The sequence below is a fragment of the Cedecea sp. Ae19-4 genome, assembly GCF_059801165.1.
The window spans coordinates 227,929-341,978 of record NZ_JBCHWG010000003.1 but is presented as its reverse complement, the minus strand read 5'-3'; the positions used below and the strand labels follow the sequence as shown (position 1 = coordinate 341,978).

The window sequence follows — 114,050 nt, the reverse complement described above, 5'->3', positions numbered from 1 at the left end:
CAGAGATGGGATGGATCCAGACCGGGCTTGAGTATCAGGCGTTTCACACGCTCGCGATTTTTGGCCTTGCGGTGGCAATGCAGCGTCGCATCAGCATCTGGTTCTACTGGAGCAGCGTCTTTATGGCGTTAGGCACCGTATTGTTTAGCGGCAGTTTGTACTGCCTGGCCCTGTCGCACCTGCGGCTGTGGGCGTTTGTTACCCCGGTGGGCGGCGTCAGCTTCCTGGCCGGTTGGATATTGATGTTAATTGGTGCTGTGCGCCTGAAACGTAAGGGCGTAAGCCATGAATAAAGTGATTTTGTACTGCCGCCAGGGATTCGAGAAAGAGTGTGCGGCAGAGATAACCGACAAAGCGGCTCAGCGCGGTGTCTACGGCTTTGCCCGCGTTAAAGAGCACAGCGGTTATGTCATATTTGAATGCTATCAGCCGGAAGAGGCGGAAAAGCTGGCGCGCGAGCTGCCGTTCAGCGACCTGATTTTTGCCCGCCAGATGTTTGTTGCCGGCGAGCTGCTAAAGGATTTGCCGCCGGAAGACCGCATCACGCCTATTGTCGGCATGCTGCAGGGCGTGGTGGAAAAGGGCGGCGACCTGCGGGTTGAAGTGGCCGACACCAACGAAAGCAAAGAGCTGATGAAGTTCTGTCGTAAGTTTACCGTGCCGCTGCGTGCCAGCCTGCGCGAAGCCGGAGTGCTGACCAACTACGAAACGCCGAAGCGTCCGGTTGTGCATGTGTTCTTTATCGCCCCCGGCTGCTGTTACACAGGTTACTCCTACACCACCAACAATTCGCCGTTCTATATGGGCATCCCGCGCCTCAAGTTCCCGGCGGATGCTCCAAGCCGCTCCACGCTGAAGCTGGAAGAGGCGTTTCACGTCTTTATTCCCGCCGATGAATGGGACGAGCGTCTGGCCAACGGCATGTACGCCGTGGATTTGGGTGCCTGCCCGGGCGGCTGGACCTATCAGTTGGTAAAGCGCAATATGTGGGTTTCGTCCGTCGATAACGGCCCGATGGCGCAGAGCCTGATGGACACCGGACAGGTCACCTGGCTGCGCGAAGATGGCTTCAAATACCGCCCGACCCGCACCAACATCTCCTGGATGGTCTGCGACATGGTGGAAAAACCGGCAAAAGTAGCCCATTTAATGGCAACCTGGCTGGTAAACGGCTGGTGCCGTGAGACTATCTTTAACCTCAAGTTGCCGATGAAAAAGCGCTACGAAGAGGTGTCGCAAAACCTGGCGCAGATCCGCGAAATCCTCGAGAGCAACGGCATTAACGCGGAAATCAAAGCCCGCCAGCTTTACCACGATCGTGAAGAAGTGACCGTTCACATCCGCCGTTGGTGGGCGGCCGTGGGTGGCCGTCGCGACGAGCGTTAATGACCAACCCCTTGCTCATCCGGGCAAGGGGAGTTCTTTTGCGTTATGCAGAAGGTAATGCACCAGGCAACCTTAGCTGCTGTAAGTTCCCGTCGAGCTGTAAATCCGTCTCAAGCCTTGCCACCTGGCGGCTGATAAACGCACTTTCTCTGTGCAGCTCCAGCTTCTTACGCCATTTTTCCGGGACTTCATCGAGCCGCTGATAGAGCGTTTCCAGGTCAGAAAACTGGTTAATGAGCTGTGTGGCGCTTTTCGGGCCAATACCGGGCACGCCGGGAATTTTGCTGCTGCTGATGCCCGCCAGCCCCCAGAAGTCCCCCAGTTGTTCCGGCTGAACGCCATATTCCTGAGCAATAAAGGGCGCATCCAGCCAGCGTTTTTGGAAGTAATCGCGAATTTGCAGCGTTGGGGCCAGCAGCTGGCAATAGCCTTTGTCGGTGGACACAATGGTTGCCCGATGGCCGCCGGAGGCGACTTTCACCGCCAGCGTAGCCGCAAGATCGTCCGCCTCGTTGCCTTTTGAATGCCAGCACTGAACGCCACGACGGGTAAAAGCATCCCGCAGAGCCGGCATTTCGGCATGCAGGTCGTCTGGCATTGGCGAACGGCCCGCTTTGTAGTCGGGCAGAACCTGATGCCGCCAGCCTTCGCGACGTTCTTCGTCATCAAACACTGCCACCGCATGAGTAGGCTGACTGTGGCCAATAAGCTGGTCCAGCGCATGCAGACATGTATCGACACAGGGCGAACCCTGCACCGCATGTATGCGGCGAATCAGGTTCAGGGCATCGACGATAAGTAAATGAATAGCCATAAGAAATTAACTCGTCACTCTGATGGGCCTACCCTAACACTTCCCGCCATGATGAGCTATTCTCATCGCAGCATTCAGGAATGCCTCTCGCAAAACCTTATCGGGGCCGGGTGGAAAGCCATTGCGTAGTTGTTAGCGGGCTATGTATATTTCTAACGCATAAAAAAATAGAGAACATCAATATGAGTAATACTAAACACCTCGCGCAACGCATTCAAAACCTGCAACCCTCGGCCATCCGCGAACTTCTTAAGCACAGCAAAATGCCCGGCGTGATTTCACTGGCTGGCGGCATTCCTTCCAGTGAGCTGTTTGACAGACAAGGGCTGGAGTTGGCGACCCGTAAAGTGCTGGAAGAGAACTTTAACGACGCTTTTCAGTATGGCCTGACCGAAGGCAATTCCGAGCTGCGTGACCAGCTAGTTGAGCTGTGCAAGGCTCGCGGGATTACTACGCGCAGCGACCAGTTGCTCATCACCTCTGGTTCCCAGCAGGCGTTGGATTTGCTGATTCGTGCGCTGGCAGACGAAGGTGACGTTTTCGTCGTTGAGCGCCCGACCTACCTGGCCACGCTGCAAATCCTCAGTTTGACCGCCGCGAAGGTTGAATCCGTAGGTGGGGACGAGCACGGCATGATTGTCGATGAGCTGGAAGCTTTGCTGAAAACCACGCGAGTGAAAGGCGTTTATCTGGTGCCAACCTTTGGTAACCCAAGCGGCACAACGCTGAGCGCTGAGCGTCGTGAAAAGCTGGTGAAACTGGCTGCCGAACATGATTTTGTGATTATTGAAGACGATCCGTACGGGGCGATTAGCTTTACCGATCGCCGCGAGAAGACTCTGATTCAGGTCGCCACAGAGTTAGGGCATGAAGATCACGTGGTCTATACCTCAACGTTCTCGAAAATTCTGGCTCCGGGGCTGCGTGTCGGCTGGATTATTCTCCCGGAGTGGATGAAGCAAAAGGTCGCCATCATTAAGCAGGCGACTGATTTACACGCTAACTCGTTTACGCAGGTGCTGGCGGCGGCTTACCTGAAACTGGGGCGTCTTGAGTCGCAGATTGAGCTGATTCGTGAGGCTTATAAGCAGAAGTGCCTGACGCTGTCGCGTCTGCTGGAAGAAGAGCTTGGCGAGCACATTACCTTTAACCAGCCGCAGGGTGGGATGTTCCTTTGGGCCGCTTTCCGCTACGACTTTGATACCACGGCCTGGCTACAAAAAACGCTGGAGAAAGGCGTGGTGTACGTGCCGGGAGAGTTCTTCTTTAGCGATCATGCGGATAAACGCACGCTGCGTTTCTCCTACGCGACGGCAACGGATGAGCAACTGGTGGAAGCCGTGAAGCGTTTGAAAGCGGCGCTCTAAGAAAAAGGCTCCCAAGCGGGAGCCTTAAAGGTTGCTGACAAAGAGGAAAAAGCGTGGTTTTTCCCTCTTTGTGGTTATCAGCCGAAAATCAATGAAGTGATTTTCCTATTCTTTAACCAGTCGGCGGATCTTTCTTTTTCACCGGAAGTTGGTCAGTCGTCTGAAAGGCTCCCAGCCGGGAGCCTTAATTTTTAGTCACAGGCGACAATTTTCAGCGCCAGGCCACCGCGAGAGGTTTCGCGATACTTGGCGTTCATGTCCTTGCCCGTTTCATACATTGTCTCGATAACCTTATCCAGACAGACGCGAGGCTCGCTGGTGCGGCGCATAGCCATACGTGCAGCATTCACGGCTTTAACTGCCGCAATGGCGTTACGCTCGATGCACGGAACCTGAACCTGGCCTGCAACCGGGTCACACGTCAGCCCCAGATTATGCTCCATGCCGATTTCCGCAGCGATACACACCTGAGTAGGGCTACCGCCCAGCAGCTCAGTAAGGCCTGCCGCAGCCATTGAACAGGCTACGCCGACTTCTCCCTGACAACCTACTTCCGCGCCGGAGATAGATGCGTTCATTTTATACAGAGAACCGATAGCACCGGCGGCCAGGAAATAGCGGGCGCAGGAGTTAGCGTTCACCTGACGAATGAACTTGTCGTAATACGCCAACACAGCCGGAACAATACCGCAGGCCCCGTTTGTTGGCGCGGTGACCACACGGCCACCGGCTGCGTTTTCTTCGTTCACCGCCAGCGCGAACACATTGATCCAGTCCACAACTGCCATCGGGTCAGAGTTGTTTTTATCGGTGGTCACCAGCATACGACGCAGGGCTGCAGCACGGCGCGGAACGCGCATTTTACCCGGCAGCACGCCTTCTGTAGTGATACCGCGTTCAATTCCGCTGCTCATGACTTCCCAGACCGCCGCAAAGTGGGCGTCGATCTCTTCCTGGCTGTGCAGAGCCCGTTCGTTCTGCATCATCAGGCCGGAAAGCGATAAACCCGTTTCACGGCAGTGTTTTTGCAGGTCTGCAGCATTCTGATACGGATACGGCACGCTGACCGGGTTTTCACTCTGCGCACCAAAATGGGCTTCATCAACGATGAAGCCACCGCCGATAGAGTAATAGGTCTGAGAATACAGCACGTTGTCGCCAGCCAGAGCGGTGATGCGCATGCCATTCTCGTGGAGCGCCAGGTTGTCGGCATGGAAGTTCATGCAGCAGTCCACCGGGAATTCAACTTCATGCTGACCGTTGGCCAGCATCAGGCGCCCGTGGGTGTTTACATCCTGAATGAAGTGCGGAATAGCGTCGATATCGACGGTATCCGGCAGGTTACCCGCCAGGCCCATAATAATGGCTATATCGGTATGGTGGCCTTTACCTGTCAGGGACAGAGAGCCATAGACATCCACAACTACACGAGTGACATCGCGCAGGATCCCTTGCTCAATCAGGTCATCGGAAAATTGTTTACCGGCCTTCATCGGGCCGACGGTATGTGAGCTGGAGGGGCCAATACCGATTTTGAAAATGTCGAATACGCTAATCATAAGATTTCCCTGCGTAAGTGACTTGGGGGAGGAGAGTCGCCCTGGCGGGCGACTCTTTAGCTTGCTTAGCTGAACAGCGAGTAGAAGATAGCGGAGATAGCGATCAGGCCCATAATCACAACAAAGACGTTGCTGATATGGCCGCTGTACTTACGCATCGCCGGTACTTTCTGAATAGCATACATCGGCATCAGGAACAGAATCATCGCGATAACCGGGCCGCCCAGGGTTTCAATCATCCCGAGGATGCTTGGGTTCAGCGTCGCCACTGCCCAGGTCGTCACCAGCATAAACAGCGCGGTAATTTTGTTCAGTTTACCGATTTCAATACTCTTACCTTTGCCGCGCAGAGACTTAATGACCATGCCGTTAAAGCCTTCGCGTGCACCCAGGTAGTGGCCGAGGAAGGATTTGGTGATGGCAATCATCGCAATGATTGGCGCCATCCAGGCGATAACCGGTGCATTAAAGTGGTTAGCCAGGTAAGACAGGATAGAGATGTTCTGCGCTTTTGCCGCGGCCAGGTCAGCAGGGCTCAGGCTCAGCACGCAGCTGAACACGAAGAACATGACGGTCAGCACCATCATGATGTGTGCACGAGCCAGGATGCTGGAGCATTTTTTCTCAGCGCCATCGCCGTACTCTTCGCGTTTAGCCACGGCGAAGGAGGAGATGATAGGGGAGTGGTTGAAGGAGAACACCATGACCGGAATTGCCAGCCACAGGGTCATCCACAGGCCGCTGCCGGTTGCCGGGGTTGCGCTGAAGGACAGGGTTTCAAACGCCGCACCGCTCCAGTTTGGAATCAGGTACAGCGCCAGAATCATCAGAGCCGCAACAAATGGGAATACCAGGATGCTCATCGCTTTGACGATCATCTGCTCGCCGAAGCGCACGATAGTCATCATGCCGACAATCAGAATCAAAGAAAGGATAGCGCGCGGCGGTGCAGTCATGCCCAACTGGTGGGTGATGAAGCTGTCCACGGTGTTGGTGATAGCCACGCTGTAAACCAGCAGGATCGGGTAGATAGCAAAGAAGTACAGCAGGGTGATGAGCTTACCTGCGCCAACACCAAAGTGCTCTTCTACAACTTCGGTGATATCTTCGCCCGGGTTTTTACCGGACAGCACGAAGCGGGTCATACCGCGGTGTGCGAAGAACGTCATTGGGAAAGCCAGAATCGCCATGATGAACAGCGGGATCAGGCCACCAACGCCGGCGTTGATTGGCAGGAACAGGACGCCTGCACCGATAGCTGTACCGTACAGGCCCAGCATCCACATGGTGTCGGTCTTGCGCCATGCGCCTTTTTTCTCAGCAGAGACAATACTGCCGGTTTGAGTGGTTTCCATCTACATCTCCAAAGGAAAGTTTCGTGCAATGTTTAAAAATTCGCAGTTAACGCGATGTGTGTGGCTTAACTGCTGAAACTAAATTCTGGCCGGGCGCGTTTTTAAAGTAGTTGTGGCCCGTAACTATCGGCGGGCGGAAAGATACATTTATGTCATCACTGTATCAGTGATCGCGATCCCAAATGCGATAATCTACGTTTGTTAAGCAACAAATCCGCATAACAGTCTGTTCATAGACATCAACATGACATTTATGGTCGCGAAGCCTAGCACTTGTGGATGATGCAATAAATTAAACCTGACCAAATAACTCGGTTTTTGCCAAAGAAAGTGCCTAAAACAGCATTTTTCAACGAGTATTTGCTTCAGGTCGCAATGTTTGTGCTTTTAAGTGTGAGCGCAATCGATTAAATGGCAGCTTAGTATCGGTACCGAGGGATGGCTTCAAACGCTGGTGGTTGGCAGAGAAGATCTGTTTATCAAGTTTGTGGGGGTGAAAAGGAAGACGGATCCTTCAGCAGCGCTATCGCGCAATACGCCGAATAACCCATCTTCGACAGAACGTTCGGTTCTCCGTTCCCTAGTCCGCATGAGCATCAAACAATAGCGTCACGACTCCCTTCCAGGTTGAACCTGGGGATTTCACCATCGTTTCAACGCCGGGTTTCCGGACTTTAAAATCAACCTGTGAGCGACGATGAACAACAAACTCGCCGGGAGGTAAAATAACATGGCCAGCCGGTAACGAATTCAACAGCAGATTTCTGGCTTCTCTTCCGTTTTCCGTTTTATAACCCGGTAAGGTGAGAGAAACCTCCAGCGGTATTTTTTCTCCGGTGGGGGATGTTGTTTCGCGTAACGCACAGGCCCCATCCAAATCATACTCACAGCGCATATTGACAGTGAAGCCGGACGTGGACGACAGGGTGAAGGGGACCTCCTGACTCAGGGAATCAGGGACACGCCCACCGTTTGTCCACTGGCTCCAGCCGCCTTTCGGGGCCAGGCTGACCTTGATCAATTCCGCCTCGGTGGGAAACTTCACCTGGAAGGCATGACGTACGTTCGCCTTTATTTTTATTCTAATTTCAGTGTCAGAGGTCGTTTCGGCATGAAAGTCAATATCTTCGCCTTCACCAACGGTATAAACCACTTCACCTTCGTACTCACCGCTATAAACACCTAATGGATCGGGTGTTTCTAACGTATAGCCAAAGCTAAAATCGGCAATACTAACATCACCTTGAAAAGAGCCACCAAGCTCCTTGTAGCAGGTCAGCTTTTTTTCTGGCACTCCCCATCCATATCTGTACCAATGTATATAACCAACGCCAACCCGCCCTGAGCACCCGCCCTGAGGAGAACGGCCCGCGCCGTTCATTACACTAGCTATGTTAGATCCATCTATCGACGTGTGTTGCACACCAAAAAAAGCCAGACGAAATATCCCTGCAATTTGATTCCCTGTTTTATCATCTCTTAAAACAATATTCCTTGTCGTGCCATCAAGGGATATTGATGTATAATTGCGTACGTTATTGCTCGTAGAGTCAAAATATTTTTCCGCCGATAACCCAGGAACCAAAATACTGAACTCCCCCACATTACAAAGCGTAGAGTGCTGAGAACAAAACCCAGAGACCGGGGTAGTATTCACAAACGCATTCTTCTGCGGCTGCTGCAGGTCGGCGATAAACTCCGTAGTGACGTTCACCGTTGCAGCGTTGACTGTGGATATCATCGCCAATAAAAGCAGCGCGGACAGTGCGGCCGTATTTCTTCTGCGAAACAGGGCGTTATTAATGAAGTCGATAATATACATCTGTCGGGTAAACATTATATGTCCTTATTCCTGGCTGCTTTGCTGGCCGCATAGCCTGCGTTCCCCGCCAGCGGTAATTCGTCACAGGTCAGATTGCCGAGGAAAATAATCTCATCGGCCGTTTTCTGCGTGGTGGGATTCAGGCGTATTTCACACTGGTTCATTGCGCGGTATTCCACCGCCAGCACCGGGTTGTTTTCATGCACTTCGAGGGTGAACAGCCCGTCGGATTCGGTGACCGTCCTGCCGGCATGATTCACCACCTGAGCACCGCCCAGGGCGTGGCCATTGCCGTCCACCAGGCGACCCATCACCGTCACCGTTTTCATCACTTTCACGGAATACGCACTGACGCCCCCGCGAATATGCTGGTAGCTCAGGTACTCAGGCTCGACTTTCAGCGCCGGGGCTTCCGTGCCGGGGAAGTCAATCTGCACCGTGCCAGGTTGCCAGGCATCGACCGGAATGAAGTTCCTGCCCGGTTTGAGCGGCACGGCACCGCCCGGATAAAGCGCCACCAGTTCGGCATTTTTATCGTCGGAGGAGACATCCACTATCATGCCGCCGCCCTGATAATGTGCCGCCTGTTTCGACATTGTGACCCGCCCGCCACCCAACGCCAGCAGGCTGCCGGTATTGAGGCCGCCGGACAGCCTGCCGTCCAGCGTTGAACTCTGCCCCCAGAAAGTGCCCGCCATCATCGGCGTATCAAACTGGTTGTAAGTGCTGAACCCTGCGCCGTGGCGGTCCGCCGTCAGCGTCGCCGTCGTCATCTTCACGGGGCCTTTGTCCCAGGTCTGATTGACCGAGGCGGAGGTATAGAGATCCCGGCTGCCGCTGGTGTCCGTGCGGCTGCCGACGCTGATATTGCCGCTGCGTTTCTGCCCGCCGAGCGCGAAGCTGGCGGAGAGACTCACGCCGCGGTTGCGTAACGTGCTGCCATTGCCGTAGGGGCGATCAAACGCGGCCAGCCGCCAGTTAATGGCGTTCCCGGCAAGTACGGTACGGGTATTAAAGCCCACGTCGGCACCGATACCGCTGTGACGGCTTCTGTGCGTCAGACGGGCGGTGAGGCTGTTCTCGCTGTTCAGGCGCCAGGTGGTGGACAGCACGCTGCTGTGTTCCAGCGAAGGGCGAGCCGTATACCGGTAGGGTTCATCTTCCTGGCGATACCAGCTCCGGCTGTGGCTGAGGGCGACATTACCCTTTGCGTGCGACCATATTCCCTGGGTATCAAACCCGTGACCGGTGAGATTGCTCCGCCAGATATTACCGTACAGCTGCACCGGCTTTGCCGCCTGCCAGTCGAGTGAAACCCCGGCCTGACGCTCTTCCCCCGTCTTCTGCACGGCCACGCCGACCGTCGCCAGCGGATGCAACAGGTAATTGACGCTGGCCCCGGCCGCAAATTCACCGTTATCTTCATTTTTGTCACTGTTCCACAGCGTCTGCTGCTGCCCGGCGAACACGTTATAGCGCAGGCGCTGGCCCGGCGTTCGCCAGCGGGTGGGTTTATTAATCGTTTCAGTGACCCTGCTGCTCTCACGGCCGTCTTCAATGAGGCGAATTTCAACTTCATAGATACCGGCCGGCAGCGGCACGGTGTCTAACATTTGCAGGCCGGGTTCAACAGGCTGAGAATTTATCAGGGTACCGTCGCGGTAAATTTCAGCCACACCTTCACGGTTGGCGGAGACGTAGACGGGATAAAGCGCCGGAATGTCCCCGCCCTTCAGTAGTGCATCGCCGCTGCCCGCCATCATGCCCGCCAGCGTGCTGATACCGCCTCCCGGCGTATAAAGCTGGCGTATCAGGCCCTGACTGTCCGGCGTAAATAGCCCGGTACGGAGAAAGTGTTGCTGAAATTCACGCTGAACGTAGAGAGAGGTTATGGCATGGCGGGAAGTGCTGCCGAGGCTGTTGCTGCGGGTCTGGTCATGCTGAAACTGGCTCATTAATGTCCAGCTCCCCAGCGCGGCCTCCAGGCCCCCGTTCCAGCTCATGCTTGACTGCTGCTCGCTGCCGCTGAGGTTAAGCTGGTTATTCAGCAGCAGGCCTGAATCCCCATCTTCGGGTAAGGTATACCAGTATTTATTCGCGTCGTTTCCCGGTTGCTGCGTGAGTAAAACGAGGCGGGCATCGCTCAGGCTGTAATCCGCCGCCAGCAGCCCCGGCGGGCAGGCATGGTCACTGCACTTCCCAAGCGGAACAAAGTCAGTGAACGCCTTTAACCAGCGCTGGCGTTCGGCCTCGCTAAACTCACTGTCGCCGTTATCGGTAAAATGGATAATCCTGGCCCGGTTATCCTCCGTCACGATGATCATGGCATCGCCCAGGACCCGGTTATCTACCATGATGCGGGCTGAAAGCGGGGCATTGAAGAAATACGCCTGAAAATCATCCGGCATAGCCGCTGCCTGGCTGGCAAGCGTCGCAGGCTGAGCCAAAACATTTACACTGCTGAAAAGCAGACATAACGACCCTGTTAATGGACGCAAGAATCCCATAATATCAAACGCCTGAAATTTTCTTTCCGAAGAAAGAAAAGAGAAATCCCTCTCTCTTTTCTCCTCAATGCTCGATTGTTCGGTAACCGAACACACCATGAATACTGCTGCCGCTAAAATTAAGGCGTAACGGTATCAAACATCATGGTCACGGCCCCGATGTAGGTCCCGGCCGTTGGTTTAGAGCCAGCCGCTTTCTGGCTTACCGTCAGGGTGGCCGTTTTCTCTGCTGCGGCTTCGGTCGTGTTGTACAGCGTGACCGCTGACACGGCGTCAACCGGCAACGTCTGGCCGGCAATATTCACCTGGAGATCGATAGTATCCGTACCGCTGGCCGAACTGAGCACAGGCTGCCCGGACAGATAGGCTTTGATGCCCCCGCCGGAATTTTTCATTTGCAGCTGCTGAGAAAACCCATCCAGAGAGCCCGTCGCCGCGTTCCATGCCATTTTTTGCGTCTGGGCATTCCAGCCGTTAACTGGCGTGACAAAGAACTCAGTATCAGGGATCGCCGCCTCTACGTTGAAATCAACCTGCAGAGGAGCAGCGTGAACCGCCGATGCCGTCGCCAGAAGGGCACCGAGTAAAGTGATTTTTTTTGCGTACATATATCATTCCTTTTGATAACAGAGAGAACAGGGTTACTTCAAATTACAAACCTGATTTCAGCGCCTTTTTTTGACCACCTTCATTCAGCGTGTAGTGCCAGATTTTTTGCGGCACAATGTCCCGCTCCAGGCTCCGGCCGGGCCTTAATTGAATATTGACGGGTGGACTACAGTCTTTAAGTGTTGCATCGCAGGATTTCAGGTCGCTGATAACCACGGAGGCATTCCCCCTGTTGCTGATACGCAGTTTTTTACCTTTATCCGTAATTTGCGTATCGAAGCGAACATTATCGGGATGAACGGTCACAATGGTGCCAAACCCGGTGAGTACGCTGACGCTGGCGTTGATGGCATCCTGATACTTTTCAACTTCATCCTTGCTGAGCGTAAATTCATCCCTGTTTTTCGGCACGACGGGAATATAACGCACGCGATAATAAGACTCTTTATTGCGGGCGCCGGTATAGACCAGTCTGTTGGTTTGCATTCCGCCCGCAGGGATAATTAGCCGCGGCGGGGACGAAATAACCCCGGCGCCCTGCCCGTTAACAATGGCCGCATTATCAAGCGGAATTTCCTTTGCCGGGCTGTGCTCGTTATAAACTATTTCACTAACCTCAACGCGTACAAATGCCGTGGCATCCCCGGAGTTATAAATGCGTTTGGCGAGGGTGTTTTTACCGGAATAGATATACTCATTTAACGGCCCCACATTGATCACCGGGCCAGCAAAAGCGTGCATGGGCAGAGCGATGAAAACAGCTAAGAGCAAGTTATGAGTTAGGCCACGAGCAGGCATAAAAGCCACCACTGCAAAGTTTTGATTGGGAGCGTATTTAAGCATGGCTTACAGGCTGCTCAGTGTTTTTTTCTCTTAATTAATGTTTTTTCTCTCTTAATTAAACTGCGCATGCTGCAATGATGTTTTAAATATAGTGCGATCGTTTGTTTTAATGCTTCTGAATAAAGAGATGTGCGGCGAGGTGCTGCGAGCTTGTTTTCATCATGATAATGCATGTTTGATAAATAGTTGTAAGCATTGTAAATGATCGGTTTGGTACGAAAGACAACAACTCTATGAGACTTGATATTTCTTGGGGGCGGCAGATGATGATTTTATATTATTGAAATGGGGGATCTATTAGGTCGTTGCCATTAATGTGAATGAGATTATATAGAGTAATATGTAAAACCAGAGCGTTATTTATTTAAAAGCACGATATAAATCAGGGGGGAGAGCTTAACAAATATATTGCAGAAGCATTTTAGACGCGGTTTTAAATGGTTATCTTCATTGTAAATAATGAACGTGGAAGAGGAAAAAGAAGGGCGACCGCTGGCCGCCCTGGAAGGTTAACGCACTATTTCGTAGCAGGGAATGTAGGCGCTGCCGGGCAGCTTCATGCGGTGCTGGGCGACAAAGCCCTGCAGCAGAACATCCATGCGTTTCATCATGTCCGGGTCCCCGTGCAGTTTGTACGGGCCGTATTTTTCGATGGCATGAATACCTGGCTCCTTCACGTTGCCGGCAACGATGCCTGAGAAGGCGCGCCGCAGCGAGGCGGCCAGCTTTTCCGCAGGCTGATCAGGGTAGAGCTGCAGGTTAGCCATGTTTTCGTGGGTCGGTTCAAACGGCATCTGCAGATCCGGCGAGATGCGAATGGACCAGTTGAAGCCGTAGGCATCACCGGTTTCACGGCGGTTCTCTTTCACCTGTGGCATCGCTTTTTTCATCAGGCGGGCGACTTCAGTTGCGTCGTCGATGATGATTTTATAATGCTGTCGTGCTTTCTCGCCCAGGGTGCTAACGATGAATTCATCCAGCACACGGAAGTAATCCGCGCTCTCTTTCGGCCCGGTGAGGATCAGCGGCAGTACCTGATCGTGGTTGTGCGGATTCATCAGAATGCCAAGCAGGTAGAGCAGCTCTTCTGCGGTACCGACCCCGCCAGGGAAGATAATAATGCCGTGGGCAATACGCACGAACGCCTCAAGGCGTTTTTCAATATCCGGCATGATGATCAGTTCATTGACCAGCGGGTTAGGCGGCTCGGCGGCGATAATCGAAGGTTCCGTCAGGCCGATAAAACGCCCTTCTTTATAGCGCTGCTGGGCGTGGCCGACGGCAGCACCTTTCATCGGTGCTTCCATCGCCCCCGGCCCGCAGCCGGTGCAGATATTCAGCTCGCGTAGGCCAAGCTGAGTGCCCACACGGCGGGCATACAGGTATTCGTTTTCGTTAATGGAGTGCCCGCCCCAGCAAACCACCAGGTTCGGGGCTTCACCCACGTGCAGCGCGCGGGCATTTCGTAAAATAGAAAACACCACGTTGGTGATATGAATAGAGTTTTCTTTGTTCAAATGCTGAAAACGGCCTGCGTTGGTAATCTGGCCGTTAACAAACAGAATATCGCGCAGGACGGCAAACAGGTTAGCCTGCAGCGCGCGGATGATTCGGCCGTCAACAAAGGCGTCTTCCGGGGGGTTAATCAGTTCGAGTTTTACGCCACGTTCACGGCGTAACACATTGATGTCAAAGTTCTGGTAGCGAGAAAGCAGCTCTTTGCTGCTGTCGGTTTGACTGCCGGAATTAAGGACCGCCAGTGAGCAGTTACGAAACAGTTGATAAAGGTCGCTGCTGGCGGTGCGTTTAAGCATATCGACTTCCAGCTGCGACAACATATCCATTGAGCCAAGCGGGCTAATATGTGTAATCAAGTGAACTCCTTACGGAACGAAAAGTGCCGTTCTCACAGATTACAATAGCCCTGGCTTGTTCACTTTAACAACCCGTAAACCACATTCACTTTTGGCGCTGGGAGCTATTTCGCACTTATTGGCGGGTCAGGCGGCCAAAAGCAGGATGGAAATCGGTATTCGTCCGCCACGGGTTAATGTCCAACCCGCCCCGACGCGTGTAGCGTGCGTAAACGCTGAGCGAGTGCGGCTGGCAGAAGCGCTGCAGGTCATTAAAGATGCGCTCTACGCACTGCTCATGAAACTCGTTGTGATGGCGGAAGGAGACCAGATAGCGCAGCAGCTTTTCGCGATCGATTTTTGGACCACGATAGCGAATCTGTACGGAGCCCCAGTCTGGCTGGTGGGTGATCAGGCAGTTGGACTTCAGCAGGTGGCTAACCAGTGTCTCTTCCACGATCTCATCCCCCGCGGCCTGTTGCAGATAATCTGCATTGAAGTCGTAGCTGTCGATGGTGATGTCCTGCTCATCGATGCATTCTCCGCTGAACGCTGCGATTTCCTGGCCTTCCAGCTCATGCAGGCGGAACAGCACCACGCTGACGTCGCCTTCGGCGCAGGCGCTTAAATCACGCTTCAGCGTTGCCTGGACGGTTTCCCAGTCGGCGAAGCGGGTCTGGTTAAAGCTGTTCAGGTAGAGCTTAAAGCTTTTGGACTCCACAAGGTTGACGCTATTGGCGTCTAACTGCACATGGCCCACGGCGACCTGAGGCAGGCCATTACTGTTCAGCCATGAGAGTTCGTAGAGCGTCCAGATGTCGCCGCCGCTGAATGGCAGGCTGTCGGCGTGGAGGCCAAGCGGGTCGCGATTCAGGCTGCGCGGTACGGCCTGCAGTAGCGAAGGCTGGTATTGATCCTGATAAGCCGTGGGCTTACCCAGCGTCAGGCCACTTAGAGCCTGGTGATTTTCGTAGGACATGTTTCACCGAGATAAAGGTACAATTGGCTTTTATTGTACCCCAGCCTACGCGAGTGAGAAATTAATGAACGAAGTCGCCTTTGCCCTTAAAGAGTTTACCCGCCGTTTTTGCGACCAGTGGCAGGAGGAAACGGGAGGCTGGCCTGCCAGTGAAGCACTGTACGGCATTCCTTCGCCGTGCATTGTAACGACCACCGGGGGAGACGTGCGCTGGCAGCCCCAGCCGTTTATACCCGAAGCGGATTTAAGCGCCGTAGAGCGAGCATTGGATATTTCCCTCCAACCTGCCGTTGAAGCGTTTTACACCACGCAATTTGCCGGCGATATGCCCGCCGTACATGGGAATACTGCGCTGACGCTGCTGCAGGCATGGAGCGAGGACGACTTTGTTCGCGTGCAGGAAAATTTGATTGGCCATCTGGTGACGCAGAAGCGTTTGAAGTTATCTCCGACGCTATTTTTAGCGACGACTGACGATGAAATGGAAGTTGTCTCACTCTGCAACTTGACAGGTGCAGTGGTGCTTGAAAGAATCGGCACCCCGCAGCGGACCGTGCTTTCCGCCTCTCTTCCTGACTTTCTGAATGCCTTAACGCCACAGGTGATCTAGCTTTTTTGCCCAAGGCCTTGTGAGAGATCTCTTACAAGCCATGTGAGAGATCGCTACATTTGACGGCAGATGAAAGCGACTCTCATTTGTCGATACCTTTATAAAACAATGAGTTATTTTTGTTTTAGGAAAGTTCCGAATGAAAGTTTTTGCCCGCAGCACCGCTGCATCCCTTGTCACATGCGGGCAAATAGGGGATTCTATATCCATCGACAGGATGTCGACGTAATGAAGGAGACATTAGGATGATGTCGCTTCTTACAAAAGGAACCCGCCGGGATGGCGAACAAGGAAGGCTTCACAGATGAAGCATGGATAACTCAGGCAGAGTTAAAGGACACCTCCAGGACGGAGAATGAGAGCCGTAACAGGAGTGCGGTGGGTCAGGAAGACTTAAGGATTTCGCGTCAGGATGATGTTGGACACCCATCAGGATGATGGCAGCAGGAAGCCCTGGCGATGGATTGCTGGTCAGGAGACCAGAGGACAAAGTTGTCATGGATGAGCAGGGAGCATAAAAAGTAGCTGGATTAGCTGCGAAACGAACCGGGAGCACTGTGTAAACAGTGCTCCCTTTTTTTATGCCTTTTTCACGGGCAGCGAAGAAGTGTTATTCTGTACCGCTCTTTTCCACTGACGAATGAGGTTTTCATGGAGCGCCAGACGCTGGTTCGCCATCATTTACTCACCATTGAGCAGATCCTGCGCGATCATTCCCTCTGGCAGGGCCTGCCTCCCGATCCCACAGCATTCGAGAGCACGCAGCCTTTCTGCATGGATACGCTGCAGCCCCACGAATGGTTACAATGGGTCCTGATCCCTCGTATGCGCGCGCTGCTGGACAGCCAGCATCCTCTGCCTGACGCCTTTGCTATCGCCCCTTATTATGAGATGGCGCTGGATGCGACGCATGCCGTGCGTGAACCTCTCCTTGCCGTGCTGCTTGAGCTGGATGCACTGTTTGACGCGGAACAGGGTTGATGCTGGAGATTATTTACCAGGATGAATGGCTGGTTGCCGTGAACAAACCGTCCGGCTGGCTGGTTCACCGCAGCTGGCTGGACAGGCACGAAAAAGTCGTGGTGATGCAAACCGTCCGCGACCAGATTGGCCAGCACGTTTTTACCGTTCATCGCCTCGACAGACCAACCTCTGGCGTGCTGCTGATGGGGCTGTCCAGCGAAGTAGGTCGTCTGCTGTCACAGCAATTTGAGCAGCATCAAATGCAGAAACGCTACCATGCCGTGGTGCGCGGCTGGCTGCAGGACGAAGCCGTGCTGGATTATCCGCTGGTTGAAGAGCTGGATAAAATCGCCGATAAATTTAGCGACCAGGACAAAGGGCCACAGCCCGCAATGACGCATTATCGCGGGCTGGCAACGGTCGAAATGCCGGTGGCGGTGGGGCGCTATCCAAGCGTGCGCTACAGCCTGGTGGAGCTTGAGCCAAAGACTGGCCGTAAACACCAGCTTCGGCGGCATCTGGCGCATCTTCGGCATCCTATTATTGGCGATTCCAAACACGGCGATTTGCGTCAGAATCGTGGGGCGGCGGAGCATTTCGGTTGCCAGCGCCTGATGCTGCATGCCAGCCAGCTCTCTTTAAAGCATCCTGTTACCGGGGAACCGCTGACGCTAAAAGCGGGGCTGGATGAGACCTGGATGCAAATGCTGACACAATTTGGCTGGCGTGGTCAGCTACCGGATGTTGAAAATAGTGAGTATGATCCGGCGAGCTGCCAGGATAAGCCTTGTCCCTAATTCTTAAGGAGTTACCGATGGCCGAAGTGGGTATTTTTGTAGGCACGATGTACGGCAATGCGCTGTTAGTGGCGGAAGAAGCCGAAACTATTCTGAAAAAACACGGCCATCAGGCAAAGGTGTTTGAAGATCCCGACCTGACCGAGTGGCAATATTACCGCAACCATTATGCGCTGGTGGTCACGTCCACGACAGGGCAGGGCGATCTGCCGGACAGCATTGTTCCGCTTTTTCAGGCCATCAAAGATCAGCTGGGTTACCAGCCTGAACTGCATTACGGCTTGATTGCGCTGGGTGACAGTAACTACGACCACTTCTGCGGCGGCGGCAAGCAGTTTGACGCTTTATTGCAGGAGCAGGGCGCAACCCGCATTGCTGAGGTTTTAACGATTGACGCCAACGACCATCCGGAGCCTGAAGTGGTTTCCGGCCCGTGGGTTGAGCAGTGGGCGACTTTACTGAAGTAAGTGAAAACAGGGTGGGTAAGCGGCGCATACCCACCCAGAAAAGGTCTTAATTAAGCGGGGGTTCGTGCTCGCGACGGTAGGCGCCGGGAGAGGTATTGAACCGTTTCCCGAACGTGCGGGTAAAAGATTGCTGCGAATCAAAACCGTAGCGCACTGAGATATCGAGGATTTTGTCCTCGGTATTTTTCAGATCTTCTGCCGCTAACTGCAATTTACGTTCACGAATGTAGGCGCCGAGGCTTTTCCCCGCCCAGTCTGAGAACATCCGCTGCAGGTACCACTTCGAGTAGCCGGACTGCCTGGCGACTTCTTCAATACGCAGCGGGCGCTGCATGTTGCCATCGACCCACTCAAGCAGAGATTCCATAAAATCTTTAGGCATGGACATATCACCTCCTTCTACATCTTGCTCGTTCGATAATTGATAACGCTATTCCCACCAGGCATCGAAGGCCTGGCGCGGTTGACTGACTTCCAGTATTTGTCCCATTTCCGGCGTGAGCAGCTGATAGCTGCGGCCTTTGCTGGCGGTGGCTATGCGGCGGAAAGGCTCGTCCCAGCTGTGGTTCGCCAATGCAAACCGGCCTGCGTGCCCTGGCACCATGGTTTTCGCCCCCAGGTCTTCCGTCGCCTGAGCGGCTTCTTCCGGCATCATGTGGATGTATTTCCAGCCTTCGTCATACTGGCCGTTTTCCATGATCGCGAGATCGATATCGCTAAATTGCTCACCGATCTGTTTGAAATGCGGGCCGTAGCCGGAATCGCCGCTGTAATAAACTTTTCGCTGCGGCGTGACGAACATAAAGCTTGCCCACAGCGTTTTGTTGCCGGTTAACCCGCGGCCAGAGAAGTGACGTGCCGGCAGGGCGTGAATCGTTAATTCATCGTCAATGGCGACTTTTTCCTGCCAGTCCAGTTCGTGGATAAGCGCGGGATCGAAGCCCCAGGCTTCAAAATGTGCGCCAACGCCAAGCGGGGTGACTACCTGCTTAATCTTTGGCTTAAGCGCCCGCAGCGTGGGGTAGTCCAGGTGATCCCAGTGATCGTGAGAGATGATCAAAGTGTCTATGTCCGGCATATCTTCCGCTCGCCACGGATAATCGCCCGCAAACGCTTTGTTCAGAAAGGCGAACGGGGCGGCATAGTGGCTGAACACCGGATCGATAAGAATGCGTTTGCCGCCGAGCTGAATAAACCAGGAGGAATGGCCCAGCCACACCACCAGATCCTGCTGTTTATCAAGCTTTGCCAGATCGGTTTTGATCAGCGGCAGGGGACGATCGGGTTTTACCGTATCTGGCCGGGCGAAAAAGAAATCCCACAGCGCCGCAATGCGACCGCGTTTGTCGGTCATCATTGGCGTGTCCTGCTGATTGTGGAACTTGCCGTCGCGGTACTGGGGGGATTGCTGGATGCGTTCAAGGCGGCTGCCCTGCGGCAGTTTGCCAAATTCAGTCATCGGGAACAGCGCAGCACTAGTGGCAGTAAGGCCTAATAACATAATCACGACCATGAATTTTAGGGTTAACGAACGCTTGCCAGATTGCGCGGCAGCCATAAAGAATTCTCGTAGAAACTGTACGGGTTATATTGCTATTGAGTGAGTAAACACTCATTATAGGCTGGCAAGGTCAACCGTCAACAAAATTTACGGTATGATAAAGAACATGACATTCAGCGATCGCGGCGATCCCGATGGTTGAAATCCTATCCACTCAGATAACTGGCTTGTGAGGAACCGTGGCTCGTCCAAAAAGTGAAGATAAACGATTAGCATTACTCGATGCGGCAACCGATGCGATAGCGGAACTGGGATTAGGGGCGGCGACCTCTTTAATTGCCAGAAAGGCGGGCGTTGCCGAAGGGACATTGTTCCGTTATTTCCCGACTAAAGACGAGTTGCTGAACGCCGTTTATCTTCATCATAAGCAAGATCTTGGCAACGAGCTGATGAAGACCTACGATCGACATGCCTCAAGCAAAGAGCGCACCAGGACGGTGTGGGGGAATTACATCGACTGGGGGCTGGTAAATATGAATGCGCGTAAAGCGATGCGCCAGCTGGCGGTTTCCGGCAAGATCACGTCCGAAACGTTGGAAATGGTTTACCTTGCTTACCCGGATCTGCGTGACCTGTCGAAGGAATGTATCACCAACGAGGCGCTGACCGGCATTGAGTCGGCATTTGCCGACGCTATTTTCTTTGGCCTGGCCGAAACCACGATGGAATTTGCCGGACGCGATCCTTCACGCAGGGATGAATACAAATCTGCCGGCTTTGACGTGATGTGGCGCGGCATGACTAAAGGCTAACATTTTTGTAAAAGCGAAGAGGGCGTGCGGGATCCCTCTTCGTACCTGGTTTAAACTCAAATCTGATACTTCTTCGCTTCCCGCGCGACATTATCCATTTCGTCCAGTAGCTCCAGAATTTCAGGCTCCATCTCCTCTGGTGCTATGCCGTGACGCAGCTCGTGCTCGAGCGTCTGGCAGAGTTTTTTCATCCGAGGGACACCGCTGTAGCTGCAGCTTCCGTGCAGTTTATGCACGATATCAATTAATCCTTCGGGCTTGTCTCCCACCAGCTGTTCTTCGAGAACATTTCTCACTTCCGGTAAAAACGCCAGCAGCATGTCAAGCATCTCCCGGGCGAGATCGGCTTTGTTGGCGGCCTGCCGCAGCGCCAGGTTCCAGTCCAGCGTCTTATTGATATTAATTGCCGGCGGGACGGGGTCTTCCTGCTGAACGGGAAGCTGGCCGATATTGCCCGGATGGTAGCGCATCAGCAGGCGATGCAGCTTTTCTTCTTCAATCGGCTTGGCGAGATAGTCGTTCATGCCGGCGCTCATGAGTTTCTCTTTTTGCCCCGCCAGCGCGTGGGCAGTAACAGCAATCACCGGGGTTTGCTGGTGATGCGGCAACTGGCGAATCAGCTCGCAGGCGCGGATGCCGTCCATTTCCGGCATCTGAATGTCCATCAGGATAATATCGATGTTCATTTGTCGGGCGCGCTCCAGCGCCTGCGTGCCGCTTTCACACAGCACAACTTGCTGAACTCTGTCTTCGAGTAACGCGCCGATCAGCTTCAGGTTGGCCGGGTTATCGTCCACCGCCATGACGGCCATCGGCAGCTTATCGCTATGTTCAACGAACGGCAGAGCCAGATTAGCTTTCGGGCAGCTTTCAAGCAGCATCGGGAACAGGCGCGTAGAGGTGATCGGTTTTAACAGGCAGCCCGCCACGCCTTGGCGCTTAAGCTCTTCCGCCCCGACCTGGGTATGGCAGGGCAAGGCCAGAATCAGGCAATCTGCCATGGTGACCGCTTTGGCGAGCTTAGGGTTTGCCAGCGTGAGCGTTTCTGTAAAGGTGACGGGAATGCCACACAGCAGAATATCGTAATGCTCATCGGGCAGTCCGGTGAGGGACGGGCTGTGCACGACGTCCAGCGGCGTATTTTGCAGCAAATTCAGGGTGCTCTGCGCGGCGGTCGCGTTTGGCTCGACGTAGCCGAGGCGTTTACCTGCCAGTTTGTCCAGCACTTGCCTGTCGTTTACGGCGTTCGGGTTCAGATCCAGGCTGATGTGGAACCAGAACGTTGAGCCCCGATTCGGTTTACTGTGGAAGGAGATATCACCGCCCATTTCATTCACCAGCTTCTGGGTGATCACCAGCCCCAGCCCGGTGCCACCGTGGCGGCGGGAAATACTGGCATCCGCCTGGCGGAAGGCCTGGAAGAGACGCGATTGTTCCTGTTCAGGAATGCCGATGCCGGTGTCGTGGATCTGCATTTCAATCTGAACTTTGTTGTTACCTTCCGCCCTTTTTTCCACCAGCAGGTCGATGTTGCCGGTTTCGGTGAATTTAATCGCGTTACCCACCAGATTGGTGACCACCTGCTGCAGGCGCAGAGGGTCGCCAATCACATTATCCGGCACGTCATTTTTGATGTTTAGCGTCAGCTCAAGGCCTTTGTCGTGGGCGGAATGTGCCAGCAGAGTTACCACCTCATCCAGCGTGTTGCGCAGCGGGAAGGGAATGGATTCCAGCAGAAGCTTGCCCGCTTCGAGCTTGGAGAAGTCCAGCACGTCATTGATGATGGTGAGCAAGTTATTGGCCGAGCGTTCAATCGTGTAGAGGTGATCGCGCTGGGTCGGGGTCAGGTCGGTTTTTAAGGCCAGACGAGTGAAGCCAATAACGCCGTTGAGCGGCGTTCGCAGCTCGTGAGACATATTTGCCAGAAACTCAGATTTTATACGGGCGGCTTCCTGAGCCCGCTTTTTGGCGAGATCGAGCTCCACGTTCTGAATTTCCATCTGCTCAAGGGTTTCACGCAGATCGGATGTGGCCTGGTCGACGTTGTGCTGCATCTCTTCGTGATACGCCGTCAGCGACATTGCCATCGAGTTAATGCCGTTTTTCAGCATATCCAGCTCGCCCAGCATAAACCCTTCCACGCGGCTGTCGAGCTGCCCGCGGCGAATGCGGTCCACGGTATTTACCATATTGCGGATGGGCCCGGTCACGTCGCGCATCAGGCGATAGGCAAACAGCATCGCAATGCCAATACAGAACAGCATCATCAAAGTGGAGATAAAGATTTCGCGGTATTGCTGCAGGCGAACGGATTTGAGATCCAGCTCCATGGCGACGTAGCCGAGGGTGCTGTTGCTTTGTTTGACGTTGGTTTCAGCGGACTCATCCGGTGAGTATCTTTCGGAAATAATCGGCATTCGCAGGATCATAATGTCGCCCGCGCGGGTGACGGTGAGATCTTTCGGGGGCTTTTCCCCGTCGGGCAGCTTCAGGCGAGCGGCGTTATGCTGAAAATTAGAGGTGACGAACAGCTTGTTACTGTCGTCGTAAATTGAAATGCCCCGCACGATATCCGAATGGCGGCGGTGCAGCACGCTGACTAACTGGCGAATCGACTCCCGGCTGTGGAAGTTCATGCCGTATTCGCTGGAGACCGCCAGGGGCTCAATAATACTGGCGCCGGCATCTTCCAGCTGACGCTGTAAGTCATTGTAACGATGGACAACGAAAAAGATGCTGAGCAGCAAACCGACCAACAGCGTCGGGGCCAGAATCAGGATCATCATACGTGCGCGCAGGCTGTAGTTGGTCATGGGGTTCCGATATGGGACAATAAAAGCAACAGTGACATTTGAGAACACATCTACTTACATCATGGCGCAATTCTACTCTGCAAAGCGACGCGATACGAATCGTGAATTACTTACCGTGACCGTCACCGACCTCGATCCATTTGGTCAGGGCGTCGCGCGCCACAAAGGCAAAGCGCTCTTTATTCGTGGAGCACTGCCCGGCGAACAGGTTGAGGTTCGCATTACCGAAGATAAGCGTAGCTACGCTCAGGCTGAGGTAAAGCGCCGTTTAAACGACAGCCCGGAAAGGGTGAAGCCGCGTTGCCCGCATTTTGGGATTTGCGGCGGCTGCCAGCAGCAGCACGCGAGCGTGGCGCTGCAGCAGGAGGCAAAATCTAAGGCGCTTGGGCGGATGATGGGCGAGCGCGAACAGCCTCGTCAGGTGGATGAAATTATTTCTGCCGGGGCATGGGGATACCGGCGTCGCGCGCGGCTGGGGTTGAATTATCTGCCCCGCACGCAAACCTTACAGATGGGTTTTCGTAAGGCGAGCGATAAAGCGCTGCTGGATATTCATCATTGCCCCGTCCTGGCGCCCCGGCTTGAAGCATTACTGAATCCTTTACGCCAGTGCTTGTCTGAATTAAGTATCGTGAACCGGTTAGGGCACGTGGAACTGGTTCTGGCCGACGGTGGGCCGCTGATGGTGCTGCGCCATTTGGCCCCGCTCAGCAAAGACGATCGGGAAAAACTGGAACAGTTTTCGCATTCCCATGAGGTGGTGTTATTCCTCGCCCCGGACAGCGACAGTCTGGAATCCCTGGCCGAGGAAGAGCCCTGGTATCATTCAGACGGGCTACGCTTAACCTTTAGTCCACGAGATTTCATCCAGGTTAACGACGCGGTGAATCAGCAAATGGTGGCGCGGGCGATCGAGTGGTTGGAGGTGCAGCCTGAGGATCGGGTGCTAGATTTGTTCTGCGGAATGGGGAATTTCACCCTGCCGTTGGCAAAACGAGCCGCCGCGGTCGTGGGGGTCGAGGGCGTTGCTGCGCTGGTGGCGAAAGGTGAATATAATGCTCAGCGTAATGCTCTGAAAAACGTGACATTCTTCCATGAAAACCTGGAAGATGACGTGACGCGTCAGCCCTGGGCGCAACAAGGATTTACTAAAATATTGCTCGACCCGGCGCGTGCCGGTGCGGCGGGTGTTATGCAGCACGTCATCAAACTGGCGCCGAGCCGCGTGGTGTACGTTTCCTGCAACCCCACCACGCTTGCGCGCGACAGCGAAACGTTGCTGGCCGCCGGGTACCACATTAAACGACTGGCCATGCTCGATATGTTCCCCCACACCGGGCATCTGGAGTCTATGGCGCTCTTTGAGCGTAATTGAAAGGGTTAATCAGGTTTATTGGCCTGAGCGTTAGCCCGACAGGAGAGGATAATGGTTGCGGTAAGAAGTGCACATCTCAACAAAGCTGGCGAATTTGCGCCCGAAAAATGGATTGCAAGCCTCGGGATTTCCAACCAGCAATCGTGTGAACGCTTAGCCGAAACCTGGGCGTATTGTGAACGCCAGACCAAAGGTCATCCTGATGCTGAATTATTGCTGTGGCGCGGCGTGGAAATGGTCGAAATCCTCTCGATGCTGAGCATGGACAACGATACGCTGCGTGCCGCGCTGCTGTTCCCGCTGGCGGATGCTGGCGTAGTCAGCGAAGAAGTGATGCTGGAAAGCGTCGGCAAGCAGGTGGTGACGTTGATTCACGGCGTGCGCGACATGGACGCGATCCGCCACCTGAAAGCGACCCATAACGACTCTGTTTCTTCCGACCAGGTGGATAACGTTCGCCGCATGCTGCTGGCGATGGTGGATGATTTCCGCTGCGTGGTCATCAAGCTTGCGGAACGTATCGCCCATCTGCGTGAAGTGAAAGATGCGCCGGAAGATGAGCGCGTACTGGCGGCCAAAGAATGTACCAACATTTACGCCCCGCTGGCGAACCGCCTCGGTATTGGCCAGCTCAAATGGGAGCTGGAAGATTACTGTTTCCGCTACCTGCACCCGGAAGAATATAAGCGTATCGCGAAGCTGCTGCACGAGCGCCGGATCGATCGCGAGCAGTACATCGACGACTTTGTCGGCACATTACGTTCTTCGATGAAAGAAGAGGGCGTAAAGGCTGAAGTTTATGGCCGACCAAAACACATCTACAGCATCTGGCGCAAAATGCAGAAAAAGCACCTCGCGTTTGACGAGCTGTTTGACGTGCGTGCGGTGCGTATCGTCGCCGAGCGCCTGCAGGATTGCTACGCGGCGCTGGGGATAGTGCATACTCACTTCCGCCATTTGCCGGATGAGTTTGACGACTATGTCGCAAACCCTAAACCGAACGGCTACCAGTCTATTCATACCGTGGTGCTTGGTCCGAACGGCAAAACCATAGAGATTCAGATCCGCACCAAGCAGATGCATGAAGAGTCTGAGCTGGGCGTGGCCGCGCACTGGAAGTACAAAGAAGGCAATGCGCGCAGCGGCAGTTCCGGCCATGAAGACCGCATTGCGTGGCTGCGTAAGCTTATCGCCTGGCAGGAAGAGATGTCCGACTCGGGCGAAATGCTTGACGAAGTCCGCAGCCAGGTCTTTGACGACCGCGTGTATGTGTTTACGCCGAAAGGGGACGTGGTTGACCTGCCTGCTGGCTCGACGCCGCTGGACTTTGCCTACCATATTCACAGTGATGTCGGGCACCGCTGCATCGGGGCGAAAATTGGCGGGCGCATCGTGCCGTTTACCTATCAGCTGCAAATGGGTGACCAGATCGAGGTCATCACCCAGAAGCAGCCGAACCCTAGCCGCGACTGGCTGAACCCTAACCTCGGGTACATTACTACCAGCCGCGGGCGCGCGAAGATCCACAACTGGTTCCGCAAGCAGGACCGGGACAAGAACATTCTTGCCGGACGCCAGATTCTGGACGATGAGATTGAGCATCTGGGCATCAGCCTGAAGGAAGCAGAGAAAACGCTGCTGCCGCGCTACAACTTCAACGAAATTGAAGAACTGCTGGCGGCTATCGGCGGGGGCGACATCCGCCTCAACCAGATGAGCAACTACCTGCAGGCGCAGTTTAATAAGCCAAGCGCCGAGGAGCAGGATGCCGCCGCGCTACGTCAGCTGACGCAAAAAAGCTATTCGCCGCCGCAGTCGCGCAGTAAAGACAATGGTCGTGTGGTCGTTGAGGGCGTAGGGAATCTGATGCACCATATCGCCCGCTGCTGCCAGCCGATTCCGGGGGATGAAATCGTCGGCTTTATTACCCAGGGGCGCGGGATCTCGATTCACCGTGCCGACTGTGACCAGTTGGCCGAGCTGCAATCCCACGCGCCGGAACGTATCGTCGATGCCGTTTGGGGGGAAAGCTACTCCAGCGGTTATTCGCTGGTGGTGCGCGTCACGGCGAACGACCGCAGCGGCCTGCTTCGCGACATCACCACGATTCTGGCGAACGAAAAGGTCAACGTGCTTGGCGTGGCCAGCCGCAGTGACACGAAACAGCAGCTTGCCACCATCGATATGACTATCGAGATCTATAACCTGCAGGTGCTTGGCCGCGTGCTGGGCAAACTCAACCAGGTGCCGGACATTATCGATGCCCGCAGGCTGCACGGCTAATTGATTGCCCCTCGCCCCTAAGAACAATTCTACTCGATCCAGCCCCCTTTCCCTTTTAGGGAGAGGAGGCTAGTGAGGGTAAAAAAAACAAGGAATTACAATGACTCAAATCGACCGCCTGCTCGGGATCATGCAGCGTCTGCGTGACCCTGAAAACGGCTGCCCGTGGGATCGCGAGCAAACCTTTGCCACCATCGCCCCTTACACGCTCGAAGAAACCTATGAAGTGCTCGACGCCATTTATCGTGAAGATTTTGACGACCTGCGCGGCGAGCTGGGTGACCTGCTGTTCCAGGTGGTGTTTTACGCCCAGATGGGGCAGGAAGAAGGGCGCTTTAATTTTGAAGATATCTGCCAGGAGATTGGCGACAAGCTTGAACGCCGCCACCCGCATATCTTTGCTGACGGCGACGCCGCGACCAGCGGTGAAGTGCTGGCGAAGTGGGAGCAAATCAAAATTGAAGAGCGCGCGCAGAAGGCACAACACTCGGCGCTGGACGACATCCCAGAGGCGCTGCCCGCGTTGATGCGAGCGCAAAAAATCCAGAAACGCTGCTCAAACGTCGGCTTTGACTGGAAGACGCTTGGCCCGGTGCTGGATAAAGTGCACGAAGAGATCGACGAAGTCATGTTTGAAGCCCAGCAGGCCGTGGTGGACGAGGCAAAGCTGGAAGAAGAAGTGGGTGATTTATTGTTCGCCACCGTCAATCTGGCTCGCCATTTGGGCACCAAGGCTGAGGTGGCGTTACAAAAAGCTAACCGAAAATTCGAGGCCCGTTTCCGAAAAGTGGAGGCGATTGTCGCCGCTCAGGGGTTGACCATGGAGCAGGCCGGGCTGGAAATTATGGAAAAAGCCTGGCAAGAAGTGAAACGCCAGGAAACTGAAATCTAAAGCGTTTTTGCTATCAGCTGCACTTTTTAGCGCTTTTTATTTAACAAGCGATTGATTTGCGTCAAAAACATTTCTCACGGAAGGGCTATTTTCTTAGCCTGACTGTGGGGCCGGATTGATTTCCGGGGAACAGAATGAATGTTTGTGGCGCCCATGCTGTTCGGGTATACTACTTTCCCGTCCTGGTTATTCCATCGTCTTTAAACCTAACTTCTCAGGTTCAGCATGACAACGAACTATATTTTTGTGACCGGCGGGGTCGTTTCCTCTCTGGGTAAAGGCATTGCCGCAGCCTCCCTCGCAGCTATTCTTGAAGCCCGTGGCCTCAACGTATCCATCATGAAACTCGATCCGTACATCAACGTCGATCCGGGTACCATGAGCCCTATTCAACATGGGGAAGTGTTCGTTACCGAAGACGGCGCTGAAACCGATCTGGATCTGGGTCACTACGAGCGTTTCATCCGTAACAAGATGAGCCGCCGCAACAACTTCACCACTGGCCGTATCTACTCTGACGTTCTGCGTAAAGAACGCCGTGGTGACTATCTTGGCGCGACCGTGCAGGTTATCCCGCACATCACCAACGCCATTAAAGAACGTATTCTGGAAGGCGGCGAAGGCCACGACGTGGTGCTGGTTGAAATCGGCGGCACCGTCGGTGACATCGAATCCCTGCCGTTCCTTGAAGCGATTCGCCAGATGGCGGTAGAAGTGGGCCGTGAGCACACGCTCTACATGCATCTGACGCTGGTGCCTTACATGGCCGCAGCCGGTGAAGTGAAAACCAAGCCGACTCAGCACTCCGTAAAAGAACTGCTTTCCATTGGTATCCAGCCAGACGTGCTGATCTGCCGTTCTGACCGCGTTGTACCGGCCAACGAACGTGCGAAGATTGCATTGTTCTGTAACGTTCCAGAGAAAGCGGTAATCTCTCTGAAAGACGTCGATTCTATCTATAAAATTCCAGGCCTGTTGAAATCCCAGGGGCTGGACGATTATATTTGTAAACGATTCAGCTTGAACGCGCCGGAAGCCAATCTGGCAGAATGGGAACAGGTTATCTATGAAGAAGCCAACCCAACGGGCGAAATCACTATCGGTATGGTCGGCAAGTACATTGAACTGCCGGATGCCTATAAGTCGGTGATTGAAGCGCTGAAACACGGCGGGCTGAAAAACCGTCTGACCGTGAACATCAAGCTGATTGATTCACAGGATGTTGAAACCCGCGGCGTTGAGCTGCTGAAAGGTCTGGATGCGATTCTGATCCCTGGCGGCTTCGGCTACCGCGGCGTTGAAGGCAAGATTGCCACCGCGCGCTATGCCCGTGAAAACAACATCCCGTACCTCGGCATTTGCCTGGGTATGCAGGTTGCGCTTATCGAGTTCGCCCGTAACGTGGCGGGCATGGATAACGCCAACTCCACTGAATTTGTGCCAGACTGTAAGTACCCTGTGGTGGCGTTGATCACCGAGTGGCGCGATGAAGAAGGCAATGTTGAAGTGCGCAGCGAGAAGAGCGATCTGGGCGGCACCATGCGCCTCGGCGGCCAGCAGTGCCAGCTGACCGACGGTAGCCTGGTTCGCCAGATGTACGGTGAGCCAACTATTGTTGAACGCCATCGCCATCGCTACGAAGTCAACAACATGCTGCTGAAACCGATTGAAGCAGCTGGTTTACGTGTTGCAGGTCGTTCCGGTGATGACCAACTGGTGGAAATCATCGAGGTGCCAAATCATCCATGGTTTGTTGCCTGCCAGTTCCACCCGGAATTCACTTCGACTCCGCGTGACGGGCACCCACTGTTTGCAGGCTTCGTGAAAGCCGCCGGTGAGTACCAGAAACGCCAGGCGAAGTAAGCAGAGTTAGAACGGCAACGCGCGACATTTTCGCGCGTTGTTTGTCTGGAGTTTTAGTTTAACGTTGTGACTTGAGGAAAACCTACTATGTCCAAAATTGTGAAAGTGATCGGTCGTGAAATCATCGACTCCCGCGGTAACCCGACTGTTGAAGCCGAAGTTCACCTGGAAGGCGGTTTCGTTGGTCTGGCAGCTGCACCATCAGGTGCTTCTACCGGTTCCCGTGAAGCTCTGGAACTGCGCGATGGCGACAAATCTCGTTTCATGGGTAAAGGCGTACTGAAAGCTGTTGCTGCGGTTAACGGCCCGATCGCTGAAGCTGTGCTTGGCAAAGATGCTAAAGACCAGGCTAACATCGATAAGATCATGATCGATCTGGATGGCACCGAGAACAAATCCAAGTTTGGCGCAAACGCCATTCTGGCTGTTTCCCTGGCTGCTGCTAAAGCTGCTGCTGCCTCTAAAGGCCTGCCGCTTTACGCTCACATCGCTGAACTGAACGGCACCCCAGGCAAATTCTCTATGCCTCTGCCAATGATGAACATCATCAACGGCGGCGAGCACGCTGACAACAACGTTGATATCCAGGAATTCATGATTCAGCCTGTTGGCGCGAAAACTCTGAAAGAAGCGGTACGTATCGGTTCTGAAGTGTTCCACAACCTGGCAAAAGTGCTGAAGTCCAAAGGCATGAACACTGCTGTGGGTGACGAAGGTGGCTACGCGCCTAACCTGGGTTCCAACGCAGAAGCGCTGGCTGTTATCGCTGAAGCGGTTAAAGCAGCAGGCTACGAGCTGGGCAAAGATGTTACCCTGGCAATGGACTGTGCAGCGTCTGAGTTCTACAAAGACGGCAAATACGTTCTGGCTGGCGAAGGCAACAAAGCGTTCACCTCTGAAGAGTTCACTCACTTCCTGGAAAACCTGACCAAAGATTACCCAATCGTTTCTATCGAAGACGGTCTGGACGAATCTGACTGGGCTGGTTTCGCATACCAGACCAAAGTGCTGGGCGACAAAATCCAGCTGGTTGGTGACGATCTGTTCGTAACCAACACCAAGATCCTGAAAGAAGGTATCGAAAAAGGCATCGTTAACTCCATCCTGATCAAATTCAACCAGATCGGTTCCCTGACCGAAACTCTGGCTGCGATCAAAATGGCGAAAGACGCTGGCTACACTGCGGTTATCTCTCACCGTTCTGGCGAAACCGAAGATGCGACCATCGCTGACCTGGCTGTGGGCACCGCTGCTGGCCAGATCAAAACCGGTTCTATGAGCCGTTCTGACCGTGTTGCTAAGTACAACCAGCTGATTCGTATCGAAGAAGCACTGGCTGCACAGGGCACCCCAGCACCGTTCAATGGTCTGAAAGAAGTTAAAGGTCAGTAAGTTCTTACTGCTGCTTTAGACTTTGAAAAACCCGCTTCGGCGGGTTTTTTTTCGTCTTGTGAATATTCTGAATGGACCTGGCTAACGCGTTAATCAGCCGGTTCAACCCCAGAGCTGAACCGACTCTGATTGACTATTCCGCGCCTGAAATGGCGTTGACAAAACGACGGGTGATTTGCTGCGGGCGAGTAATTGCGCCCCCCACCACGACCGCATACGCCCCCAGCGTCAGGCAATACGCCGCCATTTCCGGCGTGTCTACATTTCCTTCAGCGATAACTGGCACGTCAACGGCGCTCACGACCTCACGTAAGAAACGGCAGTTATCGGCTGCGAGAATTTGACCTTCGCTTTCCGGCGTATATCCGTGCAGCGTTGTCCCCACGCAGTCAAAACCGAGCTTCGCCGCCTGTCGGGCTTCTTCTACTGTGGCAATGTCCGCCATCAGGAGTAAGTCCGGGTAACGCTGGCGAATTGCTGCCACCAGCGCTGGCAATGTCAACTCGCCCGGCCGCTGATGGGCAGTGGCGTCGAGAGCAATCATCGCCGGCTTCGCGGCCATAAGCTCATCAACTTCTTTCAACGTTGGCGTGATGTAAACATCACTGCCTGGGTAATCTCGTTTGATGATGGCAATTACCGGTAAATCTACGGTTTCCATAATCGTTTGTACGTCGACGAGACTGTTAGCACGAATAGCCGCCGCGCCACCCTGAAGGGCGGCTAGCGCCATACGAGACATAATAAACGGGCTGTGAAGCGGTTCATTTTCCAACGCCTGACAGGAGACGATAAGCTTCCCCTGAATCTGCGACAACATGGAGGGTTTCATAATGCGAGTAGCTCCTCTACTTCATTTTTGATTATGGTGACGTGGGGCCCGTAAATCACCTGGACGCCGTTGCCGCGAACAATAACGGCGCGTGCTCCCGTCTGTTTCAGCAGGGTTTCATCGACCCTATCTCCGTTGTTCAGGGTCACTCGAAGTCGGGTCGCGCAGCAATCCAGTTCGGCAATGTTCTCTTTGCCCCCCAAGGCGGTAATAATCTGCTGTGACCGCTCGCTGGCGTTGATCTCCTGGGTTTCCGTCGAAACATCTTCCCGGCCCGGCGTTTTGAAATTGAAGCGAGTGATAACAAAGCGGAAGGTGAAGTAGTACAGGAAGAACCAGGGAATACCGACCAGGGGCACATACAGCCAGTGCGTTTTCGCCTCGCCCTGAAGCACGCCGAACAGGATGAAATCGATAAAGCCGCCTGAGAACGTTTGGCCGATCGTGATGTGTAGAATATGCGCCATCATGAAGGCCAGGCCGTCAAACACCGCATGGATGACATACAACACAGGCGCAATAAACAGGAATGAAAACTCAATCGGCTCGGTGATGCCGGTGAGGAAGGATGTTAGCGCCGCGGAGAGCAGTAACCCCGCGACCCGCTTGCGGTTTTCTGGTTTAGCGGTGTGATACATCGCCAGGCAGGCGCCCAGCAGGCCAAACATCATGGTAATAAATCGGCCAGACATAAAACGCGCGGTACCGATGTAAAACTGCTGGGTATTCGGGTCGGCCAACTGAGCAAAGAAGATACGCTGCGTGCCTTCCACCAGATGACCATTAATCATTTCACTCCCGCCCAGCGCTGTGGTCCAGAACGGCAGGTAAAAAATATGGTGTAGGCCGAATGGGCCAAGCATCCGCAGCACAAACCCGTAGATGAAAGTACCCAAATAGCCCGTAGCGTCTACCAGGCCACCCATACCAAAGATAAGCTTTTGGAAATGCGGCCAGACAATTGTCATCCCCGCCCCCGCCAGAATTGCCGCCAGCGAACTGATAATGGGGATAAATCGCGAGCCACCGAAGAAGCCGAGGAACTGAGGCAGTGCAATTTTGTTATAGCGATTGTGCAGCCATGAGGTAATTAGCCCGATAACCACGCCACCGAACACGCCGGTCTCAAGCGTCTGAATGCCGAGAGCCATTCCCTGCCCGACAGCGCCAGGATTCGATGAGGCAAGGGCGCCTGTCAGGGTTAGCAGTGCATTAATAGTGGCATTCATCACCAGATAGGCCAGCAGCGCGGCCAGCCCGGCAGTGCCTTTGTCTCCTTTTGCCAGTCCCACGGCTATCCCCACGGCGAAAAGCACCGCAAGGTTAGCAAACACGATCGATCCTGCGCTGGCCATGATGGTAAAAATGCCCTGTAGCCAGGCAACATCAAGAAACGGGTAGGCCTTGACCGTATTAGGGTTAGACAGTGCGCCGCCTATCCCCAATAGCAAACCCGCCGCGGGCAACACCGCAATGGGCAGCATGAACGATTTACCGAACCGCTGCGCTTTTTCAAACCAGCCCCCCGAGGAGGTCCCGCTTAACACTGACATAAATTTTCCTCACGAAAGATTACTGTGATGAAAATTTTTATCATAATGTTTTTTGTGATCTGAAAATTTTTACCATAATACCGATCGTCATCACAATTAATCGAATATGCTGGCGCTGTTAGACCGCTTTCCGCCACACTATGCAGAGTTGATTCAGTAAGGCGGGACGAGTGTTGATGACGGACAATGAGAATATTTTGCTGCACCTGCGACAGGGGCTACCGGGCTATAGCCCGACGCTGCAAAAACTGGGGGATTTCATTCTGACCCAGCCGCAAAAAGTGCTGTACCTGACCATCACGGAGCTGGCAAAAGAGAGCGATACCAGTGAGGCGAGCGTGACGCGCCTTTGCCGTCATCTGGGCTGTAAGGGCTATACCGAATTTAAAATGGCGGTTGCGCTTGATGTCCAGCAGGAGCAACCTCAGGCCGTCTCGCAGGGGGACAGCATTGATGAGCTGGTGCAAGAGTCCGTTCAGGCCCTCATTGATACCGGGAAATTGATAAATCGCGAGGCGCTCAGGCAGGCGGGGTTGGCATTACATGAAGCATCATCCGTACAGATTTACGGCGTTGCCGCCAGCGCTATTATGGGTGATTACCTGCATTACAAGCTTCTACGTTTGGGTAAGTCTGCCCAGCTCTTTAGCGATATGCACCGGGCCGCGATGAACGCGGCAATGTTGGGGGAGCAGGATTTAGCGATTGTTATTTCCAGTTCTGGTTCCACGAAAGACCTGCTTAATGCGGTGAAAATTGCCAAAAAGCGCCACGCCAGGGTCATTCTTCTGAGCAACACGCTGCGTAGCCCGCTGGCAGATTTGGCCGACCTTTTGCTCGTTGCTGCCAAGCCTGAAGGGCCTCTGAGCGCCGGTTCGCTGAACGCAAAAGTGGGGGCGATGCTGCTGGTCGAAGCCCTGGTTAATGAACTGGTCACCCACGGTAGCCATTACGCGTTGGCCAGTCAGCAGACCGCCAGCGCCACCCTGCCGCTGCTGATCTAGGCTCTCACTGCAGAATGCTTTTTTTTGCCGTATGGGCGTCCGGCGACAGAGGGTTACCAATAAGAGAGAAGGCCGGGAATTCCCCGGCCTTTTTTTATAGCGAGCGGATCACTTCGCGCAGCAGTCGAACCCGTGGTTCGATACTGTTGAGCTCCAGATATTCGGAAGGGGAATGGAAACCCGCGCCGACAGGGCCAAACCCGTCCAGGGAAGGTACGCCCAGGGCCGCCGTGTGGTTGGCGTCTGAGCCGCCTCCCACCGCCTGCCAGCGAACTTCCACGTCGACAGCCTGACCGGCTTTTTCCACCAGCTTCATCAGCTTTTCCGTTTCAGCGGAAGGTGACATCGCGGGCGTTTGTGCCTGCTGTTCGACGATGGTTAACACATCAGGCTCGAACTGGTGGTGGCGGAACGACTGAACGGCCTCGTTAACCCGCAGATATTCGTCGTTATCATTGAAGCGGAGATCGACAATCATCTCCGCGCGATCCGCCACGATATTCGCCCCAACGCCGCCGGAAATCACGCCGGTGTTCAACGTGGTACCCTTCGTCGTATCGGCCAGATCGCTGATTGCCAGCACCGCGTGGGCGAGCGCTTTCACCGCAGAACGGCCTTTTTCCGGATCGTTGCCCGCATGGGCGGCTACGCCTTTAAAAGTCAGGCGGTAACGGGCCATGCCTTTTCTGGCTTTCACCAGAGAGCCGTCGGCTCTTGCCGCCTCGCATACCAGCACGCAGCGGCTGCGTTTTGCTATGCCGCCTATCCATTCGTGTGAATGGGCTGAACCCGTTTCTTCGTCCGGGTTCATGGCCACGGCGATAGCTAACCGATCAAGATCGGCTTTGTCCAGGCCACGTAGAGCCCAAAGAATAGATAACAACCCGCTTTTCATGTCTGACACGCCTGGCCCATAGGCGCGGTCGCCTTCAATGCTGAAAGGGCGCTCTGAGACGGTTCCCGGCGGGAAGACGGTATCCATATGCCCCACCAGCAAAACGTCGTACTGTGCGGCGTCAGGCTTATTCGTGGCGAACAAACCCGGCCCTACTTTGTTCCCCAGGTCGACGCTGTCGCAGTGCCAGTTTTCTGACAGATACCATTGCTGAAAGATACGGCTGACTTCTTCCACGCCCGCAACGGTGGCGGTGCCGCAGTCGATATTCACGACGCTTTTTAACTCTTGAAGATACTGTTTCAGATCCATGGGTTACTCCAGAATAAGCACGCGCATGATCAGCATGGCGCAAAATGCGTTGAGTACGGAAAGGGCTATCATCAGAGGAATGCGTTTCGCCGGAATACCGACCACGCCGAGGATACGCCCGGCGTACTGCACCTGAGAGCCCATCAAATAGATGGCCGGTGCGAGAATCGCCAGGTGTTCGCCGCTGAGAATGCCTCTTTCAAACAGGCTGATAGCGACGCCTACGCCGCCGCCCATCGACATCCAGCCGCCGATGAGCACTGCAGCGGCTTCACCGGGCAGTCCAAAGAGTTTCATTACCGGGCCAAACAGCCACGCCATGCCCTGCAGCGCGCCCGTCAGCTCAAGCGCATAGATAATAATGAATGCCATCAACACATTAGGTAGCGTACTGGTTGTGGCGATGGTCCAGCCTTTGCGCGCGCCGGCAACAAAGACATCGGTGATCATCGGTTTTGCTGCATCAGCCATGTTGCGCCTCCGTTTTTGTTTTCCGTTCTGTGACGTTCAGGATCAGGCGCATCATGTTTGCCCCTACGATTTTCATCATGAACATCACGGCGACGCACATGCCGATAGAGCTTGGCACGGCCTGGCTGCCGTCAACGGCGATCAGCGTGAAGAGCACGGCCCCGGAAGAGAAAAAGTTGGTGATCATGGCGCCAGCGGAAAACTGGAACATAGTGAACACGGTTTTTTCTTTTTCGGTAATCTGGCCTTCATCGGCAAGCACGCGGGTGAGTGACGCGCCAACGTCGGTACTCTGCAGGCTGCCGATTAGCGCAAGGCCCGTGGCACCGGGCACGCCCATCAGGGGACGAAGGAGAGGGGTCAGCAGTTTTCTTGCGGCCCGCAGCGCGCCGTAGTGTTCCAGCACGTTAATCATGCCCAGCGCAAACATCACGGCGGGAATCAGGCCAAAAGCGAAGAGAAAACCGTCCATTGCGCCATACCCGCCGTTGCCGCGGAAGGCGCTTTTGGCAACATCCAGCGATTCTCCGGCCGGGTTAACGCCGCTGACCACTTTGCCAAAGGCGCCGTTTAGCGTGGTGAAGTCAAACACCCCGTACCAGTTTTTTCCGCCTAACAGGCCAGAAAAAAAGACCATCGCAAACAGCAGGCTAAACCAGGCGGCGGGCCCAACTCTTTGTTGTCCGGGAACAGAAGAATCATCCATTTATCATTTCCTTATGTAATTTCAGAGGGAAAGCCAGAGGGATGCTAGAAGTTAGCAATACGTGCTGTTATGACGACGATCAACATGAGGAACGAACGTTTAATCACCATAAGAAAGTTGAGAACTGGCACACAGTAACCTTGAGAATAGAGAATGTTTGCGCGACATGGGCATCAGGTATCGCCGTGGTGCAGCCGCTTTCGCATGATCTCCATCGCCAGTTCTGCGATAATTACTTTTTGTGACTATGACTGAGATGATTATGCAGTACCCGATTAACGAGATGTTCCAGACCCTGCAAGGGGAAGGCTATTTTACCGGCGTGCCCGCCATTTTTATTCGCCTGCAGGGTTGCCCGGTAGGTTGCGCCTGGTGCGATACCAAACATACCTGGGATAAGCTCGCGGATCGTGAAGTGTCGCTGTTCAGTATCCTGGCCAAAACTAAAGAAAGCGATAAATGGGGCGCGGCAAGCGCCGAAGATCTACTTACCGTGATTGGCCGCCAGGGCTATACCGCGAGGCATGTGGTGATTACCGGCGGTGAGCCGTGCATTCACGACCTCACGCCGCTGACAGATTTGCTCGAGAAAAACGGGTTTAGCTGCCAGATAGAAACCAGCGGCACGCATGAAGTGCGCTGCACGGCAAATACCTGGGTGACGGTTTCCCCGAAGGTGAACATGCGCGGCGGGTACGACATTCTCTCCCAGGCGCTGGAACGCGCGGATGAAATTAAGCACCCGGTTGGGCGTATGCGTGACGTCGAAGCGCTGGACGAACTGCTGGCTACGTTGACGGATGAGAAAAGCCGCATCATCGCGTTGCAGCCAATCAGCCAAAAAGAGGACGCGACGCGTCTGTGCATCGAAACCTGCATCGCGCGCAACTGGCGCCTGTCGATGCAGACGCACAAGTATTTGAATATTGCCTGATGAGCAAAGCCGGGTGTAGCCATCACACCCGGCGTAAACCGCTAGTTAAGCGTTGGACCAGCTTTGAATCGAGTCCGTGTTATCTAACTCGCCGTGCATCACCTGATACGATTTTTTCAGAATAACGTCAGTGTGCTGCGTTAACTCCCTGAAAATGCCTTTGTTTAGCGCCTCATAGCGTTTAGCGTTGCTTTCAACGGGCATAAACACGTCTTTGACCCGCACCATTTTTTCGACGGCGGTTTCATAGCTGGTATACAGCCCCAGCCCGACGGCGGTGTTGATTGCCGCACCCAGACTTGCGCAGCCGTTGATCGCGTTACGCCTGACCGGCAGGTTAAACACGTCGGCAAAGATCTGCATAAACAGGTCGCTGTTGGAGCCGCCGCCAGTGATAATCACATGTTTGGCAAAGTGGTCCATCTCATGGCACATATTGTCGTAGTTGTTTTTCAGCGTCAGGGCGATGCTTTCGAGGATCGAGCGGTAAATCCACGCGTAGTCCATGCTGGAATCAAAACCTATCATGATCCCACGCTTAAACGGTTCCCAGGGATTGGTCAGCCAGTCCAGCACGGTCATTAAGCCGTTACAGCCCGGCGGCACCAGCGCGGCTTTCTTGTTCAATAACCCTTCCGGGGAAAGATTCTGCGCTTTGGCATCCTGAATCAATGACTCGCCCAGCATGTCGCGCAGCCAGCTTACCGTCCACATTCCTTTGCGGATGCCGTAGCCCTCATACAACAGCGTTTCAGGCACAGACGACATAATGGGCCAGTAGGCCACGGGGGCTTTTGGCAGCGCTTTGCCGTTCATCATCAGCGCGATATAGGTGCCGAGAGAAATCACCGCCGTTTCATCATCCAGCAGCCCGGCCCCAAGCGCTTCAACCGGCTTATCGCTGGTGGTACAAACGACCGGTAATCCGGCCGGGAAGCCCGTAGCCTTCGCTGCGTTTTCTGTGAGATGGCCAATGACCGTGCCCGGCATCTGAACATCAAACAGCATGGTGCGTGGAATATTAAATTTCTTCAGCACTTCGCCGTCGTCGCTCCATGACCACGTTTTGTAGTCCACCGGCCACTGGCCAAAATAGTTGGCGATATTGTCTTTGAACTCGCCGGTTAAGCGATGGGACAGGTAACCCGAGAATGAAGTCACCCAGGCCACATCAGGATTTGTGTGCTCGTAGGGGCGGGTGACGCGGGCATCCTGCCAGCTGATCAGCGGCGCAGCTGGGGTGCCGTCGGCCTTTAATAAGGCGCGACAGCAGCGTATGGAGCCGAGGCCAATCCCAACTATCGCACTTATGTCTCCTGTGAAGTGGCTCATTAAATCCTGCCCGGCGCGGCACAGCGAGTCCCACAGATCGTCGTCAGGGTGTTCGGCGGTATCCGCGTCCGGCGTGTACATCGGCTGCAGCAGCCCCTTGCCTTCGCAGACGATATTACCTGCCAGATCGTACATCACGACTTTTGTACTCTGGCTTCCACCATCAATCCCAATGATGTATTGCTTCGACATTGCCTTTCTCCTTCAATTTTCCCTCATCACTCGCCCGTTGCGGCCAGCGATGCCAATTTTTCCTGTGCGATGTCGGCGGCGCGAATTTTGCGAATCAGCAAAAAGGCAAACACGATGACCATGCACAGTGCGGCTAATCCCATCAGCCACATGTTGCGGTAGGCTTCTTCTGCGGGCAGGGTGTCCTGCCAGTGGCCGACAAGCGGGTATACGAATACGTCCGGCAAGAAGCCGATGACCGAACAGATACCCACGGTGGTTCCCATAATATAGGGCGGCGTTCTCGCTTCGCCGGGGCAGGCCCAGTACAACCCGCGTGAGGCGTAACAGGTGAACCCCAGCAGTAAAATAAGCCCAATGCCCATCGCAACGGACTGAGGATTGGCGTTGGTCGCCAGCAGCGCTACCAGTGCGACTGCGCCAACAATAGAGAGCAACTGCACCACGCGAGTGGGCGATTTAATTCTGCTGTAGGTCGTAATAATGCCGCCCAGCGGGCCGCAAAAGGCGCGGAAGATTTTATTGATCACGATGCCCATGTAGCTGGCGGCCACCAGCGACATGCCGTACATCTCGGTCAGATAGTTGGTGGAATAGCTCAGGATGGCATAAATGGTGTAAACCCCGAAGATCACCATACTGCAGTACCAGGTGGTACTTATCCGTAAAACGGACAGAATATCTTTGAGCTGGAAGGCCGGTTTTTTGGCTGCCTGAGCACCTTCTGTGCGGCCGGTAAAGCCGTCGCTGACAAAGAACCAACACAGCACGCCAAGCGCAATATAAACGCCGCTGTAGATAAGAATAACGGCTTTAAGGCTGTTGGCATCTTCCGGCGCAAAGCGCGAAAACACCCACATGGTGAATACCGCCAGCGCCATCACGCCGACGCCGCGCAGGCCTTCCATCCAGCCCATAATTTTTCCCTGCTCGCTATGATCCCCCAGCAGGGAAGCCGCCTTAATGGAGACCGACCACAGCATCAGGATGGTGGTCACGGCGAAGGCGACCTGAATGACGATCATTACCCACAGCGGCGGATAGAACGCCATCACAATCCCCAACAGGCCGGTGGCAATCATCGCCAGCGTCATCATTACGCGGTGAGAGAATTTATCAGCAATAATTCCACTCGGCGCATAAAGGATAATTGCGGTTATTCCGAAAGTACTCATAATTAAGCCTATTTCGGTATTGCTAAACCCCATGAATTTTGCCATGGGGATTTGGTAAATATACCTTAAATAAGCAAGGTCAAAACTTACACCACCACTGATACTTATTATTGCCAGCGTTAGCCAGCGACGAAAATTTGAATCACGCATGGTGTGCTCTCAGTAATCAGGATTGTTAAAGACAAAAAAAAGAGAAAAGTAACCAATCCCCTTTTAAGGGCTGATTACTTTTCTCATGGGCTCTAGTAATTGCGGAGATTATTAACATGCAGCGTGTTTTTTTAGTGTGAGAAATATCACGATATTGGTTTTCACGGCGAATAATTTAGCGATAGAACCCTCTTGTTAATGAGTTGTGATATTGATCACACAACATGCCCCCACCGCTGTGATACTTATTTTAGTCAGTTACTAGAGACGATGAGAAAAGTAACTTCCCTTTCGGGGGGAGCTTGCTTTTCTCATTTTTTTTGCGTTTAAAAAATTTAAGGAGTTCATCATGTCGCTCAGCGCACTCAACGAATTCTCACTGGACTTCTTCTCGCTCAAGGGGAAGACGGCGATTGTCACCGGCGGTAACAGCGGGCTGGGGCAGGCCTTCGCCATGGCGCTGGCTAAGGCTGGCGCGAATGTGTTTATTCCAACGGTGGTGGAAGAGAAAGGCGAAACGCGTCAACTAATTGAACAACAAGGCGTAAAAGTGGCGTTTATGACCGTGGATATCACGGAGAAAGGTGCCCCGGCTCAGGTCATCGCCCAGTGCCTGGAAACCTTTGGTTCGGTGGATATTCTGGTCAACAACGCCGGGATCTGTAAGCTCAACAAGGTGCTGGATTTCGGCCGCGCCGACTGGGACCCGATGATCAACATCAACCTGACCGCGGCGTTCGAATTAAGTCACGAGGCGGCCAAAGTGATGATTCCGCAAAAGCACGGAAAAATTATTAATATCTGTTCGCTATTTTCTTATCTTGGCGGCCAATGGTCTCCGGCTTATTCCGCCACAAAACACGCGCTGGCCGGTTTAACGAAAGCGTATTGCGATGAATTAGGCCAATATAATATTCAGGTGAACGGTATTGCGCCTGGTTATTATGCCACCGATATTACTACCGAAACGCGTAAAAATCCGGAAACCAACAAGCGCGTACTGGATCATATTCCAGCCAACCGCTGGGGTGAAACGCAGGATCTTATGGGGGCAATGGTTTATTTATCCAGCCGTGCTTCAGATTATGTTAATGGCCATTTGTTAGTCGTTGATGGTGGTTATTTAGTCAGGTAGTTTTCGCAGGGTGGTTCCTGCTTTCTCTTATTTATATCCGTATTCCCTTATTTGTCAGGAAGGAGTTGTCATGTCTTTATCTCGCGAAGCAATTGTGGATCAATTAAAAGAAATCGTTGGTCCGCAGCAGGTTATTACCGATGAAAAAGTATTACAGAAAAACAGTATCGACCGGTTCAGAAAATATGCGGATATTCATGGCGTGTACACTCAGCCGCTGCCGGCCGCGGTAGTGAAACTGCAGAACACTGAGCAAGTCTCCAGCGTACTGGCGTTTCTGAACAGCAACCACATCACCTGTATCCCGCGAACCGGCGCTTCCGCAACGGAAGGCGGCCTGGAAGCGGTGGTGAAAAACTCCGTGGTGCTGGATGGCTCCGGGCTGAACAAGATTGTCGATATCGACATTGAAAACATGCAGGCCACCGCCCAGTGCGGCGTGCCGCTGGAAGTGCTGGAAGATGCCCTGCGTGAAAAAGGCTACACCACCGGCCACTCGCCGCAGTCCAAACCGCTGGCACAAATGGGCGGCCTTGTGGCAACCCGCAGCATCGGCCAGTTCTCAACCCTGTACGGGGCGATTGAGGACATGGTGGTTGGTCTGGAAGCCGTATTCCCGGACGGTAGCATCACTCGCATTAAAAACGTGCCGCGCCGTGCCGCTGGCCCGGACATTCGCCACGTGATCATCGGCAACGAAGGGGCGCTCTGCTACATCACCGAAGTAACGGTAAAAATCTTCAAGTACATGCCGGAAAACAACCTGTTCTACGGCTACATCCTCGACAACATGAAGACCGGGTTCAACATCCTGCGTGAAGTGATGGTGGAAGGCTACCGTCCGTCGATTGCCCGCCTGTATGACGCCGAAGATGGCACCCAGCACTTCACCCATTTTGCCGACGGCAAATGCGTGCTGATCTTTATGGCAGAAGGCTCTAAGCGCCTGGCTGAAGCGACCGGCGCGGGCATCGAAGAAATTGTTGCCCGCCACCCGGAATGCAAGAAAGTGGACAGCAAGCTCATCGAAACCTGGTTCAACAACCTGAACTGGGGGCCAGACAAAGTGGCCGCCGAACGTGTGCAGATCCTGAAAACCGGCAACATGGGCTTTACCACGGAAGTTTCTGGCAGCTGGAGCTGCATTAATGAGATTTACCACAATGTGATCGAGCGCATTCGCAACGAGTTCCCACATGCGGGTGATATCACTATGCTGGGCGGCCACTCTTCCCACAGCTACATCAACGGCACCAACATGTACTTCGTGTACGACTACAACGTGGTGGGTTGCAAGCCGGAAGAGGAGATCGACAAGTACCACAATCCGCTGAACAAAATCATCGTGGAAGAGACGATTCGCCTCGGCGGCTCGATGGTGCACCACCACGGGATCGGCAAGCACCGCGTGCACTGGTCCAGGCTGGAGCACGGTACCGCCTGGCCAATCATGCAGGGCCTGAAAGATCAGTACGATCCGAACGGCATCATGAACACCGGCACGATTTGGCCGATTGAAAAATAATCGCACATAACCGCACGGGTCGGCTCTCAGGAGCCGACCTCTTCATTTACGGATCGACAAAGGAATCAGTATGCACGCCGAACCGGTTCGTATGGATGACCTGCCGCTTAATCGCTTTCATTTACGCATTGCCGGGCTGACCTTCGGCGCTCACTTGACGGACGGCTACGTGCTCGGCGTAATTGGCTTTGCGCTGGTGATGATTGCGCCGCAAATGAGCCTGACGCCGCTTCAGGAAGGATTAGTGGGCGGCTCGGCGCTGTTTGGGCTGTTTCTGGGCAGCCTGGTGCTGGGCTGGATCTCCGATCATATTGGTCGTCAGAAAATCTTTAACTTCAGCTTCGTGCTCATCACACTGGCCTCCTTTTTACAATTTTTCGTTAGTAACGTAGAGCAGTTGATTCTGCTGCGGGTGCTGATTGGCATCGGGCTGGGCGGCGACTACTCCGTGGGCCACACCATGTTGGCCGAATTTGCCCCGCGCAAACATCGTGGTGTGCTGCTCGGCGCTTTTAGCGTGGTCTGGACGCTGGGTTATGTGCTGGCGAGCCTCATTGGGCATCAGCTAGTGGAGAGCGGGCCGGAAGCCTGGCGCTGGCTGCTGGCGTCGGCCGCGTTACCTGCGTTGTTAATCACTGTCTTGCGCTGGGGCACCCCGGAATCTCCTCGTTGGTTGCTTCGCCAGGGGCGGGTGTCCGAAGCGCATCAGATTGTGCGCCGCTGCTTCGGCGAACATGTTGTTATTAGCGATGAGATTGCGGTGCCAACTTCCCGCCATCTCCGCACGTTGTTTTCCGGGCAATACTGGCGGCGTACCGCGTTTAATAGCCTGTTCTTTGTTTGCCTGGTGATCCCGTGGTTTGCGATTTATACCTGGCTGCCGTCCATTACCGGGCTGCTGGGTATGCAGGATGGCCTGACCGCCAGCCTGTTGCTGAATGTGGTGCTGGTGGTGGGCGCGATCGCGGGCCTGGTGCTGACCCACCGCTGCTCAAGACGCGGCTTCCTGATCGGCGGTTTTCTGGTGCTGTTCTTCAGCCTTACCGCACTGGCGCTGGTGCCGGAACAACACGGCACCCTCATCCTGCTGCTGTTCTTTGTTTTTACGCTGACCATTTCGGCGGTCAGCAACCTGGTCGGCGTTCTCCCCGCTGAGAGTTTCCCGACGGATATTCGCTCGCTGGGCGTAGGGTTTGCGACGTCGATGAGCCGCCTGGGTTCGGCAATTAGCACCGGACTGCTGCCGGTGGCGCTGGTCTCCTTCGGGGTGCAAAACACCATGCTGTTGCTGAGCGCGGTTCTGATGCTGGGCCTGCTGGTTTCCGTCTTCTGGGCGCCGGAAACGCGAAACATGAGCCTTGTGGCCGCGTCCGGGAATAAAGAGCAGCCGCCGGGGGTGAATCATGAACATTCTGTTAGCCTTTAAGGCCGAGCCAGACCTCGCCATGCTGGCGGAAAAAGACTGGCTGACCGCCGGACAGGGCAGCCTGGACACCTCGATAACGCGCCCTTGTCTGGGAGAAGATGAGGCTGCTGCCGCGGAGATACTGCTGCGTCAGGCTGAAGGCTTAAACCTTACCGCCTTAAGCATTGGTCACGAGCGTGCGGACAGCTTTCTTCGCCAGTTCAAAGCGCTGGGGTTCCTGCGAGCCGTTCGGCTGCAGCCGGATGACGAGCTGACTTTTTCTCCCGCCTCAGTGGCTGCCTTGCTGGCCGCATGGCAGCAGCAACATTCTCAATCTCTGGTGGTCATGGGCTCACGCAGCGCCGAAGGTAACAGCGGCCAGATGGGGTTTTACCTCGCCGAACAGCTGGGCTGGCCGTGTTTCACTCAGGTCTGTGATTTCACGCTCGATGCTGAACGGCAGCAGCTTTGCCTGAAACAGCGGCACGGCGCAGGAAAACGCAGCCTGACCGTGCGGCTGCCTGCGGTGCTGATGATTGAAAGCCGTGGAGATTACTGCCTTAGAACGCCTGGCCTGCGACAAAAGCTGGCGGTGAAAGCTTCGGACGTTGAGGTCTTGCCTGTGAAAGTCCCTGGTCATGAGGAGGCATTCTCTCCTCTGGTCGGGCTGGATCACCCTCAGCGGCAGCGCGGCGGCTTAATCATTCAGGGCAGCGATGTGCGCGAAAAGGTCCGCAGCCTCTACCGCGACTGGCTACGTAAAAGGATGAAATCATGAAAATTGCCCTGGTTCTGCCTGAAGCGAGGCAAGCGTCGGCGCTCAGTGAGATAGGGCATTTCATTGCGTGCAGTGAAATGGCACCAGAACATGTCGAAGCCTGGCTGCTGCCGGAGAGTGAACTCAGCGAGCCGCTGCTGGAGGGGTTGTATACCCATTTCGTGCCTGCCCCAGTAGACATGCTGTTATTCCCTTCTGGCTGGCAGGGCGCGGAGCTTGCCACCCGGCTGGCTCACCGGCTGCAAGGGGAGGCGTGGAGCGCGATTAACGACGCGGATTTTGCCCGGCAGGTGGTGCGCAAAAACGCCTATGGCGGCGCGCTGGTGGCTGAGCTTCAACTGCACAATAAGCCCTGGTGCCTGAGCGTAGTCGCCGCGCCGGGAGCCAAAACCTGGCAGCCGGAGATCGAGTATGTACCGATTCCCGTGGCAGCACAGAAGCCCGCCTGGCTGCTTGAATCCGGGGCAATTGCCGATGAAGCCGAATCCGGCCTGGCCGATGCCAGGCTTGTGCTGGCGGTGGGGCGGGGAGTTGGCAGCCCTCTAGCCATGGCGCAGGTAGAGAAGATTGCCTGCGGGCTGGGCATGGAAACCGGCGCCAGCCGCGAAGCGGTGATGCACGCCTGGTGCAGCATGGACAAACTGCTGGGGATGTCCGGTACCCAGGTTGCCGCAGACGTTTGTATTGCGGCAGGTGTCTCCGGCGCACCGGCCTTTATCAGCGGTATTGCTCACAGCCGGTTCATTGTTGCCATCAACAACGATCCGCAGGCGGCGATTTTCCGCCACGCCGATGTGGGGATCGTCGATGACCTGCTGCCGGTACTAACCGAGCTGCAAACCTGTGTCAGGGAAGATATTTAGCCAACTGCCAGACGCCGGTATTGGTGGTGGAGATAGCCAACGCCCCGGCGCTGAGTGCGTTGTTGGCGTCCTCCGCGTCGCACACCAGGCCACCGGCAATCACCGGCAGGTCGATTTTTTCTGTGACCCATTTCATCACTTTCGGCATACATCCCGGCAGGATCTCGATGCAGTCCGGGTTCGACTGGGCCACCTGTTTATCGATGTTGTGGTAAGAGATGGAATCGACGATAAACAGCCGGTGAATGGCAAAGAACCCCTGCGCCCTGGCCGCTTTCACCATTGGCGCTTTGGTGCTGATCACGCCGTCGGCCTGGGTCACCAGTTTCAGAAAGTTAATCACAATCTCTTTATTCGATGTCCCTTCCAGTAAATCGACGTGCACCAGCGCGTATTTATTCGCCTTCTTAATTTGCTGCACGATGCCGGTAATGGTGCAGATATTGCCGTACAGTACGGAAATTACCTGGCAGTCGGATTCCAGCGCCAGCTGCAGGCTCTGGTTATCTTTTACCGCTGCAATCAGCGGGTGTTGCTTGAGTAGGGACATCAGGGACACAGCTTGGACTCCATTAACCAAAGCGTAATTGGATGCCGCAGCCTGCGGGCGGGTAGCGCCAGCGGCTGAGGGTTTGTTCGTCGCACAGCAGGCGGCAGGTGCCGCACTCCAGGCAGCCGGTGGTATCAATGTGCAGGCTGCCGTCTTCTTTCTGTCGGTATAGCCCGGCGGGGCAGGCTCGTACCAGCAGAGTAAGCTGTTCGATATCGGGATTATCTGCGGGGACAATGTGTGGTTTCTCCGCAGGTTGCCAGGCGTTCCTGGCCAGTTTCTCATGCAGGTTCACAGGCTGCGCCCTCCGCGAAAAATGTCTTTAACCAGTCTGGAAATACCCGTTTTGCGGGCATGTTTCCACAGCAGGCTGCTGAGTCGTGGCGGCGGTGAATACTGGGGATTAAAGATATCACGCTGCAGCTCAGCCAGCAGGTGCGGATAGTCCTGAAACAGCCCCGGCGTTTGTAAAAAATCAGGCATTTTGCGATAGCGCTCCAGCACCGCCCACAGCGAAGTGCACGCCAACTGGTGGCGGTACGCCTGATGAAGATCGACACTGATATTTTCTTGTAGCGCTTGAATCAGCGTTTGCGCCGCCGCTTTTGCCGAAAGCGCCGCCAAATCCATGCCGCGCACGGTGAAACCGGTATTGATACAGAAACGGGCGCTGTCGCCCACAAGCAAATAGCCGGGGCCGGCCAGGCGCTCGGGAAGCCCGTTCAGGCCACATTCAGGAATCAGATGCGCGCCGTATTCCACCAGCTCGGCACGGCGCAGAAGCGGGCGCAGCGTCGGGTGCTGCTTGAAGTTTTCCAGCAGATCGGGAAGTGAAGTAGAGGCAGCCCGAATTGAAGAGAGCGGGCAGACTATGCCGACAGACAGCGTATCGAGATTGGTATAGAGGAACCCGCCCGCAGGCTGTTCACCGCAGATGCCGCCGGTGAACAGCCAGGCGGCACCGGCGTTACCTTCAAGCGAGAAGCGGTTCTCGAGATCTTCTTTCGGTAGCGCCAGCACTTCTTTCACGCCAACGGCAACGCTGTGCTCGGGTAACTTGTGCAACAGCTTGTGCTGTTCCGCCAGCAGGGTATTGGCCCCTTCGGCGATAACCACGGCTTTGGCGCTCAGCACTTCGCCTTCGATCACCACGCCGCTCACCGCGCCGCTTTCAACATGCAGGCTATCGACCTGAGTCGCCGTCAGGCACTGCGCGCCCGCTTGTTCAGCCTGCTGGAACAGCCACGGATCCAGCCGGGCACGCAGCACGCTGTATGACGCTGCCGAAGGGTGCTGGAAACTCAACGTCGTGGACGTTTCTGCCGTCAGCGCGGAGAGTTTTTCATGGGTGATACAGCGTTCGAGTGGGGCGGCGCGAGAAAAATCAGGAAAGAGGGCATCAAACGCGGCGGTGTAAAGCCTGCCGCCCGACAGGTTTTTGCCTCCCGGCTGAGCTGCCCGCTCAACAAGCAGAACATTTAGCCCGGCGCGCGCGCACTCTACCGCGCAGCAGGAGCCTGCGATCCCCGCGCCAACGACGATAATATCGAAATCTGTAGTGGCCATCCCGTGCACCTTTTAGTTGCGACGTCGCAGCTTACCAAAGTGGGATGAAAATTAGCTTGATGGGGGACGCAGAGAGGAAAAGTCCGGAGTGATTTCCGGACTTTTTTTAGCTTATTCGCCGCGGTAGACGCAGCCTGCGGTGCAGGTTTCTTTGATCATCACCGCGCTTAGCAGTGGCACAACAGGTTTCATCTGATCCCAAATCCATTTCGCCAGCACTTCGCTGGTGGGATTTTCAAGCCCAGGAATATCGTTCAGATAATAGTGATCGAGGCGATCGTAGGTTGGCTTAAACGCGGCTTTCAGCTCGGAGAAGTCCATGATCCAGCCGGTATAAGGATCTACCTCGCCGGTGATTTCCAGGCGCACCATAAAGGAGTGGCCATGCAGGCGACCGCATTTGTGACCTTCCGGGACGTGCGGCAGGCGGTGGGCGGCTTCGAAGGTAAAATCTTTAAACAGGGTGGTGGACATCATTCGACTCTCTGGAATTCAAAAAACCGCCGCATGATAGCGGAATGGACTATTTTTCGCATTAACTAAACGGCGCATTGCCCTGCAGCATGGTGTAAATAGCGGTGAATGCGCTGAAATCTTATATTCATCAGGTAGTTAGGTAATCACTTTTAACACTATGATTTACCTGAAAAAACGATTAGTCGTTTTAGTTATTTATTATTTCCATCCCTTCTTTAATTGTTGATAACCTGCTGGTTAACCTTGACTCATTACAGTCTGTAAGCCCTTTTTTGCCCTTTGCTACTGGAAGCTAAATACGTATGACTTCTCAGGTTCCACCGAGCGCTTTGCTGCCGTTAACGCCGGACCAGCTGGCACGCCTTCAGGCGGCGACCACTGATTTTTCAACCACTCAGCTGGCCTGGTTATCCGGTTATTTCTGGGGAATGATTAACCAGCAGCCTGGTGCTGTCGCGGCGGATCCGGCCCCTGCGGCAGAAGTCCCAGTGATTACGCTAATTTCCGCGTCGCAGACCGGCAACGCACGCCGCGTGAGTGAGCAGCTGCGGGACGACCTGCTGGCGGCGAAGCTGAACGTCAATCTGGTGAACGCGGGCGACTACAAATTCAAACAAATTGCCCAGGAAAAACTGCTGATTGTCGTCAGTTCCACACAAGGGGAAGGCGAGCCGCCTGAAGAGGCCGTGGCCCTGCACAAATTCCTGTTCTCGAAAAAAGCACCGAAGTTGAACGGCACCGCGTTTGCCGTCTTTGGCCTCGGTGACAGCTCGTATGAATTCTTCTGCCAGTCCGGCAAAGACTTCGACAGTAAACTGGCTGAATTAGGCGGCGAGCGCCTGTTGGATCGCGTTGATACCGACGTAGAGTACCAGCCTGCGGCCCAGGCATGGCGCAGCCAAATCGTTGAACTGCTGAAATCCCGCGTCCCGGCCGAAACACCGGCTCAGGCTGCCGCGACGGCCACGGGCGTGAGCAACGAAATCTTCACCAGCCCTTACAGCAAAGAATCACCGTTGACCGCCACGCTTGCGGTGAACCAGAAAATCACCGGCCGTGACTCCGATAAAGACGTGCGCCATATCGAAATCGATCTTGGCGACTCCGGCCTGCGCTATCAGCCGGGCGATGCGCTTGGCGTCTGGTATCAGAACGATCCGGCGCTGGTGAAAGAGCTGACGGATCTGCTATGGCTGAAAGGCGATGAAAGCGTCACCGTCGATGGCAAAACGCTGCCGTTAAGCGAAGCGCTGCAGTGGCACTTCGAGCTGACGGTCAACACCGGCAATATCGTTGAAAACTACGCCCAACTGACCCGCAATACGGCGCTGCTGGAGCTGGTGGGCGATAAAGCCAAATTACAGCATTACGCACAGACCACGCCGATTGTGGACATGGCGCGCTACGCCCCGGCAGAACTGACGGCTGAACAGCTGACTGGCCTGCTGCGTCCGCTCACGCCGCGCCTTTATTCTATTGCCTCTTCGCAGGCGGAAGCTGAAACCGAAGTCCACATTACCGTGGGCGCGGTGCGCTATGACATCGAAGGCCGTGCCCGCAGCGGTGGCGCTTCAGGTTTCCTGGCAGACCGCCTTGAGGAAGATGGCGAAGTGCGCGTGTTCATTGAACATAACGATAACTTCCGCTTACCGGCCAACCCTGAAACCCCGGTCATTATGATTGGCCCCGGCACCGGCATCGCCCCGTTCCGCGCCTTTATTCAGCAGCGCGACAGCGACGGCGCTGGCGGTAAGAACTGGCTGTTCTTTGGCAACCCGCACTTTACCGAAGATTTCCTTTATCAGGTGGAATGGCAGCGCTACGTCAAAGACGGCCTGCTGACGAACATCGATTTAGCCTGGTCCCGTGACCAGCAGCATAAAATATACGTACAAGACAAACTGCGCGAGAAAGGCGCGGAACTGTGGCGCTGGATTCAGGAAGGTGCCCACATTTACGTCTGCGGCGACGCCAACCGTATGGCGAAGGACGTTGAGCAGGCGTTACTGGAAGTGGTTGCCGTCCACGGTGGCATGGACACCGAAGCGGCAGATGAATTTTTAAGTGAGCTGCGCGTTGAGCGCCGTTATCAGCGAGATGTCTACTAATGAGTGAAAAACACCCTGGCCCTCTGGTGGTCGAAGGCAAACTGGTCGACGCCGAACGCCTGAAGCGCGACAGCGATTTTCTGCGCGGCACCATTAAAGAAGATCTGCAGGATGGCCTGACCGGCGGTTTCAACGGCGACAACTTCTTGCTGATCCGCTTCCACGGCATGTATCAGCAGGATGACCGTGATATTCGAGCCGAACGCGCTGAGCAGAAGCTGGAGCCGCGTCACGCGATGATGCTCCGCTGTCGCCTGCCGGGGGGGATTATCACCACCCAGCAGTGGCAGGCTATTGATAAGTTTGCCGAAGATAAGACTATCTACGGCAGCATTCGTCTGACCAACCGCCAGACGTTCCAGTTCCACGGCATTCTGAAGAAGAACGTCAAGCCCGCGCATGAAATGCTGCACGAGGTGGGCCTGGACGCGCTGGCGACGGCCAACGACGTGAACCGTAACGTGCTGTGTACCTCTAACCCGGTGGAGTCTGAGCTGCATCAGGAAGCCTACGAATGGGCGAAAAAGCTCTCTGAGCACCTGCTGCCGCGCACCCGCGCCTACGCCGAAATTTGGTGGGACAAAGAAAAAATCGCCACCACCGACGAAGAGCCGATTCTGGGGCCGACCTATCTGCCGCGTAAGTTTAAAACTACGGTAGTAATCCCGCCGCAGAACGACGTGGATCTGCACGCCAACGACATGAACTTCATCGCGATTGCGGAAAACGGCAAGCTGGTTGGCTTCAACCTGCTGGTCGGCGGTGGCTTGTCCATCGAGCACGGGAATAAAAATACCTATGCCCGCACGGCAAGCGAATTCGGCTACATTCCGCTGGAGCATACTCTGGCGGTAGCGGAAGCGGTGGTGACAACCCAGCGCGACTGGGGAAACCGTACCGACCGTAAAAATGCTAAAACCAAATATACCCTTGAGCGCGTTGGCGTTGATGTGTTTAAGGCGGAGGTTGAGCGCCGCGCTGGCATCAAGTTTGAGCCAACCCGCGCATACGAATTTACCGGCCGCGGCGATCGTATTGGCTGGGTGAAGGGCATTGACGACAAATGGCACCTGACGCTGTTTATCGAAAATGGCCGCATCCTGGATTACCCTGGGCGACCGCTGAAAACCGGTCTGCTGGAGATAGCCAGGATCCACAAAGGTGATTTCCGCCTGACGGCAAACCAGAACCTGATCGTCGCCGGTGTGCCGGAAAGCGAAAAGGCTAAAATTGAGAAGCTGGCAACCGAGTCTGGCTTGATGAATGCGGTTACGCCGCAGCGTGAGAACTCAATGGCCTGCGTGGCGTTCCCGACCTGCCCGCTGGCGATGGCGGAAGCCGAACGCTTCCTGCCGGAGTTTGTCACCAAAGTTGAGCAGGTGATGGATAAACACAAAGTGCCGGATGAGCACATTGTGATGCGTGTTACCGGCTGCCCGAACGGCTGTGGCCGCGCGATGCTGGCCGAAATTGGCCTCGTGGGGAAAGCGCCAGGGCGCTACAACCTGCACATTGGCGGCAACCGTATCGGGACGCGTATTCCGCGCATGTACCGCGAAAACATCACCGAGCCGGAGATCCTCAGCTCGATTGATGAGCTGGTGGGCCGCTGGGCGAAAGAACGTGAGACCGACGAAGGCTTTGGTGATTTTACCGTACGCGCTGGGATTATTCGCCCGGTGCTCGATCCGGCCAGGGATTTGTGGGACTAGTTTTTTCCCCTCACCCTAACCCTCTCCCCAAAGGGGAGAGGGGATTAGCATAACGATTGCCTGGCTTCGCTTCCCCCTCTCCCTTCCAGGGAGAGGGCCGGGGTAAGGGTCATTGATTACTAAGTGAGGCACGTATGTCCGTACTTGATTTAAACGAACTGAACGCCCTTCCTAAAGTCGAACGCGTCATGGCGCTCGCCGAAGTCAACGCTCAGTTGGAAAAACTTAGCGCGCAGCAGCGCGTGACCTGGGCGCTGGAAAATCTGCCAGGGGAATTTGTGCTCTCGTCCAGCTTCGGCATTCAGGCCGCCGTGTGTCTGCATCTGGTCACGCAGCAGCGCCCCGATATCCCGGTGATCCTGACCGATACCGGCTATCTGTTCCCGGAAACCTACCAGTTTATCGACGAGCTTACCGACAAGCTGAAGCTGAATTTGCAGGTGTTCCGCGCGACCGAAAGCCCGGCTTGGCAGGAAGCGCGTTATGGCAAACTGTGGGAGCAGGGCGTGGAGGGCATTGAGCGCTACAACGACATCAACAAAGTTGAGCCGATGAACCGCGCGCTGAAAACGCTGGAGGCGCAAACCTGGTTTGCTGGCCTGCGTCGTGAACAGTCCGGCAGCCGCGCCAATTTGCCGGTGCTGGCCGTACAGCGTGAAGTCTTTAAAATTCTGCCGATCATCGACTGGGATAACCGCACGGTTTACCAGTACCTGACCGAGCACGGGCTGAAGTACCATCCGCTCTGGGATCAGGGCTATTTGTCCGTCGGCGATACCCACACCACCCGTAAATGGGAACCTGGCATGGCAGAAGAAGAGACGCGCTTCTTTGGCCTGAAACGCGAGTGCGGTTTGCACGAATAAATACCCCCTCGCCATTGCGGCGAGGGGAAAATCACTTCCCGGCCTTCGCCAACTCTTTCACCAGCGGGAGCAGAATACGCACCGTGTCATGGCTGCGGCGCTTAATTCTGCCCGGCAGCGCTTTATCCAGATACTCGAGGTTGTCGAGCGTGGCGTTATGCCAGCTGGTACCGTCTGGAAATGCCTTGTTTTTACTACGCTGCTGATAACCGTCTTTCGCCCCAAGCGTCCAGTTGGTGGCTTCCACGGACAGCACCGGGATCCCGGCCTTGTCGAATGGTTCAGCATCGCCACAGCAGCCGGTGCCTTTCGGGTATTTCGTATTCAGTCCCGGATTGCTGGTGGCCTGAATCCCGGCGCGATGAGCCAGCGTCAGCGCGCGATCGCGGGTCAGTTTACGCACGGCCGCAGGCGTTGATGCCCCGCTATTGAAGTAGAGCTTATCGCCAACGATCAGGCTGTCCAGGTTGATCACCAGCAGCGTGTTGGCCTGCTCCGCTTTGCTCATGCGCTCCAGAATATTTTTCGCACCCAGGGAGCCAATTTCTTCTCCACTGGTGGCAATAAAGCGGATGCCGTAGCGGGTAGGAATATCTTTCAGGCGCTCGGCCAGCTCCAGCATGACGCCAAGGCCGGAAGCATTATCGTCCACGCCCTGCAGCGTGAGGCCGCCGAGATTATTGTCCACGTCTTTATCATTGAGCGGCGTATAGGTGTCCAGATGCGCCATGATAATAATTTGCTGCGGCAGTTTACCTTCACGGGCGGCAATCACGCTGCTGCTAGTGACGTTATGCCAGGTCTGATGTCCCGCTTTCGTGGTGTAGATATAGCGGGTATTAAACTGGCGAATATCGCTCTGGTATCCCCAGCTTTTAAACTGCTGCTGAATATAGTCTGCGGCCAGCATTTCGGCAGGGCTGCCGGTCATTCGGCCCGGAAAATAAGTCGCGATATGGCGGGTTTGCTGGTCGGCAAGGTCGCCTTGCTGCGTGACCTTCGCCACTGCGGGAAAGCTAAAGCACGCGCCCAGCGCCAGGCAAATCACCGAGCGGCGCAATGCGGAAAACATAGTACGTCCTTATTCATCTTTATTAGTCGGAAATTTTAAGCGCCGTTAGTATGAAACTGTGAGCCAGGTTAAACAATTTCATTTGCTCTTAAACCCGCGAAAAAACGACTGGTTAAGCACATTTTGTCGTTAGCTTTGCCGCGGCGTTATTCTTTTCGGGAACTAGTCATTCCAATTCGTAATTTCATAACAAATAAGCCCAAGACTTATAGTCCCCTTAGATTAAATCTCAAGCGGCTGCGATGAACGGCCGCGGCGCATCTGCTTAAGGGAAGGTTATGGACCAAAAACGACTCACTCACTTGCGGCAACTGGAAGCTGAAAGCATCCATATTATCCGTGAGGTCGCTGCCGAATTTTCTAATCCGGTGATGATGTATTCCATTGGGAAAGACTCTTCGGTCATGCTGCATTTGGCCCGTAAAGCTTTCTACCCAGGTACGCTGCCGTTCCCGCTGCTGCACGTTGATACCGGCTGGAAATTCCGCGAAATGTACGAATTCCGTGACCGCACGGCGAAAGCCTACGGCTGCGATCTTATCGTACACCGCAATCCTGAAGGTGTAGCGATGGGTATTAACCCGTTCGTTCACGGCAGCGCCAAGCATACCGATATCATGAAAACCGAAGGGCTTAAGCAGGCGCTGAATAAATACGGTTTTGATGCTGCCTTTGGCGGCGCGCGCCGCGATGAAGAGAAATCCCGTGCGAAAGAACGTATTTACTCTTTCCGCGATCGCTTCCACCGCTGGGACCCAAAAAACCAGCGGCCTGAGCTGTGGCATAACTACAACGGCCAGATAAATAAAGGCGAAAGTATTCGCGTGTTCCCACTCTCTAACTGGACCGAACTGGATATCTGGCAGTACATCTACCTGGAAAATATCGACATCGTTCCGCTGTATCTGGCGGCACCGCGTCCCGTGCTGGAGCGCGACGGTATGCTGATGATGATTGACGACGATCGTATCGATTTGCAGCCGGGTGAAGTGATTGAACAACGTATGGTGCGCTTCCGTACCCTGGGCTGCTGGCCGCTGACCGGCGCGGTGGAGTCAACCGCGCAGACGCTGCCGGAGATCATCGAAGAGATGCTGGTTTCCACTACCAGTGAACGCCAGGGACGCATGATTGACCGCGACCAGGCCGGCTCGATGGAGCTGAAAAAACGTCAGGGTTATTTCTAAGGAGCCGCCAGATGAACACCACTATTGCACAACAAATCGCTGATGAAGGCGGCGTCGAAGCCTACCTGCACGCCCAGCAGCACAAAAGCCTGCTGCGCTTTTTGACCTGCGGCAGCGTCGATGACGGCAAAAGCACCCTGATTGGCCGCCTGCTGCACGACACACGCCAGATTTATGAAGATCAGCTCTCGTCGTTGCATACCGACAGCAAACGTCACGGCACGCAGGGCGAGAAGCTCGACTTAGCGTTGCTGGTGGATGGCCTGCAGGCCGAGCGCGAGCAGGGCATTACCATCGACGTGGCCTACCGCTATTTCTCCACCGAGAAACGCAAATTCATTATTGCCGACACGCCGGGGCACGAACAGTACACCCGCAATATGGCGACCGGGGCATCAACCTGCGACCTGGCGATCCTGCTGATCGACGCCCGCAAAGGTGTGCTGGATCAAACCCGTCGGCACAGCTTTATCTCCACGCTGCTGGGGATCAAGCATCTGGTGGTGGCGATCAACAAGATGGATCTGGTGGCGTTCAGCGAGCAGACCTTCGAGCAGATCAAGCAGGATTACCTGACCTTTGCTCAACAGCTGCCGGCGGACCTGGATATCCGTTTTGTGCCGCTTTCCGCGCTGGAAGGGGATAACGTCGCCAGCGCCAGCGCTCAAATGCCGTGGTACAGCGGCCCGACGCTGCTCGAAGTGCTGGAAACGGTAGAGATTATTCGCGGCGTGGAGCAGCAGCCAATGCGCTTTCCGGTGCAGTACGTGAACCGCCCTAATCTCGACTTCCGCGGCTATGCGGGGACGCTCGCTTCCGGCACTGTTAGCGTAGGCCAGCGCGTCAAAGTGCTGCCGTCTGGCGTCGAATCCAGCATCGCCCAAATCGTGACTTTTGATGGAGATTTGCAACAAGCCGGCGCGGGGGAAGCGATTACCCTGGTGCTGAAAGACGAAATCGACATCAGCCGGGGCGATCTGCTGGTGGAAGCGACGGAATCGCTGGCCGCGGTGCAGAGCGCGAAAGTGGATGTCGTCTGGATGGCGGAACAGCCGCTGGTACCGGGCCAGAGCTTTGATATCAAAATCGCCGGGAAGAAAACCCGTGCGCGCGTCGACAATATTCAGTACCAGGTTGAAATTAACTCGCTGACTCAGCGCGTGGTAGAAAGTTTGCCGCTGAACGGAATTGGGCTGGTGGATCTCACCTTCGATGAGCCGCTGGTGCTCGATAAATATCAGTCCAACCCGGTGACCGGCGGGCTGATTTTCATTGACCGACTGAGCAACGTGACCGTCGGCGCTGGCATGGTGCGCGAGCCGCAGACAGAGGTTTATCAGGAACCTTCGGCCTACAGCGCGTTTGAGCTTGAGCTTAATGCCCTGGTGCGTCGCCACTTCCCACACTGGGGCGCGCGCGATCTGCTGGGAGGCAAATAATGGCCGACCATGATGAAAACGTGGTCTGGCATGCTCATCCGGTGACGCGTGAGCAGCGTGAAGCCTTGCACAAGCACCGCGGCGCGGTGCTGTGGTTTACCGGCTTGTCCGGCTCCGGGAAATCGACCGTAGCCGGTGCCCTTGAGCAAGAGCTGCATAAACTTGGTGTAAGCACGTACTTGCTTGATGGCGACAACGTTCGCCACGGCTTGTGCAGCGACCTGGGCTTTAGCGATGAGGACCGCAAGGAGAACATCCGGCGGGTTGGCGAAGTGGCTGGCCTGATGGTGGATGCGGGCCTGGTCGTGCTCAGCGCGTTTATCTCGCCTCACCGGGCTGAAAGGCAAATGGTGCGCGAGCGGGCCGGGGAAGGGCGTTTCTACGAAGTGTTTGTGGACACGCCGTTAGCCATTTGCGAAACGCGCGATCCTAAAGGGCTTTACAAGAAGGCCAGGGCTGGGGAACTGAAGAATTTTACCGGGATTGATTCGGCGTATGAGGCGCCGTTGCGGGCCGAAATTCACTTAGACGGCGAACAATTAGTAACAAATTTAGTGGCCCAAATATTAGACCTGCTGCGTCGCGACGATATCATCAATTGCTGAAGACGCCCGGAAGCATAACGCTTCCGGCCATCAGGGTTATGAAATCAGTTATGCGCAACAGCACGAATATCGTTATCTCTCAGGCTGAACCCAGCCCGACGGTCGAGGAAACAACCTGGTCACTGCCCGGGGCGTTTATCGGCTTTTTGTCGTGGCTGCTGGCGCTAGGTATTCCCTTTTTGGTCTATGGCCCCAACACGCTCTTTTTCTTCCTCTACACCTGGCCATTCTTCCTGGCGCTGATGCCGGTCGCGGTGGTGGTGGGGATTGCCCTGCACTCCATCTTGCGTGGCAAGCTGCTGTTCAGCTGTGTGGCTACGCTGCTCTCCGTGGCGCTGATGTTCGGCGTGCTCTTCATGTGGCTTATGGGTTAGCCGTGCCGAACTGCGTCAAACCGTAACAGACTATTTATGGGCAACGTTAAGCTAAACTTGCTCCAATCGCGCATGAATTCGCGTTATGTGGTAAATTCTGGCGCGATTTGGCGCGCAGGGTGGCTTGCCGCAGTGGAGTCGACGAAAAAGTTGTGGGATGATTGTGCCGTTTTTCAGGGGGCAGGATGGGTAAACTAACGCTGCTGTTGCTGGCCTTGCTGGTCTGGCTTCAGTATTCGCTGTGGTTCGGAAAAAACGGCGTACACGATTACACGCGCGTCAGCGAAGATGTCGCTGCGCAGCAGGCAACCAATGCCAAACTAAAATCTCGCAACGATCAGCTTTTTGCCGAAATTGACGACCTCAACGGCGGCCAGGAAGCGATCGAAGAGCGCGCTCGCAACGAACTCAGCATGACCAAGCCGGGAGAGACTTTCTACCGCCTGGTACCGGATGCCTCCAAACGCGCAGCCAACGGTAATACCTCCAACGCCGGGCAAAATAATCGATAACTCAGCATAAGTGAAAGGCATGGCAGACTCCTCCCCGGACGTAATTGCCGTGGTACCGGCCGCCGGTATCGGCAGCCGTATGCAAACGGAATGTCCTAAGCAGTACCTACACATCGGCGACAAAACGATTCTCGAACACGCGGTGGCTAGCCTGATGGCGCATCCGCGCGTGGGCCAGGTGATCGTGGCTCTCAGCCCCAACGACACCTATTTTTCCTCTTTACCGCTGGCAACCCATCCTCGCGTCACCGTGGTGACTGGCGGCAAGCAACGTGCAGATTCCGTGCTGGCTGGCCTGCAGGCCGCAGGTAATGCTGAATGGGTGCTGGTGCACGATGCCGCACGCCCCTGCCTGCACCGGGACGACCTGAATAACCTGCTGGCGATTACCACCGGCAGCAAAGTCGGCGGTATTCTGGCGGCCCCGGTTCGCGACACCATGAAGCGGGGCGAGCCCGGCAAAGGGCTGATTGCCCATACGGTTGATCGTGAAGATCTTTGGCATGCCCTGACGCCGCAGCTTTTCCCTCTCGAACTTTTGCGCAGCTGCCTGCTGCGCGCGCTGGATGAAGGTGCCACTATTACCGATGAAGCGTCGGCCCTCGAATATTGCGGCTTTCATCCAGAACTGATTAGCGCCCGGGCGGATAATATCAAGGTGACTCGCCCTGAAGATCTCGCCCTGGCGGCTTTCTATCTTACGCGGTTAACCCAAACGGAGAATTTATAATGCGTATTGGACATGGTTTTGATGTTCATGCTTTTGGCGGCGAAGGCCCGATTATTATTGGCGGCGTTCGTGTCCCGTTCGAGAAAGGGCTGCTGGCTCATTCCGACGGCGACGTTGCTCTGCATGCCCTGACCGATGCGCTGCTGGGTGCCGCCGCACTGGGGGATATTGGCAAGCTGTTCCCGGACACCGATCCTGCTTTTAAAGGGGCGGACAGCCGTGAGCTGCTGCGTGAAGCCTGGCGCCGGATTCAGGCCAAAGGTTTTACCCTCGGGAACGTAGATGTGACGATTATCGCCCAGGCGCCGAAAATGGCCCCGCACATCCCGCAGATGCGCGTGTTTATTGCCGAAGACCTCGGCTGCCATATGGATGACGTCAACGTCAAAGCAACCACCACCGAGAAACTCGGCTTTACCGGCCGCGGCGAAGGTATTGCCTGCGAAGCCGTGGCGCTGCTGCACAAGGCCGGCAAGTAATGGACATGCAGAACCTGACGTGGCTGCACGGCAAGCCGCAGGGCAGCGGCGTCATCAAGGCCAGCCCAGAAGATTTCGTGGTGATCGAAGATTTGGGCTTTGGCCCGGACGGTGACGGTGAACATCTGCTGCTGCGCATTCTGAAAAGCGGCTGCAATACACGTTTCGTGGCCGATGCTCTGGCGAAATTCCTTAAAGTTCATGCGCGCGAAGTCAGCTTTGCCGGGCAAAAAGACAAACATGCGGTGACCGAACAGTGGTTCTGCGTTCGCCTGCCGGGCAAAGAGATGCCGGACATGAGCGCTTTTACGCTCGAAGGCTGTCAGGTGCTGGAGTTTGCTCGCCACCGCCGCAAGCTGCGCTTAGGCGCTCTGAAGGGAAACCGCTTTACCCTCGTGCTGCGCGAGGTAAGCGATCGCCACGAGATGGAGCAGCGCCTGCAGGCCGTAGCGGAGCAGGGTGTGCCTAACTATTTCGGCAGCCAGCGTTTTGGCATCGGCGGCAATAACCTGCATCAGGCGAAACGCTGGGCTGAAAGCAATGCGCCGTTGCGCGACAGAAATAAACGCAGTTTTTGGTTGTCGGCAGCCCGCAGCGCGTTGTTTAATCAGATTGTTAGCCAGCGCCTGAAAAAAACAGACTTTAATCAAGTTGTTGATGGCGATGCGCTACAATTGGCAGGGCGCGGCAGCTGGTTTGTGGCGACTCCGGAAGAACTTCCTGGCCTGCAACAGCGAGTGAATGACGGCGAACTGCTGATCACCGCTTCGCTGCCGGGCGATGGCGAGTGGGGAACGCAAAATGCAGCGCTGGCTTTTGAGCAGCAATCCGTGGCGGATGAAGAGATTCTGCTGGGGCTGCTGAAGCGTGAGCGAGTGGAAGCGGCGCGCCGTGCGATGCTGGTTCAGCCGAAAGAGCTGAGCTGGAACTGGTGGGATGATGTCACCGTCGAGCTGAACTTCTGGTTACCGGCGGGAAGTTTTGCCACCAGCGTTGTCAGGGAACTCATGAACACAGCGGGTGATTATGCGAATATTGCTGAGTAACGATGACGGAGTCCATGCGCCTGGTATTCAGGTGCTGGCGAAGGCGTTGCGTGAATTTGCCGAGGTGCAGGTGGTGGCGCCGGACAGAAACCGCAGCGGCGCATCAAACTCACTGACGCTGGAGTCATCGCTTAGAACCTTTACCCTCGCCAACGGGGATATCTCCGTTCAAATGGGAACGCCGACGGACTGTGTCTATCTCGGCGTCAATGCTTTGATGCATCCGCGCCCGGATATTGTGGTGTCGGGCATCAACGCCGGGCCAAATCTCGGCGACGACGTTATCTATTCCGGCACCGTTGCGGCGGCGACGGAAGGGCGTCATTTGGGGCTCCCGGCGCTGGCCGTCTCGCTGGATGGCCATGAGCATTATGAGACCGCTGCGGCTGTCACCTGCTCTATTCTCCGGGCGCTGGCTCGGGAGCCACTGCGCACCGGGCGCATTCTGAATATCAACGTTCCAGATTTACCGCTGGACCAAATCAAAGGCATTCGCGTCACGCGCTGCGGCAGCCGTCATCCGGCAGACCAGGTGATTCGCCAGGAAGATCCGCGTGGCAACACGGTGTACTGGATTGGTCCACCGGGGGAAAAACTGGATGTTGCACCGGACACCGACTTTGCCGCCGTCGACGAAGGCTATGTGTCTGTGACGCCGCTGCATGTCGATTTAACCGCACATAGCGCCCATGAAGTCGTTGGCCACTGGCTTGAAAAAGCCGGAGTTGAGGCGCAATGGTAAGCAAACGCGTACAGGCTCTTCTCGATCAATTACGTGCCCAGGGCATCAAGAATGAACAGGTTCTTGAGGCTATTGCACAGGTGCCGCGTGAGAAGTTTGTCGACGAAGCGTTTGAACACAAAGCCTGGGAAAATACCGCGTTACCTATTGGGTCTGGTCAGACTATCTCTCAGCCGTATATGGTAGCGAGGATGACGGAGCTGCTGGAGCTGACGCCGCAGTCAAAAGTGCTGGAAATTGGCACCGGGTCTGGCTACCAGACCGCGATTCTGGCGCATCTGGTAGGGCATGTTTGCTCCGTTGAGCGTATCAAAGGGCTGCAATGGCACGCCAGGCGTCGCCTGAAGCAGCTGGATTTACACAATATTTCGACCCGTCACGGCGATGGCTGGCAGGGCTGGCAGGCAAAAGCGCCGTTCGACGCTATCATTGTGACAGCGGCACCGCCGGAAATTCCCACTGCGCTGCTGTCGCAGCTGGATGACGGCGGCATTCTTGTTTTACCCGTGGGGGACGACCGGCAGTTTTTGAAGCGCGTGCGGCGCCACGGGGATGAATTTTTAATCGACACGGTAGAAGCTGTTCGCTTTGTGCCCTTAGTACGCGGCGAATTAGCATAACCCGGAAATATCCGGTTTTTTTGCTGCCAATTCGGCGTAACGTAGCCGAATTCAGCAAAAGCTGGCGTGGATTACGCCGCTTTTCTACAGTGTTTTATGCATATCTGGTTGTTATCATTTTGGGGGATAAATGAGCGCGGGAAGCCCAACTTTTACTTTACGCCGGGCGGCGATGTTGACGCTAACCAGCCTTTGGCTGGCAGGCTGTACAAGCAATAATAATACCCAGGCGCCGATCAGTTCCGTTGGCGGCAATGGCAGTTCTTCAGGCTCTTCAACCGGCAGCCTGCTGGTGACGAAGCCACCGACAATGTCCGCTCCGATCCAGCAACCTCAGATTCAACCCGTGCAGCAGCCACAAATTCAACCGGTTCGCCAGCCTCAGGCCCAGCCCGTAGCGTCAGAGCCTGTACAGACTGAAAATGGCCGCATTGTCTACAACCGTCAGTACGGCAACATCCCTAAAGGAAGCTACGCGGGCGGCAGCACCTACACCGTTAAACGCGGCGATACTCTGTTCTACATTGCGTGGATTACCGGGAACGACTTCCGTGACCTGGCGCAGCGCAACAACGTACCGGCGCCATACGGTCTGGAAGTAGGGCAAACCCTCCAGGTCGGCAACGCCTCCGGCACGCCAATCACCGGTGGTAACGCGGTGACCGCCGCCGATGCACGCGCGCAGGGCGTCGCGACGCCGGTTGAACAAAACTCAACCAGGGTAGTTGCTTCTAAACCGACAATTACGTATTCTGAGGATTCAGGTGAACAGAGTGCTACTAAAATGTTACCGGGCAATAAGCCAGCTGAGACTGTTGTCACAGCACCGGTGACGGCACCTGTGGTTAGCTCTACCGAACCTACCGTCAGCAGTACGTCTAACAGCTCGCCAATTTCAACCTGGCGCTGGCCGACCGACGGTAAGATCATCGAAAACTTTGCGGCAACCGAAGGGGGCAACAAAGGGATCGATATCGCTGGCAGTAAAGGACAGGCCATTATCGCGACCGCCGCAGGGCGCGTGGTATATGCCGGTAACGCGCTGCGTGGTTACGGTAATCTAATCATCATCAAACACAACGATGATTATCTGAGTGCCTACGCCCATAACGATACAATGCTGGTCCGGGAACAAGAAGAAGTTAAGGCGGGGCAAAAAATAGCTACCATGGGTAGCACCGGAACCAGTTCTACACGATTGCATTTTGAAATTCGTTACAAGGGGAAATCCGTAAACCCGCTGCGTTATTTGCCGCAGCGATAAACCGGCAAAACATTCATTGAGTGTATTGCCCAGGGATCACGGGTAGGAGCCACCTTATGAGTCAGAATACGCTGAAAGTTAACGAGTTAAACGAAGACGCGGAATATGATGAGAACGGAGTTGAGGCTTTTGACGAAAAAGCCCTTGTAGAAGAGGAACCCAGTGATAACGACCTTGCAGAAGAAGAGCTGCTGTCACAGGGTGCAACACAGCGTGTACTAGATGCGACTCAGCTTTATCTTGGAGAGATCGGTTACTCTCCATTATTAACAGCCGAAGAAGAAGTTTACTTTGCTCGCCGCGCGTTGCGCGGTGATGTAGCCTCCCGCCGACGCATGATCGAAAGTAACCTGCGTCTGGTGGTAAAAATTGCCCGTCGCTACAGTAATCGTGGTCTGGCGCTGCTGGATCTGATTGAAGAGGGCAATCTGGGGCTGATTCGTGCGGTTGAGAAATTCGATCCGGAACGTGGGTTCCGTTTCTCAACGTACGCCACATGGTGGATTCGTCAGACCATCGAACGGGCAATCATGAACCAAACCCGTACGATTCGCCTGCCGATTCACATTGTGAAAGAGCTGAACGTTTACCTGCGTACTGCTCGTGAACTCTCCCACAAGCTCGACCATGAGCCGAGTGCCGAAGAGATTGCCGAGCAGCTGGATAAACCGGTTGATGACGTTAGCCGTATGCTGCGTCTCAACGAGCGCATTACCTCGGTAGACACCCCATTAGGTGGTGACTCTGAGAAAGCGCTGCTGGATATCCTCGCGGACGAGAAAGACAACGGCCCGGAAGACACCACGCAAGACGATGACATGAAACAAAGCATCGTGAAGTGGCTGTTCGAACTGAACGCTAAGCAGCGTGAAGTGCTGGCCCGTCGTTTTGGTCTGCTGGGTTATGAAGCTGCGACGCTGGAAGATGTGGGTCGTGAAATCGGCCTGACTCGTGAACGCGTTCGTCAGATTCAGGTTGAAGGTCTGCGTCGTCTGCGTGAAATCCTGCAGGCTCAGGGGCTGAACCTCGAAGCGCTGTTCCGCGAATAATCGACTCTTCAAATAAAAAAGCGGTGATGCAAATCACCGCTTTTTTTATGCGTGCCGTTTGGTAACGTCTACACCAAACTCTTCAGCCGATAGATCCACTCCAGCGCCTGACGCGGAGAAAGAGAATCTGGATCCAGGTTCTCCAGCGCCTCGACGGCAGGGGATGTCTCTTCCGCCGTTGCCAGCAGCGACATTTGCGTCCCATCCACCTGGCTTGCGGCCGCATTGCCGGAAATGCTTTCCAGCTCGCGCAGCTTCTGACGCGCACGTTTGATCACGTCTTTTGGCACACCCGCCAGCGCGGCTACGGCCAGGCCGTAACTCTTGCTCGCCGCGCCGTCCTGCACGCTGTGCATAAAGGCGATGGTATCCCCATGCTCCACGGCATCCAGATGGACGTTAGCCACGCCTTCCATTTTCTCCGGCAGCGTGGTCAGCTCGAAATAGTGGGTAGCGAACAGCGTCAGCGACTTAATACGGTTGGCCAGGCTTTCGGCGCAGGCCCAGGCCAGCGACAGGCCATCATAGGTCGATGTGCCGCGGCCAATCTCATCCATCAGGACCAGGCTGTGTTCGGTCGCGTTGTGCAGAATGTTGGCGGTCTCTGTCATCTCCACCATGAAGGTTGAGCGACCGGAAGCCAGGTCATCGGCAGCGCCTACGCGGGTAAAGATGCGATCAACCGGGCCAATTTCTGCCTGCTGAGCTGGCACAAAACTGCCGATATAGGCCAGCAAAGCAATTAACGCAGTCTGGCGCATATAGGTACTTTTACCGCCCATGTTCGGGCCGGTAATGATCAGCATTCTACGCTGAGGGGAAAGGTTTAGCGGGTTAGCGATAAACGGTTCGCTGAGCACTTGTTCCACTACCGGATGGCGGCCACCGACCAGCTTAATGCCTGGCTTGTCCGTCAGCGTCGGGCAGGTGTAGTTCAGGGTATAAGCGCGCTCGGCCAGGTTCACCAGCACGTCCAGCTCCGCCAGCGCGGTAGCGCTTTTTTGCAGCGCTTCCAGGTGCGGCAGCAGCAAATCAAACAGCTGATCGTAAAGTTGTTTCTCCAGCGCCAGCGCTTTGCCTTTGGAAGTCAGGACCTTGTCTTCGTACTCTTTCAGCTCAGGAATAATGTAGCGCTCGGCGTTTTTCAGCGTCTGGCGGCGAACATAGTTGATCGGCACCAGATGGCTTTGGCCGCGGCTGACCTGGATGTAGTAGCCGTGCACGGCGTTAAATCCCACTTTCAGCGTATCAAGGCCCAGGCGTTCGCGTTCGCGAATTTCCAGGCGATCCAGGTAGTCAGTTGCGCCATCGGCCAGGGCTCGCCATTCGTCCAGCTCTTCGTTATAGCCGGGAGCGATAACGCCGCCGTCGCGCACCAGCACCGGTGGCGATTCGATAACCGCCTGCTCAAGTAATTCGCGCAGCTCTACAAATTCACCCATCTGCTCGCGCAGGGTTTGCACGTAGTCGGTGCTTACGTCAGACAGGGTCTCGCGCAAGGCGGGCAGTTGCTGGAAGGCATAACGCATACGTGCCAGATCGCGTGGGCGAGCGGTGCGCAGCGCCAGACGGGCAAGGATACGTTCAAGGTCGCCGACCTGACGCAGCGTAGGCTGAATATCTGCGGTGCGCTCCTGCAGGGCCGCAATAGTTTGCTGCCGCCGGGTGAGCACATCGACGTTACGCACCGGCATATGCAGCCAGCGTTTGAGCATACGGCTGCCCATCGGCGTCACGGTGCAGTCCAGCACCGAGGCCAGCGTGTTCTCCACGCCGCCGGACAGATTCTGGGTGATCTCAAGGTTACGGCGGGTGGCTGCATCCATAATGATGCTGTCCTGCTGCCGGTCCATGGTCACGGAACGGATATGCGGCAGGGAAGTGCGCTGGGTATCTTTGACGTATTGCAGCAGACAGCCGGCGGCGCAAAGCCCATGGTGGGCGTTCTCGACGCCAAAGCCGGTCAGGTCCCGAGTGCCAAACTGCAGATTTAGCTGCTGGCGCGCGGTTTCAATCTCGAACTCCCAAAGCGGGCGGCGGCGCAGGCCACGGCGGCCATCAATCAGGCTCATCTCAGCGAAGTCTTCCGCATACAGCAGCTCCGCCGGATTGGTGCGCTGAAGTTCGGCGGCCATGGTTTCACGGTCTTCCGGTTCGGTCAGGCGGAAGCGCCCGGAACTGATGTCGAGCGTCGCATAGCCAAAACCTTTGCTGTCCTGCCAGATTGCCGCCAGCAGGTTATCCTGGCGCTCCTGCAGCAGCGCTTCGTCGCTGATGGTGCCCGGCGTGACGATGCGAACGACTTTACGCTCAACCGGCCCTTTGGTGGTTGCCGGATCGCCAACTTGTTCGCAGATGGCCACGGACTCACCAAGGTTCACCAGTTTAGCCAGGTAATTTTCCACCGCGTGATGAGGCACGCCCGCCATTGGAATAGGTTCGCCCGCTGAAGCCCCACGCTTGGTCAGGGAGATATCCAGCAGTTGAGAAGCGCGTTTGGCATCGTCATAGAACAGCTCGTAGAAGTCACCCATACGGTAAAACAGCAGGATGTCACGGTGCTCGGATTTAAGACGCAGATACTGCTGCATCATGGGGGTGTGGGCGTCGAAGGTTTCGCTAGTACTCATGGAGTGATGATATCCATTTCGTTGAATTTTAAGTGGTTAGTGATGTTTCTGGTTCTCATTATTGCTCACTAATACGGCGTAAACTGCACGCGGAAATCGCCCCGCAGATGGCCCATGATAACGGAGTATCAAAGGCAGGAAAACAGCGGTTAAACGACATTGCTGAAAGCCTCGCAACGCGTTGCTGTTCTGATATGTTCTAGCGGCGGCTGGCTGTAATACCGCAGTTTGGCGAACGTTTTCGCCTTCATTCTGTTTAAACGGTTAAATTCCAGGGTGTCTATGAGAAAGTGGGTACTTGCGGGCGTGCTGGCAGTGACGGGGTGCGTTTCTTTTCAACAGCTTGATGAGGGTTTGCGTGGCCTCATGGGCCAGGATAAAACCGTCGCATTTAAGATATTAGGCTACCCCGATAATCAGCAAACGTTTGACGACACGAAAGTTTATACGTGGATAACGAACAGTACGGGAGCCGAGCCTTATATTTCGCCGCAAACGACCACCGGTACGGTCAACGGTAAACCGTTTGAGGCCACGACAACACAAACCACGTTTGTACCGGTTAACTACAGCTGCAAAATTCAGATCTCTACCGACAGCAAAGGCATTATCAAAGACTATAAATACAACAGCACCGATCCCAGCGTGATGGGCTGCATGAACTACATTAAAAGCCTTAATAATTACTATAAAAGATAGATCCCGCCCGATCCGGCAACGTATTTGAGTTGCCGGATGTTGCGTTTAGACACATCTTTTTGACCCTGTTTTCAGGAACTCAATTTTCAGTGACCCACTTATCAGAAAACATCCCAACATCGGAGATAACCATGTTTTCTGCAGTCGGTCAGTCAAATCGCGTTCAGCCCGCCGCTCTTAACACCAGCGGAAGGATCCACCCTGATATTAAAATTAAGCCGCCGGTAAACGATCCCGTTCAGGCCCTGGCTAACCTGTTCCGGGATAACAAGCTTGCTTACCTGGGCGACGTGCATGGTCAGCTTGCGATCCCTGAATTTGTCGGCCATGCCATTCACGAGTTGAAAAAGGCTGGTGTGGATCTGCTGGCGGTAGAGTTTGTGAAATACAGCGATAACGCCTTGTTTCACGAAGCGCTGGCTCATGGCAAAGAGGCGACAAAAAACTTCATCATGAACGCCTGGTCAAAACACGGCGAGGCCTGGGTAGATAAGGTTGCCGGGGCACTTTATGAAGCGCACAAAGCGGGTATTTCCGTCGCCGGCATTGACCGCCATATTCCCGGCGCTGCGCCGAAAACGCCGATGGAAGCCATCAAATACATGAACAAACGGCTGGCGCTCAATATTGCCTGGAACGCTGCGGCAGAAAAAGAAGAGCGTGCCATTGGCGCACGTAAAACGCTGGTTTGGGGCGGCGGCGGTCATTTTCACCATAGCCGTGAACAAGGCCCTAAAGATATGCGTCCCGGCCCTGTGGTTTCTTTCGACTCGAGTGGTAAAGCCCCAGGCTGTTCGCTGAACGAGAAAGACGACAATAGCCACCTGGTGATTAATTTCCCGAAATAAAAAAACGGGGAATGGCGATTCCCCGTACTTTGTAGGCTCAGGAAGCAACCTGGAAAACGCTGACGGTTTCACGCAGAACGCGAGATTGCCTATCGAGAGAGGTTGCCGTGGAGGACGTCACCTCAACCAGCGCGACGTTCTGCTGCAGGTTTTTATCCATCTGCGCAACGGCCTGGGCAACCTCATTCACGCCGGTCGCCTGTTCTGCTGAGTTATGCGCAATTTCGTTCACAATGCTGTTCACCTGGCTGACGGTGGTTAAAATCTTGCTCATGGTTTCCGCCGCCTGATCGATCTCCTGCGCCCCGCTGTTTACCCGCTGCACTGAGCCGGTAATCAGGCCTTTTATTTCTTTCGCGGCGCTGGAAGAGCGTTGAGCAAGGGCTCGAACTTCAGTGGCGACAACGGCAAAACCCCGGCCTTGTTCACCCGCTCTGGCGGCCTCAACGGCGGCGTTCAGTGCCAGAATGTTGGTCTGGAAAGCGATCCCCTCGATCACAGAGGTAATGTCCGCAATACGTACGGATTCCTGAGTGATCTCCTCCATAGTACTGACGATCCCCTGCACCATTTCACTTCCCTGGGTGACTTCGCTGGCGGCAGAGCTGGCAAGTTTGCTGGCGTACTGCGCGCTTTCCGCATTGTTCCGCACCGTGCTCGCCACCTGATCCATCGCCGCTGATGTTTGCTGTAGCGCCGCAGCCTGGTTCTCCGTCCTTGCAGAAAGCGAGCTACTTCCTTTGGCAATTTCCGCGCTGGCGCTCGCCACACCCTCTGCGTTCTGGCGAACTTCCAGCACCAGCTGGCGCAGCGCATTCTGCATATGGCTGAGCGAGGCCAGAATACTGCTGGAATCTTTTTTACGCAGCTCGGGCGTTTGCGTCAGATCTCCGGCGGCGATGGCGTTGGTCATACGCAGTAAATCAACCGGTTCACCGCCGAGGGAAAGCGTGATTTTGCGTGTGGTTGACCAGGTGATCAGCAGTCCAATCGCCACGGCAACCAGCGCCAGGGTAAGCATCAGAAGGTGAAATGTTCGCGCAATACCGCGCGCCGTATTAGCCAAAGCGTCGTTAAGCTGAGTCTCCATGTCGATAAAACCGTTAATGGTGGCCAGCCAGTTAACAAAAGCAGGACGAGCCTGATTGAGGATGACCTGGCGCGCGCCCTCCACATCGCCTTTTTGCTGAAGAGCGATAATCTCATTCACCAGCGGGAGCGTTTGCTGCTCGGCCTCTTTTATCTTTTCGTACTGAGTACGCTCTTCGGGCGTCACGTCGCTGCCCTGGGCAAAGATGCCTTCCATCGGCTGAACGGAGGCCTGGTAATCCTGCTCCAGCTTGCGGATGTGTTCCACAACGCCCTGCAGTTCGCCTGCCGGCACCAACGTCACGTCGCGGATGGCAATTGAACGGTCATGTACGCTGCCCCTGAAATTAACGGCGTAGCGCTGTTTAACGTTATTGACATCGTTGATGGCGATCAACGCGTTGTTTATTTTATTTACCTGCATAATCGCCACCAGCGTCAGCATAATCAGCGTTAATAAAATAATGATAAAGCTGCCGCTTATTCGCGAACCTACGGAAAGGTTTTTAAACATAATAACTCTCTTTTAATTAATATTGAGCGTGATGTTAATGGTGTTGTCGGAGTATTTTCCTGCAGTGGATACAGGAGGGTAAGTTGTCTTGCTGGCTTACAGGGTGGAAAGGAAATTAATCTGCAGGCAAAAAGTTGTCAATAGGGCGGATTTTTAACGATGCGCGCAGTGTTGGTAGCGATGAAATACTTTATTCCATAACTAACAATGGCTTTTATTTTTTCTCTCCCTAAGTTAAATGATGTTGTTTTTAGTTTGTGGTTTCACTTTATTTCTATGTTTTAAACTTGGCGTCGATGACTTGTAATCATTCACTCGGTACGTTCGTTACGTCTGCTAACAAAAGTTTATTATTTTTTTAAAATTTAACTTTTTTACCTATTGAAGAAAAAGGCCGAACCGGTGTTTTTAATGTTCACATTCCCGAAATATATAAAAAGTAATAACAATCATTCCCCTGCTTTTGATAGTGGAATACGGACGATAAAAATTTTTAATTACCTGGGAATAAATGCTCATTTCGTTCGTCCTATGTGCTCCAAAACCCAATACCGTTTCATTATTGTGAGCCGATCCTATGCGAGAACCTCGTCCGTCTTTCTGCGCGATGTTTAAAAATTTACGCTACCCGCAGCAATTTTTACTGCGTGGCACCGTGATAGTCGCCATTCCGTTAGCCCTCTGCCTGCTGTTTGCCTGGGCGTGGGGGGCCCTGACGCCGGGGCGTTTATCCCCCGACAAGCTGGTTAATGCGCTGGAAAAAACGGGAGGAGAGCACCCCGGCTACCGCCGCAATCATGCCAAAGGGGTCTGTGTAGTGGGATATTTTGACTCCAACGGTAGCGCCAGCGCGCTGTCGAAAGCAACGGTGTTCCTGCCGGGCAATACGCCGGTCATTGGCCGCCTGGCAATTGCTGGCGGTAACCCCAACGCGCCCGATGGTGCGGTGCCAGTGCGCAGTATGGCGCTGCAGTTTATCACCCGTGATGGCCAGGAGTGGCGTACCGGGATGAACGCGCTGCCGTTCTTTAGCGTCGCAACGCCGCAGGGCTTCTACGATCAGCAAATGGCGGGTATTCCCGATCCTAAAACGGGCAAACCCGATCCAGCCAAAATGAAAGCATTTATCAGCGCTCACCCGGAGGCAAAGCCGTTTTTTGCCTGGGTGAAGGGCTATGTGCCGACGTCGAGCTGGGCCAGTGACAGCTACAACAGCCTGAACGCCTTCTTATTTACCAATAAAACTGGGGACGTTCATGGCGTGCGCTGGAGTATGCAGTCGCAAACCCCCGGCGTGCCGGTGACGGCGGAGGACAAAGCGAATCCTATGTTCCTGCAGCAGGACATCAAGCAGCGCCTGCAGCAGGGGCCGCTGAAATGGGATTTGATTATCAGCGTGGCTGAAAAGGGCGATGTGATTAACGATGCGACAAAAGCCTGGCCCGATAGCCACCAAAAACTTAACGCAGGCACGCTGGTGCTCACTACCGCACAAGATCAAGCTGACGGCAACTGCCGGGACATCAACTACGATCCTCTGATCTTGCCGGAAGGTATTTCTGGCTCAGACGATCCGCTGCTTAGCGCGCGCTCTGCGGCTTATTCATCATCCTTCAATCGCCGCACGCATGAAGAAGCTCAGGTAAATAAAGGGGGCCGGTTATGAGCAAAGTGACGTATTTTCACCCTCTGCTGCGCGTCGTTCACTGGGCGATGGCGCTGATGATCGTGGCAATGCTGTTTATCGGCGTGGGGATGGTGTCCACGGTGTCGGCATTACACGCTTTTTTATACTCATTGCATAAACCGCTTGGCGTTGCCATTCTGCTGCTGGTTATCCTGAGGGTTTATCTCCGCCTTCGTTATAAAACGCCGTCGCTCCCGGCGAATCTGCCAGGTTTTCAGGTAGCGCTGGCACATTTATCCCACTGGCTGCTCTATCTTCTGATGGTAGCCCAGCCGCTGGTAGGCTGGGCCATGCTCTCTGCCGCGGGCTATCCTGTGACGCTGGGGACTGGCATCACGCTACCGGCGCTGGTGGCGAAAAATATTGAGCTTTATGCCGTGCTTCGGCCGCTGCATACCTGGCTTGCTCTGCTGCTGTTCGTCATCGTAATTCTGCATCTGACCGCCGCATTATTTCATGCGCTGCTGTTGCGTGATGGCGTGTTCAGCAGTATGACGGGCTACAAAGGCCGGGGCTAACATCGCCAGTGGAGTAAATCATGTCAAAACTGAGCGAACAGGAAGTACGGGAAATGCTGCCGCATCTGCAGCGTTTCGCCCTATGGCTCACGCGGAATCCTCATGCCGCGGAGGATTTGGTGCAGTCCTGCCTTGAGAAAGCATTTACCCGCGAGAGGAATCTGGCGGCAAGGGAAAGCCTTCGCAGCTGGCTGTTCTCTATTCTCTACCGGCAATTCATTGACGGCGAGCGGCGAAAAAGACGCTATCAGCGTATTTTGTCGTTGTTTACCGGCGATGAACACCCGGTGGCCGCGTCAACGGAGGAGATGCTGATCAACGACGATATGCTGGCGATGTTCAGCCAGCTTCCCGTGGAGCAGCGCGCATTACTGCTGCTCATCAGCGTAGAAGGTTTGAGCTATAAAGAGGCGGCTGAGTCGCTGGATATTCCGTTGGGAACCGTGATGTCGCGTTTGTCCCGAGCCAGAAAACAGCTGCAAAAATGGGATGAAGGCACGCCATCCACCCCGGCGTTAAGGAGATTAAAATGAAATCGCGCATACCTGACGAGCAGGATCTCCATGCCTGGGTTGACGGGCAGTTGGATGACGAGCGCAAAAAGTGGGTTGAGCACTATTTGCAGCAGCACCCCGAGCAGGCCGCACAGGTCAAAAAATGGCAGGCCGATGCCCGGCGTTTACGTCTTTCGCTGGACGAATTTGTGCCACAGGTTTCTGCCCCTGCTTCGGAAGTACAGCGGGCGCGGCAGCAAATCCAGCGCACTCGCCGGTGGCGGTTAGCCGTTGCTTTTAGCCTGCTGTTCTCCGTCGGCATGGGCGGCGTGGCCGGGTGGCAGCTGCATGCCAGCGAAGTTCTGCGGCAAATTCTGCCGATGGAAGATGCCGTGCAGGCCTATCGTCTGGTGAACAGTGGCAGCGTGAAAGCGCTGGACGTTGTGGCCAGCGATCGCGCGGAGGTGAATAACTGGATGAGTCGCTACTTTATTAACGGGGCGCTGGCACCAGACCTCGATAATTACGGTTTTACGCTGGTGGGCGGGCGTTTAATGGTAACCGAGCAGGGGCCGGCGGCGCTGGTGGTCTACCGGGACGCTCAGGGCACGCGCGTGGCGTATTATATCCGGCCCTCCGGCATGTTTACGCTGGGGAAAGGGGAGCGACAGGCCGATAACCTGACCGCGCAGTACTGGAGCGATCGCCGCTATAACTACGCGATGATAAGCCCGGCCAATGACAGCCAGACGGCGAGGTTACAACAGGCGGTAGCGCAGTACGCGGGGGATGCGCGAGCAATTTAATGCAGGCGTCGGTTTATTCGCCAATGTCAGAAAAAATATACCATTTTTGCCTGAAGGTCTTATCCTGAATGGAGTGAGGCGGCACTCGGATCCCCCGAAGCTGCCTCCGTCATTCCTGAAGGATAAAACATGATATCTACACATATTGGCTTCCCGACCGAAACGGTAGCGGTATTTCTTGCGCTTTCGGTGGGTGCCATTTTTATCGACCTTTTTATGCACCGCAAAGACGAGCCCATCTCGCTTAAAAGTGCCGCATTGTGGTCGGTGTTCTGGGTTGCAGTGGCAATGCTTTTTGCCGGTTTTTTATATCTTCATCACGGCGCAGAAGTCGCCAGCCTGTTTGTCACCGGCTACGCGCTTGAGAAGGTGCTTTCCGTCGATAACCTGTTTGTGATGATGGCGATTTTTGCCTGGTTCGGCATTCCGGATCGCTACCGGCACCGCGTGTTGTACTGGGGCGTTATCGGCGCGATTGTTTTCAGAGGCATTTTTGTGGCCATCGGCACCGGGCTGTTGTCGCTGGGGCCTTATGTTGAAATCGTGTTTGCGCTGATTGTGGCGTGGACGGCGGTGATGATGCTCAAAGGCAACGATGGAGAGGACGAAGTTGAGGACTACTCTCAGCATCTGGCTTATCGGCTGGTAAAACGCTTTTTCCCTCTTTGGCCAAAGCTTGCCGGGCGCAAATTCCTGCTTAACCAGGCTGAGGTTGACCACGAGCTGGCGAAGCCAGAAAACCAGGCCATCACCGTTGGGCGAGTAAAAAAAGCCACGCTGTATGCTACGCCGCTGATGCTTTGCGTGGCGGTGGTTGAACTGTCTGACGTGATGTTCGCTTTTGATTCTGTCCCGGCCATTATTGCCGTCAGCCGTGAACCGCTGATCGTCTACAGCGCAATGATGTTTGCAATACTTGGCTTGCGTACCCTGTATTTTGTGCTGGAAGCGTTAAAACAGTATCTCGTTCACCTGGAAAAAGCGGTGGTGGTGCTGCTGTTCTTTATCGCCGTTAAGCTCGGGCTTAACGCCAGCGAACATATCTGGCATCACGGGTACAGCATCTCGGCCACCGCCAGCCTGTACGTTGTGTTGGGCGTGCTGGCCGTGGGCATCATCCTCAGCGTCATGTTCCCGGCAAAAGCGGAATCAAGCGACAGTAAGAACTGAACAGGATGAAGGACGCCTTCGGGCGAGGGCGTCCTGATGACGAGATTCAGAGATGTTTGTCGAGGCGTAATCTTTCGATAGGTGAGCGACGACGAGATTTGGCGCGGTGGAAGTGGCGCCAGTGGTAATCCCTGGCTGCGGTCAGCAGCTCATAATCCCCTCTTGAATCCCCCCAGGCGCGCAAGTGCAGCTGGTTAAGCGGGCCATAAATCTGTTCCAGACGCTGAATCTTTTGATCGCAGCGGCAGTTATGGCCGTTAATGCGGCCGGTTAACACGCCGTCCACCACTTCAAGCTGAGTGCCGATGAGCTTCACGCCCAGACGTTCGGCGAACGGCAGCAGCACGATGGCCGGAGACGCAGAGCACAGCGTAACTTCAGCGCCAGAACGAAGCTCAGCGGCAACCGCCATCAGCCCACGCGGGCGCATCATTTTTTCGAAGTTTTTCGCGCAATACACTTCGGCTTTATCCTTAACCCACTGCTCATTCACGCCGGTTAAGAAGGTTGAAATCAGGATTTCTTTTAATTCATCGCGGGTTAGTTTCCGGCGCAGGCATTTGAGCGTCGGAATGACCATACGCATCATCTTGCTCGCGAAGGTTTTGCGCCCAAAGGCAAACCGCAGGAACGGGACAAAGCTATCGCTATGGGTCAGCGTGCCGTCAAAATCAAAAACCGACAGGACGCCTGGCGAAGGATCATTCATAACAACCATAGATTCCCAACTTTCCTTTTTATCTGTTCGTCGCGAGGGCATCTTGCGAACGATGGGGAAATTATAAACTTTTAAATCCCGCTACGGAAACCATCGCGAAATGTGATAGGGTAGCCGAATGAACATAAATCACACCGCACTTATCGTTATCCGCTGGTGGCTGTCTCTTTAGAGGCGGCAGGAATTCGTTCACCCTTTTCTAATAGCCGCCGGAAGGCGGCTATTTCGTTTAACTGCTCGCCCTCCGGCAAGATTTATCAGCCTCAGGAGGCAGTTATGAGCAGTTCACACGCTTTACAGCAAACCATTCTTACCGGCGACCGTCCAACCGGCCAGCTTCACCTTGGGCACTACGTCGGCTCACTGCGTAAACGCGTTCAGCTTCAGGATGAGCACCAGCAGCACATTTTGGTCGCCGACCTTCAGGGGCTAACCGACAACGGCAGCCGCCCGGAGAAAGTCGCCGAAAACATTCTGCAGGTGATGGCGGACTACCTGGCGGTTGGCATTGATCCGCAGAAAACCACAATCTGCCTGCAATCCTCTCTGCCAGCGCTGGCCGAACTCACCATGTTGTATATGAACATCGTGACCGTCGCCCGGCTGGAAAGAAACCCGACGGTAAAAAGCGAGATAGCCCAGAAGGGGTTTGCTCGCTCTTTGCCTTCTGGTTTTCTTGTCTATCCGATAAGCCAGGCCGCGGATATTACCGCATTTAAAGCCAGCCTGGTGCCGGTGGGGGACGATCAACTGCCGATGATCGAACAGGCCAATGAAATTGTGCACAAGATGAATAGCCTGACGCCGACGCCGATATTAACCCCCTGCAAAGCGTTGCTCAGCCCGGTCAGCCGTCTGCCGGGCATTGACGGTAACGCTAAGATGTCAAAATCCCTGGGCAATACGCTCACCCTTTCCGCCAGCGAACAGCAGATTCATCAGGCCGTGAGCGCCATGTTTACCGACCCGGATCATCTGCGCGTCAACGATCCGGGAAAAATTGAAGGCAATGTGGTGTTTACCTATCTGGATGCTTTCCATGAAGACAAAGAGAACGTTGAGGCGATGAAAGAGCACTACCAGCGCGGTGGGCTGGGGGATCGGCAGTGTAAAAACGAGCTGGAAACCTGTCTGCAAAACCTGCTGGCGCCGATCAGAGAGCGGCGAAATCGCTTTATCGAAGATAAGCCTTATTTGCTTGAGGTGTTGAAAGCCGGGAGTGAGAAAGCGCGAGCGCTGACGCAGCAAACGGCGGACGAAGTGAAACGTGCGCTGGGGCTGCCGGTGCTATTTTAACGGCAGAAGGGCGCGAGACGGCGAACATCGACGCTTTAGTCAGCCAGCCGGTGAAGCCTGACAGAGCAAGGGCTGGTGGAATACAACCGCCTGCGCTCTCATAATTTTTGAAGAATCTGGCAGTGAAGCGTACCTGTCGGGGCTGAAAAACCACAAAGCTTAAATAGCACGTGGCACCCAGGCAGGTATGCTTACGGCAACATGATGACAAGCCCTAAAACTCGACAAACACGGTGCCGAAGTATCTGCCCTCCGCAATAGCCTGAATGGCCTCTGGCGCCCGCTCTATCCCATTGACGATGACATGTGGAAACACGATATCCCCTGTTTGAAGCCATTCTGCAAATCTCGTATCCCATTCCGCGTGAGCATCCGGGTCGTCGTCAGCGCTGTATCCGCGTATCGTGATCTTTTTCAGGAGGATCTGGACTGAATCTAGCTCGACGGGGGCTTCCCGTCCCGTTCCTGCATCAGCGAGCTGGCCCGACAGAGCCCCGACGATCGCAATTCGGGCACCTGGGCGTGCAGCCACGATGGCTGACTGCAGTTGTTCCCCGCCTACGCAATCGAGCACGACATCAACACCTTCCGGAGCGACTTCACGCAGCTGTGCCACATCGCTGCCGCGGCCCCGAATCACCGCCGCGTCGTAACCTAATTCCTTAACAAGCCGTTCGGCTTTTTGCCTGGAGCTTGTGCTGCCAATCACTCGTCCAGCGCCAAGCTGTCGGGCGATCTGCCCGGCCATAGAGCCTATTGCGCCGGCCGCGCTGGTGATAAGGACGGTATCACTGGGCCTGATTTCAACGCCTCGCGTCAATGCCGCATAAGCCGTCGAGCCATGCGAAAGGCTGGCGACGTCCGGATAAACTCGGCTATCAACACGGACGCACTCCGCGAGCGGGACGGCGGCATACTCGCGCCAGCCCATGAAATGCCGAACCCGATCGCCCGGCCTGAGTTCACTCCCTGGGGGAGAAGAAAGGACCTCGCCGAGCGTTTCCTCCGCCAGAGTGTCGCCCGGCTTCAGCGCCGGAAACGGTACGCCAGGGATGGCTTCGGCGCCCTCGCTGATCATCATGCGCAGCGAGGCGGAGACTCGCGAATAACGGTTCCTGACCAGAACCTCATCGTTTTGTGCAACGGGTAAAGCCACTTCGACTATCTCAAAGTCAGAAACCTTTGGGCGGCTGGTGGGTCTGACCTTGAGTCGGAGTTCACGGCTTGTGGCTGGCAGAGGATGCACCTGACCAATCCTTGTATAATGTGAGCCTGGAGTTCACATTTTGAGTTGGAGGCACAGTGATGTCTACTCGCATTCAGCCGTGCGATAACGGGATGCGGAAGCTCCCAAAGCAGAAGCGTTCTCAGGCGACAGTGAGCGCGATCGTCGAGGCTGCGACTCAGGTTTTAGGTGAAAAAGGCTGGCGATACTTCACCACCAATGAAGTGGCCGAGTTTGCGGGTGTCAGCATCGGGTCGCTTTACCAATACTTTCCCAACAAGCTCGTACTCGTAGAGGCCATTAGAAAGAAGCATTTCAGCGATGTTATCAACGCCCTGCAGGCTGCCAGTGAAAATACCGAGGATGTGAACCAGAGCTTCAACCTGCTGATCGAAGGCATGCTGTCGGTACATGGGGCACATCCCGCTCTACATCGGGCCCTGGTGGAAGAAGCCCCCCGGAGCGACGAGGCTATTTCGGCTCACGCCGAATTTGAAAAAAAGTATAACGAGTACTACCTCGCCCTTGTTTCCCGGTATGGGGCGCGACGGAATGCCGAAGATATTCAGACAGCGGCGTGGACATTATCCGCTGCTATTGAAGGGATTGTGCATCAGGCGGCCTTGCGCGGATTGACCGGTTCATCGGCGCTGAAGCGGGAATTGGTTCAGTTGCTTTTTGGGTACTTAAGAGGGCAGACAGCATAAACAAACGCTTTTACTTTCCACCTGTGTGTCTTTGAATCTTCCCTCCCAGGAAACTTCAACCGGCTGGCATTGGGCAACGAGTGGCGGTTTTTAATAACCGGCTTATGCATCTGTTACGCCACTTTTGGACGTAACAGAGCTTTAGCTATCTCGTTTAGCCTGTTATATCGACGTGAGCTAAAAATTTCCGAAACCATTCACAGATTTTTTAGCTCCCGGAAAGCGTCTTTCATACGGCGTAGTTTGGCAAAGACTTCCCAGTTGGCGCTCTCCATGCAACCCAATCGGGAACGTATGGTAGCCCGATCGACGCGTAGAAACGGATTGGCCGCGAGCTCCGTTGCCAGTGTCGATGGAACGGTCGGCATGCCCGCTTGCCTCTTGTCCTCTATCAGCGCGATCTGCTTCAGCAGATCGGCGTTGTCTGGTTCGATTGTGAGCGCGAAGCGGGCATTGTCGGCGGCGTATTCGTGCGAGGAATAGATGAGCGTTTCCGGCGGCAGCGATCTTATTTTATCGATCGAAGTCCACATCTGGGCCGGCACAGCTTCCTGGACACGCCCGCAGCCAAGATGAAAGATGGTGTCGCCGGAAAAGAGAAGCCCGGCCTCCTTGAACCAAAAGGCGATGTGCCCGCTCGTATTCCCCGGCACGTCGATAACCAGGGCAATATGCTCCCCCAATGCTACCGTATCGCCTCCGATCACGCCCCGATCGATACCCGGGATATCATCCACTTCGGCCGCCGGGCCAATGACGCGTGCCCCTGTTTTTCGCTTGATCTCCGTGTTGCCTGAAACGTGGTCCCAATGATGGTGCGTATTAAGGATCAGATCTACGCGCCTCCCTTCAAGCACATCCAGTACCGGACTGGCCTCGGTTGGATCAACGACGGCCAGGGCACCTGTCCGTAAATCTTCTATAAGGAAAATATAATTATCTTCGAGAACGGGCAGGATCTGCACCGATAACCCATTGCATTTTTCAACGATCATCCTGGACTCCTGGAAACAATAAAGCGCGGCGCTGTTTGATGGGAAATTAGAGCGCCGCTGAGGCATTGAACCCCGAATGAATAACCGCTGCCGCCGGCGCCGGGTATTGGCCGGCGGCTTGCGATCTACTTACTGCTCAGCGCGGGGGCAGACCTTCTGCCGCGCGTGCGGCCTGAACGCTGGGGCGCTGTTCCATGCGCCGCATGAATCGCTCAATGGCCGGGTAAACGGACATGTCGATCCCAACGCGCGGCGGCCAGTTCAGTACGTTATAGAGATAGGCATCAGGTGCCGAAAATTCGTTGCCGAGCACATAGTCGTTGTTCGACAGATGCTCTTCAACAAAGGCGAACCGACCTTTGAGGAATCCTTCGGCGTAGCGGTTTTTCGCCGCATCGTCGAAAAAGGGCTGGAACATCGTCGACATCCCTTTAGCAAGGTCGGTCGCGATGACATTGAGCCATTCCAGCGCGCGATAGCGCTCCTGCGTGCCGAAGGGTGGCAGCAGGTTAAGGCCGGGGTTCTGGTCGGCGATCCACTGCAGAATGACTGCACCTTCGGTAATCAAGTCACCGTTATCGAGCACCAGAATCGGAATGAAGCCTTTCGGGTTCACATCGAGATAATTGCCCTCGACAGTCGTCTTCGTGGCGAAGTCTACTTTGACCAGATCGAAGGCAAGGCACGCCTCTCGCAGCGCGATGGCCGGGGAAAGCCCGCAAGAGCCAGGGGAGTAATAGAGTTTCATGAGTCCTCAGATTTAATGTTGAGCTTGTTGGCGGTTATGGTTCGAGGATTTCCAGCGTTTCGACCATGCGGATCGCCCGGGAGAAGTTCGCCAGGTTGACCGACGTTCTTGTCGCCTGGGCGTGTAATTCCTCAACCCGCTCGCGGGTTGCATCAGTGCGCAGGCGCACCACATACCGGATTTCGTCATAGCCGGGATTCACGCTGTCATCCAGGCCCAGGAAACCTCGCAGGTCCAGTTCACCGTCAGTTTCGATTTCAAGGCTGTGGAGGGTGATGCCCATGGCGGCCGCATTCGCCGCATAGCCGACTGACATGCAGGCGTTTAGCGCTGCCATCAGCAGTTCCTGTGGGTTAGGCGCGGTATTCTGTCCCAGCAGCTGGGCCGGTTCGTCGGCGGCAATCTCGAAATGGCGTGCGTGTTTCTCGCCCCCCAGTTCGTAATGATCGACGCTCGCTACCGTCCGCGTCTGGCCCTGCCATTTCGTTTTAACGTTGAAGCGGATTGCGCCCCTGGCCGGGTTGTCGCGCACGTCCTGGGCGAATTGTTGTAGGTCGGCGACGTTGATACCGTTTACGGTTTTGCCCATCATATGATCCTCCAGAAGCCGCTCTGCGGCTGGTTGTCAAAGTCAGATTGCCTTGCCGTTTTGGCGGCTTTCTTGCGGCCATCTTAAACATGGCCTGTAGTCGGAAAAAGCCATGTAAATGGATATGACTGTTCGAAATAGCGAACAATGACAGGCAGCCAATTCGGGGCTCGAGCTTCAAGATATGTCCAGCCGGCAGGAGAGTTTCCCGGTCGGGTTACCCTCCCGGGTAGGGCTATGGCTCCGGCTTCAAGCTAGCTGGGATGTGCGGGGCGGGGTCAAGGCAGGTGGGATCGTTTTCGAAGAGGTGGGGGCCAGTGGCAACTCAACGCCATGACATGAGAAATTAAGTGCGACGGGCACGACGGGCTGTCGCCGGGGCCATACCTGGATGCTTCGCAAAAAGCTCGACAATCCACTCCACAAAAACGCGGACCTTGGTCGATAGATGGCGATTCTGCGGATACACCACATGAATAGGCATCGGATCATTGCTCCAGTCGTCGAGTATCAACTCGAAACGGCCATCTTTCAGCATGGGTTCCATCAGGAACGCCGCCATTTGCACGATGCCCAGGCCGGATAAGCCAGCCGCGGTATATGCATAACTGTCATTCAGTGCGATGGGGCCGGTGAGAGTACGCTTGATACGTTCCCCCTCACGGGAAAAATGCCAATCAAAAATCTGGCCAGTGCGGGGCGAAAAATAATTCAGGCATTGATGATGCACCAGATCGTCCGGGTGCAGGGGGCGGCCATGACACTTCAGGTAGGACGGGGCCGCGCAGGTCATGTAGTGCATAACGCCCACGCGACGTGCAATCAAGCTAGAGTTGCGTAGCTCGCCGACCCGCACGGCACAATCTACGCCCTCCTCGATCAGATCGACTGAGCGATCGCTGCAGCCCAGTTCTAGCCTGATGTCAGGGAAACGGGCAAAGAAATCAGGCAGGGCGGGCACCAGAACTTCGCTGGCAAGACCGGTGGGGGCATCGACCCGCAGCCGTCCTTTTGGACTGAGCCTGGTGCTTGAGAGCGATTCTTCCGCTACGCGAATCTCCGTCAAAATGCGTAAACAATGTTCGTAGTAGGCGGCACCGTCCGCGGTGACGCTGCAGTGACGTGTGGTACGGTTCAGCAGCCTGACCCCCAGCGTTGTCTCCAGCGTCTTAATCAGCGTCGACACCGTCACTTTGGGCAGCTTCATGGCTTCCGCCGCACGACTGAATCCGCCGGCGTCAACCACCTGCACAAAGACTTCCATCGCTTGAAATTTATTGTTCATCTCAGGACTTATTGTTCGCTATTTTGAACGGTTATATCAATTTAGATCACTTTTTTAAATGATATGCCCTGCCGACGCTTCTGGTAACGCATTGCGGCGGTTTGGCAGAGGGAAGATTCATCTCCGGGCTGCCAATAAGTCGCGACCAGAGACCCGTCGAGTATGACGTGAGGGGCCAGAGAGACATATTCAGATGAGTAATTATGGATTACCATTATTGCGAAACTTTCGCGAACATTCACAGGGACAGCCCATCAGATGCGTTATTCAGCCGCAGCACTTCTTCCTATGCTGGTTTTACTCTCTGCCTGTAGCAGTAAGCCGAAAACCGCCGAACAGCAGACGACCAGCGGCACGCCGTCTGGCGGTTTCCTGCTCCAGCCACAGCACGATGTCTTTATGCAAACCGGTGATTTTGCTTACAACCCGGAAGCAGAGAAGTTTATCGACAAAATGGTGAATGAGCATGGCTTTGACCGTCGCCAGCTGCATGAAGTGTTGTCCCAGGCCAAACGTCTGGATTACGTGCTGCGCCTGATGGATCAGCAGGCACCGACGACCGCGCCGCCTGCCGGGCCGAACGGGGCATGGCTACGCTATCGCGCTAAATTCATCACGCCGGATAACGTACAGAACGGCGTTAAGTTCTGGAACCAGTATGAATCGGCCCTGAACCGCGCCTATCAGGTTTATGGCGTGCCGCCGGAAATCATCGTCGGAATCATCGGGGTTGAAACCCGCTGGGGCCGCGTGATGGGTAAAACACGCATCGTGGATGCTCTCGCGACGCTTGCCTTTGCCTATCCGCGCCGCGCGCAATACTTTGCGGGCGAACTGGAAACCTTCCTGCTGATGGCGCGTAATGAAGGGGACGATCCGCTGGCGCTCAAAGGCTCCTTCGCCGGAGCAATGGGTTACGGGCAGTTCATGCCTTCCTCATTTAAAGAGTACGCGGTGGACTTCAACGGCGACGGGCACGTGAACCTGTGGGATCCGGAAGATGCCATCGGCAGCGTGGCGAACTATTTCAAAGCACACGGCTGGGAGAAGGGCGACATGGTTGCCGTGCCGGCCAATGGGCAGGTACCGGGGCTGGCTAACGGCTTCAACACCAAATACTCAGTGGCGGCGCTGGGCCAGTCCGGCCTGAGCCCGCAGGGCGCTTTGGGCAACCATCAGGAAGTGAGCCTGCTGCGCCTGGATATGGGCGATCGTTACCAGTACTGGTACGGGCTGCCAAACTTCTACGCCATTACCCGCTACAACCACAGCACCCATTATGCGATGGCGGTATGGCAATTAGGGCAGGCCGTCGCGCTGGCTCGCGTTCAGTAATACGTTTTATCGCCCCCGTTTGGGGGCGATAAAGGCGGTTCTCAAATACCTGCCTGGTGAAAATCATGCAGGTTAATTGCCCCCAGCAGCCTGCCGTTTTCATCCACGACCGGCGCCGCGCTAATGCGTTTTTTCATCAGCATCTCTTTGGCATCTATCGCCCGGGTTTCGGCATTCAGCACCGTGCCATTCTTCGTCATGGCATCTTTGATCCCGGCTTCCAGCTTACCGCCGCTCACCAGCCAGCGGCGCAGGTCGCCATCGGTAAAGACGCCGGCAACTTGCTGCGCTTTGTCGCAGACGGCAACCAGTCCCAGGCCTGTGCGGCTTAGCTCCAGCATGGCATCCATGACGGAGGCGCTGTCCGCCACCTGTGGGAGCTGCTCGTGGGTGCGCATCAGGTGATGAACCCGATTTAACAAACGGGCACCTAGCGCACCGGCAGGGTGTGAACGCGCAAAGTCCTCTTCGTTAAAGCCGCGCTCCTGCATGACGGCCATGGCCAGTGCATCGCCCATCATTAATGTATTAACCGCGCTGGAGGTCGGCGCCAGGCGCATCGGGCAGGCTTCACGCTCTACTGAAATATCTACGGTGGCAAAGGCCGCTTTCGCCAGCGGCGACTCAGCTTTGCCGGTAATAGCAATCAGCTTAACGGCCTTTTCCTGCAGGCGAGGAATAATTAAATCCAGCTCTTTCGCATGGCCGGAATAGGAGATAAACAGCAGGATGTCGCGGCTTTCGATCATCCCCAAATCGCCGTGTAACGCTTCGGCGGGGTGAACGAAGAAGGCGGGCGTGCCGGTGCTGGCAAAGGTGGCGGCAATTTTCTTCCCGATATGCCCGGACTTGCCCATGCCGGAAACAATCACTTTCCCCTGACAGGTGAGCACGGCGTTGGCGGCGGCGACAAAATCTTCGCCAAGTCTGTCCGGCAGGCGGCTCGCTTCCTGTAATTCCAGCAGCAGGGTTTCTCGTGCGGCGTCAATCATTCGCTGATGCATCTTCTTCTCCGGTAACAATCACTTTCACGCCTTTTTCACGCAGCGCGGTGAGGAATTCGTGGCTAATGCCGCTGTCGGTGATGATCGTATCCACTCTCTCCAGTCCGCAGACAATATTCGGGCTTTTACGGCCAAACTTTGAGGAGTCAGCCATCAGGATCACTTCGCGCGCCGCGTTGCACATCGCTTTGCTGACGGTATAAACCTCGTTGTAGGTTGTGACCCCGGCGGTCAGATCGATGCCATCGGTGCCCATAAAGAGCCTGTCAAAGCTGAAGTGTTCGAAGGCGTTTTCCGCCAGTTGGCCATGAAACGAGGCTGATTTCTTACGGAAGGTGCCGCCGGGCATCAGGATGGTTTGTTCGTTGTCCAGCTCAGACAGCGCGTTGACGATATGCAGGCTATTGGTCATCACCGTAATGTTATTGAAGTGCTGGAGCAGCGGGACCAGCTGCAAAACGGTGCTGCCCGCATCCAGAATAATGGAATCGCCATCGTGGATGTACTTGACCGCCGCCTCGGCAATTTGCTGTTTTTGCTGGGTATTGATCAGCGTTTTGTGGTCAATGGGCGGATCGGGTTCGTCTTTACTGAGCACTACGCCGCCATAGGTGCGAAGCACGGCGCCAGCCGTTTCAAGCAGCACCAAATCTTTACGGATCGTGGTGCCGGTGGTTTGAAAATGCTGGGCGAGATCTTCCACCGAGCATTTTCCCTGCTTTTGCAGATGTTCCAGGATCGCCGCCTGCCGCTGACGTGGTTTCATAGGCTCTTATTACCTTGCAATAAATTTCGATTCGGTAATTTCGCAAGCAATAAGCATTCGAAACGAAATTAACCCTGTTTCAGTTTAAGCGCTAATGATAGAGCATTCTGACAATCACGATCATGGGGAAAGATCACATCGGGCTGCAATTCCTGCCGATTCATGCCGTGTAACTGCATTACTGGCTGTGGGAGGGCAAAAACCGTCAGGCCTTTCATTATCAGGCTATCGCGGACGTTTTGCCGCTCATCAAAGGCGAGGGCAATGACCACTCTGGGCCGAAAACGCCCGGATGAACGGCCTACGCCAACGGCACCCTGCTGGCAGAGCCGGTCAAAGGCCCGATTAAAACGGCGAATTTGCCAGCCGCCGAGCAGTAGCTGGCTTAGCCAGGCGATCGCCGCCAGGGCGATCAGTGCATTCATCATGCATCCTCCTTTGGGCAGCCTCTGGCTGAGGGCCAGAGGCAACCGGTGACCCGAGAGTTAAAACATAACCTGCCCGCCGGTGACGTTGATCGACTGTCCGGTACAGTAAGAGGCTTTATCGCTGGCGTAAAACAGGAGCGTGTTAAGCACATCCTGGTAGTCACAGCCGCGTTTTAAGGGGACTTTGTCGATGTAGTATTGCTCTACTTCGTCAGCAGGAATGCCGAGTTTTTCCGCGTACTGCGGCAGCAGAGACTGGAACATTGGCGACTTGAGCAGGTTACCCAACATGAGCGCATGCACCGTGATGCCGTATTCCGCCAGATCGAGGGCGAGAGACTGCGTCAGCCCCACGCCACCGAATTTCGCCGCGCTGTAGCCGGAGTTGTGCTTGCTGCCGACCTTGCCGGACTTTGAGTTAATCTGGATGATGCGGCCTTTAATCCCGTCGCGAATCATCAGGCGGGAGAACTCCCTGGCGCACAGGAAGTACCCCACAAGGTTTACCTGCAGCGAACGGTCAAAATCCCCCAGAGCGAAATCACCAATAAACGCCGCTTTGGCGATGCCCGCACTGTAAACCAGCAGATCGACCTGGCCGAAAATCTCGTCCACGCCGTGAGCCAGCGCGGTAACGCTTTGCTCGCTGGTGGCGTCCGAGCCAAATCCCCAGGCAGAACCCGGCCCGTACTGGTCGTTAATTTCCTGCGCGACGCGGGCCGCTTTCTCACTTTGAATATCCACCACGGCAACTTTGTAGCCTTCCTGGGCCAGCCCATGGCAGAGAAACGCCCCGAGCGTTTGGCCTCCACCGATGACAACGGCAACCTGATTCATGTTTTACTCCTTTGATTAAATGACAATGTTTATGCAACAAACTTCAGCTGGCAGCCGGGTTCAATGCCCTGAGGCAGCGGGCCAGCGACGTGTACGGTGCCAGGGTATTCCGCCCGTGCTTCACCATCGAAGCGCAGGGTGATGTGCCCGAGCTCCTGCAAGTTTTGCTGGGCCACGTCGCCGACGGCGGTAACGGCGTAATGCTGGCCATTGAGTTCAAAGTGGATACCTGGCTTTAGCTGGCCGGTCAGCTCGCCGTGGCAGTGGATAAAGCAGTAATCCTGAATATCCGCCGGGGCGCCTTCCCGAAAGGTAATAAGCATGTTGTCTGCCAGCGCCTCGCGAGCGCACTCTCCAATCTGGACGATGGTGGTCTGGTAAATGGTTTGCATGGGGCTTTCCTTTATTGGTAGATGAAGCCGGACACCAGCCAGGCAATTAGCACGGTAGGGGCGCCCGTTAAAAAGCGCCCGACCAGCACAGAAGGCACGCCGACGCGCACCGTTTCCTGGCGCGCTTCCGCCAGAGACAAGCCAACAGGAATAAAATCGCAGGCGGCCTGGGCGTTAATGGCGAACAGCGCGGGCAGCGCCAGGTGAGGAGGGATATGTCCGAGGCCAATCTGCACCCCAATCAGCACCCCGATGACCTGCGCAATCACCGCCCCAGGGCCAAGGAAAGGTGAGAGCAGGGGGAAGGAACAAATCAGCGCGAGCGTAATCAGACCGAGAGGGTTATTGGCCAGCGGGGCCAGGCCGTGGGCAATCCAGTCCCCTAAGCCGGACGCCATGATGATGCCAATCAGCGCCGACACGAAGGCCATAAAAGGCAGAATCGTTTTCAGAACCGTGTCGATAGTGTCGCGCCCCGCCTGAAACAGCACGGCGACGGCTGAACCCATTCCCATACCGACTTTGGCCAGCAGGCCGTCGCTTTGTTCGGTGATTTTTTTGCTGGCGTCGTAGTCCCGCGCTGGCGCAGGTTTGCGTTCGGCCTGCGGTTCGCCATCGGCCCAGCTAATGTTTTCTTCCCGGACGCCTGATACGTAAATATCTTCAACGATGTACTGCGCCAGGGGGCCTGATTTGCCGGTGGCGTGGATATTGATGGTCGGGATGCGGCGTTTAGGGTAGAGCCCGCAGCGCAGCGTGCCCCCGCAGTCTATGATTGCCAGCGCAATTTCTGCCTCCGGCGGCTCGCCGTCTTTAAAACCGTCTACCGCCTGGCAGCCGGTCATTTCACTCAGCTTATCGACGATTGCCGGGCGCGTACCCGCCGTGATGTAAACGATCTTTTTGCTCGGATCGACCGGGACGATCAGCGGCCCGCCCCATCCACCCTGGCCTTTTTCAATACGAATGCTTTGAGTCATGATTTTTCCTTAGAGGCGGACCTGGCGTTCCAGCTCAATGCCCATTTTTTTCTCGAAAATCGAGGTGGTGAGATCGGTTATCCAGCCGCGGAAGAAGTTGGTAACCAGCCCAACCAGCAAATAGCTCACTGCAAGCGGGGCCAGCGGCAGGCCCAGCGTCGTTAACCCGCTGGCAATGCCCAGATAAACAAACAGTTCGCCAGGGTTGATGTGGGGAAACAAACCGTTCATCGAATGGCAGCTATACGATGCGGCGGCGTAATAGCTTGGTTTGTACTTCTCAGGCATAAAGCGCCCCAGACTTAGCGTCATCGGATTGCAGAACACGAAGGTGCCGATGCAGGGTAGCAAGAGGTAACGCGAAACGGGGTTGCCGGCGCAGCGCTGCGCCATACGTTCAATGCGGTGCTGGCCGATAAAGTTAATCAGCGCGTTCATTATCACCAGCAGGCTGATCAGCAGAGGGAGAATGCCGGTCACCATACCGGTAAAGACCTCTCCGCCTTTCTGAAACAGGCCAATAAACCACTCCGCCCCGTGGGTAATCATGTCGATCATTTCTGTCTCCTGTAGGGTTATCTGCTCACCGTTGTTCCCGGTGGTGGCTCATATTAATCATTTTGAAATGCGTAAATATGTTATTTAGATCTCATTGTGAAATATAAATCTATCAGTTTGAAAGATTATTGAGTGATGAAAGAGGTGAAAAAATGACGTTCTGATTAACGGAAGGGAAAAGGGGGCTTGATTGAGGGTTCGTTTATGCCGAGGTGTAAAACAGGAATTTACAAGGACTACTGGGTAGATTATGTTATGTTATAACGAAACAATATTGGTGCCGGTATGTCTGTTGCAGCTCCCTCTTCACTGTTTAGCCTTTCCGGGCTATTTCGCGCGGCCCTTGTCGCGCTGCTGATCCTCGGCCTGTGGGGCGCCATTCATTGGGCGGTTATCCTGCCATGATCGAACTGCAGAATCTCGAGCTGGGCTATTACGGCAACGTGGTTGTGTCGGCCCTCAGCGGCCAGTTTCAGCGCGGCAGCATGACGGCGGTGATTGGGGCGAACGGCTGCGGTAAATCGACGTTGTTAAAAACCCTGGCCGGGCTACTGCCTCCCATTTCCGGCAGCGTAAAGTTTCAGGACAATATGCGCCCGCGCATTGCCTGGCTGCCGCAGTTAGGGGAGATGGATCGGCAATTTCCCGCCACGGTTTATGACGTGGTTTGTATGGGGAGCTGGCCGGGACGCGGGCTGTTTTCCGGCCTTCGTCGCCAGCACCGTGAACGCGTGACGGAAGCGATTGAGCGCGTGGGATTAAGTGAGCATTACCTGCGGCCGATTGATGTGCTCTCAGGGGGACAGTTTCAACGCATGCTGTTTGCTCGCCTGCTGGTTCAGGACGCACCGCTGGTCCTGCTCGATGAGCCGTTCACCGGCGTGGATGCGCAGACCAGTGAATTTTTAATGGAACTGATGTGCCAGATGCACCGGGATGGCAAGACGCTTATCAGCGTGCTGCATAACAACGAGCTGGTACGCCGGCATTTTCCTGAAGTCTTGCTGCTCACCCCGGAGGGTTACCAGTGGGGTAACGCCGACGAAGCCTTAGCGCAATATGCTTCCTTTCGCCCACGCCTGGTACAAACTGCATGATTTATCACCTTTTTATTGAGCCGTTTGTGGCTTACGGCTTTATGCGCCGCGCGCTGGTGGCCTGCCTGTCGCTTTCTCTGAGTACCGTTCCGCTTGGCATTTTTCTTCTGCTTCGTCGTATGAGTCTGGTGGGTGACGCGCTTTCTCATGCCATTTTACCCGGCGTTGCCGTGGGTTATCTGGTTGCCGGTATGTCTCTGGTGGCAATGGGCATTGGTGGGTTTGTCGCTGGCGTGCTGGTGGCTTTACTTTCCGGCTGGGTTAGCGCCCGGACGCCGTTAAAAGAAGATGCCAGCTTTGCCGGATTCTACCTTGGGTCGCTGGCACTCGGCGTGACGTTGATATCATTGCGCGGTTCAAGCGTTGACCTGCTGCACCTGCTATTTGGCTCAATTCTCGCCGTGGATGGTGAGGCTATTAAGTTTGTGGGGCTCATTGCAAGCGTGACGCTGATTGCGCTGGCGCTGCTTTATCGCGGCCTGGTGCTGGAGTCGTTTGACCGCAGCTTTTTACAGGTGAACAACCGGCTGCTGCCGTCGCTGATACACGGCACGTTTTTGGCGCTGCTGGTGCTTAACCTGGTGGCCGGTTTCCAAATCCTCGGCACGTTAATGTCCGTTGGCCTGATGATGCTCCCCGCCATTGCCGCGCGCTGCTGGGCTAAGACATTGCCGGGCTCGATCGCTCTTGCCGTGGTGTGTGGCCTGATTTGTGCCTGGTTAGGGCTGGTGTGGTCTTTCTACGCCTCGTTACCTGCCGGGCCGGCCATTGTGCTTACCGCGAGCGTCGCATTCTTTATCTCAATACTTTTCGGACCGCGCAGCGTGCTTGCAGGGAGCCTGCTGCGTAGGAAATTGGCAATCATAAAGGGGGTTAAATGAAACGTTTAGGGATTGGTATTGCGCTGGCTCTGGCGCTCTCCAGCCAGATGGCTGCAGCGAAAACGCTGAATGTAGTGGCAAGTTTTACCGTGCTGGCCGACATGGCTAAGCAGGTTGGCGGCGATCACGTCAAAGTCACCAGCCTGGTGGGGCCGGATGGCGACCCGCATAGCTTTGAACCTTCGCCGAAAGACAGCGTCGCGTTGCGTAATGCGGATGTGGTGATTGTGAGCGGGCTCGGCATGGAAGGGTGGATGGATCGCCTGGTGACGGCGTCCGGCTACAAGGGCAAAGTTATCGTGGCTTCCCAGGGAATTAACACCCGCAGCATGGAAGAAGACGGTAAATCAATCACTGACCCACATGCGTGGAACAGCGCGGCAAACGGGGCAATCTACGCGGAAAATATCGCTGCAGCGCTGGTTGCTGCCGACCCACAGGATGCAGCGGCTATCCGTAAAAGCGGCGATAGCTATGCAGCTCGCCTGAAGCAGCTAGACGGCTGGGCGAAAAAACGCTTTGCGGATGTGCCGCAGGCTAAACGCAAGGTACTGACCAGCCATGATGCATTTGGCTACTTTGGCGAGGCTTACGGCGTCACGTTCCTGGCACCAGTGGGCTTTTCCACTGAAGCTCAGGCCAGCGCCAGCGACGTTGCATCTCTGATTAAACAGTTGAAAGATGAACATATCGCCACCTACTTCATCGAAAATCAGACCGACCCACGTCTGGTGAAGCAAATTGCCAGCGCGACCGGCGCTAAGCCCGGCGGTGAGCTTTATCCTGAGGCGCTTTCAGGCCCTGGCGGCCCGGCAAGTACCTACGAAAAGGCGTTCAAGCACAACGTGAACACCATCGCCAACAGCATGAAGTAGTTTTTCTCCCGGCCAGCTTTCGCTGGCCGTTCCATTTCTGGAATCCTTCCCGAGTATCCCGATGTAATCCCCTGCAATGCCCGTAAAGTGCTATCGTGTTGGCTAATGATATGTCTACAATCGGAGCCAGCATGACAGACAGCGCATTGTTTGAGCTAAGCCAGCGGGTAGGGAATGGCCTTGGGCAGCTTGGGGCCACGGTGACTACTGCAGAATCTTGTACCGGCGGCTGGATCGCGAAAGTGATTACTGACGTTGCCGGCAGCTCAGCCTGGTTTGAGCGGGGCTTTGTGACCTACAGCAATGAAGCCAAACATCAGCTGATCGGCGTGAACGAAACCACGCTGGAAGCCTATGGCGCCGTCAGTAAAGGCGTGGTGCTTGAGATGGCTCAGGGAGCGCTTGCCGCCGCGAAAGCGGATTATGCGGTTTCTGTCAGCGGTATCGCCGGGCCAGATGGCGGCACGCCAGAAAAACCGGTCGGTACGGTGTGGTTTGGGTTTGCGGATAAGCACGGCAGAACGCTGGCAAAAGTGCAGCGCTTTGACGGCGACCGCGATGCCGTTCGCCGCCAGGCCACGGAATTCGCCCTGCAGAGCCTGTGGGACGATTTTCTAAAAAATAAACTTGATACTGTATGACTGTACAGTATAATTGCCTCAACGAAACAGTATTGAGAACGCGGGGTTGCGAATTATCGCATCACTCAGCATGACAGGAGTAGAAATGGCTATCGACGAAAACAAACAGAAGGCGTTAGCGGCAGCACTGGGCCAGATTGAAAAGCAATTTGGTAAAGGCTCCATCATGCGCTTGGGTGAAGACCGCTCCATGGACGTGGAAACGATCTCTACCGGTTCACTTTCTCTGGATATCGCGCTGGGCGCCGGCGGCCTGCCAATGGGCCGTATCGTAGAAATTTACGGGCCTGAATCTTCCGGTAAAACAACGCTGACCCTGCAGGTTATTGCGGCCGCACAGCGAAGCGGTAAAACCTGTGCGTTCATCGATGCCGAGCACGCGCTGGACCCGGTTTATGCCAAAAAGCTGGGCGTTGATATCGACAACCTGCTGTGTTCCCAGCCGGATACCGGTGAGCAGGCGCTGGAAATCTGTGACGCGCTGGCACGTTCAGGTGCGGTTGACGTCATCATCGTTGACTCCGTTGCGGCGCTGACGCCGAAAGCGGAAATCGAAGGTGAAATCGGCGACTCTCACATGGGCCTTGCGGCACGTATGATGAGCCAGGCAATGCGTAAGCTGGCGGGTAACCTGAAGCAGTCCAACACGCTGCTGATCTTCATCAACCAGATCCGTATGAAAATTGGCGTGATGTTCGGTAACCCGGAAACCACGACCGGCGGTAACGCGCTGAAATTCTACGCGTCTGTCCGTCTCGACATTCGTCGTATCGGTGCAGTGAAGGATGGCGAAAACGTCGTCGGTAGCGAAACCCGCGTGAAGGTCGTGAAAAACAAAATTGCCGCGCCATTTAAACAGGCTGAATTCCAAATTCTCTACGGCGAAGGCATCAACTTCTACGGTGAGCTGGTTGACCTGGGCGTGAAGCACAAGCTGATTGAAAAAGCGGGTGCATGGTACAGCTACAACGGTGAAAAAATCGGTCAGGGCAAGGCAAACGCCAGCAACTTCCTGAAAGAGAACAAGCCGATGGCGGAAGAAATTGAGAAGAAACTGCGCGAAATGCTGCTGAATAACCAGGACAGCACGCCGGACTTCACGGTTGATGACCACGACGAAGACGCGGTCGAAACTAACGAAGACTTCTAAAACAAGACAAAGGGCTGCTAACGCGGCCCTTTGTGCTTTCTCTCTCCTGATATCGATCTTTGCCACACGACCCTATGTCCGACAACACCGCTTCTCCCCGCCGCAGCCCTTTTGCCCGCCTTCTGGATAAGGCGACCCGTATTCTTGCCATGCGTGACCACAGCGAATATGAGCTGCGCCGTAAGCTGGCAACGCCTTCTGCCTTTGCGGCAAAACTTGCTAAAGAGGACGAACCTGAGGTCACTCAGGAAGACATTGATAAGGTTATTGCCTGGTGTTACGAACACCGCTGGCTGGACGACGTGCAGTTTGCGTCACGTTTTATTGCCAGCCGCAGTCGGAAAGGGTATGGACCGCAGCGTATTCGGCAAGAACTAAAGCAAAAGGGCATCGAACGGGCCATTGGGGAGTCCGCGATGATGGCCTGTGAAATTGACTGGCCGCCGCTGGCGCGCGAACTGGCCGAACGCAAGTTTGGCTCGCCGCTGCCAACAGAGTGGCAGATGAAGGCGAAAGTGCAGCGTTTTCTTCTCTATCGTGGCTTCTTTATGGAAGACATTCAGGAGATCTGGCGAAATTTTGCTGATTAGGGCCACACTGGATTTTACTTCCCTCGCCAGAAAACTTATCTTATTCCCACTTTTTTCCAGGTAAGCTGGCCTGAGCCGTCTGCGTTACGGCCGTCATGGCAGCTTTACAACTCTTCGTTAGCTTGATTCCAGGATAATTATGAGCAAGAGCACCGCTGAGATCCGTCAGGCGTTTCTCGATTTTTTCCATAGTAAAGGCCACCAGGTTGTAGCGAGCAGCTCCCTGGTCCCGAACAACGATCCGACTTTGCTGTTTACCAATGCCGGGATGAACCAGTTCAAGGATGTTTTCCTGGGCCTCGACAAACGTAACTATTCCCGCGCTACAACGTCTCAGCGTTGCGTCCGCGCAGGCGGCAAGCACAACGATCTGGAAAACGTCGGTTACACCGCGCGTCACCATACCTTCTTCGAGATGCTGGGTAACTTCAGCTTTGGCGACTATTTCAAACACGATGCGATTAACTTTGCCTGGGAACTGCTGACCGGTGAAAACTGGTTTGCGCTGCCGAAAGAACGCCTGTGGGTGACCGTCTACGAAACCGATGACGAAGCCTATGAGATCTGGGAAAAGGAAGTGGGTGTGCCGCGGGAGCGCATTATTCGCATTGGCGATAATAAAGGCGCAGCCTTCGCATCCGATAACTTCTGGCAGATGGGTGACACTGGCCCTTGCGGTCCTTGCACCGAGATTTTCTACGATCATGGCGATCACATCTGGGGCGGCCCTCCGGGAAGTCCTGAAGAAGATGGCGATCGCTACATTGAGATCTGGAACATCGTGTTCATGCAGTTCAACCGTCAGATCGACGGCACGATGCTGCCTCTGCCAAAACCTTCTGTAGATACCGGTATGGGTCTGGAGCGTATTGCAGCTGTTCTGCAGCACGTTAATTCCAACTACGATATCGACCTGTTCAAAAAGCTGATTCAGTCCGTTGCCGAAGTGACCGGCGCGACCGATCTGTCGAACAAATCCCTGCGCGTTATTGCGGACCACATTCGTTCATGTGCATTCCTGATCGCGGATGGCGTAACGCCTTCTAACGAAAACCGCGGTTACGTTCTGCGTCGCATCATTCGTCGCGCTATTCGCCACGGCAACATGCTGGGTGCGAAAGACACCTTCTTCTATAAGCTGGTTGGCCCGCTAGTCGAAGTCATGGGTTCCGCAGGCGAAGAGCTGGCCAAACAACAGGCACTGGTTGAGCAGGTTCTGAAAACCGAAGAAGAGCAGTTTGCCCGCACGCTGGAGCGTGGTCTCGCACTGCTGGATGACGAACTGGCGAAGCTGAAGGGCGACACGCTGGATGGCGAAACCGCTTTCCGCCTGTATGACACCTACGGCTTCCCTGTGGACCTGACGGCTGACGTGTGCCGCGAGCGCAACATCAAAGTTGACGAAGCCGGCTTTGAAGCCGCAATGGAAGAGCAGCGTCGTCGCGCGCGCGAGTCCAGCGGTTTTGGCGCAGACTACAACAGCATGATCCGCGTGGATTCTGCGTCTGAATTTAAAGGCTATGACAGTCTCGACCTGAACGCGAAAGTGACCGCGCTGTTCGTTGACGGCAAATCCGTTGACCAGATTACTGCTGGTCAGGATGCTGTCGTGGTGCTGAACGAGACGCCATTCTATGGTGAGTCCGGCGGCCAGGTTGGCGACAAAGGTACCGTCAAAGGTAACGGCGTTGATTTCGCGGTTGGCGATACTCAGAAATACGGCCAGGCCATCGGCCACCTGGGCAAGCTGGTTTCCGGCGTGCTGAAAGTCGGCGACAGCGTGGAAGCGAAAGTTGATGAAGCTCGTCGCGCTCGTATTCGTCTGAACCACTCCGCAACGCACCTTCTGCATGCCGCACTGCGTCAGGTACTTGGTACCCATGTTGCTCAGAAAGGCTCCTTGGTAAACGACAAAGGCCTGCGCTTCGACTTCTCTCATTTTGAAGCGATGAAGCCGGCTGAAATCCGCGCCGTAGAAGATATCGTTAACGCGCAGATTCGCCGCAACCTGCCTGTTGAGACCAACGTCATGGATCTCGAAGCAGCGAAAGCGAAGGGCGCAATGGCGCTGTTTGGCGAGAAGTATGACGACCATGTGCGCGTTCTGAGCATGGGGGACTTCTCCACCGAGCTGTGTGGCGGTACTCACGCATCCCGTACGGGCGACATCGGTCTGTTCCGCATTGTTGCGGAGTCCGGTACGGCGGCTGGGGTGCGTCGTATTGAAGCCGTGACTGGCGAAGGCGCACTGGCCAATCTCCATGCGCAAAGCGACCAGCTGCACGACATCGCTCAACTGCTGAAAGGCGACAGCCAGAACCTGAACGAGAAAGTCCGTTCGGTGCTGGAACGTACCCGCCTGCTGGAAAAAGAGCTGCAGCAGTTGAAAGAACAGCAGGCTTCGCAGGAGAGCGCAAACCTCTCCAGCAAAGCGGTTGAAGTAAAAGGCGTTAAATTACTGGTAAGCGAGCTGAGCAACGTCGAGCCTAAGATGTTGCGCACCATGGTCGATGACCTGAAAAATCAGCTCGGCTCCGCCGTAATTGTTCTGGCCACCGTGGCAGAAGGGAAAGTGTCTCTGATTGCTGGTGTCTCCAAAGAGGTGACCAACCGCGTGAAAGCGGGGGAACTGGTGGGGATGGTTGCACAGCAGGTAGGCGGCAAAGGGGGCGGTCGTCCTGATATGGCTCAGGCGGGTGGTACAGACGCAGCGGCATTGCCGGGCGCACTGGCCGGCGTTGAGGCCTGGGTTACGGCAAAACTCTGAAAATAACTAAAAGTGTAATTGCGCCATAACTGTTCTCAGTTATGGCGTACTACCATTTACACACTATCAATAATGATAAAGTCAGGTTGAAGTTGTGTATATCGGCTAAACTTAGATATAACAGAGTGTAATGCTATGACAGAGTGCGTGTTATCTATTTGTCATTCGTTACGATTTCGCGTTATATGATGGATAATGCCGGGATACAGAGACCCGACTCTTTTAATCTTTCAAGGAGCAAAGAATGTTAATTCTGACTCGTCGAGTTGGTGAGACCCTTATGATTGGGGATGAGGTGACCGTGACTGTGCTTGGGGTAAAAGGCAACCAGGTCCGTATCGGTGTTAACGCCCCGAAGGAAGTCTCTGTACACCGCGAAGAAATCTACCAACGTATCCAGGCTGAAAAATCCCAGCAAACGAATTTCTAAAAATATCGCGCCTCGCTGAAATCTACAGCGAGGCGCACCTCTTCTGCCTGCTGTTTCCTTTCTCTCCCGTTAACGTCATTTTTGCTTCGCTTATCAGCGTGCCGTTTCTGCGCGCGTATTGCCGTTTGCCTGTTGATAAAACACTCTTTTTGTCTCCAAATTACGCTAATCGAGCGTGATTTGTGCAATCGATAGCGAGTAGGGAAAAATTGTTTGACTTATAAGTCCCAGAAAGTAATATGTGCGCCACGCAGCGACGAGAAGCTCTTACGAGTAACTCGAAGCACTCGAAAGAGGCGTGTGGTGAGGTGGCCGAGAGGCTGAAGGCGCTCCCCTGCTAAGGGAGTATGCGGTCAAAAGCTGCATCCGGGGTTCGAATCCCCGCCTCACCGCCATTTTGCATCCGTAGCTCAGCTGGATAGAGTACTCGGCTACGAACCGAGCGGTCGGAGGTTCGAATCCTCCCGGATGCACCATATTCTTCCTCATCATTAGCGATGACGGTGTGAAAGAGAAAGTTACTTTCTCAGCAAGTACCAGGGAGGATAACGTTGCTTCAGCAACGGCCCTTTAGGGCGAGCCTTCGGTGAGTCATCCTCCCGGATGCACCATTCTTCTCCGGTATTGCCTGAGAGTGTAGGTAGTACTGAGTCAGCAGTAAAAGCAGTAATCCCGATGCATCCGTAGCTCAGCTGGATAGAGTACTCGGCTACGAACCGAGCGGTCGGAGGTTCGAATCCTCCCGGATGCACCATATTCTTCCTCATCATTAGCGATGACGGTGTGAAAGAGAAAGTTACTTTCTCCGCCAACACAAGGGAGGATAACGTTGCTTCAGCAACGGCCCTTTAGGGCGAGCCTTCGGTGAGTAATCCTCCCGGATGCACCATTTTCTCCGGTATTGCCTGAGAGTGTAGGTAGTGCTGAGTCAGCAGTAAAAGCAGTAATCCCGATGCATCCGTAGCTCAGCTGGATAGAGTACTCGGCTACGAACCGAGCGGTCGGAGGTTCGAATCCTCCCGGATGCACCATATTCTTCCTCATCATTAGCGATGACGGTGTGAAAGAGAAAGTTACTTTCTCCGCCAACACAAGGGAGGATAACGTTGCTTCAGCAACGGCCCTTTAGGGCGAGCCTTCGGTGAGTAATCCTCCCGGATGCACCATTTTCTCCGGTATTGCCTGAGAGTGTAGGTAGTGCTGAGTCAGCAGTAAAAGCAGTAATCCCGATGCATCCGTAGCTCAGCTGGATAGAGTACTCGGCTACGAACCGAGCGGTCGGAGGTTCGAATCCTCCCGGATGCACCATATTCTTCCTCATCATTAGCGATGACGGTGTGAAAGAGAAAGTTACTTTCTCCGCCAACACAAGGGAGGATAACGTTGCTTCAGCAACGGCCCTTTAGGGCGAGCCTTCGGTGAGTCATCCTCCCGGATGCACCATATTCTTCCTCATCATTAGCGATGACGGTGTGAAAGAGAAAGTTACTTTCTCACCAGCACGACTCACCCCTTCAAACTTCATTTAAATTCCCCTGTTACAAATATACCGTTCAGCTTTTCATACTCCTTATTCGCAATATCGCCTCTACCCGCAGACAGCGACAATTTCAGCCATTTACGCTAAAGTACCGCCTCGACATTCAGTGAAGTGAGGGTGAGATGTACGATCGCTATGACGGTTTAATCTTTGATATGGACGGCACGATCCTTGATACGGAGCCGACTCACCGTAAAGCCTGGCACGAAACCCTTGGCCGCTATGGCATGAGCTTCGACGAGCAGGCGATGGTTGCCCTGAATGGCGCGCCAAGCTGGAAAATTGCTGCTGCAATTATCGAAAGCCACAATGCCGATCTCGATCCCCACAGTCTGGCGGCTGAAAAAACTGTTGCCGTTCGAGCCATGCTGCTTGATACCGTGCGTCCGCTGCCGCTGATTGAAGTGGTGAAAGCCTGGCATGGCCGCCGTCCGATGTCGGTCGGCACAGGTAGCGAAAGCGATATTGCAGAAGCGCTGCTTAAGCATCTTGGTTTACGTCAGTATTTTGCGGCGGTCGTGGCAGCAGATCATGTTAAACACCATAAGCCAGCACCTGATACCTTCTTACGCTGCGCCGAACTGATGGGCGTGGCGCCGGAAAAATGTGTGGTATTTGAAGATGCTGACTTTGGTCTTCAGGCGGCGCGTAGCGCGGGAATGGATGTTGTGGACGTGCGCCTACTGTGAGCGACACGCTATCGCTCCTTTCACTGTTCACCAGCAGTTTCCTGAGCGCGACGCTGCTGCCGGGGAGCTCAGAAGCGGTACTTGTGGCGCTTCTGGTTGCCGGTAGCGGCCCGGTATCGGTTCTTGTGATAATAGCAACAATCGGTAATAGCCTTGGCGGTATGACTAACGTTATTCTGGGGCGCTTTTTCCCGCAGCGTATACAATCGCGCTGGCAGGGGAAAGCGACCGACTGGTTGACTCGTTTTGGCCCAGCGACGTTGTTACTGAGCTGGATGCCGCTGATAGGCGATCTGTTATGCCTGCTGGCCGGGTGGTTACGCCTGAGCTGGGGGCCGGTGATATTCTTTTTATGCCTTGGCAAAGCGCTACGCTACATCGTTGTCGCGGCTGCAACGGTACAAGGCATGGCGTGGTGGCACTAATTGCGTGGGATGAGTCTTCATCACCGGCGAAAACAATTATGCTTATTAAAATAAATTCGACAGGCGGGAGGTCAATTTGATCCCGGACGTATCACAGGCTTTGGCCTGGCTGGAAAAACACCCTGAAGCAGTAAAAGGCATTTGCCGTGGTCTTGAGCGTGAAACGCTGCGCGTGACGCCAGAAGGCGATTTAGCCACCACCGGGCATCCTGAAAGCCTTGGCTCAGCGTTTACACATAAATGGATTACCACGGACTTCGCCGAAGCCCTCCTGGAATTTATTACCCCGGTTGATGGTGACATTGACCATATGCTGACCTTCCTGCGTGACATTCATCGCCACACGGCGCGTGAACTGGGCGAGGAACGTATGTGGCCGCTAAGTATGCCGTGTTACATCGACGACGGTCAGAACATCGAGCTGGCCCAGTACGGTTCTTCTAATGCGGGGCGCTTTAAAACGCTGTACCGCGAAGGGCTGAAAAATCGTTATGGCGCGCTGATGCAGACCATCTCCGGCGTGCATTACAATTTCTCCCTGCCGATGGCTTTCTGGCAGGCAAAATGCGGCGTACAGGACGCAGAAAGTGGCAAAGAGGCCATTTCTGCCGGTTATTTCCGCCTGATCCGCAACTATTACCGCTTTGGTTGGGTTATCCCTTATTTGTTCGGTGCTTCTCCGGCTATTTGCTCTTCATTCCTGCAGGGCAAAGAGAGCGCGTTGCCGTTTGAGAAAACCGAATGCGGCATGTATTACCTGCCGTATGCCACGTCATTACGCCTGAGCGATCTGGGTTACACCAACAAGTCGCAGAGCAATCTGGGCATTACCTTCAACGATCTGAACACCTATGTCGATGCGCTGAAGCGGGCGATTAAAACCCCGTCGGAAGAGTACGCTCAGATTGGTTTGATGAAGGACGGCAAGCACCTGCAGCTCAACACCAACGTGCTGCAAATTGAAAACGAACTCTATGCGCCGATTCGTCCAAAGCGCGTGACGCGTGACGGAGAATCGCCGTCGGATGCGCTGCTGCGCGGCGGCATCGAGTATATCGAAGTGCGTTCGCTGGATATCAACCCGTTCTCGCCAATCGGCGTGGATGAGCAGCAGGTTCGCTTCCTCGACCTGTTTATGATTTGGTGCGTACTGGCGGATGCGCCGGAGATGAGCAGCGACGAGCTGCTGTGCACCCGCACCAACTGGAACCGAGTGATTCTGGAAGGGCGCAAACCTGGGCTTACCCTTGGTATTGGCTGTGAAACGGCTCAGCACCCGCTGTCAAAAGTAGGCAAAGATCTGTTCACCGATTTACGCCGCGTGGCGGAAACGCTGGACGGCATGACCGACAGCCAGGAATACCAGCAAGTTTGTGACCAACTGGTTGCCAGCTTTGACGATCCAGAATTAACGTATTCAGCACGTATTTTACGTTCTATGATTGATAACGGGATTGGTGGCACCGGCCTTGCGCTGGCGGAACAATACCGTCAGATGCTGATTCAGGAGCCGTTGGAGATTTTAACCGCGGATGCCCTGCAGAAAGAGCATGATGCTTCATGGCAGCGTCAGCGGGATATTGAGGCGGCGGATACGGAGTCGTTCGATAGCTGGCTGGAAAAGAATGCCTGACAGAAAAGAAAATGGCCACATACTTGTGGCCAAATATTCATCTCTGAATAACAGGGATGATGATAACAAATGCGCGTCTTTCATATACTCAGACTCGCGTGCGTAAAAATAGTTTCAATTATTTTTAAAAAAAATCATTTTATCGGAGGTGACCAGATGCCGTTGTTGGATAGCTTCACAGTCGACCATACTCGTATGGGGGCGCCTGCAGTCCGTGTAGCCAAAACTATGCATACGCCACACGGTGACACCATTACGGTGTTTGACCTGCGCTTTTGTGTCCCAAACAAGGAAGTGATGCCGGAAAAAGGGATCCATACTCTGGAGCACCTGTTCGCCGGTTTTATGCGTGACCACCTGAACGGGAACGGGGTAGAGATCATCGACATCTCCCCAATGGGCTGCCGCACAGGGTTCTACATGAGCCTGATCGGTGTCCCGGCAGAGCAGCGCGTGGCGGATGCCTGGAAAGCGGCGATGCAGGACGTGCTGAAAGTGAAAGAGCAAAACCAGATCCCAGAGCTGAACGTTTACCAGTGCGGGACTTATCAGATGCACTCTCTGCAGGAAGCGCAGGATATCGCGCGCCACATCATTGAGCATGGCGTCAGCGTCAACAGCAATGATGAGCTGGCTCTGCCGAAAGAGAAGCTGCAGGAACTGCACATCTAGTTTTGTGCACACAGTAAAAAGGAGCCATATGGCTCCTTTTTTTACGCCTGCGGTATGCTATCGTCATCTTTTTGCTCACGAAACGAACTATGTCCACCAGCCTGAAATTCAGTTTTGCCACGCGGCCACTGGTTCCTTTTGCCCATGATTACAGCCATGGTGCCTCGGAGCCCTGGCACAGTCACGACTGCGCCCAGCTGCTGCATACGCTGAGCGGCGTTGTGCGCGTCGAAACCGGGCAGGGGATTTGGGTGGTTCCGCCGGGGCGCGGCGTCTGGTTACCCGCTGGCACTCAGCACCGCCTGCAAATCATCGGCCACGTAGCGGCGCGCACATTGTTTATTGATCCGTTTGCCCGGGCTGACTTACCGTCGGTTTGCCAGGTCGTGCAGATATCCGCTTTACTGCGCGAGCTGATTATCTGCTCGCTCCAGTTACCGGAAGCTTACCCGGCGGGAAGTCGGGCAGAGCGAATTTACGAGCTTATCCTCGATGAGATTCGGGGCACCGCCGCGCTGCCGTTTAATCTTCCCGAGCCGCAGTCACCGGGGCTACTGGCGCTGTGTCGCCAGATTCAGGCGGAACCCGGTCAGCCCTGGACAAACGCGCTGGCCGCTGAACGGCTTAACGTCAGTGAGAGAACCTTGCTGCGCCATTTTCGTCAGCAAACGGGTCTGGCGTTTAGCGAATGGCTGCGCAGGGCAAGGCTGATGGCGGCGCTTGAGCGCCTTGCCCAGGGGCAGTCCGTGCTGCGCGTTGCGCTGGATCTGGGGTATGAAAGCCACAGCGCCTTCAGCGCTATGTTTCGGCGAACGCTCGGCGTTTCACCGAGCGAATATTTCTTCTCTGATTAACCCTCGGGCAGCGCGTTTAACAGCGCCTGGAGCGACGCACGCGAGACATCGTTATCAATGCCGGTTCCCCAGCGGCTCACGCCTTCCCTGAAGGTGCAGCGGAGATAAGCGGCCGAGCGGCTTTCGCTGTGCCTGCCGAGCGTATGCTCATGATAATCCTCAATAGAAAATACCAGGTTAAAACGAGATTTGAGGGCATCGGCTGCGGCGGAAAGTAAACCGTTGCCTTTGCCCTGCAGAGCGATAACGCCGCCGTGCGTCTGAACGTGGGCCCACAGCCGGAGTGAACCATCGGCCTGGCTCTCCGTCCGGTAATCCAGCAACTGACGCGGGGCGGTTTGATGCGGGCCGTACAGTGTGCGGAACAGCTGCCACAGGGCGCTCAGCGTCATCTCGTTCCCCTCCCTGTCGGTTTGCGCCTGGACGTGGCGACTAAAGTCCTGCTGTAAACCGCGCGGCAGCACCAGGCCGTGGTTTTGCTCCAGCATCCACGCGGCACCGCTTTTCCCGGACTGGCTGTTGACGCGGATCACGGCTTCGTAGCTGCAGCCAATATCGTTCGGATCAACGGGCAGATAGGGCATTTCCCACCGCGCTGAGCTGGACTCGCCCCGCGCGGTAAACCCTTTCTTAATGGCATCCTGATGCGACCCGGAAAAAGCGGTAAAAGCGAGCTTCCCGGCGTAAGGATGGCGAGGGTGCACCGGTAACTGATTGCATTGTTCAACCAGTTCCACCACCTGCTTCATATCGCTGAAATCCAGCTGCGGCGAAATCCCCTGGCTATAAAGATTCATCGCCAGCGTGACCAGGCAGACGTTCCCGGTACGCTCGCCGTTGCCAAACAGGCAGCCTTCCACCCGATCCGCACCGGCGAGGATCGCGAGTTCGGCGCTGGCCACGCCGCTGCCGCGATCGTTATGTGGATGTACGCTGATGCACACCGCATTCCGGCGGGAGAAATGGCGGCAGAAATACTCAATCTGGTCGGCATAGACGTTGGGCGTGTTCACCTCCACGGTGGCGGGCAAATTGATAATCATTGGTCGATCGGGAGATGGTTCCCAGACATCCGCCACCGCTTCACAAATTTGAAGAGCAAAATCCGGTTCGGTGAAGCAAAAGGTTTCCGGGGAATATTCATAGCGCCAGCGCGTCTGCGGGTTAGCCTCACACAGCGCTCGCACCTGGCGCGTGGCGGTGACCGCCAACTGAACGATCTCTTCTTTGCTCTGGCGGAAGACCAGCCTGCGGAACAGTGGGGCGGTGGCGTTGTACAGATGTACCGTGGCGCTGTGTACGCCTGCCAGGGATGCAAAGGTGCGTTCAATCAGGTCGCTGCGCGCCTGGGTCAGCACCTGAATGGTGACATCTTCAGGAATACGATTTTCTTCAATCAGCTGACGCACAAACTGGAAGTCGGTTTCTGAGGCGGCAGGGAAGGCGACCTCGATCTCTTTGAAGCCGCACTTCAGCAGTAAATCCCAGAAGCGCAGCTTGCGGGCCGCGTCCATCGGCTCGGCCAGCGCCTGATTGCCGTCGCGCAGGTCAGTGGAAAGCCAGCGAGGAGCGTGCGTCAGGGTTCTATCCGGCCACTGTCGGTCGGGTAACTGAATCGGCGCATGGGCGAGGTATTTTTGCGATGGGTTGGTCAGCATCAGGATTCTCCAGGTCATGTGGTCTGTTTATCCTGACGAATAATCTGGGCAGGGGCTGGCGCAAAGCTGACAACCTGTGTGGCGAAACCGCCAGGTTGAGGCAAAGAAAAAGGAGCCCGAAGGCTCCTTTAGGGAGGAATGTCAGTGTGCGCCACCGCCGCCACCGCCCGCCCCGAAAGGCGGTTTGGCAAACCACACCAGCCCAAGCAGCAGAATAAACACCCCTGCCGAGAACCAGAAAATCTCGTTGGCGGAGATGATCAGCCCCTGGTTGGTGATCTGCTGGGCGATGTAGCCGGAAGCCTGTTGGTGCGACATGCCCAAGCCCTGAAGCTGGTTGTAGGTTTCAACCGAGTTCGGGTTATACGGCGTCACAGACTCCGTGAGCTGTGCATGGTGCAGCGACTCGCGGTTCGTCCACAGCGTGGTGGTTATCGACGTCCCAATCGAACCCGCCAGCGTACGGGTAAAGTTCGACAGGCTCGACGCCGCGGCAAGGCGCTCCGGCGGCAGGCCAGACAGGGTAATCGTGGTCAGCGGCATGAAGAAACACGCCACCGCAAAGCCCTGAATAAACTGCGGCCAGGCCGACGCGGCGAAGTCCATCCCCGGCTCAAAGGTATACGCGCGCCAGTAGAAGCACACCGCATACATAATGAAGCTGAAGGTCACCAGACGGCGCATATCGAGCTTGTGCGCGAAGCGGCCGATAATCGGCGACAGCAGCACCGGGATGACCCCCACCGGCGCGGACGCAAGCCCGGCCCAGGTTGCGGTATAGCCATACACTTCCTGCAACAGCTGCGGCAGCAACACAATCGCGCCGAAGTAGAGCATGTAGGCGAGACTGATACACAGGCAGCCGATGGTAAAGTTTCGCGACTTAAACAGCGACAGGTCGACTATCGGATTATCGTCGGTCAGCTCCCAGACAATCAGGAAGCTGATGGTGACCACCGCAATCACCGTCAACACGATGATTTCGGTCGAGTTAAACCAGTCCAGTTCTTTACCCCGGTCGAGCATGATCTGCAGGCTACCGATCCCCAGCACCAGCAAGGCCAGCCCTACGCCATCAATGCGGCGCTGCTCGGTGCGGGTTTCGCGGCCTCGCAGGGCCTGCAGGCCCATCAGCACCACGACGATACCAATCGGCACGTTGATGAAGAAGATCCAGCCCCAGTGATAGTTGTCGCTGATGTAGCCGCCCAGAATCGGGCCGCAAATTGGCGCCACGATCACCGTCATCGACCACAGCGCCAGCGCAATGCTGCGCTTGGCGGGCGGGTAGTTGCTCAGCAACAGGCTCTGGGACAGCGGAATCAGCGGCCCGGCAACGATCCCCTGGATAACGCGGAAGAAGATCAGCATCGTCAGGCTGTTGGACATGCCGCACGCCCAGGAGGCGATAGCAAACAGCACGGTCGACCACAGGAAAAGCCTCACTTCCCCGAAGCGTTTTGCCAGCCAGCCGGTGATCGGGATTGAGATGGCGTTTGCCACCCCAAACGAGGTGATAACCCACGTCCCTTGGCTCAGGGATGAGCCCAGGTTACCGGCAATCGTCGGGATAGCCACGTTAGCGATGGTGGAGTCCAGCACCTGCATAAAGGTCGCCAGCGACAGGGCGATGGTCATAATGACCAGCTGGGCGCCTTCTAGCGGTTTTTGTTGTGCCATACACCCTCCGCTTTATTAACCCGCATTGGCCTGAATAATCTGGTCAATAAGCTGGTTAGCCGGCGTCAGATTCAGCTCACGCGCGTTACTTTCGTAAACCGGCGTGGTGCGGGTCTGAGAGGACAGTACGCTCCCGTCGCGGTTGCTGGTATCCACATTCACCAGCGTGGACAGGCCGATACGCAGCGGATGCTGTTCAACCTGTTTGGCGTCCAGTTCAATACGTACCGGCAGACGCTGAACCACTTTGATCCAGTTCCCGGTGGCGTTCTGCGCTGGCAGCAGCGAGAAGGCGCTGCCGGTGCCCATATCCAGGCCGACAACTTTCCCGGTGTACTTCACGTCGTCGCCGTAGATATCGCTGACGATGGTGGCCGACTGGCCAATGCGCATATGCGCCAGCTGGGTTTCTTTAAAGTTAGCGTCAACCCACATACCGCTGGCCGGTACGATGGCCATCAGCGCCGTGGATGGGCTAATTTGGGCGCCAACCTGCACGGCACGGCGGGAAACATAGCCGGTCATCGGGCTGACGATGGTGGTACGCTGCAGCGCCATCCAGCTGTTACGCACTTCGGTCGCCGCCTGTTGAACCGCAGGCTGCTCTTCCAGTTTGGTGCCGAGAATCATGGCCTGGTTGGCGTTGTATTGCTGCACGGCCACATCCAACTGAGCCTGAGCGCTGGTGACCGCATCACGGGCGTGCTGCAGTTCTTCGCGGCCAATCAGGTTGGCGCTGCCCAGCGGAATACGGCGGTTCAGGTCGCTTTGCGCCTGTGCCAGAGCCGTTTTCTGCAGTTCTATATTGGCCTGATACTGCTTGCTGTTGATCATCAACTGGCGAGTCTGCCGCACGCTGGAGGCCAGTTGGGTTTTGGCCTTTTCAAACGCCTGTTCGGCGTCGGCGCGGTCGAGGCTGACCAGCACATCACCCTGTTTCACAAAATCGGTATTGTCTGCCCAGACTTTCGTCACGCTACCGGAGACCTGGGCCATGATCTGCACCTGGTTGCCTGCCACATAAGCATCATCGGTTTCTTCAAAGTGACGCAGCACCAAAAACCAATAGATTCCATATGCCACAGCAATAATGACAAAGAGCAAGGTCAACAAGATCAGGGCGCTTTTACGTTTCCCCTTCTTGTTAGCCGGTTGCTGCGGGGCTTGAGTCTCCGCATTTGCGCTCATGCTAATCTCCACCTGGTTATTATTATTTCCGGTCAGCTGAGCCGACCTGTTAGACCTGACAGGCCAGCAAGGAGATTGCTGGCCTGAGAGTTGTTTTGAAATCGGATTGTGGTCAGACGTACAGACGGTGAAAGCTTAGCTCAGAGCTTCAAGGATCACTTTATCCTCTTCCATCTGATCGAGACGGTTGAGCAGCTTACGGGTGATTGTTTCCAGCTGTGTTTTTTCGTCAGCATCCAGAGCAGACCACAGTTGATGCAGGCAGTTATGCTGCGGTGGCAGGACCTGTCTCAGGAATTCGTGACCTTTTTCGGTCAAATGCAGATGCAGGCAGCGGCGGTCATTGTCGCTTTCACGGCGCTCAATCCAGCCGCGTTTTTCCAGCTCATCGGCAATACGCGTGGCGTTGGTGCGGGATGAACCCAGCGCGCAGCTCAGCTCAGAGGGCTGGATGCTGTGATTTTCCTGGGACTCAAGGGTAATGAGTGCCATGAATAAGGTCTCGTTGATCCCCTGCGCCTTCAGCATCTTATTGCGGTTTTCCAGCAGTTTACCCTGCATGTGCATACAAAGACGCGTCAACAGAACTTCCTGGTACGGGAACTCCTGATAACGTTTGGCGCGGAACTTCAGCATTTGTTCTATGGGCGTGAACGAACTATCCATTTTGGCATAACCTCATTAGTTGCAGCCGATATAGTAACGATGGTGACAAATAAAGTAAATGTATTATTTATACGTTTGTATACGTTTATATACGTTTGGTTGTTGCCACCATCGGCGTAAACCACGCTAAGCCGTAGCCCAGAGTGCTAAGCAGCGTGGGGAGAGAAAATGGGTTTCGAGTGGTATAACGGCGTTTAACGGCAGCGAAGCCGGAGGCTTTGTGCCTTGAGGACAGGAGAAATGGCAATGGAAACGCTGCTTTCAGACTGAAGAACAATTCCGCCCCGTGGCGGTTGTCAGCTGAAACAGTTGCGGGTCTATCCATATAGGGTGTTAATAAATAACCTGCGTTAATGTCACTCGAATTAGTAAACGGGGACAACCTTAACAGACTGTCCCCGCCATTACATCTTCAATTTCCCTTACGGGAAGCGACAATATTGCGCTAATCGGCCTGCCGCTGGTATCCGCGCCACCACACTACCAAATTTAGTAGGGCGACGCTGGCGCCGGCAATGCACACCCCGTTCCAGCCGGCATGTTGGTAAGCGCTCGCTGAAATCAAAGAACCCGCCGCGCCGCCAATGAAGTAGCTGGTCATGTACCCGGCGGTCAGTCGGTTACGGGCTTCCGGCATCATGCGGTATATCAGGCTCTGGTTGGTGATGTGGACGCCCTGGACGGTGAGATCCAGCACCAGGATACCCACAATCAGGGCGAGGGCAGAGAACTGACCAAAAGCGATTGCGGCCCAGGAAAGTAACAGCAGCAGCAGACCAATGGTGGTGGTGTGGTGCCCTTTGCCCTTATCAACCAGCCCGCCTGCGGGGCGAGCGCCGAGCGCGCCAGCGGCTCCCGCAAGGCCGAACAGGCCGATAACCCCTTCGGAATAGTTAAACGGCGGCGAGGCCAGCAGGAACGCCATCGACGTCCAGAGAATGCTGAAGTTGGCGAAGGTCAGGCAGCCCAGCAAGGCGCGGGTACGCAGCAGGCTGTTTTTAATAAACAGGCTGAAGATTGAGGTCAGCAGTTGCGGGTAGTTGAGGTGGCTGTCCTGCTTCACCTGCGGCAGACCGCGCCACAGGGCCAGCGCCATCAGCGCCATCAGCACGCTGGCAACCCAATAAACGGTGCGCCAGCCGCCAAGGCTTGCCAATAAACCCGCGACGGTTCGCGCCAGCAGAATCCCGAGCAGCAGCCCGCTCATGATAGTCCCGACAACCTTCCCGCGCTTTTCCGGTGCCGCGAGCGTCGCGGCAAACGGCACAAGAATCTGCGCGACCACGGAGAAGAGCCCGGTCAGCGCGGTGCCCAGAATCATCATCCACAGGGACTGGCTGGTGGCGGTGATCAGCATCCCACCGGCTGCCAGCAGCGTCATAAAGACGATCAGCCCCCGGCGCTCGAACATATCCCCAAGCGGCACCAGCAGCAACAGCCCTGCGGCATAGCCGAGCTGTGCAGTGGTAACGATAAATCCGGCCTGATTCACCGAGAGCGAAAAGGCGTTTGCGATGGTGTCGAGCAGCGGCTGCGCGTAGTAGTTGCTGGCAACCGCGAGGCCGGTCGCGACGGACATCAGGACGATCAGCGCCGGGCTGAGTCCGTGAGTATTGTTTTTCATTATTATCTTCAACTTGCCAAAGAGAGGTCTGAATAATAGCGAAAAATGATGACAGCAGAAGCGAAGGTGGGTGTCGGATCGTGCGGTTATTGACCCTCATCCCGGCCCTCTCCCTGGAAGGGAGAGGGAGAAAAGAAGGAGAAGAGAAAAGGTGTTTGTCTGTTTATTCCCTCTCCCTTTTGGGGAGAAAGTCAGGGTGAGGGGCGGTTTATTTCGCCGCCAGTGCCTCTTTCACCCAGCCGTCAAACTGCGCCTGGTGCGCCTTAATCCAGCCGTCGACGTGGCCGTTAATGTCGGCCTCAGAAGACTTACCGTTATGCATCATCGCATTCTGGGCATTGATATCCGCCAGCGGTAATTTCATGACGGCAAACAGCTTCGCCGCCTGTGGGTTTTTCTCGGCCCAGGCCTTGTTGGCAACAATGTGCATGGTGTTCACCGGGAAGCCGTAGTTCGCCCCGTTAGGCAGTTTAGTATCAATATCTTTCTGCTCGCCCGGCAGGGAAGAGAACGGCACCTGCAGCCACACCACGTCTTTGCCCGGCTTCAGCACATCGCTCACCCAGTACGGTGTCCAGGTGTAATACAGCACCGGCTTACCTTCTTTGAAGCGCGCGATAGTGTCGGCCATCATCGCCGAGTAGTTGCCGTGGTTCACGGTCACGGTATTCGCCAGCTTATAGGCTTCATTCTGGTGATTAATCACCGCCTCGCAGCCCCAGCCTGGCGTACAGCCCATCATGTCAGCTTTGCCGTCGCCGTTGCTGTCGAACAGTTTGGCGATTTTCGGATCTTTAAGCTGCTCGATATTGGTGATGTGGTACTGGTCAGCGGTTTTCTTATCAATAAGGTAGCCCTGAGCCGCGCCGGTCACGAAGGTGCCTTCCCGGTAGAATTTCTTGCTCCCGCCCGCAGCGGCGTACATATCATCATGCAGCGGCTGCCAGTTAACGGCAGTGAAGGTGGCGTCGCCGGAAGCGATAGAGGTGTAGCCTACGTTATAGTCCACCTCGCTTGGCTTGTTCACGGTGTAGCCCATTTTCTCCAGCGCGCGGCTGACCAGCAGCGTCTGGAAGGTTTCTTCGGCGATGGTGCTCTGTACCGGCTGAACGGTAATGCCTTTGCCCGGCAGGTCTGTGGCAAAAGCGCTGGTGGTAACGAGTGTCGCAAGAGCTGTGGCTAAAATAGCGTTGTGTCGCATCGTTATTCCTTTTTAATGGTGATGGGGCGAGGGGCGGCCGAAGCCGCCGCCAGGCTTATTTCATGAAGGGACGGGTCACAAGACCCAGCGGGCCGGTGGTATACCAGCGGCGGTTGCCACGGGAGCGGGAATCGCGCCCAATGGACTGAGTCAGGCGGTCGAGAATAATGGCCAGGATCACGATCCCCACGCCACCGACCGTAGCCAGACCCATATCAAGGCGGCCAATGCCGCGCAGAACCATCTGGCCGAGCCCTCCCACGGCAATCATCGACGCGATAACCACCATCGACAGCGCCAGCATCAGCGTCTGGTTAACGCCGGCCATAATGGTTGGCATCGCCAGCGGAAGCTGCACTTTGAACAACATCTGGCGCGGGCTGGCACCGAATGAGCGCGCCGCTTCGACCAAATCTTCCGGCACCTGCTTAATGCCCAGGATAGTCAGGCGCACGATAGGCGGCAGGGCAAAGATAATCGTCACCACCACGCCAGGCACGTTGCCGATGCCGAACAGCATCACGATAGGCACCAGGTAAACAAACGCCGGGGTGGTCTGCATGGCATCCAGCAAGGGGCGAACGATTTTCGCCGCACGTTCGCTGCGCGCCAGCCAAATCCCGAGAGGCAGGCCGAGCACCATACAAAACAGCAGGGCCGTCAGCACCAGCGCGAGAGTGACCATCGCCTGCGACCAGGCCCCAATCGCGCCAATGGCGACCAGCGAAATCAGCGTGGCAACGCCCATGCCGAGGCTGGACATTTGCCAGGCAATCAGCGCAAAGACGATAATCGCGACCGGCGCGGGCATCCCCAAAAGCAGCTGCTGGAAGCCGCTGAGAATATAATCCACCGGCACGCGAATGCCCTGGAACACCGGGCGGAAATGGGTCACCACCCAGTCGATCCCCTCCGTCACCCAGCTGTCGAGAGGGATCAGCGTTTTGTGGAACGGATCCAGAATATTGAAATGTTCAGGCGCGGCTGCCGGGGCCGAATTCAGCCAGTCAGCGCCTCCGCTGGTGGCCGCATCCGACGCCGGAGCGCCCCATGCGTCTGCAGAACCTGTTGCCTGACTGGTTGCGGCGTCTGTTGCCGCGCTGCCGGTATCCCATGGATTAGTTGCGTCACTCATTGACTTGCCCCCTCACGATCTAATGCCTGCAGCAGCACCCCTTTTGAGATGATGCCCACGTACTGCCCGTCTTCGCTGACCACCGGCACCGCGCACGGAGCCTGGCCGACATGAGAGAGCAGATCGCTCAGCGAGGTTTCGGCGGAAACCGCCTCCGGGGAAGCCAGAAACGCATGGTCCAGACCTTCGCCCGCCGCCAGTGCCGCTTTTAGTGAATCGGTAGAGACGATGCCAAGGAATTTTTGTCCGCGCTCAATGACATAGCCATATTCGCGGTCGTCATCCTGCAGCAGTTTCAGCGCCGAACGAGGGCCAAAGCCGCTGGTTTTACGCAGTAGCCCAGCCGGGCTGCGGCGGGCAATATCTTTGGCGCTAAAGACCTGGCTGATGTCCACGCCTCGGAAGAAGGTGCGCACGTAATCGTTGGCCGGATTATTTAAGATTTCATCCGGCGTACCGACCTGCACCACTTCGCCGCCCTGCATAATGGCAATGCGATCGCCAATACGCATGGCTTCGTCGAGATCGTGGGAAATAAACACGATGGTGCGCTGATGTTTTGCCTGCAGCTTAATTAATTCGTCCTGCATTTCGGTCCGAATTAAGGGGTCAAGCGCGGAGAAGGCTTCATCCATAAGTAATATGTCTGGATTTATGGCCAGCGCACGGGCTAGACCTACGCGCTGACGCATCCCGCCGGACAATTCATCGGGATAAGCATGGGCATAATTCTCAAGTCCGACCTGACGTAGCGCATCCAGCGCTTTTTCATGCCGTTCTTTGACCGGAATTCCCGCAAGCTCCATACCGAAAGCGGCATTATTTAACACCGTCATATGCGGCATTAAAGCAAAGGACTGGAAGACCATTGCGATCTTTTTTTTGCGCACCTCGCGGAGTTCTGAGTCTGATATTTTGGCAATATCAATGCCGTCAATCAGTACCTGTCCACGGGTGGGTTCAATCAGGCGATTGAGAAGGCGAACCATGGTGGATTTTCCTGAGCCGGACAACCCCATGATGACAAAAATCTCGCCTTCTTCAATGGCCAGACTGGCGTCTTTTACGCCAAGCGACAGACCCGTTTTTTCCAGTAATTCACTCTTGGAAATGCCCTTCTCAATGTATTTGAACGCGCGCTGTGGATGTTCGCCAAATACTTTATATAAATTCTTCACTTCTAATTTAATTGCCATGCAATAAACGGCTTCCTGTATTTAATTTATTTATAGATGATTCCTGATGGAAATAATGACCGGTATATACCCTAACATACTAAGAATCTGAGGCAACCCTCGATTCTGTGATGTCAAAATATCCGCGCGATGAATGTGGGAGAAATTTCCCATGAGCACTGGCCTGAGAGGGAATAAGTGCGGTGGAATATTTTTTGTCAATGAGGTGAATATTCAGCCTGAATTTGGGTGATTCAGGCTGAAATGACAGGCGTATTACGGCTGAGCAATTAAATTAATGACGGCAGTTTTATTCCGGTTAAGCAGCCATTGGGCTTTGTCTTTAAATGTATTATTTTCCCGCCAGGCATGTGCGGCGGTCACCATATTTTCCAGCGCCTCATCGGGCTTGAACGGCTCGATATTGGGGTACGGCCACGGGGTTTGGCTATCGACAAACTGGGCGATGTACAGGTAGCCATTTTGCAGGCTGTGTTCACCGCTTTTGGCCTGCCAGACGTTGACCCCAACTTTTTCACCCAACAGCCCTAACGGGTTCCAGGCATCGAGAATAAAGTTGCTGTAGTGCCAGGAACGCGTGCGCTCAATTTCCGTCACCGGCACGCCTTTGGCGTCAAA

The 114,050-nt window shown here is 55.1% G+C and carries 106 protein-coding genes and 5 tRNA genes (2 of these 111 only partly in view); 63 read left to right on the top strand and 48 right to left on the bottom strand.

Annotated elements, in window-relative coordinates:
• Window positions 1-293: the 3' portion of a DUF423 domain-containing protein gene (locus AAIE02_RS19555; RefSeq protein ID WP_008458426.1), read on the top strand. 103 nt of this gene lie to the left of the window's left edge; 293 of the gene's 396 nt are visible here — the last part of the coding sequence; its start codon lies off the left edge, out of view; its stop codon occupies window positions 291-293.
• On the top strand, window positions 286-1,386 hold the full coding sequence (gene rlmM, locus AAIE02_RS19550; protein WP_498533084.1) for a 23S rRNA (cytidine(2498)-2'-O)-methyltransferase RlmM: 1,101 nt from the start codon (window positions 286-288) through the stop codon (window positions 1,384-1,386). The genes AAIE02_RS19555 and rlmM overlap by 8 nt, the downstream gene beginning before the upstream one ends.
• A gap of 43 nt (window positions 1,387-1,429) precedes the next feature.
• Here the strand turns inward: rlmM and xni are convergent, their stop codons facing one another.
• Window positions 1,430-2,200: a flap endonuclease Xni gene (gene xni, locus AAIE02_RS19545; protein ID WP_008458422.1), complete on the bottom strand. Its 771-nt coding sequence runs from the start codon at window positions 2,198-2,200 to the stop codon at window positions 1,430-1,432.
• A 182-nt stretch (window positions 2,201-2,382) separates the two neighbouring features.
• Here xni and AAIE02_RS19540 point away from each other — a divergent pair, with 182 nt between their 5' ends.
• A complete protein-coding gene (locus AAIE02_RS19540) occupies window positions 2,383-3,567 on the top strand; it encodes an aminotransferase-like domain-containing protein (protein WP_498533083.1) in 1,185 nt (394 codons plus the stop codon).
• A 191-nt stretch (window positions 3,568-3,758) separates the two neighbouring features.
• Here the strand turns inward: AAIE02_RS19540 and AAIE02_RS19535 are convergent, their stop codons facing one another.
• From AAIE02_RS19535 to queF, 8 genes are all read right to left on the bottom strand, one after another.
• Window positions 3,759-5,126 carry an L-serine ammonia-lyase gene (locus AAIE02_RS19535; protein ID WP_498533082.1) on the bottom strand — a complete coding sequence of 456 codons (1,368 nt, stop codon included), beginning with the start codon at window positions 5,124-5,126 and terminating at the stop codon, window positions 3,759-3,761.
• Between the two features lie 65 nt (window positions 5,127-5,191).
• The gene (locus AAIE02_RS19530; RefSeq protein WP_008458416.1) at window positions 5,192-6,481 is read right to left on the bottom strand and encodes an HAAAP family serine/threonine permease; all 1,290 of its coding nucleotides are present in this window, start codon (window positions 6,479-6,481) and stop codon (window positions 5,192-5,194) included.
• 580 nt (window positions 6,482-7,061) lie between these two features.
• Window positions 7,062-8,318, bottom strand: coding sequence for a hypothetical protein (locus AAIE02_RS19525; protein WP_498533081.1), 1,257 nt, complete (start codon window positions 8,316-8,318; stop codon window positions 7,062-7,064).
• The gene (locus AAIE02_RS19520) at window positions 8,318-10,750 is read right to left on the bottom strand and encodes a CS1-pili formation C-terminal domain-containing protein (protein ID WP_498533080.1); all 2,433 of its coding nucleotides are present in this window, start codon (window positions 10,748-10,750) and stop codon (window positions 8,318-8,320) included. The genes AAIE02_RS19525 and AAIE02_RS19520 overlap by 1 nt, the downstream gene beginning before the upstream one ends.
• A gap of 179 nt (window positions 10,751-10,929) precedes the next feature.
• On the bottom strand, window positions 10,930-11,418 hold the full coding sequence (locus AAIE02_RS19515) for a CS1 type fimbrial major subunit (protein WP_498533079.1): 489 nt from the start codon (window positions 11,416-11,418) through the stop codon (window positions 10,930-10,932).
• Window positions 11,419-11,461: 43 nt separating this feature from the next.
• The gene (locus AAIE02_RS19510; protein WP_336821357.1) at window positions 11,462-12,130 is read right to left on the bottom strand and encodes a hypothetical protein; all 669 of its coding nucleotides are present in this window, start codon (window positions 12,128-12,130) and stop codon (window positions 11,462-11,464) included.
• Between the two features lie 641 nt (window positions 12,131-12,771).
• Complete coding sequence (ppnN, locus tag AAIE02_RS19505) at window positions 12,772-14,136, bottom strand: nucleotide 5'-monophosphate nucleosidase PpnN (RefSeq protein ID WP_008458407.1); 1,365 nt, start codon at window positions 14,134-14,136, stop codon at window positions 12,772-12,774.
• A 115-nt stretch (window positions 14,137-14,251) separates the two neighbouring features.
• Window positions 14,252-15,094 carry an NADPH-dependent 7-cyano-7-deazaguanine reductase QueF gene (queF, locus tag AAIE02_RS19500; RefSeq protein WP_336709394.1) on the bottom strand — a complete coding sequence of 281 codons (843 nt, stop codon included), beginning with the start codon at window positions 15,092-15,094 and terminating at the stop codon, window positions 14,252-14,254.
• 64 nt (window positions 15,095-15,158) lie between these two features.
• Here queF and syd point away from each other — a divergent pair, with 64 nt between their 5' ends.
• The 4 genes from syd to AAIE02_RS19480 all read left to right on the top strand — a co-directional run bounded on the left by syd (window position 15,159) and on the right by AAIE02_RS19480 (window position 17,931).
• Window positions 15,159-15,704: a SecY-interacting protein gene (syd, locus tag AAIE02_RS19495; protein WP_498533078.1), complete on the top strand. Its 546-nt coding sequence runs from the start codon at window positions 15,159-15,161 to the stop codon at window positions 15,702-15,704.
• A 651-nt stretch (window positions 15,705-16,355) separates the two neighbouring features.
• Window positions 16,356-16,685 carry a YqcC family protein gene (locus AAIE02_RS19490; protein ID WP_498533077.1) on the top strand — a complete coding sequence of 110 codons (330 nt, stop codon included), beginning with the start codon at window positions 16,356-16,358 and terminating at the stop codon, window positions 16,683-16,685.
• On the top strand, window positions 16,685-17,464 hold the full coding sequence (truC, locus tag AAIE02_RS19485) for a tRNA pseudouridine(65) synthase TruC (RefSeq protein ID WP_498533076.1): 780 nt from the start codon (window positions 16,685-16,687) through the stop codon (window positions 17,462-17,464). The genes AAIE02_RS19490 and truC overlap by 1 nt, the downstream gene beginning before the upstream one ends.
• A gap of 17 nt (window positions 17,465-17,481) precedes the next feature.
• Window positions 17,482-17,931, top strand: coding sequence for a flavodoxin (locus AAIE02_RS19480; protein ID WP_039297682.1), 450 nt, complete (start codon window positions 17,482-17,484; stop codon window positions 17,929-17,931).
• Window positions 17,932-17,977: 46 nt separating this feature from the next.
• On the opposite strand, the gene AAIE02_RS19475 is transcribed toward AAIE02_RS19480, so the two are convergent.
• Both AAIE02_RS19475 and AAIE02_RS19470 read right to left on the bottom strand, forming a co-directional pair.
• Entirely contained in the window at window positions 17,978-18,319 is a 342-nt protein-coding gene (locus tag AAIE02_RS19475; protein ID WP_008458396.1) for a helix-turn-helix domain-containing protein, read from the bottom strand.
• 42 nt (window positions 18,320-18,361) lie between these two features.
• The gene (locus AAIE02_RS19470; RefSeq protein WP_008458394.1) at window positions 18,362-19,489 is read right to left on the bottom strand and encodes an MBL fold metallo-hydrolase; all 1,128 of its coding nucleotides are present in this window, start codon (window positions 19,487-19,489) and stop codon (window positions 18,362-18,364) included.
• Between the two features lie 182 nt (window positions 19,490-19,671).
• On the opposite strand from AAIE02_RS19470, the gene AAIE02_RS19465 reads away from it, so the two are divergent.
• The gene (locus tag AAIE02_RS19465) at window positions 19,672-20,244 is read left to right on the top strand and encodes a TetR/AcrR family transcriptional regulator (RefSeq protein WP_008458392.1); all 573 of its coding nucleotides are present in this window, start codon (window positions 19,672-19,674) and stop codon (window positions 20,242-20,244) included.
• A gap of 56 nt (window positions 20,245-20,300) precedes the next feature.
• Here AAIE02_RS19465 and barA read toward each other — a convergent pair whose 3' ends face one another.
• Complete coding sequence (gene barA, locus AAIE02_RS19460) at window positions 20,301-23,057, bottom strand: two-component sensor histidine kinase BarA (RefSeq protein ID WP_498533075.1); 2,757 nt, start codon at window positions 23,055-23,057, stop codon at window positions 20,301-20,303.
• 61 nt (window positions 23,058-23,118) lie between these two features.
• Between barA and rlmD the strand changes: the two genes are divergently transcribed.
• The 5 genes from rlmD to eno all read left to right on the top strand — a co-directional run bounded on the left by rlmD (window position 23,119) and on the right by eno (window position 30,862).
• Window positions 23,119-24,432, top strand: a complete 1,314-nt coding sequence (gene rlmD, locus AAIE02_RS19455) for a 23S rRNA (uracil(1939)-C(5))-methyltransferase RlmD (RefSeq protein WP_498533203.1) — start codon at window positions 23,119-23,121, stop codon at window positions 24,430-24,432.
• Window positions 24,433-24,483: 51 nt separating this feature from the next.
• On the top strand, window positions 24,484-26,715 hold the full coding sequence (gene relA / locus AAIE02_RS19450) for a GTP diphosphokinase (RefSeq protein WP_008458386.1): 2,232 nt from the start codon (window positions 24,484-24,486) through the stop codon (window positions 26,713-26,715).
• Between the two features lie 100 nt (window positions 26,716-26,815).
• Window positions 26,816-27,607 (top strand): nucleoside triphosphate pyrophosphohydrolase, encoded by a 792-nt coding sequence (mazG, locus tag AAIE02_RS19445; protein WP_498533074.1) that lies wholly within the window; start codon window positions 26,816-26,818, stop codon window positions 27,605-27,607.
• Window positions 27,608-27,832: 225 nt separating this feature from the next.
• Complete coding sequence (gene pyrG, locus AAIE02_RS19440; protein WP_008458383.1) at window positions 27,833-29,470, top strand: glutamine hydrolyzing CTP synthase; 1,638 nt, start codon at window positions 27,833-27,835, stop codon at window positions 29,468-29,470.
• 87 nt (window positions 29,471-29,557) lie between these two features.
• Window positions 29,558-30,862 carry a phosphopyruvate hydratase gene (eno, locus tag AAIE02_RS19435; RefSeq protein WP_008458382.1) on the top strand — a complete coding sequence of 435 codons (1,305 nt, stop codon included), beginning with the start codon at window positions 29,558-29,560 and terminating at the stop codon, window positions 30,860-30,862.
• 133 nt (window positions 30,863-30,995) lie between these two features.
• Here the strand turns inward: eno and AAIE02_RS19430 are convergent, their stop codons facing one another.
• Together AAIE02_RS19430 and AAIE02_RS19425 are read right to left on the bottom strand one after the other, a co-directional pair.
• Window positions 30,996-31,694: an N-acetylmannosamine-6-phosphate 2-epimerase gene (locus tag AAIE02_RS19430; RefSeq protein WP_166995579.1), complete on the bottom strand. Its 699-nt coding sequence runs from the start codon at window positions 31,692-31,694 to the stop codon at window positions 30,996-30,998.
• Window positions 31,691-33,247 (bottom strand): PTS transporter subunit EIIC, encoded by a 1,557-nt coding sequence (locus tag AAIE02_RS19425; RefSeq protein ID WP_166995581.1) that lies wholly within the window; start codon window positions 33,245-33,247, stop codon window positions 31,691-31,693. Before AAIE02_RS19425 ends, AAIE02_RS19430 begins: the two co-directional genes overlap by 4 nt.
• A 176-nt stretch (window positions 33,248-33,423) precedes the next feature.
• On the opposite strand from AAIE02_RS19425, the gene AAIE02_RS19420 reads away from it, so the two are divergent.
• Window positions 33,424-34,251, top strand: a complete 828-nt coding sequence (locus AAIE02_RS19420; protein ID WP_498533073.1) for a MurR/RpiR family transcriptional regulator — start codon at window positions 33,424-33,426, stop codon at window positions 34,249-34,251.
• A 94-nt stretch (window positions 34,252-34,345) separates the two neighbouring features.
• Here the strand turns inward: AAIE02_RS19420 and AAIE02_RS19415 are convergent, their stop codons facing one another.
• From AAIE02_RS19415 to AAIE02_RS19405, 3 genes are read right to left on the bottom strand one after another with little or no spacing between them, the layout of a single operon-like run.
• Entirely contained in the window at window positions 34,346-35,458 is a 1,113-nt protein-coding gene (locus AAIE02_RS19415; RefSeq protein WP_498533072.1) for a M20 family metallopeptidase, read from the bottom strand.
• Between the two features lie 3 nt (window positions 35,459-35,461).
• On the bottom strand, window positions 35,462-35,929 hold the full coding sequence (locus AAIE02_RS19410; protein WP_008458378.1) for a YjiG family protein: 468 nt from the start codon (window positions 35,927-35,929) through the stop codon (window positions 35,462-35,464).
• The gene (locus AAIE02_RS19405; protein WP_008458376.1) at window positions 35,922-36,635 is read right to left on the bottom strand and encodes a nucleoside recognition domain-containing protein; all 714 of its coding nucleotides are present in this window, start codon (window positions 36,633-36,635) and stop codon (window positions 35,922-35,924) included. Before AAIE02_RS19405 ends, AAIE02_RS19410 begins: the two co-directional genes overlap by 8 nt.
• Window positions 36,636-36,897: 262 nt before the next feature.
• Between AAIE02_RS19405 and queE the strand changes: the two genes are divergently transcribed.
• A complete protein-coding gene (queE, locus tag AAIE02_RS19400; RefSeq protein WP_008458374.1) occupies window positions 36,898-37,569 on the top strand; it encodes a 7-carboxy-7-deazaguanine synthase QueE in 672 nt (223 codons plus the stop codon).
• Between the two features lie 45 nt (window positions 37,570-37,614).
• Here the strand turns inward: queE and AAIE02_RS19395 are convergent, their stop codons facing one another.
• Entirely contained in the window at window positions 37,615-39,093 is a 1,479-nt protein-coding gene (locus AAIE02_RS19395; RefSeq protein WP_336709405.1) for an FGGY-family carbohydrate kinase, read from the bottom strand.
• 26 nt (window positions 39,094-39,119) lie between these two features.
• The gene (locus AAIE02_RS19390) at window positions 39,120-40,418 is read right to left on the bottom strand and encodes an MFS transporter (protein ID WP_166995592.1); all 1,299 of its coding nucleotides are present in this window, start codon (window positions 40,416-40,418) and stop codon (window positions 39,120-39,122) included.
• A 349-nt stretch (window positions 40,419-40,767) separates the two neighbouring features.
• Here AAIE02_RS19390 and AAIE02_RS19385 point away from each other — a divergent pair, with 349 nt between their 5' ends.
• The 5 genes from AAIE02_RS19385 (at window position 40,768) to AAIE02_RS19365 (ending at window position 46,124) form a co-directional block, all read left to right on the top strand.
• Entirely contained in the window at window positions 40,768-41,553 is a 786-nt protein-coding gene (locus tag AAIE02_RS19385) for an SDR family oxidoreductase (protein ID WP_008458368.1), read from the top strand.
• 70 nt (window positions 41,554-41,623) lie between these two features.
• The gene (locus AAIE02_RS19380; RefSeq protein WP_008458367.1) at window positions 41,624-43,078 is read left to right on the top strand and encodes an FAD-binding oxidoreductase; all 1,455 of its coding nucleotides are present in this window, start codon (window positions 41,624-41,626) and stop codon (window positions 43,076-43,078) included.
• A gap of 70 nt (window positions 43,079-43,148) precedes the next feature.
• The gene (locus AAIE02_RS19375) at window positions 43,149-44,504 is read left to right on the top strand and encodes an MFS transporter (RefSeq protein WP_205246576.1); all 1,356 of its coding nucleotides are present in this window, start codon (window positions 43,149-43,151) and stop codon (window positions 44,502-44,504) included.
• Entirely contained in the window at window positions 44,482-45,261 is a 780-nt protein-coding gene (locus AAIE02_RS19370) for an electron transfer flavoprotein subunit beta/FixA family protein (protein WP_498533071.1), read from the top strand. Before AAIE02_RS19375 ends, AAIE02_RS19370 begins: the two co-directional genes overlap by 23 nt.
• On the top strand, window positions 45,258-46,124 hold the full coding sequence (locus tag AAIE02_RS19365; RefSeq protein ID WP_336983576.1) for an electron transfer flavoprotein subunit alpha/FixB family protein: 867 nt from the start codon (window positions 45,258-45,260) through the stop codon (window positions 46,122-46,124). The genes AAIE02_RS19370 and AAIE02_RS19365 overlap by 4 nt, the downstream gene beginning before the upstream one ends.
• On the opposite strand, the gene AAIE02_RS19360 is transcribed toward AAIE02_RS19365, so the two are convergent.
• The 4 genes from AAIE02_RS19360 to queD form a co-directional block, all read right to left on the bottom strand.
• A complete protein-coding gene (locus AAIE02_RS19360; RefSeq protein ID WP_008458359.1) occupies window positions 46,108-46,683 on the bottom strand; it encodes a glycerol-3-phosphate responsive antiterminator in 576 nt (191 codons plus the stop codon). The genes AAIE02_RS19365 and AAIE02_RS19360 overlap by 17 nt on opposite strands.
• Window positions 46,684-46,696: 13 nt before the next feature.
• A complete protein-coding gene (locus AAIE02_RS19355) occupies window positions 46,697-46,969 on the bottom strand; it encodes a ferredoxin family protein (RefSeq protein WP_166868277.1) in 273 nt (90 codons plus the stop codon).
• On the bottom strand, window positions 46,966-48,240 hold the full coding sequence (locus tag AAIE02_RS19350; protein ID WP_336983578.1) for an FAD-dependent oxidoreductase: 1,275 nt from the start codon (window positions 48,238-48,240) through the stop codon (window positions 46,966-46,968). The genes AAIE02_RS19355 and AAIE02_RS19350 overlap by 4 nt, the downstream gene beginning before the upstream one ends.
• A 111-nt stretch (window positions 48,241-48,351) precedes the next feature.
• The gene (queD, locus tag AAIE02_RS19345) at window positions 48,352-48,717 is read right to left on the bottom strand and encodes a 6-carboxytetrahydropterin synthase QueD (protein WP_162473299.1); all 366 of its coding nucleotides are present in this window, start codon (window positions 48,715-48,717) and stop codon (window positions 48,352-48,354) included.
• Between the two features lie 302 nt (window positions 48,718-49,019).
• Here queD and cysJ point away from each other — a divergent pair, with 302 nt between their 5' ends.
• The 3 genes from cysJ (at window position 49,020) to cysH (ending at window position 53,403) form a co-directional block, all read left to right on the top strand.
• Entirely contained in the window at window positions 49,020-50,825 is a 1,806-nt protein-coding gene (gene cysJ, locus AAIE02_RS19340; protein ID WP_336983579.1) for an NADPH-dependent assimilatory sulfite reductase flavoprotein subunit, read from the top strand.
• Complete coding sequence (gene cysI, locus AAIE02_RS19335) at window positions 50,825-52,537, top strand: assimilatory sulfite reductase (NADPH) hemoprotein subunit (RefSeq protein ID WP_336983580.1); 1,713 nt, start codon at window positions 50,825-50,827, stop codon at window positions 52,535-52,537. Before cysJ ends, cysI begins: the two co-directional genes overlap by 1 nt.
• A 134-nt stretch (window positions 52,538-52,671) precedes the next feature.
• Entirely contained in the window at window positions 52,672-53,403 is a 732-nt protein-coding gene (gene cysH, locus AAIE02_RS19330; protein WP_166995604.1) for a phosphoadenosine phosphosulfate reductase, read from the top strand.
• A gap of 31 nt (window positions 53,404-53,434) precedes the next feature.
• On the opposite strand, the gene AAIE02_RS19325 is transcribed toward cysH, so the two are convergent.
• A complete protein-coding gene (locus AAIE02_RS19325) occupies window positions 53,435-54,475 on the bottom strand; it encodes an aminopeptidase (protein ID WP_498533070.1) in 1,041 nt (346 codons plus the stop codon).
• Window positions 54,476-54,753: 278 nt separating this feature from the next.
• Here AAIE02_RS19325 and cysD point away from each other — a divergent pair, with 278 nt between their 5' ends.
• The 12 genes from cysD to rpoS all read left to right on the top strand — a co-directional run bounded on the left by cysD (window position 54,754) and on the right by rpoS (window position 64,522).
• A complete protein-coding gene (gene cysD / locus AAIE02_RS19320; protein WP_008458345.1) occupies window positions 54,754-55,662 on the top strand; it encodes a sulfate adenylyltransferase subunit CysD in 909 nt (302 codons plus the stop codon).
• Window positions 55,663-55,673: 11 nt separating this feature from the next.
• Window positions 55,674-57,101: a sulfate adenylyltransferase subunit CysN gene (gene cysN / locus AAIE02_RS19315; RefSeq protein ID WP_498533069.1), complete on the top strand. Its 1,428-nt coding sequence runs from the start codon at window positions 55,674-55,676 to the stop codon at window positions 57,099-57,101.
• The gene (gene cysC, locus AAIE02_RS19310; RefSeq protein WP_039287155.1) at window positions 57,101-57,706 is read left to right on the top strand and encodes an adenylyl-sulfate kinase; all 606 of its coding nucleotides are present in this window, start codon (window positions 57,101-57,103) and stop codon (window positions 57,704-57,706) included. The genes cysN and cysC overlap by 1 nt, the downstream gene beginning before the upstream one ends.
• Window positions 57,707-57,756: 50 nt before the next feature.
• Window positions 57,757-58,080, top strand: a complete 324-nt coding sequence (locus AAIE02_RS19305) for a DUF3561 family protein (RefSeq protein ID WP_008458338.1) — start codon at window positions 57,757-57,759, stop codon at window positions 58,078-58,080.
• Between the two features lie 185 nt (window positions 58,081-58,265).
• Entirely contained in the window at window positions 58,266-58,592 is a 327-nt protein-coding gene (gene ftsB / locus AAIE02_RS19300; RefSeq protein WP_008458337.1) for a cell division protein FtsB, read from the top strand.
• 19 nt (window positions 58,593-58,611) lie between these two features.
• Window positions 58,612-59,322 carry a 2-C-methyl-D-erythritol 4-phosphate cytidylyltransferase gene (gene ispD, locus AAIE02_RS19295; protein WP_498533068.1) on the top strand — a complete coding sequence of 237 codons (711 nt, stop codon included), beginning with the start codon at window positions 58,612-58,614 and terminating at the stop codon, window positions 59,320-59,322.
• Window positions 59,322-59,801, top strand: coding sequence for a 2-C-methyl-D-erythritol 2,4-cyclodiphosphate synthase (gene ispF / locus AAIE02_RS19290; RefSeq protein WP_008458332.1), 480 nt, complete (start codon window positions 59,322-59,324; stop codon window positions 59,799-59,801). Before ispD ends, ispF begins: the two co-directional genes overlap by 1 nt.
• The gene (gene truD / locus AAIE02_RS19285; protein WP_008458331.1) at window positions 59,801-60,847 is read left to right on the top strand and encodes a tRNA pseudouridine(13) synthase TruD; all 1,047 of its coding nucleotides are present in this window, start codon (window positions 59,801-59,803) and stop codon (window positions 60,845-60,847) included. Before ispF ends, truD begins: the two co-directional genes overlap by 1 nt.
• On the top strand, window positions 60,828-61,589 hold the full coding sequence (surE, locus tag AAIE02_RS19280) for a 5'/3'-nucleotidase SurE (protein ID WP_336983582.1): 762 nt from the start codon (window positions 60,828-60,830) through the stop codon (window positions 61,587-61,589). The genes truD and surE overlap by 20 nt, the downstream gene beginning before the upstream one ends.
• On the top strand, window positions 61,583-62,209 hold the full coding sequence (locus AAIE02_RS19275; protein ID WP_008458329.1) for a protein-L-isoaspartate(D-aspartate) O-methyltransferase: 627 nt from the start codon (window positions 61,583-61,585) through the stop codon (window positions 62,207-62,209). Before surE ends, AAIE02_RS19275 begins: the two co-directional genes overlap by 7 nt.
• A gap of 130 nt (window positions 62,210-62,339) precedes the next feature.
• Window positions 62,340-63,473, top strand: a complete 1,134-nt coding sequence (gene nlpD, locus AAIE02_RS19270; RefSeq protein ID WP_034809052.1) for a murein hydrolase activator NlpD — start codon at window positions 62,340-62,342, stop codon at window positions 63,471-63,473.
• A 56-nt stretch (window positions 63,474-63,529) separates the two neighbouring features.
• Window positions 63,530-64,522: an RNA polymerase sigma factor RpoS gene (rpoS, locus tag AAIE02_RS19265; protein ID WP_008458325.1), complete on the top strand. Its 993-nt coding sequence runs from the start codon at window positions 63,530-63,532 to the stop codon at window positions 64,520-64,522.
• Window positions 64,523-64,590: 68 nt separating this feature from the next.
• On the opposite strand, the gene mutS is transcribed toward rpoS, so the two are convergent.
• Window positions 64,591-67,152: a DNA mismatch repair protein MutS gene (gene mutS, locus AAIE02_RS19260; RefSeq protein WP_498533067.1), complete on the bottom strand. Its 2,562-nt coding sequence runs from the start codon at window positions 67,150-67,152 to the stop codon at window positions 64,591-64,593.
• A 282-nt stretch (window positions 67,153-67,434) separates the two neighbouring features.
• Here mutS and AAIE02_RS19255 point away from each other — a divergent pair, with 282 nt between their 5' ends.
• The gene (locus AAIE02_RS19255; RefSeq protein ID WP_498533066.1) at window positions 67,435-67,851 is read left to right on the top strand and encodes a hypothetical protein; all 417 of its coding nucleotides are present in this window, start codon (window positions 67,435-67,437) and stop codon (window positions 67,849-67,851) included.
• Window positions 67,852-67,982: 131 nt separating this feature from the next.
• Window positions 67,983-68,699 (top strand): Type III secretion system effector HopBA1, encoded by a 717-nt coding sequence (locus AAIE02_RS19250; RefSeq protein WP_498533065.1) that lies wholly within the window; start codon window positions 67,983-67,985, stop codon window positions 68,697-68,699.
• Window positions 68,700-68,736: 37 nt separating this feature from the next.
• On the opposite strand, the gene AAIE02_RS19245 is transcribed toward AAIE02_RS19250, so the two are convergent.
• Window positions 68,737-70,302 carry a methyl-accepting chemotaxis protein gene (locus AAIE02_RS19245; protein ID WP_336819582.1) on the bottom strand — a complete coding sequence of 522 codons (1,566 nt, stop codon included), beginning with the start codon at window positions 70,300-70,302 and terminating at the stop codon, window positions 68,737-68,739.
• A gap of 577 nt (window positions 70,303-70,879) precedes the next feature.
• On the opposite strand from AAIE02_RS19245, the gene AAIE02_RS19240 reads away from it, so the two are divergent.
• The 5 genes from AAIE02_RS19240 to AAIE02_RS19220 all read left to right on the top strand — a co-directional run bounded on the left by AAIE02_RS19240 (window position 70,880) and on the right by AAIE02_RS19220 (window position 74,977).
• A complete protein-coding gene (locus tag AAIE02_RS19240) occupies window positions 70,880-71,968 on the top strand; it encodes a catalase family peroxidase (RefSeq protein ID WP_498533064.1) in 1,089 nt (362 codons plus the stop codon).
• Window positions 71,965-72,507: a cytochrome b gene (locus AAIE02_RS19235; protein ID WP_336983586.1), complete on the top strand. Its 543-nt coding sequence runs from the start codon at window positions 71,965-71,967 to the stop codon at window positions 72,505-72,507. Before AAIE02_RS19240 ends, AAIE02_RS19235 begins: the two co-directional genes overlap by 4 nt.
• A 20-nt stretch (window positions 72,508-72,527) precedes the next feature.
• Window positions 72,528-73,040, top strand: a complete 513-nt coding sequence (locus tag AAIE02_RS19230; protein WP_008458310.1) for an RNA polymerase sigma factor — start codon at window positions 72,528-72,530, stop codon at window positions 73,038-73,040.
• Window positions 73,037-73,807 (top strand): anti-sigma factor family protein, encoded by a 771-nt coding sequence (locus AAIE02_RS19225; protein WP_008458308.1) that lies wholly within the window; start codon window positions 73,037-73,039, stop codon window positions 73,805-73,807. The genes AAIE02_RS19230 and AAIE02_RS19225 overlap by 4 nt, the downstream gene beginning before the upstream one ends.
• Before the next feature lie 129 nt (window positions 73,808-73,936).
• Window positions 73,937-74,977 (top strand): TerC/Alx family metal homeostasis membrane protein, encoded by a 1,041-nt coding sequence (locus AAIE02_RS19220; RefSeq protein ID WP_008458305.1) that lies wholly within the window; start codon window positions 73,937-73,939, stop codon window positions 74,975-74,977.
• Window positions 74,978-75,023: 46 nt separating this feature from the next.
• Here AAIE02_RS19220 and AAIE02_RS19215 read toward each other — a convergent pair whose 3' ends face one another.
• Entirely contained in the window at window positions 75,024-75,695 is a 672-nt protein-coding gene (locus AAIE02_RS19215) for an HAD-IB family hydrolase (protein WP_498533063.1), read from the bottom strand.
• 276 nt (window positions 75,696-75,971) lie between these two features.
• On the opposite strand from AAIE02_RS19215, the gene trpS reads away from it, so the two are divergent.
• Complete coding sequence (gene trpS, locus AAIE02_RS19210) at window positions 75,972-76,991, top strand: tryptophan--tRNA ligase (protein ID WP_498533062.1); 1,020 nt, start codon at window positions 75,972-75,974, stop codon at window positions 76,989-76,991.
• Window positions 76,992-77,205: 214 nt separating this feature from the next.
• On the opposite strand, the gene AAIE02_RS19205 is transcribed toward trpS, so the two are convergent.
• Window positions 77,206-78,237 (bottom strand): MDR family NADP-dependent oxidoreductase, encoded by a 1,032-nt coding sequence (locus AAIE02_RS19205; RefSeq protein ID WP_498533061.1) that lies wholly within the window; start codon window positions 78,235-78,237, stop codon window positions 77,206-77,208.
• 59 nt (window positions 78,238-78,296) lie between these two features.
• On the opposite strand from AAIE02_RS19205, the gene AAIE02_RS19200 reads away from it, so the two are divergent.
• A complete protein-coding gene (locus AAIE02_RS19200) occupies window positions 78,297-78,923 on the top strand; it encodes a TetR/AcrR family transcriptional regulator (protein WP_498533060.1) in 627 nt (208 codons plus the stop codon).
• A gap of 197 nt (window positions 78,924-79,120) precedes the next feature.
• Here AAIE02_RS19200 and gloB read toward each other — a convergent pair whose 3' ends face one another.
• The 4 genes from gloB to AAIE02_RS19180 all read right to left on the bottom strand — a co-directional run bounded on the left by gloB (window position 79,121) and on the right by AAIE02_RS19180 (window position 82,540).
• Entirely contained in the window at window positions 79,121-79,918 is a 798-nt protein-coding gene (gloB, locus tag AAIE02_RS19195; RefSeq protein ID WP_498533059.1) for a hydroxyacylglutathione hydrolase, read from the bottom strand.
• A 136-nt stretch (window positions 79,919-80,054) separates the two neighbouring features.
• Window positions 80,055-80,666: a glutathione transferase GstA gene (gene gstA / locus AAIE02_RS19190; protein WP_008458293.1), complete on the bottom strand. Its 612-nt coding sequence runs from the start codon at window positions 80,664-80,666 to the stop codon at window positions 80,055-80,057.
• A 34-nt stretch (window positions 80,667-80,700) separates the two neighbouring features.
• Window positions 80,701-81,255, bottom strand: coding sequence for an OsmC family protein (locus AAIE02_RS19185; protein ID WP_008458291.1), 555 nt, complete (start codon window positions 81,253-81,255; stop codon window positions 80,701-80,703).
• Between the two features lie 346 nt (window positions 81,256-81,601).
• Window positions 81,602-82,540 (bottom strand): LysR family transcriptional regulator, encoded by a 939-nt coding sequence (locus tag AAIE02_RS19180; RefSeq protein WP_008458290.1) that lies wholly within the window; start codon window positions 82,538-82,540, stop codon window positions 81,602-81,604.
• Between the two features lie 258 nt (window positions 82,541-82,798).
• Here AAIE02_RS19180 and mltB point away from each other — a divergent pair, with 258 nt between their 5' ends.
• On the top strand, window positions 82,799-83,875 hold the full coding sequence (gene mltB, locus AAIE02_RS19175) for a lytic murein transglycosylase B (RefSeq protein ID WP_034809051.1): 1,077 nt from the start codon (window positions 82,799-82,801) through the stop codon (window positions 83,873-83,875).
• Window positions 83,876-83,916: 41 nt separating this feature from the next.
• Here the strand turns inward: mltB and gutQ are convergent, their stop codons facing one another.
• From gutQ to srlA, 7 genes are all read right to left on the bottom strand, one after another.
• On the bottom strand, window positions 83,917-84,879 hold the full coding sequence (gene gutQ / locus AAIE02_RS19170; protein ID WP_498533058.1) for an arabinose-5-phosphate isomerase GutQ: 963 nt from the start codon (window positions 84,877-84,879) through the stop codon (window positions 83,917-83,919).
• Window positions 84,860-85,645 carry a glucitol operon DNA-binding transcriptional repressor SrlR gene (gene srlR, locus AAIE02_RS19165; protein ID WP_498533057.1) on the bottom strand — a complete coding sequence of 262 codons (786 nt, stop codon included), beginning with the start codon at window positions 85,643-85,645 and terminating at the stop codon, window positions 84,860-84,862. The genes gutQ and srlR overlap by 20 nt, the downstream gene beginning before the upstream one ends.
• Before the next feature lie 68 nt (window positions 85,646-85,713).
• Window positions 85,714-86,073 carry a transcriptional regulator GutM gene (gutM, locus tag AAIE02_RS19160; RefSeq protein WP_008458281.1) on the bottom strand — a complete coding sequence of 120 codons (360 nt, stop codon included), beginning with the start codon at window positions 86,071-86,073 and terminating at the stop codon, window positions 85,714-85,716.
• Between the two features lie 57 nt (window positions 86,074-86,130).
• Entirely contained in the window at window positions 86,131-86,910 is a 780-nt protein-coding gene (gene srlD / locus AAIE02_RS19155) for a sorbitol-6-phosphate dehydrogenase (RefSeq protein WP_008458279.1), read from the bottom strand.
• Window positions 86,911-86,939: 29 nt separating this feature from the next.
• Window positions 86,940-87,302, bottom strand: a complete 363-nt coding sequence (gene srlB, locus AAIE02_RS19150; protein ID WP_008458277.1) for a PTS glucitol/sorbitol transporter subunit IIA — start codon at window positions 87,300-87,302, stop codon at window positions 86,940-86,942.
• A gap of 11 nt (window positions 87,303-87,313) precedes the next feature.
• Window positions 87,314-88,282 carry a PTS glucitol/sorbitol transporter subunit IIB gene (srlE, locus tag AAIE02_RS19145; RefSeq protein ID WP_336709857.1) on the bottom strand — a complete coding sequence of 323 codons (969 nt, stop codon included), beginning with the start codon at window positions 88,280-88,282 and terminating at the stop codon, window positions 87,314-87,316.
• A gap of 9 nt (window positions 88,283-88,291) precedes the next feature.
• Window positions 88,292-88,840: a PTS glucitol/sorbitol transporter subunit IIC gene (gene srlA / locus AAIE02_RS19140; protein WP_008458272.1), complete on the bottom strand. Its 549-nt coding sequence runs from the start codon at window positions 88,838-88,840 to the stop codon at window positions 88,292-88,294.
• Between the two features lie 401 nt (window positions 88,841-89,241).
• Between srlA and AAIE02_RS19135 the strand changes: the two genes are divergently transcribed.
• From AAIE02_RS19135 to AAIE02_RS19050, 18 genes are all read left to right on the top strand, one after another.
• Window positions 89,242-89,937, top strand: coding sequence for a metal ABC transporter ATP-binding protein (locus AAIE02_RS19135; RefSeq protein WP_034809049.1), 696 nt, complete (start codon window positions 89,242-89,244; stop codon window positions 89,935-89,937).
• The gene (locus tag AAIE02_RS19130) at window positions 89,934-90,818 is read left to right on the top strand and encodes a metal ABC transporter permease (RefSeq protein WP_008458268.1); all 885 of its coding nucleotides are present in this window, start codon (window positions 89,934-89,936) and stop codon (window positions 90,816-90,818) included. Before AAIE02_RS19135 ends, AAIE02_RS19130 begins: the two co-directional genes overlap by 4 nt.
• Complete coding sequence (locus AAIE02_RS19125) at window positions 90,815-91,693, top strand: metal ABC transporter substrate-binding protein (RefSeq protein WP_336819602.1); 879 nt, start codon at window positions 90,815-90,817, stop codon at window positions 91,691-91,693. Before AAIE02_RS19130 ends, AAIE02_RS19125 begins: the two co-directional genes overlap by 4 nt.
• A 131-nt stretch (window positions 91,694-91,824) precedes the next feature.
• Window positions 91,825-92,334, top strand: a complete 510-nt coding sequence (gene pncC, locus AAIE02_RS19120) for a nicotinamide-nucleotide amidase (RefSeq protein ID WP_166868356.1) — start codon at window positions 91,825-91,827, stop codon at window positions 92,332-92,334.
• An 85-nt stretch (window positions 92,335-92,419) separates the two neighbouring features.
• Window positions 92,420-93,484, top strand: a complete 1,065-nt coding sequence (gene recA / locus AAIE02_RS19115; protein ID WP_008458263.1) for a recombinase RecA — start codon at window positions 92,420-92,422, stop codon at window positions 93,482-93,484.
• Window positions 93,485-93,558: 74 nt separating this feature from the next.
• Window positions 93,559-94,074, top strand: coding sequence for a regulatory protein RecX (locus AAIE02_RS19110; RefSeq protein ID WP_498533056.1), 516 nt, complete (start codon window positions 93,559-93,561; stop codon window positions 94,072-94,074).
• Window positions 94,075-94,213: 139 nt separating this feature from the next.
• Window positions 94,214-96,841, top strand: a complete 2,628-nt coding sequence (gene alaS / locus AAIE02_RS19105; protein WP_498533055.1) for an alanine--tRNA ligase — start codon at window positions 94,214-94,216, stop codon at window positions 96,839-96,841.
• Window positions 96,842-97,085: 244 nt separating this feature from the next.
• The gene (gene csrA / locus AAIE02_RS19100; protein WP_008458257.1) at window positions 97,086-97,271 is read left to right on the top strand and encodes a carbon storage regulator CsrA; all 186 of its coding nucleotides are present in this window, start codon (window positions 97,086-97,088) and stop codon (window positions 97,269-97,271) included.
• 302 nt (window positions 97,272-97,573) lie between these two features.
• Window positions 97,574-97,666: transfer RNA gene (locus tag AAIE02_RS19095), tRNA-Ser, on the top strand.
• Window positions 97,667-97,670: 4 nt separating this feature from the next.
• Window positions 97,671-97,747 (top strand) — tRNA-Arg (locus AAIE02_RS19090).
• A 201-nt stretch (window positions 97,748-97,948) separates the two neighbouring features.
• Window positions 97,949-98,025: transfer RNA gene (locus AAIE02_RS19085), tRNA-Arg, on the top strand.
• A 200-nt stretch (window positions 98,026-98,225) separates the two neighbouring features.
• A tRNA-Arg gene (locus tag AAIE02_RS19080) sits at window positions 98,226-98,302 on the top strand.
• A gap of 200 nt (window positions 98,303-98,502) precedes the next feature.
• Window positions 98,503-98,579, top strand: a tRNA-Arg gene (locus tag AAIE02_RS19075).
• A gap of 354 nt (window positions 98,580-98,933) precedes the next feature.
• A complete protein-coding gene (gene yqaB, locus AAIE02_RS19070; protein ID WP_039297558.1) occupies window positions 98,934-99,500 on the top strand; it encodes a fructose-1-phosphate/6-phosphogluconate phosphatase in 567 nt (188 codons plus the stop codon).
• Window positions 99,497-99,925, top strand: coding sequence for a YqaA family protein (locus AAIE02_RS19065; RefSeq protein WP_008458252.1), 429 nt, complete (start codon window positions 99,497-99,499; stop codon window positions 99,923-99,925). The genes yqaB and AAIE02_RS19065 overlap by 4 nt, the downstream gene beginning before the upstream one ends.
• Window positions 99,926-100,001: 76 nt before the next feature.
• A complete protein-coding gene (gene gshA / locus AAIE02_RS19060) occupies window positions 100,002-101,558 on the top strand; it encodes a glutamate--cysteine ligase (protein WP_008458250.1) in 1,557 nt (518 codons plus the stop codon).
• A 156-nt stretch (window positions 101,559-101,714) separates the two neighbouring features.
• Window positions 101,715-102,230, top strand: coding sequence for an S-ribosylhomocysteine lyase (gene luxS / locus AAIE02_RS19055; RefSeq protein ID WP_008458247.1), 516 nt, complete (start codon window positions 101,715-101,717; stop codon window positions 102,228-102,230).
• 89 nt (window positions 102,231-102,319) lie between these two features.
• Complete coding sequence (locus AAIE02_RS19050) at window positions 102,320-103,084, top strand: helix-turn-helix domain-containing protein (RefSeq protein ID WP_166995650.1); 765 nt, start codon at window positions 102,320-102,322, stop codon at window positions 103,082-103,084.
• On the opposite strand, the gene leuA is transcribed toward AAIE02_RS19050, so the two are convergent.
• The 9 genes from leuA to AAIE02_RS19005 form a co-directional block, all read right to left on the bottom strand.
• A complete protein-coding gene (gene leuA / locus AAIE02_RS19045; RefSeq protein ID WP_336983733.1) occupies window positions 103,081-104,742 on the bottom strand; it encodes a 2-isopropylmalate synthase in 1,662 nt (553 codons plus the stop codon). The genes AAIE02_RS19050 and leuA overlap by 4 nt on opposite strands.
• A gap of 141 nt (window positions 104,743-104,883) precedes the next feature.
• Window positions 104,884-106,422: a multidrug efflux MFS transporter permease subunit EmrB gene (gene emrB / locus AAIE02_RS19040; protein ID WP_008458243.1), complete on the bottom strand. Its 1,539-nt coding sequence runs from the start codon at window positions 106,420-106,422 to the stop codon at window positions 104,884-104,886.
• A 15-nt stretch (window positions 106,423-106,437) separates the two neighbouring features.
• Entirely contained in the window at window positions 106,438-107,610 is a 1,173-nt protein-coding gene (emrA, locus tag AAIE02_RS19035; RefSeq protein WP_008458242.1) for a multidrug efflux MFS transporter periplasmic adaptor subunit EmrA, read from the bottom strand.
• A gap of 135 nt (window positions 107,611-107,745) precedes the next feature.
• Window positions 107,746-108,276: a transcriptional repressor MprA gene (mprA, locus tag AAIE02_RS19030; RefSeq protein ID WP_008458241.1), complete on the bottom strand. Its 531-nt coding sequence runs from the start codon at window positions 108,274-108,276 to the stop codon at window positions 107,746-107,748.
• A 445-nt stretch (window positions 108,277-108,721) separates the two neighbouring features.
• Window positions 108,722-109,900 (bottom strand): MFS transporter, encoded by a 1,179-nt coding sequence (locus AAIE02_RS19025; RefSeq protein WP_008458239.1) that lies wholly within the window; start codon window positions 109,898-109,900, stop codon window positions 108,722-108,724.
• Between the two features lie 208 nt (window positions 109,901-110,108).
• Window positions 110,109-111,101: a glycine betaine/L-proline ABC transporter substrate-binding protein ProX gene (gene proX, locus AAIE02_RS19020; protein ID WP_498533054.1), complete on the bottom strand. Its 993-nt coding sequence runs from the start codon at window positions 111,099-111,101 to the stop codon at window positions 110,109-110,111.
• Between the two features lie 55 nt (window positions 111,102-111,156).
• Window positions 111,157-112,236, bottom strand: a complete 1,080-nt coding sequence (gene proW / locus AAIE02_RS19015) for a glycine betaine/L-proline ABC transporter permease ProW (protein WP_166879014.1) — start codon at window positions 112,234-112,236, stop codon at window positions 111,157-111,159.
• Window positions 112,233-113,432 (bottom strand): glycine betaine/L-proline ABC transporter ATP-binding protein ProV, encoded by a 1,200-nt coding sequence (gene proV / locus AAIE02_RS19010; RefSeq protein ID WP_498533053.1) that lies wholly within the window; start codon window positions 113,430-113,432, stop codon window positions 112,233-112,235. Before proV ends, proW begins: the two co-directional genes overlap by 4 nt.
• Before the next feature lie 255 nt (window positions 113,433-113,687).
• Window positions 113,688-114,050: the end of an alginate lyase family protein gene (locus AAIE02_RS19005; RefSeq protein WP_336983708.1), read on the bottom strand. Its footprint extends 828 nt past the window's final position; 363 of the gene's 1,191 nt are visible here — the last part of the coding sequence; its start codon lies off the right edge, out of view; the stop codon is at window positions 113,688-113,690.

What these genes read in the sequence shown, in the direction of transcription:
- rlmM (WP_498533084.1), top strand. Translation starts at nt 286, where the DNA reads ATGAATAAAGTGATTTTGTACTGCCGCCAGGGATTCGAGAAAGAGTGT.
- xni (WP_008458422.1), bottom strand. Translation starts at nt 2,200, where the DNA reads ATGGCTATTCATTTACTTATCGTCGATGCCCTGAACCTGATTCGCCGC.
- AAIE02_RS19540 (WP_498533083.1), top strand. Translation starts at nt 2,383, where the DNA reads ATGAGTAATACTAAACACCTCGCGCAACGCATTCAAAACCTGCAACCC.
- AAIE02_RS19535 (WP_498533082.1), bottom strand. Translation starts at nt 5,126, where the DNA reads ATGATTAGCGTATTCGACATTTTCAAAATCGGTATTGGCCCCTCCAGC.
- AAIE02_RS19530 (WP_008458416.1), bottom strand. Translation starts at nt 6,481, where the DNA reads ATGGAAACCACTCAAACCGGCAGTATTGTCTCTGCTGAGAAAAAAGGC.
- AAIE02_RS19525 (WP_498533081.1), bottom strand. Translation starts at nt 8,318, where the DNA reads ATGTTTACCCGACAGATGTATATTATCGACTTCATTAATAACGCCCTG.
- AAIE02_RS19515 (WP_498533079.1), bottom strand. Translation starts at nt 11,418, where the DNA reads ATGTACGCAAAAAAAATCACTTTACTCGGTGCCCTTCTGGCGACGGCA.
- queF (WP_336709394.1), bottom strand. Translation starts at nt 15,094, where the DNA reads ATGTCCTACGAAAATCACCAGGCTCTAAGTGGCCTGACGCTGGGTAAG.
- syd (WP_498533078.1), top strand. Translation starts at nt 15,159, where the DNA reads ATGAACGAAGTCGCCTTTGCCCTTAAAGAGTTTACCCGCCGTTTTTGC.
- AAIE02_RS19490 (WP_498533077.1), top strand. Translation starts at nt 16,356, where the DNA reads ATGGAGCGCCAGACGCTGGTTCGCCATCATTTACTCACCATTGAGCAG.
- truC (WP_498533076.1), top strand. Translation starts at nt 16,685, where the DNA reads ATGCTGGAGATTATTTACCAGGATGAATGGCTGGTTGCCGTGAACAAA.
- AAIE02_RS19480 (WP_039297682.1), top strand. Translation starts at nt 17,482, where the DNA reads ATGGCCGAAGTGGGTATTTTTGTAGGCACGATGTACGGCAATGCGCTG.
- AAIE02_RS19475 (WP_008458396.1), bottom strand. Translation starts at nt 18,319, where the DNA reads ATGTCCATGCCTAAAGATTTTATGGAATCTCTGCTTGAGTGGGTCGAT.
- AAIE02_RS19470 (WP_008458394.1), bottom strand. Translation starts at nt 19,489, where the DNA reads ATGGCTGCCGCGCAATCTGGCAAGCGTTCGTTAACCCTAAAATTCATG.
- barA (WP_498533075.1), bottom strand. Translation starts at nt 23,057, where the DNA reads ATGACCAACTACAGCCTGCGCGCACGTATGATGATCCTGATTCTGGCC.
- rlmD (WP_498533203.1), top strand. Translation starts at nt 23,119, where the DNA reads ATGGCGCAATTCTACTCTGCAAAGCGACGCGATACGAATCGTGAATTA.
- relA (WP_008458386.1), top strand. Translation starts at nt 24,484, where the DNA reads ATGGTTGCGGTAAGAAGTGCACATCTCAACAAAGCTGGCGAATTTGCG.
- mazG (WP_498533074.1), top strand. Translation starts at nt 26,816, where the DNA reads ATGACTCAAATCGACCGCCTGCTCGGGATCATGCAGCGTCTGCGTGAC.
- pyrG (WP_008458383.1), top strand. Translation starts at nt 27,833, where the DNA reads ATGACAACGAACTATATTTTTGTGACCGGCGGGGTCGTTTCCTCTCTG.
- eno (WP_008458382.1), top strand. Translation starts at nt 29,558, where the DNA reads ATGTCCAAAATTGTGAAAGTGATCGGTCGTGAAATCATCGACTCCCGC.
- AAIE02_RS19430 (WP_166995579.1), bottom strand. Translation starts at nt 31,694, where the DNA reads ATGAAACCCTCCATGTTGTCGCAGATTCAGGGGAAGCTTATCGTCTCC.
- AAIE02_RS19425 (WP_166995581.1), bottom strand. Translation starts at nt 33,247, where the DNA reads ATGTCAGTGTTAAGCGGGACCTCCTCGGGGGGCTGGTTTGAAAAAGCG.
- AAIE02_RS19420 (WP_498533073.1), top strand. Translation starts at nt 33,424, where the DNA reads ATGACGGACAATGAGAATATTTTGCTGCACCTGCGACAGGGGCTACCG.
- AAIE02_RS19415 (WP_498533072.1), bottom strand. Translation starts at nt 35,458, where the DNA reads ATGGATCTGAAACAGTATCTTCAAGAGTTAAAAAGCGTCGTGAATATC.
- AAIE02_RS19410 (WP_008458378.1), bottom strand. Translation starts at nt 35,929, where the DNA reads ATGGCTGATGCAGCAAAACCGATGATCACCGATGTCTTTGTTGCCGGC.
- AAIE02_RS19405 (WP_008458376.1), bottom strand. Translation starts at nt 36,635, where the DNA reads ATGGATGATTCTTCTGTTCCCGGACAACAAAGAGTTGGGCCCGCCGCC.
- queE (WP_008458374.1), top strand. Translation starts at nt 36,898, where the DNA reads ATGCAGTACCCGATTAACGAGATGTTCCAGACCCTGCAAGGGGAAGGC.
- AAIE02_RS19395 (WP_336709405.1), bottom strand. Translation starts at nt 39,093, where the DNA reads ATGTCGAAGCAATACATCATTGGGATTGATGGTGGAAGCCAGAGTACA.
- AAIE02_RS19390 (WP_166995592.1), bottom strand. Translation starts at nt 40,418, where the DNA reads ATGCGTGATTCAAATTTTCGTCGCTGGCTAACGCTGGCAATAATAAGT.
- AAIE02_RS19385 (WP_008458368.1), top strand. Translation starts at nt 40,768, where the DNA reads ATGTCGCTCAGCGCACTCAACGAATTCTCACTGGACTTCTTCTCGCTC.
- AAIE02_RS19380 (WP_008458367.1), top strand. Translation starts at nt 41,624, where the DNA reads ATGTCTTTATCTCGCGAAGCAATTGTGGATCAATTAAAAGAAATCGTT.
- AAIE02_RS19375 (WP_205246576.1), top strand. Translation starts at nt 43,149, where the DNA reads ATGCACGCCGAACCGGTTCGTATGGATGACCTGCCGCTTAATCGCTTT.
- AAIE02_RS19370 (WP_498533071.1), top strand. Translation starts at nt 44,482, where the DNA reads ATGAACATTCTGTTAGCCTTTAAGGCCGAGCCAGACCTCGCCATGCTG.
- AAIE02_RS19365 (WP_336983576.1), top strand. Translation starts at nt 45,258, where the DNA reads ATGAAAATTGCCCTGGTTCTGCCTGAAGCGAGGCAAGCGTCGGCGCTC.
- AAIE02_RS19350 (WP_336983578.1), bottom strand. Translation starts at nt 48,240, where the DNA reads ATGGCCACTACAGATTTCGATATTATCGTCGTTGGCGCGGGGATCGCA.
- queD (WP_162473299.1), bottom strand. Translation starts at nt 48,717, where the DNA reads ATGATGTCCACCACCCTGTTTAAAGATTTTACCTTCGAAGCCGCCCAC.
- cysJ (WP_336983579.1), top strand. Translation starts at nt 49,020, where the DNA reads ATGACTTCTCAGGTTCCACCGAGCGCTTTGCTGCCGTTAACGCCGGAC.
- cysI (WP_336983580.1), top strand. Translation starts at nt 50,825, where the DNA reads ATGAGTGAAAAACACCCTGGCCCTCTGGTGGTCGAAGGCAAACTGGTC.
- cysH (WP_166995604.1), top strand. Translation starts at nt 52,672, where the DNA reads ATGTCCGTACTTGATTTAAACGAACTGAACGCCCTTCCTAAAGTCGAA.
- AAIE02_RS19325 (WP_498533070.1), bottom strand. Translation starts at nt 54,475, where the DNA reads ATGTTTTCCGCATTGCGCCGCTCGGTGATTTGCCTGGCGCTGGGCGCG.
- cysD (WP_008458345.1), top strand. Translation starts at nt 54,754, where the DNA reads ATGGACCAAAAACGACTCACTCACTTGCGGCAACTGGAAGCTGAAAGC.
- cysN (WP_498533069.1), top strand. Translation starts at nt 55,674, where the DNA reads ATGAACACCACTATTGCACAACAAATCGCTGATGAAGGCGGCGTCGAA.
- cysC (WP_039287155.1), top strand. Translation starts at nt 57,101, where the DNA reads ATGGCCGACCATGATGAAAACGTGGTCTGGCATGCTCATCCGGTGACG.
- AAIE02_RS19305 (WP_008458338.1), top strand. Translation starts at nt 57,757, where the DNA reads ATGCGCAACAGCACGAATATCGTTATCTCTCAGGCTGAACCCAGCCCG.
- ftsB (WP_008458337.1), top strand. Translation starts at nt 58,266, where the DNA reads ATGGGTAAACTAACGCTGCTGTTGCTGGCCTTGCTGGTCTGGCTTCAG.
- ispD (WP_498533068.1), top strand. Translation starts at nt 58,612, where the DNA reads ATGGCAGACTCCTCCCCGGACGTAATTGCCGTGGTACCGGCCGCCGGT.
- ispF (WP_008458332.1), top strand. Translation starts at nt 59,322, where the DNA reads ATGCGTATTGGACATGGTTTTGATGTTCATGCTTTTGGCGGCGAAGGC.
- truD (WP_008458331.1), top strand. Translation starts at nt 59,801, where the DNA reads ATGGACATGCAGAACCTGACGTGGCTGCACGGCAAGCCGCAGGGCAGC.
- surE (WP_336983582.1), top strand. Translation starts at nt 60,828, where the DNA reads ATGCGAATATTGCTGAGTAACGATGACGGAGTCCATGCGCCTGGTATT.
- AAIE02_RS19275 (WP_008458329.1), top strand. Translation starts at nt 61,583, where the DNA reads ATGGTAAGCAAACGCGTACAGGCTCTTCTCGATCAATTACGTGCCCAG.
- nlpD (WP_034809052.1), top strand. Translation starts at nt 62,340, where the DNA reads ATGAGCGCGGGAAGCCCAACTTTTACTTTACGCCGGGCGGCGATGTTG.
- rpoS (WP_008458325.1), top strand. Translation starts at nt 63,530, where the DNA reads ATGAGTCAGAATACGCTGAAAGTTAACGAGTTAAACGAAGACGCGGAA.
- mutS (WP_498533067.1), bottom strand. Translation starts at nt 67,152, where the DNA reads ATGAGTACTAGCGAAACCTTCGACGCCCACACCCCCATGATGCAGCAG.
- AAIE02_RS19255 (WP_498533066.1), top strand. Translation starts at nt 67,435, where the DNA reads ATGAGAAAGTGGGTACTTGCGGGCGTGCTGGCAGTGACGGGGTGCGTT.
- AAIE02_RS19250 (WP_498533065.1), top strand. Translation starts at nt 67,983, where the DNA reads ATGTTTTCTGCAGTCGGTCAGTCAAATCGCGTTCAGCCCGCCGCTCTT.
- AAIE02_RS19245 (WP_336819582.1), bottom strand. Translation starts at nt 70,302, where the DNA reads ATGTTTAAAAACCTTTCCGTAGGTTCGCGAATAAGCGGCAGCTTTATC.
- AAIE02_RS19240 (WP_498533064.1), top strand. Translation starts at nt 70,880, where the DNA reads ATGCGAGAACCTCGTCCGTCTTTCTGCGCGATGTTTAAAAATTTACGC.
- AAIE02_RS19235 (WP_336983586.1), top strand. Translation starts at nt 71,965, where the DNA reads ATGAGCAAAGTGACGTATTTTCACCCTCTGCTGCGCGTCGTTCACTGG.
- AAIE02_RS19230 (WP_008458310.1), top strand. Translation starts at nt 72,528, where the DNA reads ATGTCAAAACTGAGCGAACAGGAAGTACGGGAAATGCTGCCGCATCTG.
- AAIE02_RS19225 (WP_008458308.1), top strand. Translation starts at nt 73,037, where the DNA reads ATGAAATCGCGCATACCTGACGAGCAGGATCTCCATGCCTGGGTTGAC.
- AAIE02_RS19220 (WP_008458305.1), top strand. Translation starts at nt 73,937, where the DNA reads ATGATATCTACACATATTGGCTTCCCGACCGAAACGGTAGCGGTATTT.
- AAIE02_RS19215 (WP_498533063.1), bottom strand. Translation starts at nt 75,695, where the DNA reads ATGGTTGTTATGAATGATCCTTCGCCAGGCGTCCTGTCGGTTTTTGAT.
- trpS (WP_498533062.1), top strand. Translation starts at nt 75,972, where the DNA reads ATGAGCAGTTCACACGCTTTACAGCAAACCATTCTTACCGGCGACCGT.
- AAIE02_RS19200 (WP_498533060.1), top strand. Translation starts at nt 78,297, where the DNA reads ATGTCTACTCGCATTCAGCCGTGCGATAACGGGATGCGGAAGCTCCCA.
- gloB (WP_498533059.1), bottom strand. Translation starts at nt 79,918, where the DNA reads ATGATCGTTGAAAAATGCAATGGGTTATCGGTGCAGATCCTGCCCGTT.
- gstA (WP_008458293.1), bottom strand. Translation starts at nt 80,666, where the DNA reads ATGAAACTCTATTACTCCCCTGGCTCTTGCGGGCTTTCCCCGGCCATC.
- AAIE02_RS19185 (WP_008458291.1), bottom strand. Translation starts at nt 81,255, where the DNA reads ATGGGCAAAACCGTAAACGGTATCAACGTCGCCGACCTACAACAATTC.
- AAIE02_RS19180 (WP_008458290.1), bottom strand. Translation starts at nt 82,540, where the DNA reads ATGAACAATAAATTTCAAGCGATGGAAGTCTTTGTGCAGGTGGTTGAC.
- mltB (WP_034809051.1), top strand. Translation starts at nt 82,799, where the DNA reads ATGCGTTATTCAGCCGCAGCACTTCTTCCTATGCTGGTTTTACTCTCT.
- gutQ (WP_498533058.1), bottom strand. Translation starts at nt 84,879, where the DNA reads ATGCATCAGCGAATGATTGACGCCGCACGAGAAACCCTGCTGCTGGAA.
- srlR (WP_498533057.1), bottom strand. Translation starts at nt 85,645, where the DNA reads ATGAAACCACGTCAGCGGCAGGCGGCGATCCTGGAACATCTGCAAAAG.
- gutM (WP_008458281.1), bottom strand. Translation starts at nt 86,073, where the DNA reads ATGATGAATGCACTGATCGCCCTGGCGGCGATCGCCTGGCTAAGCCAG.
- srlD (WP_008458279.1), bottom strand. Translation starts at nt 86,910, where the DNA reads ATGAATCAGGTTGCCGTTGTCATCGGTGGAGGCCAAACGCTCGGGGCG.
- srlB (WP_008458277.1), bottom strand. Translation starts at nt 87,302, where the DNA reads ATGCAAACCATTTACCAGACCACCATCGTCCAGATTGGAGAGTGCGCT.
- srlE (WP_336709857.1), bottom strand. Translation starts at nt 88,282, where the DNA reads ATGACTCAAAGCATTCGTATTGAAAAAGGCCAGGGTGGATGGGGCGGG.
- srlA (WP_008458272.1), bottom strand. Translation starts at nt 88,840, where the DNA reads ATGATCGACATGATTACCCACGGGGCGGAGTGGTTTATTGGCCTGTTT.
- AAIE02_RS19135 (WP_034809049.1), top strand. Translation starts at nt 89,242, where the DNA reads ATGATCGAACTGCAGAATCTCGAGCTGGGCTATTACGGCAACGTGGTT.
- AAIE02_RS19130 (WP_008458268.1), top strand. Translation starts at nt 89,934, where the DNA reads ATGATTTATCACCTTTTTATTGAGCCGTTTGTGGCTTACGGCTTTATG.
- AAIE02_RS19125 (WP_336819602.1), top strand. Translation starts at nt 90,815, where the DNA reads ATGAAACGTTTAGGGATTGGTATTGCGCTGGCTCTGGCGCTCTCCAGC.
- pncC (WP_166868356.1), top strand. Translation starts at nt 91,825, where the DNA reads ATGACAGACAGCGCATTGTTTGAGCTAAGCCAGCGGGTAGGGAATGGC.
- recA (WP_008458263.1), top strand. Translation starts at nt 92,420, where the DNA reads ATGGCTATCGACGAAAACAAACAGAAGGCGTTAGCGGCAGCACTGGGC.
- AAIE02_RS19110 (WP_498533056.1), top strand. Translation starts at nt 93,559, where the DNA reads ATGTCCGACAACACCGCTTCTCCCCGCCGCAGCCCTTTTGCCCGCCTT.
- alaS (WP_498533055.1), top strand. Translation starts at nt 94,214, where the DNA reads ATGAGCAAGAGCACCGCTGAGATCCGTCAGGCGTTTCTCGATTTTTTC.
- csrA (WP_008458257.1), top strand. Translation starts at nt 97,086, where the DNA reads ATGTTAATTCTGACTCGTCGAGTTGGTGAGACCCTTATGATTGGGGAT.
- yqaB (WP_039297558.1), top strand. Translation starts at nt 98,934, where the DNA reads ATGTACGATCGCTATGACGGTTTAATCTTTGATATGGACGGCACGATC.
- luxS (WP_008458247.1), top strand. Translation starts at nt 101,715, where the DNA reads ATGCCGTTGTTGGATAGCTTCACAGTCGACCATACTCGTATGGGGGCG.
- AAIE02_RS19050 (WP_166995650.1), top strand. Translation starts at nt 102,320, where the DNA reads ATGTCCACCAGCCTGAAATTCAGTTTTGCCACGCGGCCACTGGTTCCT.
- leuA (WP_336983733.1), bottom strand. Translation starts at nt 104,742, where the DNA reads ATGCTGACCAACCCATCGCAAAAATACCTCGCCCATGCGCCGATTCAG.
- emrB (WP_008458243.1), bottom strand. Translation starts at nt 106,422, where the DNA reads ATGGCACAACAAAAACCGCTAGAAGGCGCCCAGCTGGTCATTATGACC.
- emrA (WP_008458242.1), bottom strand. Translation starts at nt 107,610, where the DNA reads ATGAGCGCAAATGCGGAGACTCAAGCCCCGCAGCAACCGGCTAACAAG.
- mprA (WP_008458241.1), bottom strand. Translation starts at nt 108,276, where the DNA reads ATGGATAGTTCGTTCACGCCCATAGAACAAATGCTGAAGTTCCGCGCC.
- AAIE02_RS19025 (WP_008458239.1), bottom strand. Translation starts at nt 109,900, where the DNA reads ATGAAAAACAATACTCACGGACTCAGCCCGGCGCTGATCGTCCTGATG.
- proX (WP_498533054.1), bottom strand. Translation starts at nt 111,101, where the DNA reads ATGCGACACAACGCTATTTTAGCCACAGCTCTTGCGACACTCGTTACC.
- proW (WP_166879014.1), bottom strand. Translation starts at nt 112,236, where the DNA reads ATGAGTGACGCAACTAATCCATGGGATACCGGCAGCGCGGCAACAGAC.
- proV (WP_498533053.1), bottom strand. Translation starts at nt 113,432, where the DNA reads ATGGCAATTAAATTAGAAGTGAAGAATTTATATAAAGTATTTGGCGAA.